The following is a 115,343-nucleotide window of genomic DNA, read 5'->3' as shown; positions in this document are numbered from 1 at the left end:
TGGAGTCCGCAAATATATTAGCTGCATCAGTTAAAATTAAAAATAAACAAAAAGCATTAAACATTGCTACCACTCTTCCTTTGATCAAACCGTCGAATTCGATTGTGATGGCTTCTTCATTAATATTGAGAAAACTTGGAAATTACCCTGGGATAAAATTGTTAGAAGATCGAAATAAACTAAGTAATTATAAAAGACAATTAAATGGGATGGCGCTTTTCGAAGCACATGTGTTTGAGAATGCTAACACTAGAAATTTATCAGGGAAAGATTATCTTTTAACTAATTTTCAGAAAAAAGTAGTTGACATGATCGAGGAAGAGGTAGATGGGATTAGTATTTCTGCTCCTACATCTGCTGGAAAGTCATTTGTATATCTCAAAGTGTTATTAGATAAGATAGTTAAACAGAAGGGTACTACTGCTATTTATATTGTGCCAACAAGAGCACTAATTAAGCAAGTTATGAACGATTTCCTTTCAAGTATATCGGAAATGGGACTAAAGAATATCTTTGTAGGATGTTCTTCGGAAATTGAAGTCCTAATCGAGCATCCAGAACGATCGAATATACTAGTTTTAACTCAAGAAAGGTTATATCAACTTTGTAACAGAAAAGATGTAAACAGAGTTAAAACAAATATTATTGTAGTGGATGAGGCTCATAACATTCAATATGGTGGGAGAGGAGTATTACTTGAAAACGCAGTTAAATTTTCTCGTTTACTCTGGCCAGAGACAAAGATACTGTTTTCAAGCCCGCTTGTTAAAAATCCACAAAAATTATTGGAAACATTTGAGTTCGAGAATGGGGCAAATGAAAGAGATAATTTGCCACTGGTACGTCAGAATATCATAACAGTAAAGTTGTTAGAAGATACGTTGTTGGTTACCACATTATTTAACAAAGAAGAAATAGCTATAGGGAAGAAAAGTTATACTTATTCGGGAAGTAAAACAATTTCTAAAGTTCTTTCCAGTGCAACGTTAGACCTTTGGAATAATCAAACTTCAATTGTCTACTCAAATGAGCCAATGCTTTCCACTGATGTAATCAGAGAGTTATATAACAATGGAAATTTTCCTCTTCTAGATGATGTGCGTTTAAATGATTTTGCTGACTTTATTGAAGAATATATTACAGAAAGCTATGAACTTGCAAATTTTATAAGAAGAGGACTAGCATTCCATTTTGGTTCTTTGCCTGCAATAATAAGATCCGGTATTGAAGATCTATTTAAATTAGGACTCTTAAAAATAGTGAGTTGTACGTCAACCTTATTAGAAGGTGTAAACATGCCAGCTAAGAATATTTTTGTTTACAAACCTAAAAAAGGTAGAAAAAACCCTATTGATAACCTTAGTTTCTGGAATTTAGTGGGGAGAGCTGGACGAATCGGAAATGACTTTTCTGGTAACGTTATATGTATAGAATTAGAAAGTTGGGTCACAAATCCAGTTATAGGAGAAAGATATCAGGATATAATTCCCTCTTCTGAAATCAGGTTAGTTAAGGAAGCAGAAAAATTTAAAGATTTTATCAAGAGCGAAAATCCAAAAAAGCAAGAAAGTGATGATTATAACGAGCAGTTATTCTCGCTAGTTATTAAAGAGCATCTGCTTGGCGAAAGATTGGAAAATTCTTTGTATAGTACTGATCAAAATTTAGATATTTTAAAAGAGATTGACACTATAACTGGTTCAACAATTAACGCATTTAAGCCTCCTACAGAGTTATTGAATAAGAATCCTGGGGTTATGCCCCAAAAAATAAATGCATTGTGGGACTTTTTGGTTGATAATAAGAGTGAGATTGATTATCTCTGCCCAGTTTTCCCATTAAACGAAAGTGGCTATGAACGTTTTGACTTGATAGTTAATGCTATCAATGTTTTCTTTAATGATAGTTCATGGACTGAAAAACAGGTTAAAAGAATCACTACAGTAGGAGATAAATGGATGAAAGGCGTTTCTTTGACAAGTCTTATTTTTTACGATAGACAGATTCTAAACAGAGAACAAAGAGAAATTACTAAGCATGTTAAAGACCAGATTGAATTTATAAATAAAACAATCAGATATCAAATAGTTAAATATACTCAAACATATATCGAAGTATTAAAAACCTTCCTTATTAGCATTAATAGAAGAGAGGATTCTGAAAAAATAATAAATATATCGGCATATTTAGAGTATGGTGCTTGCGCTACTTCTGCATTAGAGTTTATGGCAATTGGTTTACATCGTGAAGCTGCAATCAAGTTATCTCGTATTATGGGATTTCACGATAATATTACTACAGATACTTGTATAGAGTGGTTAAAGAATCTAGATGTAGAATCAATTGATGTAGCAAATTATTTAAAAAAAGAGATTTATGGATTACAGATGACTTTGTAACCGCAACAATATCCGTTGTTTTTTGGTCACACTTTTGCTTACTTGAGCATTACGTTAAACTCGAACGTATAACAAAGAAAGTTAAAGAAAGCCTTATCTGACAAGGCTCTCCAGCGCATTTCCCTAACGCACAAAGTCTTATCGCTCCACTGACAATGAAGAGGTCAAAAATGTGCTCTCCTATGTTGTGTATGCCATTTTTCACTAAATTTGTTCCATTGAAATTATTTAATATTCAAGTTTCAGGGCCTAGGAGATATGCTGGGCCTTTTCATCATACTTCCCCTAGTTTTCGAAACATGACTTTCCCCTCTTTAAGGACGGTTTTTCCAAAATGAGTTTTTAATAGGAATATATAATCGATATGATATAGGAATAATTATTATGTTTGTTAAAGTATTAGAGGAGGAATTTTCACTTTAAACACAACAAAAATTAACTAATTTTGTTCTACCTCACTAACCAGATCAATAATTTCCCGAATATCTTCAATATTCATGGCTTCGGCTATTCTTTCGATATGATTAAAATTGATACTTTCACGTTTACCGGATTGAAGTTCACTAAGAGCGGCGTGACGAACATCTGATAAACGTGATAGTTCTCTCAAAGAGATATTGTGCTTTTTCGTAATTTCGTTTATTTTTACAACTACTTTCTTTGCCATTAGGTTCCCCACCTTATTTTACAAATTTTTCTTGACGATACGCATAAACGTAACATATAATTTTTGTAAAACCGGTACTCATATACGTACCAAAAGGTGGGGAATATATTGACTTCTCAGGGTGACATGGTAGCGGAGTATGAAAAGTTAGTAGAACTTGAAAAGCAATACACAGAGAGGATTCAAACTTGTATTAAATTACTTGGAGATGCGTTTAACATTATTGCTGCCAAAGCAGGAGCGCTTAGCATGGATTCAGTTAAGGAAGCGGCTTATTATTTACACTCAACGGAGATTGAACTAAACCATGTTTTGTACTATATCCGTTTAGAGAAAAGTATTATAACTAACAAGTTAAAATGAAGCAAACCCAAGCATTGCAGCGGAGGGGACGGAATCGTGCTGAAGAAGCGGAGCGATCGGAAGAATGATCCGTCTACGTATCGGCCTTACATGCACGTACTTGCTCAATCCACCCAGTAATCAAAACGCCCAAATAACCCGACATGACCCTTCACGGTCTGATCGGGTTTTCTCATTTCAATCCCTCCGTCCCTGCGCATATATCTTCTCGCCCCTCCCAACATCTCCACCCAGATAGTTACACCCACTCCCAACATCATGTATAGTAAAGTTATGGGAAATAAAAATGAACCCGCATATGTTCTTGATCGCTTAGACGTACAATATGAAACATGGCAAAAACGAGGAGGCACGTGATGATACATCCAACACAGATTCAGGATATGCTGCAAGTCGCGCTGGAGACGGGCGGAGACTTTGCAGAGGTGTTCGTCGAGGACCGTACCAATGGACAACTGGGTATGACCGGGGGAGTCGTGGATACGGCGCTGTCAGGCCGGGATTTTGGGATTGGCATTCGGATCATGAAGGAGCATTTTTCGGTGTATGCCTACACCAGTGATATGAGCGAACAGAGCCTTATCCGACTGGCTAAATCGGCTGCCAAGGCTATTCGTGGCGGTGGAGCACCAGGTACACACACCATTACACTCCATCCCCATGCGATCCCTAACCAACATCCAATTGCGATCATTCCTGACGGTTCGCAGAAACGCGCCAAGATTGACATGATGAGACGGGCGCATGAGGCGGCAAGCCAATACGATCCTTCCATCACGCAAACCTCTGTTGGGATTAGTAATTCGATCCAGAACGTCTTAATCGCCAATAGCAACGGGCTGCTGGTGGAGGATACCCGTACGTATACACGCATGAGAATAAGCGCCATTGCGACTCATGGGGAGCATAGACAATCCGGGTTCCGTGGGCCGGGAGCGTATGCAGGGACTGAATTCCTGGAGAATCTGAATATCGAAGAAAATGCCAGACACGCCGCTCGGATTGCGTCCACAATGGTCAAAGCGAGATATGCGCCTAGCGGCAGACTGCCTGTCGTGATTGAGAATGGCTTTGGCGGCGTTCTTTTCCACGAGGCGTGTGGGCATGGGCTGGAATCTACAGCGGTGGCGCATGGAACCTCTGTGTTTGCGAATAAAATCGGGCAGCAGGTGGCTTCACCGCTCGTCACGGCTATAGATGATGGAACGATTCCGAATGCATGGGGCTCGCTCAATATCGATGATGAAGGAGCGCCAACACAGCGCAACGTATTGATCGAGAACGGCATTTTAAAAGGATATCTAATCGATCGCATGGGCTCGCGCCAGATGGGTATACCTGCGACAGGATCGGGACGAAGACAGTCCTATAAATTCGCGCCTGCATCCCGTATGAACAATACGTTTATTGCGAATGGGGAGTCTACCCGTGAAGAGATCATTGCCAATACGGAGTACGGGATCTATGCCAAATCGCTGGGCGGTGGTTCGGTGAACACCTCGACGAGCGAGTTTAATTTTGCGGTTGAAGAAGCGTACATGATTCGCAACGGCAAAATTGCCGAGCCGGTCAAAGGCGCAACGCTGATCGGCAAAGGGATTGAAACCCTGCAAAATATTGATATGGTCGGCAACAATCTGGATCATGGTCAGGGGATGTGCGGCTCGGTCAGTGGAAGTCTTCCGGTCAACTGCGGACAGCCTACTATACGGGTGTCCGAGATGACCGTCGGTGGACGGAAAGGGGAATAGGCGATGAATATTCAGCAATTTCAGGAAGCATTGTTCGCCAAAGGCCGGGAAATGGGCTATGCGGATATGGAAATCTACTATGTAAATGGACGTTCTACCTCGGTAAAAGTGCTAAAGGGAGAGATTGACCAATATACCATCGTTGAGAATGGCGGACTTTCCTTCCGTGGTGTCATTAACGGGAAAATGGGCTATGCCTCTACGGAGAAGCTGGAACCGGATGTGATCGACTTCTTATTGGAAGAAGCTCGCAGCAACGCGGATATATTGGAGAGCGAGGAACAGGATGAGCTGTTTGCAGGCTCTGAGAGCTACCCTGAGCAGCCTGCTTATGCCTCTACGCTTGCTGACACAGTTCCTGAGATTCTGATCGAAGCGGCGCTGGAAATGGAGCGTACAGCGCTTGCCGCAGACCCACGGATTGTGATGGCTCGGCATTGCTCGGTCAGCATTCGTGAGAATGAGGTCCTGATTGTGAATACCAAAGGGCTACACTGCCATCGTCGCAAAAGTCTGGCGACCGCTTATGTGTATGTGATTTCAGCAGAACATGGCGAGACTGTTACCGGGGGCTGGCATGATTATTCGCTGCGGAGCGTGGAGGAGATCGATATTGCGGATGTGGCGCATAAAGCCGTACAAGAGGCCGTTTCCAAGCTGGGTGCGCACACCATCCAATCGGATAACTATCCGGTCATCTTCCGACATGATGCAGCAGCGCAATTGCTGGCTGCGTATACGTCGGTATTTTCAGCGGAGTCAGTGGATAAAGGCTTTTCACGCTTGGCTGGGAAACTGGGACAAAAGGTGGCAAGCCAACATATCACACTGATTGATGATCCGCTGATGGAAAACGTTCCGGCAGGCAGCACGTTTGATGCTGAAGGCAGTGCGACACGCAGCAACGAGATTATCAAGGATGGAGAACTACGGACGTATTTCCATAACCGCAAGACGGCTCGCAAGGCTGGGGTGCAGAGTACCTCTCATGCTTCCAAAGGCAGCTATAACGGTAAAATTGGCGTGTCGTATCATAATCTGTACGTGGCTCCAGGCACGTCTACGTTGGAAGACATGATTCGCAAGACGGATCGCGGGCTGATGATCGTCGAGCTGCAAGGGCTGCATGCGGGTACGAATACGGCGTCCGGTAATTTTTCGCTGGCTTGTCTGGGCTACTGGATTGAGCAGGGGCAGGTGGTCAGAGCGGTCAATCAGATTACGGTATCAGGTAACTTCTTTGACGTACTACAGCAGGTAGAGGAAGTTGGCAACGATTTGCGTTTTACGGGAAGCTGCACATCTCCTTCGCTCAAGCTGGCTGCACTCTCGATTTCAGGCTCCTAGTGGCTGGAGCAGCCTTCCTTTTCACACTTACGGCCTGTTCCTGACGTTCTAATTGACTAGTGATGATAGATGCTTGATGCATCAGGGTATGGTAAAGTAGGAGAAAGTCTTTGAAATATGAAAAAAAAGGCTTGGTTACAGCACCGCGACAGGGTATTATAGACAATAATATATTCGAAAAAGGTTCGAATTGAATTTTTATTGGGGGATGTATATGAGATATATAAGCACTAGAGGTCGAGTAGAAGCCAAGGGATTTATTGATACCGTGCTCATGGGGTTAGCTGACGATGGAGGTCTGATGGTATCGGAGCAGATTCCGACCGTGTCGGGAGCTACGCTGGAGCAATGGGCTACATTGAGCTACAGAGAGCTGCTGCTGGAAGTTTTTGCGCTGTATATCAATGATGAGATTCCTCGTGAAGATTTGGAACAACTGGTGGAGCGCAGCTATGCGAGCTTCCGTCATCCGGAAGTTACGCCAGTGAAGAAGATCAACGATTCCCTGTCTATTTTGGAGCTGTTCCATGGACCTACGTTCGCGTTCAAGGATGTGGCGCTGCAATTTATGGGTGAATTTTATTCCTACGTGTCCAAAAAGCAGAATGAAATCATTCATATTCTCGGTGCAACCTCAGGCGATACTGGGGCGGCAGCCATTCAAGGCGTACGAGGCAAGGAAGGCATCAAAATCTGTATTTTGCACCCACACCAAAAGGTGAGCAAGGTACAAGAACTGCAAATGACGACGGTAGACGATGAGAACGTGCTGAATCTATCTGTAAAAGGGAACTTTGACGATTGTCAAAAAGTGATTAAGGACCTGTTTGCCGATTTGGACTTCAAAGCCAAACATCATCTGCGGGCGATTAACTCGATTAACTTTGTGCGTATTTTGGCGCAAACGGTATATTACTTCTATGCTTATTTCCGGGCGCAGGAGTCATCGGGTGCAAAGAAGATCAATGTCAGCGTGCCTTCCGGCAACTTTGGCAATATCTTTTCCGGCTTTCTCGCAAAGAAAATGGGTCTGCCGATCCATAAGCTGATCATTGCCACGAACGAAAATAATATTTTGGAGCGCTTCGTGAAGACAGGCGAATACCAGCCGGGCGACTTCAAGAGCACATACAGTCCTTCCATGGACATTCAGGTGGCAAGCAATTTCGAAAGATATCTGTACTACTTCCTCGGAGAGGACGCAGCCAAGGTATCTGAATACATGAATAACCTCAAAACTGAGGGACGGATTGTGATCGGGGCAGAGGATTTGAAGCGAGTTCAGCAAGATTTTGAAGCGCTTGGTGCTTCGAATGAGCAGTGTCTGGAGCTGATCAAAAAATACAAGGCTGAATACGATTATTTGCTCGATCCGCATACAGCTTGCGGTATTGCCGCGTATGAGGCGTATAATGGCGCAGGCGAAGTCTGTGTGACCTTTGCAACAGCACATCCGGCCAAATTCGATGAGGCGATTCGTCTGGTGGATATTAAGCAGGAGTTCCCGGCGCAAATTGAACAATTGTTCTCCAAGCCACAACACCAGCAGGTGGTAGAGCATGACGAGGCCGAAATTGTGCGTCAGCTTGAAGCCTTTTATGCGTAACAGAATATTTCCGTAACGGTGAGTGGTTACATTCTTGCGGATGAGAAAAGAGGCTGCGCCCTGTGCGCTAGCCTCTTTTTTTATAATCCATATTTTCCAGATATGATGTATGTTTTAGTTTCAATTTGTTCACATTATAATGCCATATAGAGTAAGGTGTTAGACCTTGGAAAATCGTGAAAAAAGCCCGTAAATCAAGGGATTTGGCTTTAGGAATATAACAGGCAATGGTAGGTTCATAGAGTTATTTAATGAAGGATACAAAAATCTTTTATAGGCGAATTGGATGTATTTATATAAAAAATCATGTATAGTTAACTAAATTTTATGAATACATAAAGTTCCACTCTCAAGGGTGCAGAATAAAGTCATTCCGTCATTTAACAGAGGGGCTAATTATAAAAGGGGTGTATTAAATAATGACCATGATCCGTCCAGAGCAGAGTCAACAAGCAGCAGCTGAATATGTGCAGTCCGTTTTTGAGAAGGTTATCGCGCGTAATCCTCATGAGAATGAATTTCATCAGGCCGTCAAAGAAATTTTGGATTCGCTAATTCCGGTATTGGCTAAGCATCCTAAGTATATGCAGCAGGGGCTTTTGGAACGGTTGGTGGAGCCAGAGCGTGTCATTACCTTCCGTGTACCTTGGGTAGACGATGCAGGCAATGTACAGGTCAACCGTGGCTTCCGCGTACAGTTTAATAGTGCGATTGGTCCTTATAAAGGTGGACTCCGTTTCCATCCGTCCGTGTATCTGGGTATCGTCAAATTTTTGGGTTTTGAACAAATTTTCAAAAATGCGTTGACGGGTCTTCCCATCGGTGGTGGTAAAGGCGGTTCGGATTTTGACCCCAAAGGTAAATCAGATAACGAAGTGATGCGTTTTACACAAAGCTTTATGACCGAGCTGTATAAATATATCGGCCCAGATGCCGACGTTCCGGCAGGGGATATTGGCGTAGGTGGCCGTGAGATCGGTTACATGTTTGGGCAGTACAAGCGGATTCGCGGAGGACATGAGGGCGGCGTCCTGACGGGTAAAGGGATTCATTACGGAGGCAGTCTCACACGTACGGAGGCAACTGGTTATGGTTGTGTGTATTTTGTCAACGAGATGCTGCAAGCCCAAGGTTTGTCCTTTGAAGGACAACGTGTCGTCGTGTCGGGCTCGGGCAACGTATCCATTTATGCGATTGAAAAAGCACAGCAGCTTGGTGCTACAGTCGTGGCGTGTAGCGACTCGAATGGTTATGTTTATGATCCAGACGGTATTGATCTCAAGCTGGTGAAGCAGCTTAAAGAAGTGAATCGTCTGCGGATTAGCGAGTATACGAAAGAGCGTCCAGGCGCAATCTATACAGAAGGCTGCTCGGGGATCTGGTCAATCCCATGCGACATTGCATTGCCATGTGCGACACAAAATGAAATTGACGAGCATGCAGCGCAGTTGCTGGTAAGCAATGGCGTAAAAGCTATAGGTGAAGGTGCGAATATGCCGTCCTCGCTACAGGCTATTGAAGTATTTTTGGAGAACAGAGTTCTGTTTGGACCAGCCAAAGCTGCTAATGCAGGTGGAGTGGCAGTTTCGGCGCTCGAAATGTCGCAGAACAGTATGCGCCTGTCATGGACCTTTGAAGAAGTGGATGCCAAACTCCATGATATTATGAAAAATATCTATGCTAACAGCGTGAAGGCGGCTGAGGAATACGGCGTGCCAGGCAATCTGGTGGTCGGAGCGAACATCGCCGGATTTGTGCGTGTGGCTGATGCTATGCTGTCTCACGGAATTATCTAACTCAACGTCACAATTCCTTTTCTCCATTGTACAATGATTGAATAAACTAGCTAATAAAAGCAAAATTGAAGCTGAGCGGCTCCGTGTGAGTCGCTCAGCTTTTATTTGGCATGAGGCACTTTATTTTTCTCAGGGACTTGATTTATTGCTAAAGAGGATGTATATTACTTGATAGATCAATAATTGATGGATCAAAGGTTGGATCACGAGGCCCAGCGATATGCTAAAGGGAGGAGAGATTGATATCACCCAGACACCATCCGAGGCTGAGTATATTTTTGATATGCTGCTGCTACTGAACAAGCAGATTAGCTCCAAGTTCGAGCGGTGTGCAGGAGTCAGCGCATCCAGATTGCAGCTATTATGCAAGCTGTATCAAGTGGAGGAGATTAGTCAAACGCTGCTGCAAAAAGAGGTTGGCATTGACGCTGCAGCCGTTACGCGTCATTTGAAGCAACTGGAAGCGACAGGAATGGTCACACGACGCACGAAGCCAGAGGACAACAGGGTTACCTTGGTAAGCCTGACCGAGTATGGACGTGCGCGTATTGTCATCTTTAAGCAGGAGCGCTCGCAGTTTGTAGCTCAGCTGCTACAAAGCTTTGACGAAACTCAGCGGCAGCAGCTAGCGGATATGCTGCAAGTGATGAACAGTCATATATCCAGTATGGACTGACAACATTGTCATATTACAATTACCCACAGCGGTACAAAGGAGAGATTGGAATGAGTAATACGAATACATCCAATATTGTAAAAACGAATGATTTTAAAGAAATCGCATTGGGACGCCGTTCGGTAAAAGTATACGATCCGTCCGTGAAGATTAGCCGCGAGGAAATGACAGAGATTCTAACGGAAGCTACACGCGCACCATCCTCCATTAATCTGCAACCTTGGCGTTTCCTTGTTATTGATAGCCCAGAAGGTAAAGCAACCCTGGCGCCATTGGCTCGTTTTAACCAACGTCAAGTGGAGACCTCCTCGGCAGTGATCGCTGTGTTTGGGGATCTGAACAACTTTGATAATTTCGAACAAATCTTCGGAGAAGCTGTAGAACTGGGCTATATGCCACAAGATATTAAAGAAATGCAACAGGAAAAGGTAACAGCCCATTTTGCTGCCCTTGATCCAGTTGTGAACAGAGAAACGGTCCTGATTGACGGTGGATTGGTGTCTATGCAGCTTATGCTGGTGGCACGTGCTCATGGGTACGACACTAATGCTATCGGCGGTTATGAAAAGGATAAAATTGCTGAGGCCTTTGGTATGGACAAAGACCGTTATGTCCCTGTTATGCTCATTTCGATGGGTAAAGGAATCAACGAGGGTCATCCGTCCACACGTCTACCAATTGATCAAATTGCACAGTGGAAATAAGTTGAGTTAACATCTATACGCAACATAAAATATAAGCAACATAAAAAAACAGGTGGAGCAAGGACATCCCTTTGCTCTCACCTGTTTTTTATTTGCCTGGATGCAATGTAGATCCGGGGCTTGATGACGTGTCGATCCTCTGGTTATTTTTGTACTATATTCGCTCCCGACGTCTGTGTTGGGTCAGCGGGGTCATTCTGAGTAGGATGGTAGCGCTTGGGCCATATAATCTGGTGCGAAGTATGGCTAAGCTCCTCATAAAATAACAGGCCTTTCTTGAATAGGCGTATGACTAGATGGAAAAAGAACCATCCGTTCATCACCAACAGCACAAGGCTGATCAGAACACTTATCCAAGGAGACAGATGAGATCCCAGTACAGATCCACCTAGTACGTAATTCAGTCCAAAATACAACCAATACAAGAGACTGTAGCGCTTAATGAGCTCCCACAGGGAAACTCTTTTTCCTCTCCCTGTAAGATGAATGCGTACCAGCCACTTCCCCGGAGTTCGTCCATTCGTCAGGTAAGGAACCACCATAAAGTAAATTCCACTGGAAACCCAGAAAGCAGCAGATACATGCATGGACTCCATAATGCTGAGCAACCCTGCCCAAAGGATAGAATCCACTAAATAGGCTACTCCTCGTCTCGTATAGGACACCCGTTTGGTCGTAATGTCCAAGTGCTTGTCCAGATGTTCCAAACGGGGAAGGAAGCGTGAGAACCATTCGCCGAGCAGAAAGCCCAGCATACCGCCCAATGTGTTAGCCATCAGATCATCCACGTCAAACACACGATACGCATGGTCAAAAAATCCATACAATCCTGTCAACTGTGTCACCTCAAAAAAGAGGGACAAGGTGAAGGACAGAATGAGACACCATCTCCATCGTGCACGGAAATAATAACGTAAGAACATACCGAAAGGCATGGTCATCATCACGTTAAAAACCACTTGCAGAAAAGCACGCTCCTTCAGCAAATGAACATAACTGGAGGGATGAGCAGGTGAAACGGATGTTTCTCTTATAATGTCTTGCACGAACTGCAAGGGCATCAATTGCAACGCTCCCCCGGCCAAGGCTGCATTATGACGCGATGCTGGAAGCGGTAGTATGACCAAAAAGAAGGCGTTCATCAAGTATAACAGCATCAAGTAAAGCAACCACGCTCTAGCCTTGTGAATATAGCCATGTCTGCGATATTGCACGATGAGAAATGGTAGTGTAAACAGTAACGCAGCAACAGGGAAGGCTAGAAAAGCATATGAAACTGGAAACAGATACGATTGAATCATGAGCTGTTTAAGCCTGCTTTCTCCGGAACTTCACCAAAGACCAGATGATTAAAAATGCCATAAAAGCCACGCATACACTGATGCTGATCCGATTTTGCGGGTCAATCAAGAACAGGAAGGCAATGACCCATAGGCATCCCACTGTTACCGCCGTTATATAAGGGTATCCCCATATCTTGAAAGTAGGTTCTACTGGATAAGATTTGCGCAGTTTCAATTGGGACAGGCAGATACAGCTCCAGACAAGCAGTACGACAAAGCCAGGTACAGCCATCAAAATACGGAACAGCCCGTCCTGAGCGACGTATGCGACCATGGAGCCAACAATCAGGATGACTGCGCACAGTTTGAGACTGTTCACCGGAACTCCATTTGAAGACAGGCGCGCGAGTGACTTGGGACCTTCTCCATTAATCGCCAGCGAATGGAGCATGCGTGTAGCCCCGTAAATTCCCGAATTGGCGGCAGACAGTACAGCAGTGATCAGAATAAAGTTCATGACATGAGCTGAGCCTTGAAGCCCTACAGAAGACAATACCTGTACAAACGGGCTGGTACTTGCATCCAATTGGTTCCAGGGAATCAAGCCACAAATAATAAGAATTGGCAGCGTATAGAACAAAACAACGCGAAGAATAAAACTTTTAACCACTTTAGGCAGTACCTTTTCTGGATTTTCAGTCTCCGTCAACGTCAATCCGATCAGCTCAGACCCTCCGTAAGAAAAGGTAACGACCAGCAACGCCGAAAAGATAGCCAGCCAGCCATTGGGGAGAAACCCGCCGTGCTGCGCGTAGTTGCTCAGATAAGGTGGAGTTTCAGTGGGAATAATTCCGAATAGTATACAGCCACCCAAGGCGATAAAGATAATAATCATGGCGATCTTAATACCCGCCAGCCAAAATTCCAGCTCCCCTAAACCGCCGACACTCAGCATGTTGACGACAATAATGAAAGCCGCACTTGCTAAACTGAGGAGCCATAGAGGAACATCTGGCAACCAATATTGCAGAAAGCTTCCAGCAGCAATGACCTCAATGACACAGACGGCCAGCCACATGAAGCAATACAACCAGCCGATAATAAAAGAAAGTCGCTCTCCAAAAGCCTTGCGAATAAAATCCTTCATATTCATGTTGGGATAGACGGTAGCCATCTCGGCAATCGCGCCCATAACGACCAGGAGCAGGAGTCCTGCGAAGACATAGGACAAAATAACTCCAGGTCCTGCCAGGCTAATCGTCTCGGTACTTCCTTTAAAAATACCCGTCCCGATGACTCCACCCATAGCCATAAAGGTAATATGCCGTGGTCGAAGCTTTTTGTGTAAAGTTGCTTCATTTGATTTCAATATGAAATCCTCCTTCATCATAGTGTATAGCTTCAGCATAGCCCAAGCAGGGTTACTTCAATTAGACTTATACTACATGAAAATATCCAATTAGGAAATGAAAGAAATAGGATCTGGTAGGAAGAATGACATAGATAGGGGACAAACTGGTGAACAGAGGTAGAATGATATCGTTGACGATTGTTGTATTATGATATCATTCTGTCTTTATGATATATAATGAGGTTGGTTTGAAAAAAAGTATGATATTTAAGAAGCGGAGGCTTGGATACGTGAAGCAGGATCGGCAAAAGCAGACAGGTTCCCATACCGGGATGAGCAAGGGGCATGAAGCTGATGAGCTGAACAAGCTGCTGTCCGTATGGCTTCATTCGTCGATCCGTGTCATGGATGTCCGGCACATTCGACTGGAAGCGGAAGAGCTGGTTCAACCCTATCGTCTCCCAGCCCATGCTTTTGTGTTTATGCTACAAGGTAGCGTACGCTTGGCTGGTGATTGGGAGGATGAATCCTATTCAGGGTATGTACTGCATGGCAGCAAAGGTTTTGAACTGAGCATAAAGCCCGCGTCATGCGGGATCGAATATATTCTTGTTCTATATAAAGTAAACTCTTTTTCGGGAAACACGGTGTACAATCATCCTTCGATAGCTTATGGTTTCAGACCGTCCTATCCGGTTATACTTTATCAAAAGCTGCAACTACTGGCAGACGCCTGGCAGGATCAAGAGGCGTTAGCGAAGATTCAGGCTCAGGGTCGGTTCTATGATTTTGCATATGAATGTATGCGTCAATTGCAGGAACCACAGGCTCGGACTTCCACGCGGGATGTCGTGGCACAGGCGATTCGATTTATGCAGGCTCATTATGCGGAGTCCATCACGCTGGAACGTCTGGCCGGATTATTGGAATGCAGTCCGCGACACCTGACCCGATTATTTAAAAAACAAACAGACTGTAGCCCGATTATGTATCTGATTCAACTACGGATGGACAAGGCGAAGGAGCTTTTGCGGAAGACGGATGCCACTTTACAGGATATTGCTGTGAGTGTGGGGTATTCGGATGTCTATTTCTTTAGCCGGGCATTCAAAAAACATACTGGCGTATCCCCGGTTCATTATCGGGACAGCTTATATTCATCTGCTTTTGTTAGTGATAAGCGTCTGGATAATCCATCAAGCATGTCTGAATGTTCCATTGATTCGATAGGTGGCGCCCTGCATACTATTATTGAGGATAATAATCATTATCAAAACCATGATGAAGGGATTTTACGAATGAATAGAAACGCAAAGCATTCCATGGCATTTATTTTATTGCTTAGTTTTACCTTGCTGCTGAGCGCGTGCTCAGGCTCATCCAGTCCTGCGGCAACCGATGGCGCTTCGCAAGGGAACAATAATACATCAGCGGAACCAACATCACAGGAAAGGGTGCTGAAGGATGCACTTGGGCATGAGGTGAAGGTTCCGCCTCAGCCTCAGCGTGTGCTCGCTTCTTATCTGGAGGATCATCTGGTAACGTTGGGTGTTAAACCGGTAGCCCAATGGTCGGTAGGTAAAAATTCAGTTCAAGCTTACCTGCAAAAAGAATTGAAGGATGTTCCTGCCATCGCTTCAGATCTTCCGTTCGAGGCGGTTCTGAACTTCAAACCTGATCTGATCATTATGGACAGTGCGAGTATGGTCGAAGGTGACAAATATGATCAATACTCCAAAATTGCTCCGACCTATGTTGTAGGTAGTAATATGAATAATGATTGGCGCCAAGAGCTGCTGACCGTGGGTGAGGTGCTGAATAAGAGCAGTGAAGCGAAGCAGGCATTGAGCGATTACGACAAAAAAGCAGCAGAAGCGAAAGCCAAGCTAAGTCAGACGGTAGGACAAAAAACCGCTGCGGCATTGTGGGTAACGGATAAAAACGTATATGTGGTGAATCAGAATCTATCCAGCGGTGATGTATTGTACAAGGATTTGGGATTTAAGATTCCACAGGTCGTACAGGAGATTTCCAAAACAGCCAAGGCGAACTGGAGTAACTTATCCCTGGAAAAACTGGCTGAGCTGGACGCTGATTATATCTTTATCGTGAACAGCAAAAAAGTGAGCAAGGATGAGATTATTAAAGATCCAGTCTGGGCAGGAATACCGGCAGTTAAAGAAGGGCACGTATACGATTTTGGTAAGGATTCCAGCTGGTTGTATACAGGTACAATCGCAAACAGTCAAATGATTGACGATGTTCTGAAAAATGTAATGAAATAAGCAAAACGGTAATCAAAAAACGCTGCTCATCTTGACGACAGTATGTCGCAGGAAGGAGAGCGTTTTTTTATATAAAAAGATGCCTGCAAAGGGCAGACATCTGATTTATTTTCGATATTAGGATTGCGGAGATACCAGGATTTTAACCTGATTTTTCTCTTTCAGGAGACCTTCAAAGCCTTGCTCGATCACTTCTTCGAGCTTAATACGTTTGGTCACAAGTTTGTCAGCAGGGAAATATCCTTTTTCCATCAAGCTGATGACAGCCGGGAATACATCACGGTATCCGATAATACCAGTCAGATTGCGTTCTTTCATGACGATATTGTTCGGTTTAATCGGAGCTTCTTTTTCAAAAATGCTGACGATCATGATTTGTCCGCTGATTTTAGTGGATTCAATAGCTTGAGTCAGCACAGGAGGTACTCCAGTGACTTCATAGGCTACATCTACGCCACCGTTGGTCCGTTTGTGCAGCTCTTTCACTACGTCATAAGTCTTAGGATCAAGCACGATAGCACCCAGCTCTTCAGCTTTAGCTTTACGCTCTTCGGAAAGCTCTACTGCATAAATCTCAGATGCGCCCGAAGCTTTCAACGCTTCAATCACGAGCAATCCAATAGGACCAGCGCCAAATACGACAGCTTTATCGCCGACTTTCAGCTGGCTTTGACGTACAGCATACAAAGCAACGGCCGAAGGCTCTACCAAAGCGCCTTGCTCGAAAGATACGCTTTCTGGAATTTTGTGAACCATGTGCTCGTCAGCAGCCACATATTCAGAAAATCCACCGCCGCCGCCTGCCAAACCGAGGAAGCCCATTTTATCGCAAAGGTTATATTTGCCTTGTTTACATGCATCACATTCTCCACATGCAAAAACGGGTTCAACGACTACACGGTCGCCAACCTGAATTTTGGTTACGCCTTCACCGATTTCAACGACTTGTCCAGAAAATTCATGTCCCATCACGACCGGAGCTTTTTCACCAGTCAATGGATGCTGAGCATTTTCAGGAATGAAGATCGGTCCTGCTACATATTCGTGGAGATCACTTCCGCAAATACCACACCATTCGACTTTGATTTTTACTTTTCCGGGAAGAGCAGCGGGCTGCTCAATGTTTTCCAAACGTAAATCTTTTACTCCATGCCATCTCAATGCTTGCATGTTTTGTCATCTCCTTGATGATTATATGATCATTGCCGCTATAAAAGTGAATGAATTAGGAAACGTTTCCGAAAAATAATATGTCACAATTTTTACACATTGTCAAACCAAATTAATGCAAAAAGCACTTGATTTTTTTGTGAATATAATCACTTGTGACTATGGCGCTATATTTGACTCATTGCTTAGTACAAAAGAATTTTTGCGAATTTTGCAAGTGAAGCAGAGGCTAGAAGAAAACGAATTCAATTTTTAGAGAACTATTCTGTGGTATAATATCTATATTAGAGAGTTTATGTGCATAGATAGAAAACGATTCCGAGCGTGAAAGGATTTTGGGTGTGTCAGAGCAAAAGAAAGTAACTATAGAGGATGTAGCCAAGCGAGCAGGGGTCGGTATTGCGACTGTCTCTAGGGCTATTAATGATAGTGAGGGCATCAGCCCCAAGACGAAAGCATTTATTTTGCAAGTGATTGAAGAAATGGGTTTTACGCCCAATACCTCAGCTCAGAGTTTAAAGGTGCGGCAGACACGGCAAATTGCGCTGGCTGTACCGGATATCCGGAACGCCATCATTCCTGAGATTGCTTGGTCTGTAGAACAGGCTGCCAAGCAGCACGGTTATCGTGTTGTGCAGATCAATACTGCCGGGAATGCCAGAATGGAGCTTGAAACAGTGCGTGAGGTTAAGAAGCTGCATGTAGACGGGCTCATCATTATGCCGCTGGCGTATCCCAAAATGTTGGTTGATCTGATTAATAAAGCCAGCGTTCCGGTGTCGATTATTAACTATGGCAAGAAGCTGGGTGAAGACGTTAAAGCGGATATCGTCAGTTTGGCTCGGCAAGAGGGAAGACTTGTGATGGAGCATTTGCTTAAAATCGGGAGAACGAGAATTGCTTATGCAGGTGCAGCGAAGGATAAAATCGAAGAGAGATACTTTGCTTATGAGCAGTCTCTCCAGCATGTGGACCCTTCACTGGTGTATTTTGGCGATGACTTTTCCTTCGAGACTGGGCTACGGGCAGCCGATTATTTTTACAGCTTGAAAAATATGCCGGATGCCATTTATGCAGTTAATGATATGGTGGCCATAGGAATCGTAAACCGCTTTAAGGATTTGGGTGTAAAAGTACCGCAAGAGGTTGCAGTGGTTGGTATTGACAACAATTTGTGGGCGACCGTAACGACCCCACAGATCAGCTCAGTTTCTATCATGGGGGAAGAGGTGGCACGCCTGGCTGCGGAACTGCTGCTTAAGCGAATTCAGGACCAGACCGTGGGAGATTATGAGCGTGTACAGTTCGAGCCTCGTTTGATCGTCAGGGAATCCAGCGTCTCTGTGATCCGTAAGCCTACGGTTGGGCGTGACGAGTAGAAGATAAGTCTAGATCTGAATCCTGCTCCGTCATACCAATAGATGAGCGGTCGCAGGTGTAAAAGGTGTGGATAGGAGAGTGGATTCGTGTCAAAAGGTAGCGTGTTTGTTTCTGTAGCTTGTACTATACTATTGCTGGCTGTAACCATAGGGTGTACTCCCCATGCTGACCCTGCGGCGCCGTCTGGAGCAAGCAATGAGGTGTCCAAGCAAAGTACTACCAGTACGCAGCATACCCAGCAAAGTAAAGAGGAGCTCGTGCTGTCCTTTTATAAGGATTCATCCCTCAGTGATGAAGCAAAGGTACGTCACATTACGGACCAATTGGCAGGTATTGATTGGGGGAAGATGAACGAAATCAGTGAACATCAAAGCATGGAAATTATCGAATATTTGTATAAGCAGCGTGCTTTGATTCCTTCGGAAAGTTTCCTCAATGTGATCAAGGGCACTGATGGCTTGGACGGAGCGCTGACTGAAAGCTATAATGCACTTATGGGAGATTTGTTTACAAGGGACAAAGCTGCGATGATCCGAGCATTGGCAAATATGGACAAAACCAACCGTGTACATGGTATAGGGGGCATCGGGTATGCTCTCAGCTATAGAGACCCTAATGAAGTCAAGAAAGAGATTCAACAATGGCAGGCAGGACAACAGCTTACTGCGGCAGAGAAGGATGTTATTCGTGCTCTGTTCGCCAAGCTGGATAATCCGTACTAAAGCTGAATGAGTGATGAGCTTTGCCTCGAAGTATATAAAATGAAAAGCTGCTTCTCTACCCGAGGCAGCTTTTTTGTGCTGTTTGTACATCCTGCGATTATGATTGGAGGTGATCCTGGTCTACACGCAAGCGCTTGATATCACGAATTGGAGGCAGGCCGAACAAGCGAGCGTATTCACGACTGAATTGAGAGGGGCTCTCGTAGCCTACCTGAAAACCGACATCTGCCGCATCTGCTGATTCAGATAACAACAGGCGACGAGCTTCTTGCAAACGTAATTGTTTTTGATATTGCATGGGGCTCATAGCCGTAACCTCTTTAAAATGACGATGTAGCGACGAAGGACTCATACTAGCCAGTTGGGACAATTCCTCAATTCGCAACGGCTTATCATAATCTTGTTTAATTCGCTTTATGACTTCTGCGATCCGGCTTGAATGGCTGCCAGTCATGACCAGTTGTTTTAAGGATTCCCCCTGCTTCCCCTGTAAAATCCTATACAATATCTCACGAATGACTAATGGAGACAGCACCGGAATATCCTGCGGTCTTTCCAAAAGATGTACGAGCCTTACCACGGCATCCAGCAGTAGGGAGTTGGTTTGACTTACATACAAGCCTCGTCTGGAATCAGGTATTGAGGTAGTAGGAAAAGTAGACTCCTTGATGAGATCCAAAACCTGATGCGGATCAAAATTGAGCCGGAGGCACAAGTACGGGGCTTCTGCTGAGGCTTGTATCACCTGTCCGGAAATTGGTAAATCCACCGAAACCACAAGGTAGTCGGATGTGCCGTAATAGTAACTTTCCTCTGCGAGTATCACGACTTTTTTTCCCTGAGCCACAATGCATAAGGCGGGTTCATGGACCTGATAAATCGGAACGGTGGTATTCGAACTTCGGACGAAGTAAAGTGAAGGGATATCTGTAGCGTGAACTCCGTCGTGACTTGTAAATTGTTCTATGAGACTGGTCAATTCGGCTTGCTTTTCCGTGGTAGAACTCTCAATTTCGGTTGCTTTCACTATGCCCCTCCCTTCGATATGGATTTGAATTCATATTAAGTGTCTTTGGAGGATTAGGCAATAATTTGCTCTGATTCTTCTACCATCCCCAATCACCATCGTCTCATAATAAAGATGTAGAAACAATGCTCAATAAACATGTGAAAAGTGAAAGCGTCTCTTCAATAATTTCTTAACTAAAGGAGGAATAAGCATGTTAGATATTAAAGGGAAAGTTGCAGCTATTACAGGAGCAAGCAGTGGAATCGGTAAAGCTACTGCTCGTTTACTTGCTCAACATGGGGCCCATGTTGTATTAGGGGCCAGACGAACAGAACGACTGGAGGCTCTTGCCTCCGAAATTCGTTTAAAAGGGGGATCGGCTGATTATCTGCAACTGGATGTGACTCAAAGGGAGCAGATGAAAGCGTTTATCAAGTACGCTGAAAAGCGATTTGGGCGTGTGGATGTCATTGTGAACAATGCAGGAGTGATGCCTCTTTCAAAATTGGAAGCCCTGAAGGTAGAAGAATGGGACCGCATGATCGATGTTAATATACGAGGCGTTTTGCATGGGATCGCGGCAGGGCTTCCCATCATGAAAAAACAAGGATTTGGTCAGTTTATCAATATTGCTTCTATTGGCGCGTATAGTGTAACGCCGACTGCAGCAGTATACTGCGCAACAAAGTATGCGGTTCGGGCGATTTCTGAGGGGTTGCGTATGGAGGTTGGTGGGGATATTCGTGTAACGCTGGTATCACCGGGAGTAACCGAATCCGAGCTCGCCGACAGTATTTCTGATGAGGAAGCCCGGCAGGGAATGAAAGAATACCGCCGTATTTCGATTTCGCCGGATGCCATTGCTCGTTCCATTATGTATGCCATGGAGCAGCCTGCAGATGTAGATGTGAATGAAATTATTGTCAGACCCACGGCAAGCACGAATTAACGCCATGAAATGAAATCCGTAGTTTATCTTTGCATTCAGATTGTTTGGTCCTCTATCCTTTATGGATAGGGGATTATTTTATGCGGGTTTACTTTTACCAATGTTTGTGTTAATTTTATTTCGACAAACATCGAAATTAGGACTGGAACCGAAGGGAGACAAACAGGGTGAAGGATACAACAGAGATGCAGCAAGCTGTAAAAATATATAAAGCCCTTGGAGAACCGACTCGTCTCAAAATAGCACTTTTGTTAAAAGAGGAAAGTGACCAATGTTGTTCTAGACTTGGTGAAAAGCTGAACAGTGTTGCTATTTCTACGCTATCGCATCATTTGAAGCAAATGGCAGAGTCTGGGCTACTCACATTCCGTAAAGAAGGGACGTTTATTTATTATAGCCTGGATGTGGAAGCAGCACAGAAATATGCTCCATTTCTGATCACATAATTTTTTTAGTCTTAATTTCGATATTTGCAAAAATATAAAAATAGGAAAAGGAAAGAGGCGTTACTAGGAAATGCAAAGTACATGGAAAGTATATATTTTGGCCATTGTCAGTTTTTTGGTAGGTACATCTCAATATATCATTGCTGGCATTTTGGATCAGATTTCGGCGACGATGGGAATTACAGTAGCGGCGGCAGGTCAGTTGATTACCGTTTATTCTCTGGCCTATGCGATTGGCACGCCAATCCTGATGGCAGTAACGGCTAAATGGGACAGACGCAAACTGCTCTTGTGTTCCCTTGGATTATTTGCAGTTGCCAATGTCCTATCCTTTGCACTGCCGGATTTTGGGATGTTTATTGCTACGCGTATTCTTATGGCTCTCGGGGCGGGGGTGGTCGTGGTTACAGCGCTGAGCATTGCAGCAAAAATTGCCACAGCCGGCAAGCAGGCCAGTTCTATTGCTACAGTCACGATGGGATTTACAGCTTCGCTGATTATCGGAGTGCCGCTTGGAAGAATGATATCTTCTGCTTATGGCTGGAAAACCGTATTTCTCGGCATTGCGTTAGCAGGGATTGTTGCCTTGATCGTTATTGCTATGACAATCCCTCGCTTGAAGGGAGATCAGCCGATCCCCTTACTACAGCAGTTTGCTCTTCTGAAAAAGCCTGAAGTTGCTTTGGGATTGGCGATTACCTTCTTTTGGGGAGGGGGTTATTCCCTCGCGTATACTTACATTTCACCATACTTACTGAATGTATCAGGTGTAGGGGACAATATGCTAAGCTCAGTATTACTTGCCTTCGGAATCGCCAGCCTGATCGGGTCGAAAGTCGGTGGATACAGCGCAGATAAAAAGGGTATTTCCTTTACATTATTCGTGGGCATGGTGCTGCATGTCTTTTCCTTGCTTTTACTTCCTGTCGCCGCTCATTCTCTAGGTGCAGTATTTGTCTTGCTGATGCTGTGGTCGTTCGCAGCCTGGACAACCGGACCTACTCAACAATATAACTTGGTCACTCTCGTACCGGAATCTTCCGGTGTGATGCTGAGTCTCAACCAGTCTACCATGCAGCTTGCTATGGCAGCCGGAGCCGGAATTGGCGGTGTAGTTGTTGGTCAGGTTTCGCTGGCCTCCATCACTTGGTTTGGAGCAACTGGTGTCGTCATCGCGATTGTAGCTGTCTATTTACTTTCGCGAAAATCCTCAGTTCACACGCAAGTGGGTGTTACGGAATAAAGAGTATAGGTAAGTGAAGAGGGAGGCCCTGTGATGAAGGTGACATTGCGCCTCCTTTGATTTGAAAGAGTATCATATGCTCTCATGCAGCATGAGCGTTTATTCAAACGCAATATCCGTGATTTTGCCGCCTTCCTTAAAACCGATATTTTTATAAACTTGATTGGAAACTGAATTTTTTACATCTGCGTAAAGCATGGGGGTTAGCTGCTCATTTTTTAAAATGGAACATAACCCTGATACAATTGCGCTGGCAAAACCTTTTTTCTGCCAGGTAGGGGGAGTATAAACAGCATTAATACGGCCATGCCTCGGAGAACGATGAGCAATGTTAGCCATGGACACGGGCATACTATTTACAATCCAAAGATATAAATTCTCTGTCTTGATCGCTGCCTTCGCAGCTGATATTTGACTAGTCGGATCAACTGAACGGCCTAAAGCATCTTTTGAAAAACCTGCTAGAAGCTGGGCAACTACCTGTACGTCCTCTGAAGTGGCTTGTCGTATAATCCCCTCAACGCCGGTAGGTTTGTTGTATTCAGGACAGAAATAAGATTCCATAACCATATGAGTATGTACCTGAGCAGTATGCCGCTCGGCGTAAGCATGTGCGAACTTCTCGGCTGTTTCGACATCACCACATACACCGGATAGGTTGGTTCCTTCTAAATAATGTAAGAGTTCTTCGATATAGGTTAATTTATGGTTGCCGATGATTTGCTGCGAAATCCATAGCCAAGCCTTATGTCCGGGTGATTGAGCGAAAATCATATTTCCATCAGATATTTTAAGGCATGTGGATTCTTCTGATTCACATATTCGATGAAGCAAATTATATCGAACTTCATCAATCAAAAATGGATTGTGATTTAATAGATCATCGTATGGGACTAGCTGCTCAATCATGGCTCTGCCTCCCTAAAAATGAGGTTTGATCTAACGTATTTGTTTATGCTATGAAAATTAAACTGCTACAAAGAGCTGCTGCTGTATCTCCTAGGATTTAAACTTCTGCGCTATAAGCTTCTTATTCTTTTGTCGCCAAATCCATCTTTCGATAAAGTTTTTTTCTTTTCTTTCCTGAAGCGTTTCCTTCATCCCTTTAATGAGAAATTCGGATCTTCGCTTGTCGTTCCTGCTAATTTCACGTAGTTCCTCAATAAATTTATCGTCCATGTCTGCATCTCCGTTAGTTCAGGATTTTCCAAATTACTAAGATAAATTATACAGAACGTATGTTCCTTTTTCAAGTCTGCGTCTACTCTATTCAACATATAACCATTTTTAGATGGATACTGTGAAGCCCGCGCCAAATGAAATGGGAAGCATACGCTAGAGTTGAAAGGAGGAATTACAACATGACTAATAAAGCATACGTATCTCAAACGTATCCACGCCTTACAGTCTACAATGAAGAAAATTTTCGGGGTTCTCGAAGAGTATTCAGAGGAAACCTAGGTATCCGCAACACCGATAATATTCTCGACGGCATCGAAAGTCTGCGTTTCTTTTCTACCAGCAGCAATGCTACACTTGTACTCTTTACTGGCACGCGGTTTAGAGGTAACTTCCGTGTGTATAGAGGCAATCGCAGCATCGCCGACCTGGATGATCTGATTCGCGGGAATGATGTGGAATCTATTATCTCTACCAATCAACGTTTGACGTTGCAGCAAATCCGTAATATCCGCAGTACTGGCAGACTGCCATCCGGCTATCGGATCATCTAACAGAATCCATTCGACACAATAAACATTCTACAAGACTGCTTCAGGAGCTTGCAAGTTTTGGGCTTCAAGAGCAGTCTTTCTATTTGTACACGCGACCTACATAATAGAATGATGAGAGGAACTGCATGGGAGGATGGGACGTTGCTAGTTTGCATCACTAACTAAATTTGCATGAAAATAAAATAAGGAGGGCATACGACATGCTCTCCTTAATACGTATATGTTATTTATTCACTGCATTTCCCAATTAGTTACTTTGATTATAGCTGCATCTGCGTCCTTAAGATCGGTTTCGCCAGAAGCTAAAAGAGAACTCCATTGTTTCACCCGATTCTTACCATTAGGAGGTTGGTTATAATCATTAGTATCGACAACCAATGTACGTTTAGCATAGAAGTTGGTCATGAACGTCTTTTCATTCGTGCTATTGCCAGAACGGGAGAGGACTCCTTCAAGACTACCGTAATCACCCATAGCACCTTGATTCAGAGCTGTGTCGACAAATGATCCAATCGTCAGAGCAGTATTAAATCCGCGTTTCTTAGCTTGCTGTACACTATATTCGATATAGGTGTCGTAGAACGTACGCCACGTGGCTTCTCTCCAAGCTTCATTGTTTTGGAGAGCCTTGATCTTCTTTTTGATTACACTATCGCTATCGCTGAGCTTTAGAATCGAACCACTCATTTTACCCTTCAGTCCAGCACGTGCTAGTCCACCTGTAATAGAAGGATTGCTAGCTCCACTAGCAGCATCAAAAGCTTTGAATAAGGCGGGGCCATCTGGTCCCGTGTCATTGGAACCGCCTGTTGTTGCTCCGAAAATACCAATGGTGTATCCACGATCATCGCCGATATCTTCAGCATAGCCATAGAATTCAGTCCATTTTAAAGAATCCTGCTCTGGCTTGTTCACTAGCTTCATAATATTATCCCACTGCTCACCGTCGAGTCCTGTATTGTCCTTCAGAAACTGAAGTGTTGAAGGTGAGAAATTAGCATCATGATCAATAGTTGTAACCGCTGTTTGGCTAGTAGTATCCTCGCTGGTGGTGGGGATTTGCTGTATATGTGTTTCGGTTGTTTCCTGTAATGGAGTTCCGTTTTCTTCAGCAAGAGCCTTGGCAGGCGAGGGGCCGCACAAGCTAGAGAATGAGGCGATTACAGAAAAGCTTAACAATATCATAAAAAACTTCGTTTTATGGGAAATAAGTTTATTGCTGATTTTAAACATATAGCTCCTCCTTAATAATGTAATTGTGAAAGGCTAAAAGAAATGTTACATCTAGAAAAAGTGATGCTGTGTCAGTAGTAAGTAGCAACACCAAGGCACTTTTAAACCTTAGCGTAGAATAGCATCTAACTCGAATTGATTTAGTAAGATTATAGATAAGAAATATAGGATAGAACAGCGCTTGAATAACCATTTTTATTCCAAATTTGTGAATTACAACTAGATACATAGACCTAAATCTTCTATTTTTAATTAGATTAACGCAGACCATAAATGCAAGAATGAGGACGAAACCAATACAACCTCTTGATAACATGAGATACATCATCTACCAGAAGGTTATAAATTGAACAAAATACAAGAATCTAATGATTTACATACATCAGGGGAGATCTTATTTCTAGGGAATGCTTGGGATTTGCTATCGCCCTGGCTCTGGAAAAAGCAGGCTTTAAGGCGATAGGTACGACAAGTTGGGGAATTGCCAATACGCTTGGGTTTTCAGATGGAGAACTTATTGATTTTGACCAGCATGTAAGCATCATTCGGGGTCAAACGGTTTAGCTTTGGAAATGCGTTTTCTGATAGGATAATAGTTGCTTTACAAAAGAATGCGGAACAGTTAATTAACCTTCAAAATACATCACATTTATATGAGAATTTTGTAAAATCCTGAACTGGATAAGTATGAACTATAGAGAGGACGGAATGTTCGGCAGCTATAACTTGGGTAACAAAAAAACTGCTTAATAAATGAGCTGTTCTGAATATTCATGTTAAAAAGAGAACTCTCTTTATGAACTGATCCCTATCAAGTTAACAATAATAAAAAAAGCAATATTTAAGCAACCTGAGTCCGATAACGTAATTTATGAAGCGAATATTAGTTTTTTATGAATAAACGTTAATTAGATAATTTGAAAATAGCTAAAGTAATTTCAAGTCATTTCTACAGTTGATCTAATAGGCGATAATCACGTTGTTATACAGGTCTTTGATGTCAGATAGTTTTTCTGTCCATTAAATATGAATTAGCGTAATAAGGATTTTTCTTACGTATGACAGCTTAAATCCTCATCTCGTTCACCAAGCGTATTCTTGATCCATGCTTTGACTCGCCCGATAATCGTAGATTCCTCTTACCTCTTTACAGCATTCGCTATCTTCATTTTGATCTGTTCATCCTCGAGCTGCGTGGAAGAAGTAAACTGATTCATTTTTAACATGTGTGTGAGTATGAATCCTCTATATAGTACAAGAATAACAATAATTTAAATCAAAATTCATAAGGGTGAATTAAAGATTCATAAAAATGAATCGACAATATTCTCTTTATCACACACTTAGCCTCTACCACTCTTTGCAGGAATTGATAGCTCATTGTTATATGAAATAATTTTCACTCAAATAGAACTATTTCAATTTTTTTCCTTGATGACGATATAATTGAGGATTCGCCAAAAAAGCCTTTTCATATAGGAAGATGGGATCAACTCGCTAAGCAAAAAAATAATGTACGTTGCGATTGATGGGTTTAGTCAACCAGCCGGAAACTTAGGAGAGAAGGTAGTGTACTAGAAAAATGGATTATGTTATGCACAAAAAAAGGGGGCTAAAACAGAATATAAATACTTGAGACCGTAGGATTAGGTTCTTTGAGATAACTTCCTGTTTCTCACATAACAGACCTTATCTTGCGATAACAGACAGCAGCATATAAACATTAGGAGGATAACTAATATGAATTCATTAAAAAAAACGAAGAGTTTGATCAGCGCCCTGACCGGGGCAGCGTTATTATTCTCGCTACCAATGATGGCAGGTGCAGAGAGCAATACCAACTATTTTGCCCATGCATCCGAAGAACCGGTTACCGTGTCTGAAGCTGTGTATGAAGCAGGATCAGGGGTTCTGAACGTGGGGGCGGCCCAATTTCAAAAATTGACGGTCACTAAGGAGCATCAGGTTAGCAAGACACTCGTTAATCCCAGCGCTTCGCCTGAAGCCAAATCGTTGATGAGCTATCTTGTCAATCAATACGGCAAGAGTATGCTATCCGGTCAGCAGAACAGTTCTAACATTAGTTGGATGCAGGACGCGATTGGTAAAAAGCCAGCCATTGTCGGATTCGACCTGATGGATTATTCACCGTCTCGAGTCGAGCACGGCGCTTCCTCCTCCGAGATCGAGAATGCGATCGATTGGCACAGCCAAGGCGGTATTGTCACCGTCGTATGGCATTGGAACGCGCCGAAGGGTTTAATTGACCAGCCCGGTAAAGAGTGGTACAAGGGATTCTTCGGGGATTCCACCACTTTCGACGTTGACTACGCGTTGAATCACCCGGAATCCGAGGATTATAAACTTATTTTACGGGATATCGATGCCATTGCGGCACAGCTTCAAAAGCTAAAAGATGCGAAAATCCCCGTGCTCTTCCGACCGTTGCATGAAGCGGAAGGGGGATGGTTCTGGTGGGGCGCGAAAGGTCCGGAGCCGTCAAAGAAACTTTACCACCTGGTGTATGATCGCTTAACGAACGTGCATGGTCTGAACAATTTGATTTGGATCTGGAATTCTAGCGCACCGGAGTGGTATCCCGGAAACGATGTTGTAGACATCGTGAGTACGGATCATTATCCGTCTGCGGGCGACTATAGACCAGTCACTGACAAATATGACGCCCTCGTCTCGCTTGTGAACGACCAGAAGCTGGTCGCATTAACCGAGAACGGCGCAATCCCGGATCCGGATTTGCTCTCCAGTGACGGAACAAACTGGAGCTGGTTCACTACCTGGACAGGAGAGTTCCTGACCGATGGCGTAAACAACAGCCGGGAGCATTTGAACAAAGTGTTCAACCATCCAAATGTAATCACGCTCGATGAGCTACCGGATGTAGATCATTACGGCCAAAACAATTAACGGTGTTAAAACCAATTTTTCTGATACGTTGCTTGAATAAAATGTATACTTAAACGAATTGATAGCAAGGGTGTTTCTGGAGTAATTCCAAAACGCCCTTTTTTTCATGAACTGGTTAAACTCTAAAGGCTTGTTTGAACAAGCCTGGGCATCTGTAGCAAGGAGGCTGGCTTCCGATTTGGTGAGAAGAGAGGCAGAGCAGGGAAATAGGCTCATGCAACATGGTTTAATAGCGGGAAGAGCGTCCGCCTAAGAGCCAATACGCACCGTTCTTCGTTCCTCCCGTTCATTTTACGCTGCCAACGGCATAAGGAATTTCAAGAACCCTTGAGTTGACAAGGGTTTCCGATAGTGTGGGTTTTGCTTATCCTGTTGTAACGAAGATAATAAGCGCGACGATTTATATAAAATGTAATATATTAATCACAGACCAGTAGACATAATCATAAGCTTGGCGTATATTTTCCCAATATGAACTCTGGGCGTGAAATCAACATATATTTTCATCTCCTAGTGAGTATAGGAATTTGAATAAGGATTAGAAAAGGAAGGTGGATATCCTTGATGAGCAAGCTATACGCATTGAATTATGTATCGCCGATTGGAGAGATAGAGATACGGGGCACCAACGAGGCTGTCTATTCCATTATGTTCTCTAATCGGAATGAGCCTTTAACGATGCTTACAGAAGAAGCTCCAATCCAAGTATTAGAGAATGCGCCAGCCAGCTTGACGAGTATTTTAAAGGTGAGCGCTTTGAATTTTCGTTTCCTTATGCTTTTGAAGGTACGGACTTCCAGCAAAAAGTATGGAATGCGCTGGTGACCGTGGGTTACGGTACAACGACAGCTTATAAAGATATTGCTCTCGCTATTGGAAACGAAAAAGCAATCCGAGCTGTTGGCAGTGCGAATGGCAAAAATAAGCTGAGCGTTGTGATTCCATGTCACCGAATTATCGGATCAAATCAGAAACTAACTGGCTATGCAGGGGGCCTATGGAGAAAAGAATGGTTGCTCCAGCATGAGAAGCGCTGTCTGAGATCATAAGGAGGGTTCATGGATGAGAGAGACATACCTAAAAGAGTATAAGCCGGAAAGCTGGGCTAACATGGTTCAGATCTATCAGGAGCGATATGATCAGGTAGATCCGGCGATAAGGGCAAAGGTAGCCAAAAGTGAAATTCCAAAGGAGATTCAGATTGTGTTGCTGTCCGACATGGGCGAATATTTGCTGACTTGGATGGATCGAAAGGTTCCCGCACTTGATCACGAAACACCGTCAGATTATTTAAAAAGCGAAGAAGGGATCAAGGCACTGAAGGCAGCCATTCTGCGTATGCCGCGTTAAATCTACTAATTCGAGGAAATACATATGAACACGTCCAAACCCCAGTCACTCTGTACAAAGGGAGCCGTTGCCGGCTCCCTTTAGTGGTCATAAGCAACCAGTCATACAAGAGTTCTAATTAGCTGAAAGCTCACTCTCCGTCACCCATTTATGATTTTTGACCGGCTCTCCTCCTGTAGTCGGCGTGTAATCAACCATATATACGGTTGTTGGCTCGGCGGAATCTATGGTAGCCTTAGCTCCATCCATCCCTTTCATATGATCTGCCGCCAGGATAACTTCCGTTCCCGGTGCATAGGGCTCGCTGCCTGCATTCTTAATCTCTTCATGAATAACCCACTTATGATTAGTCACTTTTTCTCCTCCAGTCGTTGGAGTATATGAGACCGTATAAGCAGTAGTCGTATAAGCGCCCACGATTGTGGCCTTAGCGCCGTTCATGCCTGGCATATGGTTAGCTCGAATAATCGCTTGGCTGCCAACTTTGAAGGCTGGATGTTCAGCTTCTTGTAGTCCGGCAGGAAGCTCACTGGAAGTGGAGTGGTTCATTTCCGATGTATCATGCTGTTGACTGCTGTTTGTCGTATGCTCCTGATTCGGCGTGCTACTGTTCCCGCACCCGCTCAAAATAATCATGACTGCACCAGCGAGCAAAGCCCATTGTTTTTTCATATTTATAACTCCTTTAGGGTTTTATTCTACATTCAAATATACCCATAGGGGGTATATTTGAAACAGAATTATTTTACAAACTTGTGAAGTGCTTTGTTTTCAAGTGGAGCGCCTGATGTGATCCTTTTGAGTTATGCGGAAGATACGTAATTTAAATATTGTTGACAGTGAATAAAAAATCGTTGTAATATCTACAAAACACATCAAATTACTATGTTTTAAAGCTGTAAACATTTTAACTCACCAAAAGTAGATCATATCAAGGAGCAGGGGGACATCAAAATGAAGAAACAATGGATTTCATTTATATTGCTACTGGGCGTAGTCGTGCTTTTTATTTCAGGCTGTGGCAGCAAGAATACGTCGGGCAGCGCTGCTGGTGAAGAAAAGAAAACACTGCATATCAGCTTTAATCCCGGTCCATATAGCGATCAGTTTAAGAATGGTGTGGCTCCATATTTGGAGAAGAAGGGGTATAAGATTACATATAAAGAGTTTACAGACGGGGTTCAGCCCAATGTAGCCGTGGCTAATGGAGATATTGATGCTAATGTGTTCCAGCATTCGCTCTATCTGGATTCTATGAATAAGCGGGAGAATATTGATCTGGTTGGTGCTGTGCAGGTTCCGACTCCTCCAATGGGATTGTACTCCAGCAAGCATACTAGCCTTGACGAAATCAGTGCTGGAGCTCAAATCAACCTGCCTAACGAGCCAGTCAATATGCTGCGTGCGTTGAACATTTTGAAGGAAGTAGGTTGGATTACGTTAAAGGACAATATCGATCCATTGCAAACCTCGGTGAACGATATCACCTCTAATCCGCATCATCTACAATTTGTTGCTACCGATCCAGCACAGGGGCCACGTGCACTGGAGGATGTTGATTTTGCGGCTATACAAGGGAACTTCGCTGTATCAAATGGAATGAAGTTGACCTCGGCATTAAAGCTTGAAAATATGACAGACCCGTTCACAAATGTGGTGGCTGTGGACCGCAAGAATAAGGACAAGCCCTTCGTCAAAGATATTATTGAAGGATATCATTCAGATGAATTCCAACAGTACATCAAATCGAATCCTGTGTATGAAGGCTACAAGCTGCCAAACTATTTTAAATAAATAGGGTATGATCCTGGCGGGCTGACATTCTCAGTCTATATCTTATGGATAGAAGGTGGAGATAAACGTGATTTTTTCATCCTCTGATCTCGTCAAGGCTCTGCCTGACAACTATTTTAGCGCAATCGATGACAAAGTGAATCTGTATAGAAGCAAAGGAATAGATGTAATCAATTTGGCAGCCGGCAACCCGGATCAGCCAACACCACCGCATATCATCAACGCTTTGAAGGAAGCGGTCGATCAACCGATCAATCAGGGCTACCCGCCTTTTCATGGGAAAAAAAGCACGCTGGAGGCTGTCGCTGCGTTCTATCAACGGGAGTATCAGGTGGAACTGGACCCTGACCGGGAAATTGCCGTATTCAATGGCTCAGCCATAGGTGTATTGGGGATTCCACAGGCATTGCTGAATCCCGGTGATTGGTTATTGACCACCGACCCGGCATATCCCCAATATTATTCGGCTGCTGCGCTGGCAAGAGCCCATATTCATACGATCCCACTGGATGAGAAGCATGGATTCTTGCCTGATTATACAACCGTGCCGGAAGAAATCGCAGAGCAGGTCAAACTGCTCATGATTAATTATCCGAACAATCCGACAGGAGCAGTAGCTACTGCAGATTTTCTGACGAAGACACTGGATTATGCTGCTCGGTACCAGTTTCCGGTTATGAATGATTTTGCTTACGGTGCTCTTGGGTTTGGAGGGCATAAGCCGATTAGTCTATTGCAAATCCCTGGCGGCAAGGAGTACGGTGTCGAGACGTACACAGCTTCCAAAACGTATAACATGGCTGGGTGGCGCTTCGGCTTTGCGGTTGGAAATGCGTCCGTTATTGGTGCGCTCAAGCATTATCATACGCATGCCTACAGCACTGTTTTTGGCGCGGTACAGGATGCAGGAGCTGTCGCATTGCTGGGCACCCAGGAGCCAGTACGGGAGCTTGCGGCGTTATATGAACGGCGACGTGATGTTCTCATTGCAGCGTTACGAAATATTGGCTGGCATGTAGCTGCTCCCCAAGGGTCCTTTTTTGCCTGGTTTAAGGTGCCGGAAGGGTATACATCGGCTTCCTTTGCAGATTTTTTACTGGAAGAGGCGCATGTTGCAGTTGCCCCTGGAGAAGGGTTTGGTCGTGCAGGAGCTTCTCATGTGAGGGTCAGTCTGGTGAACAGTGAAGAAAGGCTGCTAGAGGCGGTGCAGCGCATTGCAGCAACGGGTGTTTTTCAAGCTTAAGCTGGAATGAAAGGAATTCATGGAATGAGAGCGCAAATCAAAAACGTTTTTTCTTCGGTTTGCCATACTGGTTAATGAGAGTTCGAAGTTGTTTCCTGGCTTGATTCAGTTCCATATCATTCAACACATAATCGGTGCTGACTTCCCAGGTGCTGCGGTCATTCAGGTGAAAAATAAAGGCAGGAAAGCGAGGGCGCAACCATTTGCGGATGGAGGCCCCTTCGAATTCGACTTTAGTGATTGCAGACCACGGGACAGTTCGAATACCATCGGAAATACAGTGTTCGTCAAAGATAAACAGGAAGGTATCCTTACGAAGCGTTCTGCTCAAACAGACCACCAAATAACTACCGAAAAAAGGAAGTCCAATCATGGCGGACGTAATAAAGAAGAAGATTTGCAGAGCAGAGATATCTTCGTCGATAAAAATGAGCAGCAGCAAAAACAGACAAATCAGCACAAACATCAAGCTACCCAGGGCTTTCCAAAATGCCAAAGATCTGCGATATACAATTTTATCCACGGAATACCGCCTCATCGGGTACAAACCCCTGAATGAAATGAGTGATCCGTTCTCTCCATTCAGATTCGGTCACACTCTCAATTCGCAGACATGGGGTGGCCTGCATATCCAGTTCTGTATTTCTTACGATCCACACATCATTCGTTCCTTTAAGAACAAATAGCAGATTTGTAACGGAAGGACCCTCTTCATCCGTGTCCGTGTATACCATCTGGCTCAAATTATCGAGGCTGCACTGATTACGGTTAAAATCCTCTCGCCAGTCTTGTATCATTTGTTCAGCCGACGCTTGAAGCTTCCACGTTGCCATTTGCTGCATCGTAAATTTGGATGAGGTTAACTCATTCCACTGTTCTTCTGTCAGATCGACGTATCGGCTGTGAGCATTGAAGTTCGGAGCGGACAGGCCGAACAATTGATCAATATCGTGATGCCAGTCTTCTGGGGAAGACCAGCGAAAGAAATGGAGTTCATTGTGGCTGGAAAAGTGATACAAAAAACGGCCATTTCCATGGTGTATCGTTAATGTATTTTGCTTATCCTGCTGCTCCTTATATCCACGCAGCATTTGGCGGCTTTGTACCAGATGAGCTAGCATTTCAACAATGAACGCATCAAATTCAAGCTGCTGTTGCCCGTCATTCTGTTGTTCCATCAAGCCCTTGGATACCAGGCTATGTGTTGCAGCATGAAAAAGCAGTTCCCAGCGATCTTCAGTTAGTTCCCCGTAATAGGATTGGAGCAGACCCGAAGCCATATCCTCTGCACCCAGTGCAGTCAAGGCAAAGCCTAGTTCCTCAAGCGTTAAAATTACCGTTTGTTTGTCCATAGTCAGGCTCCTTCTCTATCTGTAGTGTATGTTATTTAAATAGTTTGCTGGCCCAGCGTATCCCTTTTTCGGCAAACTTGGCGACTTTTCCACCTGCCCAGCTTCCCACTGTACCGCCAACGTATGCACCAACGGCTGCACCAACTGGTCCGCCGATAGCACCGCCTATGGACCCCAAAACAACAGCGCCGCCGTAAGTTGCAGCGGTTTTAATCGCTACGTTAGAAGCAGATACAGCTACATCCGTTCCGGTAAGATTTCCGCTTTTCCATTTTCCAGCCAGACTGATGCCCTCGCCCACAATATTCATGGTGGCATTAATAGGGTATAGCTTTTTGGCGATCATGCCGGGAATTTGGCGGGTGGCTATGCCGTAACGACCTTTTTCTACCCCGGCGATGACGTTTCGCGTCCATTGAGGAAAACTATTAGCTTTGTTAAATCCAAGACCGAGCTTACCCATTTGAAGCTTTCCAGCTAAACGGTCAAAGCCCTTCAAGCCCTTCATGACAATACCTGGTTTAGCGAATTGGCGGTTTAGGCTTTTGCCCAAATTACGCATAAAAGCATTGTTACCCTTGCCTTTCACCCATGCCGCATTATGTATAACCGCTCGAGTGGGATTTTTCAGACTTTTCTTGAATTCTACTGTTTTGGTAAGCACAAGTGTGGAAGCCAGACCGCTATAGATCGCTGTCCCGGCAAAGCCCAATTGTCCCCGCCATTTATTGGCTTCTGACAGGCTGTTAATGGCTATATCTGCTGGGTCGTTCCCTTTTTTCCCAGAAGTTGCTCCTTCATTGCTCTTAATCTGTCCGCTCTGATCTCCTTGTTTAATCCCTGTGTCTGCTTGGGTATCTGTTTCCCTGAATTTTACTGCAATGGAACGCAATTCTGTGCTGACAGAACCGACCGTTTGAGTGAAAGCATCCATTTGTCCACGTGCTTTATGAAAATCCTGATAAAAGCGCTGCTGTGTCGTTCCTGCCCAGCTATTCTCTAGCATTTGAATTTGCTGTGACAGTTGTCCGCAAATTTGTGCTCCCAGTTCACGTGCCTGTGCGAACTGCCTGGAAACCGCCTCTAGTTTCTCAGGAGGAACCATAATTTTAGCCATGATGTCCACCTCGGATGATTAAAATAATTACTTAATATTTTAGTGATTCTAGCGGTGGTTAGCAAAAAAAGGAGGGGGTTTTTGTGAAAAATAAGTCATTTGTATGAGTTCATGAGGGGGTATAAGGGAAAATAGTAGGAGTTGTTATGATCCGAAGTTCTTACATGTTATTCATGAAGAAAATGTAAAAAAGCCTCTCTGTTCAAATGGAGCTTTCCATAAGAATGAGAGGCCATCATGCATAGAAGCTATTATATATTGTGCGACATTCTAGCTTATTTCAGAGGGACTTGCTTGGAAAGCTTTTCAAACTGCTGCAAGTGAGAGGTGACCTTGGCGGTAATCCCTTTGAGATATTTGATGTCTGCTTGTCTTTGACGTTCTTTGGCAGCAATTTCTTCAGGGAACATAGAGTATTCCTTTTGAACGGAGCCATTTTTGTAATTTACGGAGAAAAGCTCTCCTTGCTGCCATTTTTGGACCAGATCCTGATTACTGTGCAAAATATTTAGCACTTCTTTGCCATTTTTATAAGTAAAGCTGTAGTCTGGATCGGCTACAGCATGGATCACTTGGTAGCCGTTCTGTAATCCATTGTTCTGAAAAGTACCGACTTGGATTTCATTCGAACGTATCGTTCCGTCCGTTTGCGTCACTTTATCAGTCTGCGTACCCTTGCCACTTATGGTGTCATTGCTCCATGTTCCGTTATATACGACTTTATGATGTTGTCCATCTGCATCTGTATATTGATTCATATATTTTCCAGTTCCTGAGCGCTTTCCATTCACAAAATCGCCCGAATACTGCTTGTATTCGCTCCATTTGATCGTACCACGTCCGTGTGGCTGACCATTCACAACCTCTCCGTAGTAAGTTGTCTGACCGGATAGCTGAAGCACTTCCTTGGTTGCAGCCCCATGGGCCGCAGGTGTACTTACAGACAGCGCTCCAGAAATCAGCGATGCCGACACCATAATAGGCAGGGACAGAGCTTTTCCTTTTTGCCACAGTTTTTGCATCATGCGTTTCCCCTTTCGAAGCTTGAGTTTCTACGAGTCATGTTCAACAACCCAGCACTATTAACCTATTTTGTGCTTGGTGGTTTATAGTTTAATATATATTGAGAATTATAGGAAACTGTAAAGTAGAAAACAGGTAATAAGGAGGAGTATGTTTTGAATTTGCCTGAGTATGGGAGTGAGGACGTATCGAGGATCCTTGCCGTAGAGTTGGATCATGCGCCTAGGAAGACGATAAAAGGAATACATGAAGTAGAGCCAGATTCTAATATCTACTGGCTGATAGATGTGGAATTCTGTGATTTTACGTTGTCAGATGAAGACATTTTGCAATTGCTCAAAGGATATATCGTATACGGGCATGTCCAAGATTTGCAGATATGGACTAGTGTCGGACGTAGACTAGAAGGCGAATGCCATTATGATAAAATCTGTATTTGTAAGGATATATTCGATAATGTAGAGATGCAGATTCGATTGAAAGAAGCCAAGGTTACTGACTTTATGAACACACTGCCAGCGCGATTTCAGGAGAAGGGTACCGTTCGTGTGCTTCCTCGGGAGGATGCTGCTCATGCACGTGCAAAAGCGGAAAAACTTCAAGCATTTGTAGATCAGGAAGGTGAGAGGGAACACACTGTCATGCTTAGGCTGGTAGCGGATCAAGGTCAATCTTACCGTGGAGCGGACATCTGGGATGTCATGCTCAGCCTTGGAATGGAGTGGGGAGATATGGATATTTTCCATGCACACCATCACGGTCCGGGAGGCTATGATGAACTATTTAGCGTACATACGGGAACCGAGCCCGGCTTCTTTTGGTTGAGTACACTCGCAGAGGATCGCTTTGCAGATTTGATTTTCAGTATGGATGCGGTACGAACGGTGCAGCCGCAAGCTGTGTTTGAGGCGATGTGGAAAGGTGCCGAATATGCGCGCGCCAGACTCGGCGGGACATTAGTGAATGAACAGGAGCTGCCAGCTGTACAGGAAGACTATCTGCGCCAGATTCAAGAGATGGAAGACCGCTTAAGTGAGTTTGGTTGTAGAGCAGGCGAAGATGTTGTGATGTTTCTATTCTAGGTTAGAAAGGAGTGATTTCGTTGTCCAGCAACTCCATTGAGAAGCTAAGAACGATTCTAAGACGTAAAGCTACTATTTTTCATACAGGGGGACGCAGACCGTCGGGTTCCCTTGATCAGAGCTGGATCGGTAGAGTCACAGTAGCTTTACCGACAGAGGAACAGCCGATTGATGTACAGGGAAATGTTATGGCTCCGATCATGCAATTGTATCTGCCTGCTATGCCTTTTGTTCCTCAAGCTATACGTGATGTCAAGCTGTTGACAGTCTTCCTGTCTCCCGATGTACTGGATCATGAGGATATGGAAGGATATATGTGTATTCGTGAGTATACGTCGGTAGAGGGTTTGGTCGAAAAAGATTTTGGTTCGGCATTTATGCAAATCAAAGCATTTCCGTTGTTCCCCGAGCTCAAAGAGAATGATTATCCGGTCTGGGACGGTGAAGATATTCCTGAGGAATACGGCGATGCCCCCAATGCTATGGACGAGGAGGAGCCCGACTATTTTGAGGACATCGTAGAGGACATATATGCGGTTCACAAAATGGGTGGCTATCCCAGCTTTATTCAACCAGGCATCGACTTTGGTGAAGGCTATGAATTTGTGTTTCAGATTGCGTCAGATGCCAAAGCCGAATTAAATATTGTCGATGGGGGTAGCTTTTATTTTGCCAAGCATCAGAATAAAGGAACCTGGCGAGGTTACTTTGATTTTTACTAAATATTGAAATGGAGAGAAAAGAGATGAATGTTTTAGGTCAGTTAGGATCTGCTATCCAGAGCAGTCTATTTATTCAATCCGAACTGAAGAAAGCACATGGATTGATTCAAAAGCACGACCTGCCTGTAGAGCAGGTGGAGAATGATTTTCACAAGCAAATCATCTTGCTGGAGCAATATGCCGGCACTCGCATTTTTCAGCAAGGGCTTGCCAGATACAAAGTAATTAATGCAATGCTTTTGAGCCTCTCTGTGATTATATTGCTGGTAGCAGTTATCGTTGCGGCGGTGGAATATTTGCAGCCGGAGCGACATCTGCTGGATGTGCTGATGAATGCCACGTTCGAATATTGGGTTCCCTCTATTACGATACTTAGTGTTGTATTTGTGGGTGTGATCGTGCTTGGTATCGTTAGAAATGTTTGTGCTAGACGATTACATACACGCGTGCTGGATCGAGCCTGGCAGGCCATTTTCCAACATGTGGCCCATTGAGGATAAAGAGTAGCTGTAGAAGATTGGCATATCAGCTTAAGGAGTGACAGCAATGAATGACTGGGAATCGGGCATCATTCAAGTTGATAATGAGCACGCGATTTATTCTTCTTTAACAGAAGAGCAGTTGTTAGAGACCGATTTGTACACGAAATATTTTCATTCTGTAAGAAAGCTAGGGAATGATTACAATTGGTATCATTTTGATCAGGTTCCTTTGCTGCACCGGTATTTTTTTGTGTCTGTATGCTTTAAGGATACAAGTCTAGTGGTTGTAGAGATTTCGCTCCAAGGCAATGAATTTCCAACTTCATGGGATAATTGGTCTGAGGAAGGGGAAAGAAAGCGTCAAAGGGAGCATGATCGTTTGTTACAGCAACATTTGTCCGTAAAGCCAAGCTATCGTCAAACCAAGCTTTACCCCTATATGGAATATGAACTTGACTGGGGGAAAATCTCTTCTTATTTTGACCCCCGGTCGGGAAATACGGCCATTGCTTTTAAGTATAAAGGTGAATAGCGATCTTGTAGGTGAGACTGTTGGGATGAGTAAGGAGAAGTGTGATGGATAAAAAAGCAAAGAAAATACTTATGAACACTTTCTGGTCCGCCAGTGGCTGGAAGCAGGAGCGGGGACCCTTTTCGGGTGAGGATTTTGAATATGCCAAAAGCAAGGGCTTGATGTTCGAGCCGATCACCATTACACATAATGAGATGATAAATAGGTTACATGAGTTGCACCAGCAAAAGGCTACAAAAGAGCGAGTGGCAGCGGCATTTCTGCACAGTCTTTCCACGAAAAAGGTTCATTTGCGAAGCGCCTTATCGAGCTGGGCATTAACCGCCAAACTGCCTATGCATACCTATGGGGAACGACCTGTCGTCCTGCCCAATTACAGCAGTTGTGGGGATTGTAATTTTCATAAACTAATGTCCGATAAGGAATACGTCAATAAGGATTTGAATGTGCTGAATTTTGAACGGATCAAATGGGGCGGTATTCGGCTGAATCACCTTCTTTACTGCTGGATGGACCTTGAATTGTTTAGTCAAGAAGAGGAGTTCCAGGTTTCTGATGAGGATCTGGCTATCCTTCATAACATGCTGGAAGCCGTTCAGGACTGTGAGGCTCAGAATGGTGCGCGGCAATTGGAGAAGCGCTGGAAAGATGTGTTCCCATCCAGCAAAAATGAACGCGACGTGGTTATGGAGGTATGGGGATATGCTGGCTTGCTGGCACCACGGGACACACCTCGTAGACGCCGCGGCGGCAATGATGATTTTTATTCGGTAGCAGCCTGGCAAGGAGATGACGGATACTCCCAGGAAGCGCTGGACTATTACTTCGGTACGTTTTTATAAAAGAAAGTGAAGGTTTATCTTTAGGTTAGGCTATTCCCCCAAACAAAAAAGGGAACTCCCTGATTGGTTCAATTGGATAGAATACTTACAATTAGAGTAGGATGAAAAATTGAATCTTGGGGGAATGGATGATGAGTCGATTAACCGAAGCTATAAAGATATTAAACATTGTGAAAAAAGGATCAATATTTTGAAGGGGATCAGTAGATACACACCCAATCAGCATGGAGCCTGGGCAATGCTCATTCTTCCATTTTTATTTGGTTTGGCTGCTGCTCCAGGACAATTCATTCATATACCTCTATTCGTATGCTGGTTTGTTATCTATTTATTTAGTTTTCCTGTTCTCCAGTGGATCAAAACAGGGAATAGTAAAAGGTACCGTAAACCCGTTGTTATATACGGAGCAATACTCCTCCCTCTTTTAGCTTCTCTAGTATGGGTTAAACCTGCGTTGATCTGGTATGGAGTTCTGCTCCTACTTTTTTTTATGGCTAATATGTATTACGCCAAAATCAAAAATGAACGTGCTTTGTTAAATGACATTGCTGCGATTCTAGTTTTCTGTTCTTTTATATACCCTGTTGTTCATATTGGAGAAGGTGGAGATTGGACATTAACCACAGAGCTATTTTTGCTGTTGGTGTGTTATTTCATAGGAACGGCTCTTTATGTTAAAACGATCATCCGTGAAAGAAAAAATCCACGTTACTATTATGCGTCTATTATCTATCATCTGATCATTGTGCTGTTGGCCGCCTGGATCAAGGTGTTTTTGTTTATTCCATTTTTAATTTTGTTATTGCGAGCTATATGGCTTCCTAAATTCGAGTTAAAGGCAAAGCAGGTAGGCATGGCTGAAATTGGATTTTCATTGATGCTCTATGTATCTGTGCTGTTTTTATATTTTTAAAAAGGAGAGACATCAATGATATCTTTGCAAACGCCACGAGATTATCGCGTAGACCCGTTTATCGTCATTTGGGAGGTAACGCGAGCTTGCGCATTAAAATGCCTTCACTGTAGAGCGGAAGCTCAATATAAGCCTGACCCTCGTCAGTTGACATTTGAAGAGGGCAAAAGGCTGCTCGATCAAATCGCTGAAATGAATCATCCGCTGGTGGTTTTCACAGGTGGAGATCCGTTAGCGCGTTCCGATTTGTTTGAGCTGGCTCAGTATGCAATTGAGGAAAAAAAGCTATCAGTTTCAATGACTCCTAGTGCTACTCCGAAAGTGACACGAGCAGCGGTCGAAAAAGCAAAGCAGGTAGGCTTATCACGATGGGCTTTTAGCTTGGACGGTTCATGCGCGGACATTCATGATCATTTTCGCGGGACTGTGGGTTCTTACAATACGACTATGCGGGGAATTGGCTATCTGAAGGAAATGAACATCCCTATCCAAGTGAACACAACCGTGTCCCGATACAATCTTTATGACCTGGAGCAAATTGCAGAAAAGGTAAAGGAAATGCAGGCGGTGTTATGGAGCTTGTTTTTTCTGGTTCCAACCGGGCGTGGTATGGAAAAAGATATGATTACTCCTGATGAGCATGAGGCTGTAATGAAGTGGTTGTACCAGATACAGCAACAGATGCCCTACGGTGTAAAGGCTACCGAAGCACCTCACTATCGAAGGGTTGTACTACAGGAAAAACATAAAGCAGTGAAGAACGGTGCAATGTTCGAACCTAAACGGGCAGATGTTTTGGGACGCGCGCCTAAAGGCGTAAATGATGGAGATGGATTTGTTTTTATCAGTCATATTGGCGAAGTGTACCCGAGTGGTTTCCTACCGTTAACATGCGGAAATGTACGAAAGGATAGTTTGGCACATATTTATCGGGAATCTCCGATTATGAACCATCTTCGAGACAAATCTCTGCTTAAAGGCAAATGTGGAGTCTGCGAGTTCAATACAGTTTGCGGAGGCTCCAGAGCAAGGGCTTTTGCAATTACAGGAGATTATTTGGAGAGTGACCCTTATTGTGCATATATGCCTGGAGTGGGGAAGGAAACGTGCGCTCATGAATAAAAATGCTAAAAGAGTTGTGATCCTTGGTGGAGGAATAAGCGGTTTAAGTGCTGCCTATTATGTGAAAAAACTGGCGGAGGACAGGCAGCTTGAAGTGGAGATTACACTGGTGGAGAAAAGCGACTGTCTGGGAGGAAAGCTGCAAACGGTTCGCCAAAATCATTTTATGATCGAAAAAGGACCGGATGCTTTTCTGGCCAGAAAAACAGCTATATTGGATCTGACTATGGAATTGGGACTGGAAGCCGATTTAGTGTCGACAAATCCGAAGGCCAAGTCAGCCTCCATTTTGCATAAAGGTAAGCTGCATACCATGCCAATGGGCTTTATTTTAGGCATTCCAACAAAGTTAACGCCCTTCATTCGGACAGGGCTAATCTCTCCACTGGGAAAAGCACGCGCAGCTCTGGATTTAATTATTCCAGCCAAGCAAGGCGATATGGATGAGTCTCTGGGAGATTTTATCAAGCGGCGTCTAGGTAAAGAGGTGTTGGAGCAGATTACAGAGCCTTTGCTATCTGGTATTTATGCTGGCGATACGTATTCTCTTAGCCTCAAGGCAACCTTCCCTCAATTTAAGCAGATGGAACAAAAGCATAGAAGTCTGATTATAGGCATGGCTAAAGGAGCGGGCAGAAAGTCGGGTATATCTAACAAGTACCCGGAAATCGCCAAGAAAAGCATGTTTCTTTCCTATCGGCAAGGATTATCCACCATCGTGGAGCGGTTAAAGGAAAAGCTCGACACCGTCCATTATGTGATGGGACAGAGTGCCTCTGAAGTAAGAAAAGAGGATGCTTATCAGGTAATCCTGGACAATGGACAAATGTTAGAGGCAGATGCAGTGATTTGCGCTGTTCCAGCCTTTGAGGCGGCTACATTATTTTCCGATATCGCAATTGTGAGCTGGCTCCATAAGATTAACTACGTTTCGGTAGCGAATATTTCCCTTGCGTATAAAAATTCAGACCTTGATCTTGCTTATGAGGGAACTGGATTTCTCGTTCCTCGCAAGGAAGGAAAAATGATTACGGCCTGTACTTGGTCATCGACAAAGTGGAGCCATACCGCACCTGAAGGATATACACTCTTACGGACTTACATTGGACATGCAGGCGCACAGGAATGGGTTCATATGACAGACGATGAACTTGTAGAAGCAGCGCGCAAAGACCTGAAAGATTTAATGGGAATCGAAGCTGAACCAGAACTAACTGAAGTCAGTCGGTGTAATCAATCCATGCCACAATATCCGATCGGACACAAGGAGCAGATGGAGAAGGTTAGACATGATTTGTCGCAATATTTTCCGCATGTGTATCTATGTGGTGCTGGTTATGGAGGGGTTGGCATTCCGGATTGTATCGCCCAAGGCAAAGAAGCAGCTGAACAGCTGGTCTCAGGTTTTTTATAATCAGGCTCTTTCCACGAGTGAAAAAGGGATCACCCTAATTGGTTCAGCCTTGAGAGAGACATAGAATGAGAGTTGAGTATAAAACTGAAGTAAGATGGGGGAATGAAAATGAGCCAGTTAACGGAAGAAACATGGGTAGCGGACATTGTGAAAGAAGTACCCAAAACAAGTGACTTGTTCCGTAAACTACGGATTGACTTCTGCTGTGGCGGGAAAATATCGCTCCGTGAAGCAGCTGCCAACCGGGGTCTTCATGCTGGTGAACTGCTGGCGCGGGTGCATGAAGTGGAGGAAAGTCAGGCACAGCACAAGCAAATGCAACCATCCTCACTAGAACCCAAAGAACTGATCGCCTATATTCAGGATGAGTATCATACAAAGTTATGTGAAGAACTAGCGGCGCTCACACCGTATATTACCAAGCTAACACGGGTTCATGGCGAACGCTATTCGCACCTGAAGCGAGTGAATGAACTTTATACCTTGCTTAAACAGAAGTTAACGATACATATTCAATTCAAGGAAAGCCTTCTGTTTCCGTTGATTCAAGCGTTTTTTCAAGACTCGACATTTGAGCGTGTGGACGCACTTCATTTTCACTTATCCGAGTTGCAAGACGAGCACCAAGCGGTTGTGGATTTACTGCAGGAGCTGCGCTTGATTACCAATGGCTTTGAGCCGTTACAGGAAGCTTGTGGCACACATCGACTTGTATTGAAGCGTTTGGAGGATCTGGAAGCGGACATTTATAATCATATTCTGCTTGAGAATTGTACACTAGTTGAACGTACCAGACAGGCACAACCCCATTCATAATGCAACTATCACTTCATGACAGGGCTAGACGTAAGGAGTCAAACAAAAATGAAAAAAATTATTAAACATAGCCAGGCACTTTTCTTTGCTTTTTGTGTTGTGTTGTTACTAGCAGGGTGCGGTGCGGGGCAACAATCGGCTTCAAGTGGTAGCAGCGCGGCCCAGAACGAGGTTTCCGGCCAGGATTCATCGAAAAAGACTGAAACTGTTGAACTGACCATTTCTGCGGCTGCGAGCTTAACAGATGCACTCAAAGAAATCCAGACATTGTACGAATCATCCCATAAAGGTATTCAATTGAATTTCAACTTTGGTGGTTCTGGTGCACTGGAAAAGCAGATTGAGCAAGGAGCTCCATCGGACTTGTTTTTGTCTGCTTCGAAGAAAAACATGAAGTCTCTCGTAGATCAGCAGTTAATCGAGAGCAATAAACAAAAAACATGGCTGACGAACGAGTTGGTAGCGGTGATCCCTGCTGACGGGACGACGAGCATCACGAGTGTAAAAGATTTAATGCAAAAAGAAGTGAAAAAGGTGGCAATCGGTATTCCTGAAAGTGTGCCTGCAGGCAAATATGCACAGGAAGCACTGACGAACGTTAAGTTTTGGGACGTGATACAAGACAAGCTCGTTCAGGCAAAAGATGTTAGACAAGTGCTGCAATATGTAGAAACGGGTAACGCTGATGTCGGGTTTGTGTATAAGACAGATGCGTTAACTTCGCAAAAGGCGAAAATTGCCTTTGAGGTGGACCCTAAAACCTATTCAACGGTTGAGTACCCCATCGGGATCATCAAAGCTTCCAAGCACATTCAAGAAGCCGAAGACTTCTATGAATACCTTCAATCGCAAGAATCTTTGAATATTATGGCTAAGTATGGATTTACCATACCCAAGTGAGCATGCAGGCTATAGATTGGAACGAATATTGGCCTCCGATTCGATTATCGTTACAGGTTGCACTGTTATCTAGCGTTCTGGTGATCCTATTAGGCTTGTTTGCGGCATGGTCCATGTCGCGGTTAGGCTTATTTAAAGGGAAAACACTCGTTGAAACTGTGCTTATGCTGCCTTTGGTACTCCCGCCGACTGTAGTTGGATTTTTACTGTTAATCTTACTCGGACGAAAAAGTGGGTTTGGACGTTTGGTGGAACAATGGTTTGGCGAGCCTATTGTATTCTCATGGTGGGCTGGGGTTGTGGCAGCGGTGGTTGTAGCCTTTCCTCTAGTCTATCGGACACTGAGAATGGGATTCGCTTCAGTGGATCGGGACTTGGAAAGCGCGGGACGCTCAATGGGTGCAAATGAGTGGCAGGTCTTCCGATACATCACCTTTCCTTTGATTTTCCCTTCTTTTAAAGCGGCCTTTATACTCGGTTTTGCCCGTGGACTGGGTGAATTCGGTGCTACGCTGATGATAGCCGGAAATATTCCGGGTAAAACACAAACGATCCCTACAGCCATCTATATCGCAGTGGATTCTGGTCATCTTCCTATGGCCTGGGCTTGGACATGCTCTATCATTTTCATTTCCTTTATAATGCTCCTGTTAACAGGCCAAAAGAACAATTAATCTATTCATACAAGCTTCCCTCTGGCCGAGGGGGCTTTTTTTGTATCTTTCCATAGAACGAGGGATTTTCTATAGCGCTATAGGACATTCCCTAATGGGAACAGAGATGAATGAATTACATAATGAGAGTAAGCGAATGAATCTTCCCCGTGAGTTTGCGATGGGCTGATTCATTCTGAAAAGGAGCGTTGATCACCGATGAAAAAAAAATACAGTCTCAACTTCTTCAAACCAATCGAGAGCTATTCTGGAAATTGGTCAATCCTTGAAGAAAAAAATAGAGAATGGGAAAACGTGTATCGCCAGCGTTGGTCTCATGACAAAGTGATTCGCACGACGCATGGTGTTAACTGTACCGGCTCCTGTAGCTGGAAGGTTTTTGTTAAGAACGGCATCATCACTTGGGAAAATCAGCAAATCGATTATCCCTCCTGCGGTCCAGACATGCCAGAATTTGAGCCGCGTGGATGCCCGCGTGGTGCTTCATTTTCCTGGTATGAATACAGCCCGTTACGTGTGAAATATCCATATATGCGCGGTAAGCTATTGCGACTCTGGCAAGCTGCCCTCAAGGAGCATAGCAATCCGGTAGACGCATGGGCCAGCATTGTCGAAGACCCGGAGAAAGCCAAGCTCTACAAATCGGCTCGCGGCAAAGGCGGGCATGTTCGTGTGGCTTGGGATGATGTTCTGCATCTGATTTCGGCGCAATTAATTTACACCATTCGCAAATACGGTCCTGACCGGATTGCAGGCTTCACCCCTATTCCAGCAATGTCAATGATAAGCTATGCCTCAGGAGCGCGGTTTATTTCATTGCTTGGTGGGGAGATGTTGAGCTTTTACGATTGGTATGCCGATCTTCCGCCTGCTTCTCCTCAAATTTGGGGTGAGCAAACGGACGTACCTGAATCCTCAGATTGGTACAACGCGGGTTACCTGATCATGTGGGGATCGAATGTACCACTTACCCGGACGCCAGATGCTCACTTTATGACGGAAGTACGCTATAAAGGAACGAAGGTCGTATCCGTGGCTCCAGATTTGGCGGAAAACGTAAAGTTCGCTGACAACTGGCTTGCACCCAATCCGGGTACAGACGCCGCTGTGGCACAGGCGATGACACATGTCATTCTAGATGAGTTCTACCAGGAACGCCAGGAACCCATGTTCATTAACTATGCCAAGCAATATACAGATATGCCATTCATGATTCTGCTTGATCCCCACGAAGGAGCCTGGAAGGGCGGACGTTTTCTGCGGGCGAGTGATCTGGGGGATGCTTCACAGCATGCAGATTGGAAACCGGTCATTTTCGATGAAGTAGCAGGGGAAATGATGGTCCCGAACGGTACAATGGGACAGCGCTGGGAGCAGGATAAGAAATGGAACCTGATCCTGGAACGGGAAGATGGAACCAAGGTTGAGCCTGCGCTCACGGTGGAAGGTCATGACGAGCAATGGGAAGAAATCGTATTCCCTTATTTTGATAACACAGGTAACGGGACATTCAAACGTGTCATTCCGGCGAAAAAAGTACGTCTGGCTGATGGCTCAGAGCGTTTCGTAGCCACCGTATATGACTTGATGATGAGTCAGTATGGTGTGGCTCGCAATGATAGCCCTCATAATGCAAAGGATTATTACGATGCAGCTTCTCATTACACTCCTGCCTGGCAGGAGAAGATCACGGGAGTCAAGGCATCGGTCGTAGTGCAAGTTGCTCGCGAATTTGCTCAGAACGCTATCGACACTCAAGGACGTTCCATGATCATTATGGGGGCGGGGATCAATCACTGGTTCAACAGTGACACCATTTATCGCTCCATCTTGAACCTGGTCGTACTGACGGCTTCCCAAGGTGTTAACGGTGGAGGCTGGGCGCATTATGTAGGTCAAGAGAAGTGCCGTCCTATTGAAGGCTGGTCAACGATTGCCTTTGCCAAAGACTGGCAGGGACCGGCTCGGTTGCAAAATGCTACTTCGTTTTTCTATTTTGCAACTGAACAGTGGCGCTATGAAGAAAGCGGCACCGACACATTGAAATCGCCGACTGGGGGAGAGGTCAGTTACCAACATCCGGCGGACTACAATGTACTTGCTGCACGGTTGGGCTGGATGCCTTCTTACCCGCAGTTTAATAAAAACAGCCTGCTATTCGCCGAAGAGGCGGCGCAATTAGGCAAGAAGTCAAACGAGGAAATCATTAACCACACTGTGGAAGAGATTAAATCGCGTAAGACTCGTTTTGCTATTGAAGATCCAGGGGCAGCGGAGAACTTTCCGCGTTCGCTCTTTATTTGGCGGTCCAACCTCATTTCCAGCTCGGCCAAGGGACAGGAATATTTCATGAAGCATTTGCTCGGAGCCTCCGACGCGCTGCTTGCCCGGCCGAACGAAGATCAGAAGCCTGAGGAAATCGTCTGGCGGGAAGATGTGGAAGGAAAGCTTGATTTGATGGTCGCACTTGATTTCCGGATGACCACAACGCCATTGTACGCGGATGTCGTACTTCCGGCGGCAACCTGGTATGAGAAGACGGATTTGTCCTCGACAGACATGCATCCGTTCGTGCATCCATTTAATCCTGCGGTAAATCCGCTTTGGGAATCACGTTCGGACTGGGATATTTACCGTCAGTTGTCTGAAACCTTCTCGAACATGGCCAAAGAGCATCTACCGGGAATATATAAAGACCTTGTAACTGCACCGCTTGGGCATGACTCCATAGGCGAAATTGCGCAACCGATGGGTCTTATAAAGGACTGGACGAAAGGCGAGGCCGAAGCTGTGCCGGGTAAAACCATGCCTAATTTCAGCATCGTAGAACGCGATTATACCAAAATACATGATAAATACGTCTCACTCGGTCCAAATTTGGCTACTGGAAAAACGGGCGCGCACGGCGTTAGCTTCTCGGTAGCGGATGAATATGAGGAATTGAAGAAGCTGAACGGGGTTTATTACGATGAGTCCATCAAAGATGGACTACCGAAGATCCAGACAGCTCGCCAAGTGGCCGATACGATTCTTCATCTTTCGTCCGCAACCAACGGTCGTGTCTCGCAAAAAGCCTACGCAGAGGCGGAAAAGGATCATGGTGTGAAGCTGATGGACATCTCAGCCGACCGTGCCGCCGAGAAAATCACGTTCCAAAGCATTACAGCGCAGCCGCGTGAAGTTATACCGACACCGGTATTCAGTGGCTCCAACAAACAGGGACGTCGCTACTCGCCATTTACCACAAATATTGAGCGTCTCGTTCCGTTCCGGACTTTGACAGGAAGACAGCATTTCTATATCGATCATGAAATCTTCCAGCAGTTTGGGGAGTCGCTGCCTATCTATAAACCGACTTTGCCACCGATGGTATTCGGCACGCGTGATCGGGAAATCAAGGGTGGTCAGGATTCACTGGTGCTTCGTTATCTGACTCCACACGGGAAATGGAATATTCACTCCACCTACCAGGATAATCAGCATATGCTTACGCTATTCCGCGGAGGTCCTACGGTATGGATCAATAACGAAGATGCAGCAACTCATGCTATTGCCGACAATGACTGGCTGGAGGTGTACAACCGTAACGGTGTTGTAACCGCCCGAGCAGTTGTCAGTCACCGGATGCCAAGAGGAACGATGTTTATGTACCATGCTCAAGATAAGCACATTCAAGTGCCAGGCTCCGAAATCACGGATACACGCGGGGGCAGTCATAATGCGCCAACAAGAATTCATCTTAAACCGACCCAGATGGTTGGTGGATACGCTCAGCTAAGCTACGGATTCAACTATTACGGTCCGATCGGCAACCAGCGCGATGTGTACGTAGCGGTACGTAAAATGAAGGAGGTTAACTGGCTTGAAGATTAAAGCTCAAATTGCCATGGTCATGAACCTGGATAAATGTATTGGCTGCCATACGTGCAGCGTGACGTGCAAAACAACTTGGACAAACCGCAAAGGTGCGGAATATATGTGGTTTAACAACGTGGAAACGAAGCCTGGTATTGGTTATCCGAAACGCTGGGAAGACCAGGAGCAGTATAAGGGCGGCTGGCAGCTTCGCAAAGGGAAGCTTGAACTGAAGTCAGGGAACAAGCTATCCAAAATAGCGCTCGGCAAGATTTTCTACAATCCCGATATGCCTGAAATGAAGGATTATTATGAGCCCTGGACCTACAATTATGAACATTTGACCAACGCCAAAGAGCAGAAGCATTCTCCGGTAGCACGTGCACAATCTGCTGTAACAGGTGAAAAAATGGATCTGAATTGGGGACCAAACTGGGAGGATGATTTGGCAGGTACTCATGTGACAGGCCCTCTCGATCCCAATATTCAGAAAATCGAAGAAGAGATTAAATTCAATTTCGAGAAGTCGTTCATGCTGTATCTTCCTCGGCTTTGCGAGCACTGCTTGAATCCGAGCTGTGTCGCATCCTGCCCTTCAGGTGCCATGTACAAACGGGACGAGGATGGCATTGTGCTCGTGGATCAGGAAGCATGCCGCGGCTGGCGATATTGCATGACAGGTTGTCCATACAAGAAAGTGTACTTCAACTGGCAGACGAACAAAGCGGAAAAATGTACCTTCTGCTTCCCGCGTGTGGAAGCCGGGTTGCCAACCGTCTGCTCTGAGACGTGTACCGGACGAATTCGTTACCTTGGCGTTCTATTGTATGATGCGGATAAGGTACAGGAGGCTGCTTCTAAAGAGGATGAGAAAGATCTGTATAAAGCACAGTGTGATTTGTTCTTGGACCCAAGTGATCCGGCAGTGATTGCCCAAGCGAAAAAAGATGGGATTTCGCAAGACTGGATTGAGGCAGCGCAGAACTCACCGGTCTACAAGCTTGCTATTGAGTATAAGCTGGCATTCCCGCTTCATCCGGAATACCGCACGCTGCCAATGGTCTGGTACGTACCACCACTTAGTCCGATCATGAATTACTTTGAAGGGAAAGACTCCATCGAGAATCCGGATATGATCTTTCCAGCTATCGAAGAAATGCGCACGCCTATTCAGTATCTTGCCAATATGTTGACGGCGGGCGACACCCAGACGGTGAAAGAATCGCTGCAGCGGATGGCTATGATGCGCTCCTATATGCGCGCTCAGTCCACAGGACAATCTTTTGATGAAAGCCGTCTGGAACGTACCGGTATGACAGCACGTCAGGCCGAGCAAATGTACCGGCTTCTGGCCATTGCCAAATACGAGGACCGTTTCGTCATTCCGACATCGCATAAAGAGGGTTATGCCAATCCATATCGTGCTCAAGGAGCTTCTGGTTTTGGTGACACCTTAGGGAATATGGAAGGTTGTGGATCTGGAGGATCTGGCTGTAGTGGTTGTAGCCTGGCAAGCTCCACGGGAATGGAAGAGCCTTCGAAATCAGGCAAGCAAATGTATGAAGAAAACTTCTACGGGGGTATTTGGCGTGATTAATGTAGCGAAACTGTATGAATTCAAGCCTTCATTCGGGTTTTTCGCCCAACAGCTCATGTACCCAGAAAAGCTGGATTTTCATCCGGCTTTTCTGGAAGCATCCTTTAATCCGGATCATCCTGCGCATACGCATGCTAATATGTACTGGTCTTTGATGCAAGAGTTTAGTATGGAAGAAATCCAGGAGATGTATACGGAAACTTTTGATTTTCAAAAAAATTGTGCACTATATATGACTTACTTCAAGTTCGAAGATGCAAAAGAAAGAGGACAAATGCTGGTTAAGTTAAAGGTTCTCTATGAAATGTATGGTCTTGAAATGCCAGATGGAGAGCTGCCTGATTATCTGCCGCTCATGTGTGAATTTCTGTATGCCGCCGAATGGGTGCAGGATGCAAAGACGACAGAAAACTTCCGCATGCCCATCGCGATTTTGGAAGATGGCACTTATCATTTGCTTAAAGCGCTGGAAAAAATGGAAAGCCCGTATTTTCATCTGGTCAAGGGACTGCGCGAAACGCTTAAAGCTTGTGTAGAACAGGAGGCAGCCGCGTTATGATGATGGAGCAGTTTTTATGGGTCATTTTCCCTTATATGTGCGTGGTCATCTTTATCGTAGGTCATATCTTCCGCTATAGAACTGACCAGTTCAATTGGACGGCAAAATCAAGTGAATTTATTGAAAAGAAACAATTGATGATTGGAAGTCTCTTATTCCACTTGGGGATCATTCCTGTTATATTTGGTCATGTGTCTGGTCTGGGCATACCTAAAACCTGGATGCATGCGCTGGGTGTAAACGATCATCTATATCACATTGGAGCGGTCTATATTGGTGGAATATTTGGGGCTATGACGTTCCTGGGGATGTTGATACTTACCTCTCGACGTTTTACAATTCGTAATGTGCGCCGTTTAAGTACAGCTTCTGATTTGATTGTAAATGTATTACTGTTGGCGCTTGTATGCATGGGGATGTTTGCAACTCTCGTAACGAATGCGGTACAGCCTGAATTCGATTATCGGGAGACGATCTCAATCTGGTTCCGCGGCCTGTTCATATTCCGTGTCGACCCGACATTGATGAGAGATGTACCGATTTCTTTCAAGCTTCATGTACTTATGGGTTTTGCGATTTTTGCGTTCTGGCCGTTTACCCGGCTTGTACACGTGTGGAGCGTTCCGTTGAATTATGTGCGCAGAAGTTATATCCTTTACAGAAGACATAAATCGAACTAGGAAAGCGGGCCCTGCCTTCTTTCCTAGTTTTATTAGGAGAGAGTGATGAATAATAAGATGGATTATCAAAGGGAGCTTGAGCGAATACGCGAACATTTCGGTTATGATTTTATGGCACTTGCTCTGGTTGAACCGGCCGAATATCAATACGTCATTAAATGGAAAAATGCCGCTGGCAATTTAAATGATCGATTTAAGCGGATTGTGCTGCAATCTGGAAAGGGCATAGCAGGAGTCGTGTTTAAAACCGGGAAATCTGTCTTTATTCCATCTGTTCATCAATATGTTGGGGCAGAGAACCTATTTAACTATCCGATCGTTCAATCCGAAAAGCTCAAGAGTCTCGGGGCTGTGCCTCTGTGGAACGATGCTCGCGTCGCGGGCGTACTATTGGGTGGATTTCGAGAAGAACAACTGATGACCGAAGCCATGATGCGTGATTTGGAAGCCTTGGCACATGAGGGATTTGGAGAGTTGAACGGGAAGGAAGTGATTTGAATTGACATTGTCTATAGGGACAGACTCTTTGAGTGCGCTAATGGTGAAGATGTTTGAGAACAGCACAGAAGCTATCTTCTTTTTTGATAGGGAAGGGAAAACCCTAGCCATGAACCCGGCGGCTGAGGAGATTGTAGACGATGACGTTCTCATTCAACTCTATGAAGGACAGGATAGGGCCTTATGTGGAACATGCAGAGGCTATACAAGCGACACAGAGCCCCGTACCTGCCTTGATTGTTATTTCAATGTGCCTGAATCCAACAATTTTGCTTCTTTTCAGGTCTATCTGGAGACGAAAAGCAACGGAATGGTTCCCTATGCAGCTTCTTTTCATACGATTGATTCTACAAATGGAATCCGGGTGCTGATGCTGAGAGATTTGACCCCGCAATTTCAGACGCAGGAGAAATTGTATCAGAACAAAATGATGAAGCATGTCATTGAAGCGCAGGAAAACGAGCGTAAACGGCTTTCCAGAGAGCTGCACGACAGCGTCGCCCAGGAATTGATGAGCGCGGTTGTTGAACTACGGGTATTAAAGTACATGACGAATGATGAGCAGCTCATTAAAAACATGAAGCAAACAGAAGCATCCATGACACGCTTGCTGGATGATATCCGCAACCTGTCTGTGGATCTTCGTCCTGCTACCCTTGATGATTTTGGACTTGAGGCGGCATTCCGTTCCCACTTTAAGCGGGTTGAGCAAAGTTTTGGTCTAGTGGTTGAGTTCATATCTGATCTTCCCCAGAAGCGGTATGGAAGCGAAAAAGAAACAGTCATTTATCGCGTCTGTCAGGAGGCTGTGCTCAATGCATTAAAGTATGCCCAGGTGGATACCGTTAAAGTTACTTTGTCCGAGCACGAACACGCGCTTCGTTTGACTGTAGAGGATAATGGGATTGGCTTTGACAAGGGGGGCAAGCCTATTGGAACAGGACTAGGCTTGTATGGTATGCAGGAGCGAGCAGAACTGGTAGGTGGAAGTTTTGGCGTCCTTTCGAATGTTGGCCAAGGAACCAAAGTCTTTTTACAAATTCCGATTGGACACGAGGAGGAATAGAAACTTGATCAAAATTGTATTAGCAGATGATCATGCCATTGTACGAAGCGGATTTTCCATGATTCTCAACTTCCAATCGGATATGGAGGTTGTCGGAACGGCTGCGGACGGGATTGAAGCGTATACTATGGTAGCCAAACATCAGCCGGATATTCTAATTATGGACCTCAGCATGCCTCCAGGCGAAAGTGGTTTGATCGCCACAGGCAAGATTAAAGAGGACCACCCTGACACTAAAATTCTGATACTGACCATGCATGACGACGAAGAATATCTATTTCATATTTTGAAGAATGGTGCTTCAGGGTACGTTTTGAAAAATGCACCAGATGAGGAGCTATTGCTTGCTATACGAACCATTCATGGGGGCGGGACTTATATCCATCCTAAAATGGCCACTTCTCTCGTGCGTGAATTCATCAAGAAAGACACAACATCACAAACCGAAGATCCGTATGAGATTCTGTCCAAGCGTGAGTTGGAAATTCTCCCTCTGGTCGCAAAGGGATACGGTAACAAGGAAGTTGCCGAAAAGCTGTTCATCTCTGTCAAGACCGTGGAAGCAAACAAAGCTAAAATCATGGAGAAATTGAATTTAAAAAGCCGGCCTGAGCTGGTCCAATATGCTTTAAAGAAAAAAATGCTGGATTTCTAGTTTATGAAAAAGATTATTTATAATCCAATAAATATCTACAATGAATCAAGCAGCTTCTTACGAGAAGCGGCTTTTTTATTTTCAGGGACTCCCCTGACCGGGAAAGGGGAGTCCCCTATATTCGAAAGGAACGGCTAGCGGCTACAATGGGAACAGAAAAATACAAATCAAACATTCGACAGAATAAAGTTGAAAAGGTGAGTTAAATGATTAGAAAAATGCAGTTGCCGCTACAAACATTGAACCTGATTCTTGGATTCATGGTGTGGGTCATCATTTCTTCCCTCATGCCGTTCATTACGGAGGATATCGTGATTCGACCCGGAAAACTGGCCATGGTTACGGCGATTCCGGTCGTGCTTGGATCGATTCTGCGCATTCCGCTTGGTTATTATGCCAATATCTTCGGGGCGAGAATCGTTTTCCTCGTTAGCTTTGTTTTGCTTTTGTTTCCGGTCTACTATATCAGTGAAGCTTCGACGATGACGGATTTAATTATCGGTGGCTTGTTCCTTGGGATTGGGGGAGCGGTGTTCTCGGTTGGAGTAACTTCACTGCCCAAGTATTATCCGAAAGAAAGACATGGTTTTGTCAACGGGATGTATGGTGTGGGCAACCTAGGGACAGCGGTAACGACCTTCTCCGCTCCAATTGTAGCGACACAGGTAGGATGGGCACTTACAGTCAAGCTGTATCTTATCCTATTGCTTGTTTTTATCGTTTTGAATTTCTTCTTTGGGGACCGTCATGAAGCTAAAGTCAAGACGCCCATTATGGAGCAAATCAAAGGGGTTTATAAAAATGAAAAGCTTTGGTTTTTTTCGCTCTTTTATTTTATTACGTTTGGCTCATTTGTAGCGTTCACGGTGTATTTACCGAATTTCCTCGTATCGAACTTTGAGCTGGATAAAGTGGATGCAGGGATGCGTACAGCAGGCTTTATCGCAATTGCTACATTCTTCCGCCCTATCGGTGGCTGGTTGGCTGATCGTTTTCAGCCCTTGTTCCTGCTGGTAGGTACGTTTGCTGTATATACGGTCGCTGCGATTCTTTTGGCTTTTTCCCCAGACATCACCCTGTATACCGTAGGGTGCTTGGCTATCGCTGTGAGTGCGGGAATCGGGAACGGTGTCATTTTCAAGCTAGTTCCATTTTATTTTAATAAACAGGCAGGCATAGTGAACGGAATTGTATCCATGATGGGCGGTCTTGGTGGCTTTTTCCCTCCGATCTTGTTATCGACGATTCATGCTGCTACTGGTCAATATTCCATTGGGTTTATGTTACTCTCCCAAGTGGCACTGGCTAGCCTGATCCTTGTCATATGGCTGTATTATCAAGCGCGCTTCCCTGTAGCCGAAGCATCCGACTCGATGAGCCAGGATCACTTTAAGAAACAAAAGAAACTTCAGCAGTAAGAGAAAAGGTATGGGACATTGTAATGAATGAACGTTACTCAAGACAGATCTTATTTAGACCCATCGGCAGTGAAGGACAACGTAATCTAACCGCAGCTGTCGTCACCATTATCGGCTGCGGAGCACTAGGTTCGGCCCTTGCCGAGACACTGGTAAGAGCGGGCGTTGGAGAGATTCACCTAGTTGATCGTGATTATGTGGAGATGTCGAATCTGCAACGCCAGCAGTTATTCACGGAGCAGGATGCTGCGCAAATGCTCCCCAAGGTAATGGCTGCTGAAAAAAGGCTGAAGGCTATACGAGAAGACGTACGCTTGTACACCTATCTCGACAACCTGGATGCCGAGCTTGCTCAAGAGCTTGCTGGTAAAAGTACATTGTTGATGGATGCTACGGACAATTTTGAAACTCGTCTACTAATAAATGATGCTGCACGAAAGGCTGAAATTCCATGGATTTACGGAGCCTGTGTTGGAAGCACAGGCGTTGTTTTTCCGTTCGTGCCGGGCAAGTCAGCTTGTTTTCGTTGCCTACTGCCATCGCTGCCGGCAATCAATCAGACCTGCGATACGGCTGGAATCATCTCGCCCGCAGTTCAAGTGACGGCTGCTCTCCAAAGTGCAGAAGCCATGAAGTGGCTGAGCGGTAAACGTGATAAAATGCGCAGCAAGGTTCATTTATTTGATCTATGGGAAAATACGCAGATGGACATAGGGATTTCCCGCATCCGCAATCAGGATTGTCCGACCTGTGGAGAACATCCTGTGTTTCCTGCACTGACCGCATCCCGTCGCTCAGCGTATGCTTCGCTGTGCGGACGGGATGTAGTGCAGGTTCTTCCGGACCCTCATCGTCCGATTACGTTGGACGATGCAGAGAAAATGGGCAGGCTTATGGCGGAACGTGTAAAAAGGACCCCTTATTTCGTTGAATTTTATGCCTTTGAGCATCGAATGATTTTATTTAAAAACGGAAGGCTCCTCATTCACGGTATTGGAAGTATTGCCAGAGGTCAAAAGCTATACCATCAGTTGTTCGGTTAAACAAGGGATATAGATCCAGGAAATATAAATAGTGAGCAGAGTTTTCATAGCAGAGTAGCTTGCCAGGTGGCTGGAAGGTGGAAAAGATGAGTGTATTTGAAATCGTGACGGAGCCCATTCTTCCGCAGATTTATGCAGATTATGTCTTAAGACCAGAAGCGGGAGCGGTGACCGTGTTTACAGGGCACGTAAGAGAGTGGACCCAAGGCGTACGGACATTATATCTTGCTTACGAGGCCTATGTGCCTATGGCTGAGAAAAAGCTTGCAGAGATTGGCCACGAAATTGAACAGAAATGGGAAGGGACAAGAGTAGCAATCGCACATCGGATTGGTGAGCTTCAGATCGGTGATATTGCCGTTGTCATCGCCGTCTCCTCACCACACCGCTCGGATGCGTATAAGGCGAATGAATACGCAATCGAACGAATCAAGGAAATCGTTCCAATCTGGAAGCGAGAGATATGGGAAAACGGAACACAATGGATTGGACAACAAAAGAAAAAGCCGGAGGAAATCAGTCATGATTAAGCTGTACTATTTTGCGGGACTCCGTGAAGTAACGGGAAAATTCGAAGAAATGGCAGATTTGGCAGGCCAAACTGTAGGGGAATTATGCAGTTGGATCACAGATAAATACCCGGATATGCCGATCAATTCTACACGAATTGCAGTAAACGAGGAGTACGCGTTGCTTACAGATGTACTGCAGGATGGAGATATCGCAGCTTTTATTCCGCCTGTCAGCGGCGGCTAGTGAAAGTGCTCGTCATGTGTCCATGTCCGCAACGTCAAATACAGCTAATGAAAAAAAGAAGGTGGTCACATGAGTTCACATCCGCTGAAGGATCCATTGCGGCGTCCGATTCGTGATTTACGTATATCTGTTACGGATCGCTGCAATTTTCGCTGTTCCTACTGTATGCCAAAAGAAATTTTCGGCGACGATTTTGCCTTTCTTCCCAAAAGCGAATGCCTATCGTTTGAAGAAATTCATCGGCTTACGGAGCTTTTTGTAGGTCTCGGGGTCAAAAAAATCCGACTCACAGGCGGTGAGCCATTAATGCGGCCAGATCTTCCCGACCTTGTCTCCAGATTAATGTCTATTAGCGGAGTGGAGGATATGGGTTTGACCACAAATGGCTTGCTATTAGGGCAACAGGCACAGCGCCTCTATGACGCGGGGCTACGACGACTTAACGTCAGTGTAGATGCTCTGAACCCCGAGCTATTTGGGCGGATGAATGGACGGGGCATTAAGCCTGCTTTTATTTTGAAGCAGATTGATTATGCAAGAAAAATCGGTTTTGAGATTAAGGTCAATATGGTGGTTCAAAAAGATGTTAATGATTCTGAAATTTTGCCGATGGCTGCTTATTTTAAGGAGCAGGGAATAACTCTTCGTTTTATTGAGTTTATGGATGTGGGTAACGATACAGGATGGAGCTTCAAAAAGGTAGTAACAAAAGAAGAAATTATGGAACGACTTAAGAACACGTACGAGCTGGAGCCGATAGATCAGCATTACTTTGGAGAAGTGGCAAAGCGTTACCGTTATAAAGACAGCGACGCGCAGGTTGGCTTTATTACTTCGGTTTCGGATTCGTTTTGCTCATCCTGCACGCGTGCCCGTCTATCTTCTGATGGCAAGTTTTATACGTGTTTGTTTGCTTCAGACGGATTCGATTTGCGCCAGATGCTTTGTAACGGGGCGAATGATCAGGAATTACTCGATGCGATTACTTCCGTATGGGAGCAACGCATAGATCGGTATTCCGATGAACGTACAGAACAGACTGCAAACAACAGAAAAAAGATTAACATGTCCTACATTGGCGGCTGACATTTTTATCCTGGTAATGTGCCGTATTCGATGTGGATATTCCCGGAAAGAAAGCGTAAACATTTTTGTTGGCAAAACTTAAATTCGATGTTATTATGATCTTGGGATTGTTACTGAAAAGGCAAAACCCGGGACATGGAACTGGACTTCCATGTGTTGGGTTTTGCCTTTTCTTTTTGTATACAGAGTTGGAATAACGTAGAAAGGTGAGTGATAGTGTAGGGCTTATTCCTCTTTATGAATACGCTTTCATTTTAATAGGTTTATAAATCTACACATTATAGTTGGTTTACAGCGAAAGCTTGATCGGCTCTTACCGTCTTGTGACCTATCTGAAATATCGCCCAGCATCTAAATCCTTTTTAGATTATTGCGGGATCGGGGGGGCAGCCAGAATGATCATAACAAAGATATTTAATAATAACGCCATAATAGCCAAAGATTCAAAAAGGCATGAATTTGTTGTTATGGGTCGTGGAATTGCATTCAAAAAGAATGCAGGGGAACAAGTAGAAGAGCATTTAATTGAAAAGGTTTTTATATTAAAACAAAAAGATGCTTCCGAGAAATTTAAATTATTGTTAGAGGATGTTCCTACAGAATATGTGTCGTTATGCTATGACATCATTGAATATGGAAAAAGCATATTGGAAGCACAGCTGAGTGACTATGTATATGTTTCGCTTACAGATCACATGAACAATGTATTTAAAATGTTTGATGAAGGGTTTAAAAATGCAAACCCGCTCATCTGGGAAATCAAAAAATTTTATCCTAAAGAATATGGAGTTGGCTTAAAAGCATTGGAGTTTATTGAAGACGAAACAGGTAAACGATTGTCTGAGGATGAAGCAGGCAATATTGCTCTTCATTTAATCAATGCTCAAGTAAACAACTCCTATCATAAAGTAGCTGATGTCGCTCAACAAACTCAAAAAATACAGGATATCTTAAATATTATTAAATACTCTTACAATATTACGCTAGATGAACACTCGACCAGCTATGAACGATTTATTACACATTTAAGGTTTTTCTTTCAGCGGTTAATTCAAAAAGATAAATTAGCACTGGAAGATGATTTTCTATTAAGGCAAGTGAAAGCAAAGTACAAAAAAGCTTATAGTTGTATGCTGAAGATTGAGAAATACTTGGACACGATATTGTCAGATGAGGAAAAACTCTATATAACGATTCATATTCAGCGTGTAACTCAATAACCAATTGAATAACTCCTTGGATTGTTACTGGTAATGCAGGCGAAACCAACCTTAGATCGAATTTGATCTATTTTGGTTTTGCCTTTTTTTATAAATACAAACAAAGGGGCAGTTACAATGAAGTATGAGACATTAGCAAAAGACATCATCAGGAATGTCGGCGGCAAAGAAAATGTAAATAGTCTAACTCATTGTATTACACGCTTGCGCTTCAAACTAAAAGATGAAAATAAGGCTAATACAGAGGTTCTAAAAAACATGGATGGTGTTGTCACTGTAGTAAAAAGCGGTGGGCAATATCAAGTTGTGATAGGTAATCATGTGCCCGAGGTTTACGCGGATGTTGCCGCAATAGGTGGTTTCCAGGCAGGTGATTCAGAAGAAGCTTCAGGTGAAAAAGTGAGTTTGTTCAATAGATTTATTGATACCATTTCAGGTGTGTTTACACCCACGCTGGGTGTCTTGAGTGCCACGGGTATGATTAAGGGGTTTACCGCTTTATTCGTAGCCTTGGGCTGGCTCAGCAACATATCAGGTACGTATCAAATTCTGAATGCTTTAGGAGATTGCTTGTTCTACTTCTTCCCTATTTTCCTAGGGTATACGTCAGCGAAAAAGTTCAATGCCAACATTTTCATAGGTATGGCGATCGGGGCGTCACTTGTTTATCCGACCTTTAGCACGATAACAGCCTCGGGCAAACCGTTATACATTCTATTTAGCGGTACTATATTTGAGTCACCGGTATATATCACTTTCTTAGGTATTCCGGTCATTCTGATGAGCTATGCATCCACGGTTCTTCCAATTATCATATCCACCTATGTAGGCTCAAAAATAGAAAATTTCTTTAAAAAGGTCATCCCTAGCGTTGTGAGAACATTTTTGGTTCCATTTTTCACCTTGTTAGTTATTGTTCCATTAGCGCTGATTGTGATTGGGCCGCTCTCGACTTGGGCAGGTCAACTGCTTGGCGCAGCCACCCTCTTTGTGTATAACTTAAGTCCGATGATTGAAGGCATAATCATGGGTGCTTTCTGGCAAGTATTTGTTATTTTCGGGTTACATTGGGGTCTTGTTCCTATCGCTATGAACAACTTGGCGGTGCTCAAATTCGATCCGATCCTTGCTGCGACGCTGGGAGCCTCCTTTGCTCAGACAGGTGTTGTGCTGGCGATTTTGTTCAAAACCAAAAATGTAAAGCTGAGATCCCTCTCCATTCCAGCTGTCATCTCCGGGATCTTTGGTGTAACAGAACCCGCGATTTATGGGATTACATTACCACGTAAGAAACCATTTATTTTAAGCTGTATAGCGTCTGCAGTGGGCGGCGGCATTATAGGCATGATGGGAACGAAAGGGTATATCATTGGCGGCTTGGGTATTTTCGCGATTCCAAGCTATATTAATCCGTCAGGAATAGACAGCGGATTTTATGGGGCTGTTATCGGTATCCTGGTGAGCTTTGTATTAGGCTTCTTGCTTATGTTCTTTGGCGGATTTAAAGATGATGAGGTGAAAGAAACGAAAAAAGAAGCGAGTACAACAGGTGCAGTAAAAGGAGGAGAAGTATTAGTAAGACAGGAGACGGTGATCAGTCCGTTAATGGGTGACGTAAAACCGTTATCTGAGGTAACCGATGAAGCCTTTTCCACAGGTGCTCTGGGTAAAGGGATTGCCATTGAGCCTTCCGAAGGCAAGGTCGTTTCACCTGTAGATGGTGTCTTAACATCCTTATTTTCGTCAGGTCATGCCATCGGCATTACCAGTGATCAGGGTGTGGAGATCCTCATCCATGTAGGCAAGGATACAGTCAAATTAAAAGGAAAATATTTTTATCCCAAGGTAAAACAAGGGGAAGCCGTCAAAAAGGGACAACTGCTCATGGAGTTTGATATGGAGGCTATCAAAGAGGCAGGTTACGTTCTGACTACCCCTGTGATCGTTGCCAACACTGCTAGTTACTTGGATGTTATTGAGACAGAGAAGAAGACGATTGGTTATAAAGAAGATTTGTTGACGGTCATGGTCTAACAGTCAGCGCGTACCTATCCCATAGGTATGCGCTGTTTGAATTTAAAACCGTCTTCTCTTCAGGAAACTACGGTGAATGTATACAGATTAGGAGATCACCATAGTCAATAGTATGTTAATTCACTAAACACATGGGATGAAAATGTCGAAATAGAGGGGAGGACGGATAACAAAATATAAGGAAGTGGATACATATTATGAATCAAGTAGAAGCTGTTTTGTCTGCCATGCCGTTTATTAGAGAAGCTGCACGACATGATGTTTTAATATCTGTAATGGATAAAGAAAAATTTCTATTCTTTCAGTCGGGGAAAAGTTTAGTCTATGACTTCAAGGCAGGCGACCCTCTCCCTGATGTACACAAGAACTTCAAAATGCTAGTAGGTGGAGAAAAGACCCGAGTTCGCTATGATGCCGAAGTTTTCGGGTTTGCTGCTGATTCTTACTTTCATCCGATAAAGAATGAACAGAATGAGATTGAGGCAGTAATGTGCATCACCTATAGTATGGATAATCAGGATCAACTGAAGAAGTTGATGAGCCAAGCAGAGGATGTTACAAGCAAGCTAGTGGAAGGGATTCAGCATGTAGCAGCCCATTCGGAGGAGCTTAGTGCGACAGCCGAGGACATTTTAAGCAATACGAAAAAGGCGGTTGAGGACTCTGGTAATGTGACTGAGGTGGCTGGCTACATCAAGGAAATTTCAGAGCAGACAAACTTGCTTGGACTAAATGCAGCCATTGAAGCTGCTCGGGTGGGTGAGGCAGGAGCAGGATTTGGGGTTGTTGCCGCAGAAATCCGCAAGATGTCTACGGGCACCAAGGAAGCCACTGGGCGAATTGAGCAATCCTTGCAAGCTGTCAGACAATCCGTTTATAGTATGGAACAAGAGATTGCGCAGATTACAGTATCCTCCCAAGAGCAGGCCAAGCTTGTGTCGGAGTTTATGAATATTATTGATCAATTAAATGAAACCAACCAAGGCTTGAGAGGTTTAATAGAGAAAATTACAGATGATGTTAATGCAAAATAAAGAATGGAAAAGTCTCGGTCTGTGAATTGTGCATTCTGTCATGGAAATGTAGATCACAGGGCGAGGCTTTTTTTAAGTTTATTTAGATGAATAACTTGGAGTGGATATATGTATGAATCTGAATGGGTTGAATGAACAGTGTTACACAGAACTAGATAAATCCATCAGAATCATTCATGAAACGGTTAATGAGGAGGATGACGTTCACTATTGGTTAGATACAAATGGGAAAAATGAATTAGTTATTATTTGTTCCCCATCACAGCAACATGTGCACAAGGTAAAGGGGATCATTAAACGCTCGATTTATGAATGAGATCCATTATCCATAATCAAATCTTTTCCGATATAATAGTGAAAAGAAGCCAATAGAACAAATACTACCTCAGAGAGGTGATTTACGATGACCGTTGATATTCTCCGACGTAATAATGTAAAAGTGTTGGGTACAGGCAGCCAGACGATTGTATTTGCTCACGGCTTTGGATGCGATCAGGATATGTGGCGTTATATCGTCCCTAGCTTTATCGACAACTACCAAATCGTCTTATTTGATTACGTTGGTTCTGGAGATTCCCAAATAAAATACTATGATTCCCAAAAATACAGTGACTTGCAAGGGTATGCCCAAGATGTGCTGGATATTATGGAAGCGTTAGAATTACAGAATACCATATTCGTCGGACACTCCGTTAGCAGCATGATCGGAATGCTCGCATCCATCCGAAGCCCTCAATATTTTGAACGCATTGTCATGCTCGGTCCTTCTCCACGCTATGTGAATGATCTGCCTTCTTATTATGGAGGCTTCGATAAGAGTGATATTGATGAATTACTGGATATGATGCAAATGAACTTTATTGGCTGGGCTAGTTATATGGCGCCCATTGCTATGCAAAATCCCGAGCGAGGGGACTTAACCGAAGAGTTGGAAAAGGCATTTTGCTCCAGAGATCCTCATGTTGCACGGCAATTCGCAGAGGTTACATTTTTTTCGGATTGCCGTGTCGAGCTTCAGCATGCTTCGGTTCCTACGCTTATTCTCCAGTGCTCGGACGATAGTATTGCCCCGATTGAAGTAGGAAATTACTTACATGCTCATCTTAGAAATAGCAGGCTTCAACAGATGAAAGCAAAGGGGCATTACCCTCACCTAAGCCAACCAGGAGAAACGAGCGATTTAATCAAAGAATATTTAGCAAGTGTGCAATAACAGAAGAAAGGCAGTCATGCAATGGATATTCAATTAGATAAAGCTCCCTGTGGATATTTTTCAATTTCGGATTCCGGGATCATTCAATCGGTGAATCAAACTTTATTGGATATGCTTCTTTATGACCGTAATGAATTGCTCGAACGGCCGATCGAATCCACAATGTCTGTTACCAACAAGCTATTTTTTCATACTTATTTTTATCCCTACATCCAGTTGTACGGGCGTGTCGATGAGATGTACTTTTCGTTCCGGACAAGTGATCGACAGGATGTGCCTGTACTTCTAAACGGGGTTCGCCAGGAACGCAACGGAGAAGCTGTTATTGATTGTGTAGTGCTTGTGATGCGTAAGCGAATTGAACATGAGAAAGATATACTACAGACCAAAACCAAGCTTCAGGAATTATATCAGGCTACGAATGAAGCAAACCAGAAGCTTGAACGGTTGCACGAAGAATATGAAATCAAACAGCAGGAACTAGTGCGGATCAATCACCAGCTAGAAACGATGGCGTCAACCGACCCGTTAACTGGGCTTAAAAATAGAAGATATTTTCAAGATCAATTACAAATCCGCCTAGCCTCCTTTCAAGAGACCGGAATACCTTTTTCGCTGCTGATCATTGATATTGATCGTTTCAAAAGCATTAATGACACTTATGGTCATCCGGTGGGCGACTTGGTGCTCACTAATCTGGCTGAATTACTACAATCCATGTCACGGGAAATGGACATTGTCGCTCGTTATGGTGGCGAGGAGTTTGTCATTATTCTTCCAGGCAACGATCAAGAGGATGCCATTCGTACAGCAGAAAGATATCGCTCCACGACGGCCTCAAGGGATTGGGGAGAATACAGCATTACTGTGAGTATTGGCGTGGCAACGGTTACGCAAGCGGATACGGAACAATCGATCGTTCATCAAGCGGATTTGGCTCTGTATGCTTCCAAGAGTGGCGGGAGAAACCGGGTCACGCATGCAGCAAGTCTTGTAAAGAGATAGATAGAGGCTTCATTAACTATATGAAGAGCTGGGGAGGATAAAATGGGCGAAGCGTACAAGCTGGACTGTGATATCTGTGCTTATACTGAGAACATATTTGTGGGGTTTGGTTTATTATATATGCGTTTGGAATCCATTGCTTTGTTTGTACAGGATGCTGCTCTTAAGCGGCGCATAGAAGAATTCATAGGCAACCCTTCGACGACATATGATGCTTATGACGCTCTGTATGTGTGCCCGGTCTGTCAGGCCATCCGCAATGAATTGTTTATTGAGATGGAATCGGACTCATCACAGTATAAAATTTCTTATGCTTGTCCTAGATGCGCGAGTGTTATGCAGCAGGAACACATTGAAAACAATGTGCCGGTTCATTTAAGTTGCCCAGCATGTGAGAAGGGTAAATTGAAGGCAACGTTTTATATGGATTGGGATTAATAGATTCCCCGAATATCTCCACAGCATACTCCAATAAGCCTGGTCAAACCAGTCAAATTCAGCTAATATTAATGATAACGATTCTCATTTGTGGTATCAGAATGAATGAAAACCTTTGAGGTGAACGCCTGTGAATTCAAATTCGTTATCATTAATATATCAGCATTATTTAGAAAAAACTCCGTTTAGAAAACAAAACGAGCATACGTATATGATGTTACCAGAAGCGGGCGACGGACATATTTACCGAGTTACGACTTACAGCGGAATCGAGATTGTGTATTCGCATATTCAATATCACGAGCCTTATCCGACGAACTTTGCCTCCAGAGGACAAATGATTGAACTTCAATTTGCACTTTCGGGTCAACGTCATGTAAATATAGCTGGTCTGGACTACACACTCCCGATAGGGCGGGGTGCTCTTATTTTTTTACAGGATTTCAAAGCATATTTCCATCCTCCCGTTAACGAACAATACCAATCCTTTGCGCTTGGCATCCCTGTTTCGTTGTTTAATTATGCAGCTTCACAGTTGGCAGCTCGTCGACAGGTAGCTATTGAATTTAATCAAATTTTGAAGGGTGCTGCGTTCCATCATCTTAGTTTTGAACTGGATCACAGAAGTATAGTGATGATTGAACATTTGATCAAAGACTTGAAAAGTGTGCATAGATCGCCTTTATTAATGGAAGCAGCGGCACTAGAGATTTTGAATAGGTTTATGATTCAATTATTTGATTTAACCCCCATGCCCGAAGGCTTATCTAAAGGGGATGTTAGAAAGTTGCATATGGCTCGGCAAATCCTTGAATCCAGTATGATTGATCCTCCTTCACTGATCGCATTATCCAAAAGAGTGGGATTAAACGATTTTAAATTAAAAAAAGGATTCAAAGCGTGTTTTGGAACGACTGTATTTGAATATTTGCGCCAAATTCGTCTTGATTATGCGATGAAGCTGCTTAGAAGCCAGGAAAGCAATGTAACAGAAGCTGCGATGGCTGTAGGATACAGTAATGTGAGTGCATTTTCAGAGCAATTTTTCCGGGAATACGGAGTGAAGCCATCATCTTTGAAGAAAGTATTTTAAAAATTCTGTTTTGACCATTTTAAAAAAATATCAAGGTAACAAAAAGCTGGAACCCTGTATAGATAGGATTCCAGCCTTTTTATTTGGTGCTTATTTCACGAAAGTTTCAATGCCATCTGTATTGATGGTTGAAGTATGGGTACGAGACGCTTCTTCAATATTTTTGAATGCCCAGTAATCTGTTGGTACATCCTTCCATGTAGCCTGAATGGTTCCTTCCAGGGGGCCTCGTTTTAAGATCGTGTTCAAAATTGTAACGGTTTCTACGCGTGTTATATATTTATTGGGTTGGAAGCTTCCGTCGTTATAACCGGTAATCCATCCTGCATTAGCTAGCGCTATAATGGAGTCTTTTGCCCAATGCTTTTCGATATCGATATAAGGAGACGTTGTGGTTTGTGTTCCTTTAAGCTGCTTCCAGGATGCGAGTATTGCTGCCATTTCTGCACGAGTGATGGGTTGCTCTGGTCGAAATGTTCCATCTGCATATCCATTCATGAGGTGCTGTGTCGTAAGTGCTATAATCGAATCCTTTGCCCAATACGTGCTAGGTACATCTTTGTATGTCGTTGAGCCTACTTTTGTCTCCAACTTTATAATCCTAGCCATCATCGCAGCGGTTTCAGCCCGTGTAATCGACTGGTCCGGTCTGAATGTACCATCCTGATAACCCGTTATATATTTTTCATGCGTAACCTCGGATTGCTCTACTGGCATGATTTCTGGAGTCGGTAAAACCGTTGAAGAAACCGATGGTGATGAAGCTGTGGTTGTTTCACTGGAAAAAGATGAATCACTGCTATCCGTGTTATCCTTCTTATCTTTTTTATTGCTACTGCTGCTGTCGTTACCAGTAGTAGCACCGGTTCCGCTCGTACTTCCAGTACCACCAGTGCCTGCATCTCCGTTTACAACCTGTATATACGCTTCAGAGGTACTCGGCGCGAATCGAGCATCCCCGCTGTATATAGCAGTGATCGCGTGGCTTCCCACACTTAAGTCTCTTGTAGTGTAGTACCCATTGGCATAGCCGTTCGAAATGCCCACTGGCTCCATCGTCAGCGTATCTAATACATTCATGCCGTCCATAAGGATGACCGTTCCGGTTAAATCGCCCGAAGTTTGTGGGTTCGAAGTTGTTCTCACGCTAAACCTTACTTCTTGGCCGTGACTAGACGGATTCGGCGAACTCAGTACTGTAGTTACTGTAGGTCTCAGTGAAGGTGTAGTCGTAGGTGTAGATGCATTTACGACCTGAATGTATGGCTCAGATGTGCTGGGAGCAAATCGAGCATCCCCACTGTAAATAGCTGTAATCGGATGACTTCCCACACTTAAATCGCTTGTGGTGTAGGTCGCAGTGGCATATCCATTCGCAATGCCATTTGGCCTCATCGTCAGCGTATCTAATATATCCGTACCGTCCATAAGGATAACCGAGCCGGTTAAATCTTTCGTAATTTGTGGGGTTGAGATGGTTTTGAGGCTAAACGTTACGGATTGACCTTGTTTAGAAGGATTTGTCCAACTCGTTACTGTGGTTTCAGTAGCATACACGGCATCCGTTACACTAGGTACTGGTGAGGAGGTTGCATACACTGCACTCTCGGAAAAACTCCATGTCCAGGTTCCAAATAAAACGATAACAGCAAGATAAGATAAACAAAAAGACTTGATTTTACGCATAAATTTCCTCCATAAAATTCCGGTGTCACGATGAACTTACTAGGATCCTCCATGATGACTAACCTACTAATATAATTTTTCTTTCTTACACTACTGATTTACTATACTAAATGCCTCTGAACCAATTCTGAACCAAATCGATAAAAACCGTGCCCAATTCACATCGCTAGAAGGGGATCACGATTTGCGAGCCTTTTCCGTAATTTCTCAGAGCAAATGCAAATAGGGTCAACCAGAAAGAAATGGTTGACCTCATAATATGAATGACAGTTTAGCGTGATATTTTGGAAAGACTTATTCCGTTAGTATTTAAATTTGACCGTTAGATCCTGTAATTTCTGTGACATATCCGACAAGGTCGTTGCCAGGCTGGTGATCTGCTGCATCGAAGCTAGCTGTTCTTCTGCAGACGCTGCAATATTCTGCGAGTTGTCCGCCGCTTGGAGCGCCAGACTCGATACGTTTTCTCCACTTGCTGAAATTTCCTGGACACTTGCGGTTATTTGCTCCGTGATGCTTGCAAGCTCTTCCGTTTGCTGTGCGATATGATTGGTGGACGCCACAATTTTATTAAACTGCTGCTCCGTCTCATTGGCAATTTTAATGCCGGAGTCGACATCCTGTTTTACGCGTTCCATGGTCTGAAGCGAATGCTCCATATCTTTGCGCATATTCTGAATCAACTCAGAAATCTGCCCGGAAGACTGATTCGATTGTTCGGCCAGTTTTCTTACCTCTGAAGCAACTACGGAGAAACCGCGGCCTTCTTCGCCTGCACGGGCAGCCTCAATCGAAGCATTTAAGGCAAGCAAATTGGTCTGCTGTGCGATATCCGTAATGGCATGTAGCATCGTGTCGATCTGTTGAGTGCGTTCATCCAACATTCTCATAACCGCATCGGTTTCATTGACAGAATGGTTAATCAAGTCCATTTGCTTCACTGTATGTTGTACAGCAGTACCGCCAAGGCTCGCCATTTCCATCGCGTCTGCAGACGATTCAGCAATAGTCAAGGAGCTATCCGTAATCCGTTGCATACCTATTGAAATTTCCTCAAGCGAGCTGGTTGTCTTCTGAAGCATCAGTTGCTGCTCCTTCGCACCGGCCGCCGATTCCTGAATCGCAATGGTGATATGCTCGGTTGCCTGTCCAGTGTGCTCTGCTCCAAGGGTCAATTCTTTCGAGGAAGCAGCGACCTGCTTTGTGGACAGGTTTACTTCACCGATCAAATATCTAATATTTTTAATCATATGATTGAAATCCTGTGCAAGCTCGCCAACCTCATCTTTTGAATTAATTTTGACTTCTTCGACCGTTAAATCACCGTCCGCAACTGCGTTAAGCCGCTTTGCAATCATGATAATAGGCTTCGTAAAACGTCCCGAAACAAAGCCTACGATAATTGCTCCCAGAATAACCGCAACAGTCATAATAATCAGGACAATGTAAAGGACCTTGGTCGCCCCGCTGTTAAATTCGTTAAAATATGCTCCAGAACCGATGATCCATCCCCAATAAGGATCCCTTTCAACGTACGAAATTTTCGTCTCCACTTGATCTGTACCAGGTAAAGCCCATTTATAAGTGACGAATCCCCCGCCGTTTGTACCGGCTTTTACAAACTCTTTTCCCACATGCACACCGTCTTCCGATACGGCATTTATTAAATCCTGGCCTTCGTTTGAAGGGTTCATCACTGAAACGGCATCTTGGTTGACTGCCCACGGATAACCTGTTTTACCCACAGTATATTTAATCTTTACCGGTCTTTTGTTATTAGCATCTTTTACACCGAGCAACTCGATGCGCAGTTTTTCCTGTGCTTCCTCCAATGTTAAATTACCGGCTTCAACTTGCCCATTGAGGAAACTAATCATACCAATTACCATTTGCACACTATTCTTAAGTGCCACTTTGCCTGATTCATTCATTTCATTCTTGGAAACAACATAAGAACTGATTCCAATCACGAATGTGGGCACAATTAAAATAATCAAGCACATTATGGTTAACTTCGTTCTTAATGATCTCACCTTCATGATTGATCCTATCTTTGTTTTCACTGCGATTTCCCCCTTAGACATCGATGTACAGACTCAACCCACTCCTACGGTAGTTGCAAAAGGGTAAAAGACTGTACATCATATATCGTAATATCATGCCAGGAAATGAAGCTCTCTCAGCCTGGCTGCTGTTTTATATGCTAAATTAAATCCGTTTAACCGCAAATTTATCCGTCTATAGGCAGTAGCTTTTTGGCATGCTCCGTATACTTCTGCATAGAGAGAAACTATAACAGAGGAGTGTGCGAGGATGAATAGAATAAAAGGGAGCATCTTTTTCAGTGTTTTTGTGGCTATGCTAGGGCTCATGCTCATTGCTCCAATTATGCCGCCCCTTATTCGTGAATTAGGCTTAAGAGAAAGCCATTCCGGAATAATTATATCGCTTGGTTCTATAACGATGGCTTTAATGGCTCCAGTATGGGGAAATCTGAGTGATGCAAAGGGCCGCAAGCCTGTGATTCTGCTTGGTTTCATAGGGATGTGTGTAAGCTGCCTGTTGTTTACACTTACTCTTTTTGCTGGATTACAAGGCTGGCTCAATGGCGGGCTACTCTTAATTCTGCTGATTGTTACACGTGGCCTAATTGGCGGCTTTATCCCGGCGGTGTTGTCATCGTCTCAAGCTTATATGGGGGATGTAACGGGAGGAGAAGAGCGTGGAAGTGGTATGGCTATTATTAGTGCGGCGAATGGGCTTGGGCTGGTATTTGGCCCCGCGATTGCAGGTGCCTTTACTTTAATAGGACTGTTGTGGCCCTTATACTTTGGAATTGTCATTGCCGCTGTTGCATTCGTGGTGTCTCTGCTGGCGATTCCGGCCGCCCAGCCTGTTATTCAGCAAAAACCCGCTCGCATTAATCCCCTCCAGCCAGGTCTAAGAATGTATTTGTTTGCAGGCTTGGTTACGATGATTAGTATTGTGACTATTCAGGTTATAGGTGGTTTTTATTTTCAAGATCAGTTAGGTCTTACATCCGAAGAAACAGCAAGAGTTGTTTCCTTTGGACTTATGTTCTCCGGGACAGCGATGCTGATCGTGCAGATCATCCAGATGAAATGGCTTAAATGGCAGCCTAAGCCGATGATTTTGCTTGGTTCTCTATTCCTGATTGCTGGAATGGCATTATTTCTGATTTCAGCCAGCTTGGTCCTTTACTATGCAGCGTTCTTTATGTTTGGCATAGGCACGGGCTTATTGATGCCCGGATTTATGGCAGGTGCTTCGCTTTCGGTCAGTCAAGGACAGCAAGGGGGGGCAGCGGGGCTGGTAGCTGCGGTACAGGGAATTTCCGCGATCATTGCTCCTATTTTGACGACCACCTTATATCGAGTAGACAAATATATCCCCTTTATTCTTATAGCGGTTCTGGTTGCTTGTATGGCTATCGTTATGCTGGGGGTAAGAAAGGGAGATGGGAATAGTAAACCTGTGCCTGACAAGGTATGATAAATAAAAGAGTGGTTAGATGAATCCATAGGCATCCGGCGTATACTCACCGGAAGCCTATATCTATTATAATAAGTTATAAGAAATTTCAGGAAAATCAGAAGGGAGTGAAGAGCTTATGGAAATCCGACAAAAATGGGTAGCATTAAACAAAAAATACACCTTGTACGCACTCAGGTCTTTAAATCAGGTTTTTTGAAAACGTGTTCCTGTTGTGGACGGCAGACCGATATCTGGTATACGGGTCCCTTTTATACAGCATTGTCTTATGAGGCGATCTGTCCTTGGTGTATTGCGAATGGCAGCGCTGCGAGCATGTTACAGGGAACATTTCATGATCCTGCTTGCTGTGCGCAACTGGAGGAACCAAAGCTGGATGAGTTGCTGCATCGGATTCCCGGCTATGAGGCATGGCAGGCCACCGCGTGGCTGGATCACTGCGATGACTACTGTGTTTTTATAGATTTTGTTGGCTGGAAGGAGCTTGTCAGTAGGGGGATAGAAAATGATGTTAATTATTTCAGTCAGACATTGCAAGGAGTATCTCTTATATGGGGACTATGACTGAAACCAAGTGAATTTTCTGAGGTGAATGAGAAGGTGAAACCCAATTTAGGGGTGGTTCTAATTAAGGAGGAGTTCATAAAATTGGAGGAGTGCAGATGGGTTGGGAGTATGGAATTAAGGTCGCGAGATGCGATGAGGCTGAGGGAAGAAATGTGCAGAGTGCTGGAAGAAGAGAAATGCACTGCAGATTGGTTCGAGTTATAGCCGAAGAAAGGAGTGGGTGAGATTGAGTAAGAAGGACAAAAAAGAGATTCAGACACTAATCTATCGCTATAGCGGTCCACGAGCCAATATTGGATATACTTTTGAACCGCTGCGTTATGGGGATACTGAGGAACCGAAGCTGGAGGAGATGATATTCATCTACGCAGATGACTTTGATATCGTGCTGTCTGCGTTAAAGTCCAAATATCCACTTGTCGATCCTGATACGGGAGAAACGTATGAGGCTTTTGACCCCTGCTGGGATAATCCGATTCAGGCATCGGTATGGTATGAAATTTTAACACAATTGGATACTTGGCCTGCCAAGGAGCCAGAATTACGCCTATTTATCGATTCCTTTACAGCATGGGTCAGAGCGCATCTGAAGCAAGCAGATGGTATTATCGTGACCGGAAATCTGTAGTGAAGGCCATGCACTGAAATCCGTATTTTTGCTGCCCCTCGCTTCGAGGGGCGACCGGACGGTGAGCCACTGAGTCGAGTGCCTGGTTCTTTGCAGTACACGCGACAGTCTCCTTGTTGTAACTGGATTATTAACGGTGCTTTTGGTTTTTGATTAACGTTTGCTCCAATTCGGTATCTCCCATAAATTTGCTGGCAGATACAGCAAGCTGATATTGATTGGTCCCCATATTGTTAGCGGCAGGTTGAAGAATCCCTTTTATTGTTTGCCATAATGAAGAGGCCTGCAGGCTTTCTGCCCCAAAATGCAAGATGATATGGATACAGGAGGTAATAATATTGCGACCAAGTCCGTACAGGAACCATTCTTTTTCCTTCGTAATAAGCGGAATAATGGTTACCATCGTTTCCCACGCTTCATCCAATCGTCCTGTTTCAATGAACTTCTCTGCCAAGTTAGATGCAGTAGAACAGTAATTATGATGATTTCCTTCTGTTTTCTCTATTTCGGCCAGCTTTTTGAGGGCTTCAATTTCACCTTCTGGATGGTTGCGCCATCTCTCATGATAAACGAGTGCCTGTAAATTTTCTTTGTTCCATTTCGTCTGCTCTCTGATCCACAAATCGATAAATAATGATAGATACATATCTTCTCCGAGTTCACTCGCGATATTGATGCAATCTTCAAGATCAGCTGTATTTTTGCTGAATAAATATGTTTCCAAAATCAACTCAGGGTCAAACCCGGCATATGTATCGAAATTGGCCTCCTTGGCCTGCTGGAACAAAATTTGGTCCTGCTCACGCTCATACTTTTGCAGTAAAAAAACGGCGTAATACAGAGCATCGCCAATCCCCTGAAAACTGTTCGTTTCCCTGTCTATAATCTCGTTAACGAGCAGCCTTCTCACAATCGGTTCGTAACGCGGGGCATCTCGATCCTCACGATTATACATCGCCAAAAGCACCTTCAAGCGATTGGTATAATGGGCATCACTTTTTCCATACTCCTCACTGTGTTGCTCCAAATAGTCAACCTTCGAAAAATCGGCGTGATCACTTATTAGACTCTGCAGCATTTCATCATAAGGTGCCATCATCTGATCCAGCAGCTTTTTGTAGTTTGTTTCCAATACTGTGATTCTCCTTTCTTGATCGGCTTTATACTACAATCCATATGTACAAAACACAAGCGATTTCCTTTTGAGAGGGGATCGCTTAGTGTGGCAGCGCTGTATACACGTACATATTTTTCTAATAAGCCCATTTTAAGATTCAATATAAGGGGTGGACATTCAACACCTGTAAATCAAGCATACAACATGCAGGGATACAACATTGCGCACAACTATTGGAAGCGTTTTAATTTGAGTATAGAAACACAAAAGAAGACCTCAGGGAGGACATACGAATGCTAAAAGTGAAAGCGCTTAGATGTGAACATTTAAACAATCCGATTGGACTGGGTTGCCTAAAGCCGCGACTAAGTTGGCAAATTGAATCTGACAACATATATGTTTCCCAAAAACGCTTCCAATTGCAGGTATCCAAAAATCCTGCTTTTGAACCGCTGCTCTGGAATCATTTTTCCTATTCGGAGCAATCTATTCTGTTTCCCTATGAAGGTCCTCCACTGGAATCAGGACAACGATATTATTACCGGGTAAAAGTTTGGGCTCAGGGAGCGGGTGATACCGAACCGGAGGAATCGGAATGGAGTGAGTTGGGCTTTTGGGAAATGGGACTGCTCCTTGAGCAGGACTGGAAGGCACAATGGATTACAGTGAAGGAACGCAGCATCCATGAACAGTTTCAGACAAGAGCCCCTTTTGCCGCTTCCAAGTGTTTTTCAGTTGAGGGAAAAGTGAAAAAAGCAGTCATTTATGCCACAAGCCTTGGTTTGTATGAGTTGGAGCTCAATGGACAAAGAGTAGGCGATGCCTACTTTACCCCGGGATGGACAGATTATAACGATCGTGTCCAGGTGCAGGCCTATGATGTAACTTCTACCGTTCGAGAGCAACATAATCGAATCACTGCCACGGTGGGAGAAGGCTGGTACAGCGGCTATCTAGGCTGGCAAAAGCGCAAGGATACCTATGGGAACACAAATGCTTTGCTATTTCAAATGAAGATTAACTATGAAGATGGCCGTTCAGAACTCATTTGCTCAGATTCTTCCTGGGAGGAAACGAGCTGTGCCATTTTGATGTCGGACATTTATAACGGCGAAATCTATGATGCCAGATTGGAGCAGCAGGCAGGCGAGCATTGCTCCTTGAATGAACGGAAAATGATGCAGATCGTCCCGTTCCCGTTAAGTCATCTGGTTGCTCAGGAGAACGAGCCTGTCCGTGTAATGAACCGATTAAAGCCTGTTGAGCTGATTCAAACGCCTAAAGGCGAGCTGGTCCTTAATTTGGGTCAAAATATGGTAGGCTGGCTGGAATTTAAAGTTGAAGCTCCTGAGGGTACGGTTCTGAACCTGGTACATGGTGAAGTGCTGGATCAGCAAGGTAACTTTTACCGGGATAACATTCGGGATGCGGCGCAGCAGATTACGTACATTTGCAGCGGCAAGGGGACGGAGATATTTAGGCCGCATTTTACTTTTCAAGGCTTCCAATATGTGAAGCTAGAGGGCTTTCCGGCTGGTGTAGCGATTGAAGATTTTACAGGCGTTGTTTTGCATTCAGATATGGAGACAATTGGCTTGTTCGAGACATCCGATCCGAAGCTGAACCAACTCCAGCACAATATTGTGTGGGGGCAAAAGGGGAACTTCCTGGATGTGCCGACCGATTGCCCGCAGCGTGATGAGCGATTAGGCTGGACCGGCGATGCTCAGATTTTTGCCAGAACGGCCAGCTTCAATATGAATAGTGCTTCCTTCTTCCGAAAGTGGCTGAAAGATTTGGCTTACAACCAGCTGGAGAATGGGGCTGTGCCTTTTGTCGTGCCGGACGTCCTCAAAGGAACCTTTGCAGATAATATGGACAAAACGACGGCAGCATGGGGGGACGCGGCGGTCATATGTCCGTGGACTATCTATCAATGTTATGGGGATAAGCAAATTTTAGCTCAGCAGTATGACAGTATGAAAGCATGGGTCGATTATATCCGCGCCCAGGGGACCGAGGAACATCTGTGGGATACCGGCTTGCAGCTGGGAGACTGGCTGGCGCTGGATAGCGAGGAAGGAAGCTACTTCGGAGCGACCGACGGAACGCTGGTAGCGACTGCATACTTTGCGTATTCGACTCATATTTTGGCGCAGACGGCCAAACTGTTGAATCGCTATACCGATTACAACACCTATCAAAGCTTGCATGAAGGGATCAAAGCCGCTTTTGCGAACCGTTATTTTGATGACACTGGCAAGCTGACTTCGAATACCCAAACTGCACAGGTTGTGGCTCTGAACTTCGGATTGGTACCAGAAAGGTATAAAAAGCAAGTGATCCAGGAGCTCGTACGGCTGATAGAAAAAAATGATATGCATCTGGATACCGGCTTTGTAGGCACACCCTATCTATGCCTGGTTTTATCCGACAACGGCTATACAGATGTAGCTTATAAGATTTTATTCCAGAAAGATTATCCTTCCTGGCTCTATCAGGTTGAACGTGGGGCCACGACCATGTGGGAGCATTGGGACAGCATCAAAGTGGACGGCTCCTTCTGGAGCACTGATATGAACTCGTTCAATCACTATTCGTACGGTTCAGTTGGAGACTTTATGTACCGAAATATTGCCGGAATCGATGTGCTTGAAGCGGGCTATAAAAAGTCACGGTTAGCACCCAAACCGCCTGTTAATCTTACTTCGGCCCATGGCAAGCTGGAGACACCATATGGTGCGCTTGCTGTCCATTGGGAAATCGTGAATGAGGAAATGCAGATGACGGTTCACGTACCGCATAATACGACGGCTGAGATTACGCTTCCAGGCGTTATGGAGCTGGATGCACTACAACAGACCATTACCACACAATACCCGTCCATTCAGTATCCGCCTGGTAATGTGCCACAAGAGCCGACCGGAAAATTAGGTTCTACCGGAGATCAGGCGATTTTCCAAAAGAGCGGAGACCATGAATTGACGTTTATCGTCGGGTCTGGACAGTATACGTTCCAATACAAATACAACCAGAGACTAAATAACATAGACTAGAGGTGAGAAGCTTGATGAATATCAAAAACAAAATATGGTTTAAAACAGCGTTGCTGTCCATTTCCTTAGTCCTGACATCAGCGAGTGCTATTTCGGCTGTCATCCCGATGATGCTGAACCAATTCCCGGGAGTCTCCAGTTCGCTGATTGAAAGCGTAGTTACGATCCCGTCTTTCTCGATGATGCTGTTTGTACTGCTGAGTGGTCCGATCTCATCTCGCCTGGGTAAAAAAAATACAGTCCTGCTAGGACTTTTGCTCGTGGTCATAGGAGGAATACTTCCTATGCTCACTACAAACATTACATGGATTCTCGCGTTGCGTTTGGTGCTAGGCGCAGGTCTGGGGATGTTCAATTCACTGGCTGTCAGTTTAATTAGTGATTTTTTTGAAGGGGACGAACGGGCTCAATTGGTAGGCTTTCAAAGCGCTGTACAAGGGCTCGGAAGTAGCTTGGCTACCTTTGTGGCAGGACAGCTTGCCCTGATCGACTGGCCGTTTGCCTTTTTATGTTATGCGATCACGATTCCTATCGCACTGTTATTCTTTTTTATCATCCCTGAACCAGAGCGTGGGGAGCCTACAGTGAGCACGACAGGAACGGGTAACAAGAGTGGGCGAATATCCCTACCTGTACTTGGCTTAGGGGCTACACTATTCCTGTTTATGACCTTTATCATGATTGTGTATACCAAAACAGGTATTATGATTGCTGAAAAGAGTATGCCTAACGCAGGGTTTTTAGGGACCGCTTTGACGCTGTTCTCCTTGTCAACCATGATTGCAGGCTTATTGTTTGGTAGAATATATAAGTGGTTCAGAAATTACGCACCCTTTATCTCCAGTCTATTAACAGCGACAGGCTTTGTCCTACTGTGGTTTGCTCAGAATGTGACGATGGTTACGGTTGCCATGCTGATCATTGGCTTTAGCTTTGCACTGTTTATTCCTTATATTTTTACCATACTAACTAAAATCGTACCTAAGGGTAGTGAGACGATATCTATTTCGATTGCAATGGTGGGCTCCAATTTGGGAGCGTTTGCTTCGCCTTATATCATCAAGTTAGTTGGGGTGTTGTTCGGGAATGAAACTGCCTCATTTGCCTTTCTCGTTTCAGCGATTGTATTTATGATCGCTGCACTCCTCTGTCTGGGAATCGCTATTAGAGGAAAGGGAAGCAAAACTCAGACGGCAGTTCACAGTTAATGGGAGTCTGAAGGAGGAGTCTGTGTTTATGAACCTGCATGAGTTGGATCAGTTGCTGAGAAGTAAAACTGAAATTGAGCTTCTGCAACAACAAAGCAATCAGGTGATTAATGATCTCTCCAAAGAATCGGAGAATGAGCGATTTTTGATATGAATCAGAATATGTATCGAATGCCCGCTTTATTTTTCTTCGGAGAACATGATATTTATATTAGCAAGCGCAATAGATTTGCTCCGATGCTGGAGCACATGCATGAATTTATTGAATTAAACTATGTTTACTCAGGTAAGTGCAACCAAATCATAGCGGGCAAAGAGATTCAGCTTTGTGAAGGTCAAGTGTGTGTTCTGGATAAGGATGTACCGCACAGCATCTCTCCTTTGGGAGAAAACGATATACTGATTAATATCCTTCTGCAAAGAGAAACGATCTCGTCCCTCTTTCTACAGCGGCTATCCAAGAAAAAAAGTCTGATCGGCGAATTTCTCGCCAACTCTGTCCTCCAGCATCAGCACCATAATCACTTTATTATTTTTGAGTCGCAGCATAATGAGAACCTTCAGTATATATTGCGTAGAATCTTGATCGAATATTTTTCCAGGCAAGAGGATTCCATGGAGTTGGTCAAGGCTTATTTGCCAATCGTATTTGGAGAATTGGTTCGTGTATTGGAAAGCGAGCATAATATTCATGTAAACCAGCAGGAAAATCATATTACCTCTATTCTGAATTATATAGAAGAGCATTATCAGCATTTAAGCCTACAGCAATTATCTAACCATTTTAATTACAATAGCACGTATTTAAGTAATAAGTTGAAAAAAGTAACGGGTCTTACTTACACTCAGCTGATTGCCAACATTAAGCTTAATGCCGCCTATTCTTTGGTTGTGAATACCAACCTGCCGTTCGAAATGATCTTTAAGCAGGTGGGATATAACAGCATGAGTTTTTTCTATAAAAAATTTAAAACCGCGTATGGTGCCACCCCGCAAAATATTCGAAACAAACAAATGAGAAAATGAAGAATACACAAGGACGTCCAATTTGAATTGGGCGTCTATATGTTATAATATCGGCAAATTCATAAGCTAGTAATGTAAAGGGGGGAGCATCCTTGGAGGCGGTACTAAGACGGAGCTGGCCGGAGTGGAACGGAAGATTGCAGAGACGAACCGGGGGCTGGAATAATACGACGTATTTTGTTAAGAGTGGTGGGCGAAGTGGGGTGCTGCGCGTCTATGATACACACAGGGATCGGGACAAAATCGAATTTGAGCATGCGGTTTTGCAGGCGCTGAGCAAGCAATCTCTATCCTTCAGGGTTCCAATGCCAATTCGAACGATTACAGGAGAGACACTTGCACAGGTTGAGAAGGATAGTGGCAAATATGTGTGTCTATTCGAATACATAGAAGGTATATCACCATTGGAGCAGGACTCTAGCTTTGCCTATTCTTTTGGCGAGGCAGCTGGTGAATTGTCTGCCGTGCTTGCAACACTTAATCTTGATATGACCCCAGTCTATCGGCCGTATTATGCTTTGCAGCAATCCTATCCATTATGTAGCCCGGAAGTAATCCAAGGCTTTTGTTTAAACCCGCCGGAGCCTCTCAAGAAGTTACAAGAAGAGCTGCGCCTGATAGGAAAAGTATATGAAGAGATTACAAATTCGCTTCGTGCATTGGAAGAGTTGCCGCATCAGCTTGTTCATGGAGATTTGAACGCTTCTAATTTATTGGTAAAGGATTCTGATCATAGCCAGGTGGCTGCACTGCTTGATTTTGAATTTTGTACGCTAGACGTTCGGGTCATGGAGCCGGCGGTCATTTTGTCAGGATTTTTGGGGCAACCGGAGGAGACCACAGCTGTTCGTGATTTTTGCCGGGGCTTCAGCCGTCGGGTCCGTTTAAGCCAACCCGAGATCGACGCTTTGCCTGTGTTAATGCTGCTTAGGAAGGTAGACGTTTTTCTTCATTTTGTGAGTCGCTTTCTGGAAGGAACAGATCAGCCACACGTGCTGCAAGAACAGGTCAAACAGATTGCGGCCGACTTGCTCCAACTGTCTACCAGCAGTAGCTGGATTCAGGAGGAGTTGGCCCAAGCTGGAACAATGTATGAATAAACGAGCTACATGTCGTGTTATGTTATAATTTCTGGAATAACAGAAATGAAGTCTATTAAATTAAACTCGGAACAGGAGGAGCAGATGAATAGTTGGTTAACGAACGCGTTACGACCCTATTTTGGGCTGAAGACGCTGGAAGAACATTGGGACGTGGTAGAAATTAAAGAAGGATATTTTATTTGTATGGATGGAGATGTTATTCGCAAGCGAATTTCTTCTAAAGAGGATGCTTATGGAGAAGCTGATGTAGAGATTTTTACTCGTGATCGGGCATTTGTTCTACCTAAAACGGCACGTGGCAAAGAGAAAAAGCTGAATTATACAAGTGTTTCGAGCATCTCAGCAGAAGGTGTGTCCTTTTCAGCAGGCATTCGAAGAGATCGTCCTATTAGTTATGTTACTGCTGTGAATAGCAAAACTGGCGTGAGATTGCCCATCACTGGATGTGAGCATTTACATAGTAAAGAAGAGATCATGGATTGGCTTCAACGTTACCCGTCACTTGTACCTAACAACTATGATCGTAAGCTGGATCGATTAAAGCATATGAAAAACCAGCGCTATAAAACCATCCCGGGAGACATCTTTCGTGTGGAAATAGACCTTTTCACAGATGGGTATGTACTGGTCGTCGGTGATTTGCGCCAAATGCAAAAGGATCAGTTGTTTGCAAAGGAGAGCATATGGAACAGTGTCATGACGATGCCTTTATTCGTACGTCCGTATTTGTGTACAAGTCGTGACCGTTCAATAACTTTGGAATCCATCACAGCCGCCCCGTTATCGGATACAACCTGGATTGTCATGGATGATTCCTTTATGCGTGGGGCCTACGAGCGGGTAGGGCATAAAGCATTGGCGGAAGAGGATATTGTGTTTCCGATTGGTTACGGCAGTAGCATAGATAGCAGTAAAGAAAGAATATATAGACTGTCCTGGGGAACGGGCACAATTTCCAAACCGGAAGGGGAGACAGTGTTCAAGTCTGCGCGGGAATTTTTAAATAACGGTGTGTATTCAGGTATCATTACGGACTGTTTTGGTCCTTGGGAAGAGCGGGAGTGGCACAAAACGCTGGATAATCCGTTGTATCGGGAGGAGCGTCGAAAAGCACTGGCCGAATTCGGATTCCCGGAAGACATTTCATACGATGAGTTCAACCGCCAGACGGGAGGACTGACGCGTTCGGAATATCTCGATTATTTGACAAGGACCTATAGCGGAAAAAGAAAGATGAAATGATGCGGTTATACATCCATTTAGGAGGGCCAATGAAATATCTTAAAGATTGTCCGGAACCAGGCATGGGAACCTGGTATTTTGAAATAAACTCAGACGGCGTAGCCTATCGGCAAATTGTGATCCAGGATGACGGCACGTATATTGCTTCTAATCGCAAGCACGAGCAATATCATTTCTTGTTAGCCGAGAAAGCAATTGATGATACAGAGCCCTATTATACGAAAATTACAAAAAAAGAGTTTGAAGAAGTCTGGTCCAACAATCTTCACACCTTCAACAAGGAATGGCAACAAATCAAAAATGCACTGCCCGTTGGGACTAAGGTAAAGGGTTATATTGAAGCCTTTTTCCCACATGGCACGCTTATTCATATTTTCCAGCACAATGCAGTCGGATTGTCAGACACTCGTGTATCTGCAGAGAAGACCCCATCCGAGTGGATGTATCCAAGACATGAGATCACGGCGATTGTCCAAGGCTACGACGAGCTGAATCAGTGGGTGATTTTAGAGCAAACGCAGGTTTTCGAAAATCAGTTCACAGTTTGAAAGATAGATATCGGAATACAGGAAGGGGAATGGACATGCATACGTTAACGGTGGATGAACTGGTGGATCAGGACAACCATGCATGGGAAGAAGTTAGAAATATTCTGCAAGAAGGGAGTAACCCATATCGCATTCTGTCGGCAGAATCGGAATCTGTTAGGGGAGATACGCTCTACCGTTTGCAAGTGAGTACCAAATCGTACTTGGGAACGGTTGCCTATGAAACAGGAGGGATCGTGTTTGATCATGGATGGATCACCTTACTGGGTGCGGGTGGGCCTGGAAATTACGGCAGTTTGGCTTCGTGGAACGGACTACAAGAGCCAGCGAGTGTTCCTGCCCTTGGGGGAATGCTGATTGTGGGCTATGATGCAGCAGGTGGCTTCTTTGGATTGGATACAGGGAAGTTTGGGCGCAGCGGCCATATCTACTATTTTGCACCGGATGCATTGGAATGGGAATCCACAGAGCTGGCCTATTCCGGTTTCTTGAGCTGGTTGGCTGAGGGAGATTTGGGCTTGTTCTACCAGACATTCCGTTGGAATGGTTGGCAGTCGGATATGGAGCAACTTCAGCCAGGAGAGGTATTTGCTTATTACCCGCCGCTATGGACTCAGGAAGGTGGCGGAGAGACCAGCCACAAATCGCCTATAGCGGTAACAGAAGCGTGGCAGGCGGTAATAGATAGAGGCTAGTTCCGCTAATGGGGAGGAGGCGCAGATCATGAATCATTCCATTCAATCCAAACTGATGCAATTGAATGAAATACTTTCTCAAAATAACATTGACCATTATTACATTTATGATTATACAAGTCGCCCCAAGCTGGTACTAGCAGGGAGCTTTGACTTTAGCTATTATCACAACATAGAGATCACTTTTTACGAGGTCTCATTTCTTTCCTGTCCGGGCGGTGTATTTTCAATTGAGTGCTTTAGACTGGCTAATGACAAGGAATTGGAAATATTAAAAACCGTCTCCTACGGATTTGATGAGGGGCCTGTGATTTGTATGGAAGATCAAACGTTTGGCACCCGATTTTTTATTGCTGCTGAAAGCTTGGATTACGAGCTCAAGACCGTTTATTACTATAAACGTGAGAACCTTCAACCTCATGAAAGTATGGCTGAATGGGTTGAAAAAGATGGAGAAGGATGAAAAAGGTAGCAACAACAACTTTTAGAGACGTCAAGGCAGGGAGGTTGGTTATTATGTGGAGTATTCATTTTGAGCAACAGTTTGTAAAATCCCCCGAAGCAACTGGTGAACAAATCGCGAATTTTTTGAGCATATGGAACATCAAGCTATCGGAGCAGGAGATTCACGAAATCCAACAAAGACAAGTGAACCCTTTCCCGAAATCGTCTCCATTTTATGATCAATATAAACCGCTTGATCCTGTGGGCTGGCATCTGCCCCAAGGACAATTTCCTGATAGTTACATAGAATTGCTGAAATATTCTAATGGCGGTGAATTTCAGAATGGAGAACGTTATTTCCAGTTTTTCAATACTGAAGGTTTGAGAGAAATGAACCTCGCCTACGAGCTGCCAGAGTATATGCCGGGTGCCGTGTCGTTTGCGATGGATGGGTGCGGAAATCACTATATGTTTGATATGAGAGAGGAAAAAAGAAACAACGAATACCCCATTCTTTTTGCTCATTCTGGTAGCTTGGGGTATGACGAATGTGAACAGGTTGCCCATTCATTTATAGAGTTGTGTACGGAAAAATGGGCATTATATTGATACTTTTAATAAACATACGCTATATTCCCGGATAATTAATCAAGCATACATTGGAAAACCCGCAAGTTGGGGCCTTTTTATCAGGTCCAGCTTGCGGGTTTTTAACGTTACTTATTTTCATTCATCATTTTCATTAAAACTTGATAGACAATCGGTAAAGTGGTAAAGCCGTCACTTAGTAAAAAGTGCCCCCCATGATCTACTTCGTGAAAATCAGCCTTGATATCCTTCGCTAGTTTCTTACTGAGTGCAAAGGGGACAATTGCGTCGTCCTTTGAAGCTATGACTACACGTGTCTTTAGTGAATCGATGATTTGCTGATCATCCAACTGGTCATTTGTAAATTCATCTAATGATGGTAGGCTTGGCACTGGATCAGTAAAACCGGAAACGAACACGCCGCCACCCAGTGGTTCAGGTATATTTACTTGCTGCAGGTACCTTAATATGGATATACAACCCAAGCTATGACCAATAAAATAGGTGTCTTTATGTAGAACTTTAATATTTTGCAATAGATACTCAATCCACTCATTAAGCTTGGGCGTTTGCGAATTGGGCATTTCTAGTATATTTACCGAAACCCCGTCTTCCTGTAATTTGTCTTGTAACCAAGGAAACCAATGATCTGTTGGAGAAGCTGTGTATCCGTGGATTATATATACTTGTTTTTGATTTTGTATGTTTGTCACCATACGTTCTCTCCCATCATTCAGTGATTTAGTTCATGCTGTGATATGTGTCCCTCTTCGTCTGAGAACTCTTCCATTTAGCAAAATCTCTATGCCTATGAGTATCAGAAATTGTTGATTTACATAGACCATTTTTTATCAGTTTTGGCGAGTTTTTCATCTTGCCTATCCCTATTTAAACACGACTACAGTCATGCGTCCAAATCCTGCAACTCTTCCTGTTCAGCCATTTGCATCAGCTTATAAATCTGCCGGGTTGTGTTCACATTCCGCACTGTCATTTGCTGATACAACTTGGTGCCGACTAATTTCGTTAACCCGCTTTTTGTGACTTGTTCCTTGCTGACAGAAAACAAAATCGCCCCGGGCGTATACATGACGTGCCCAATTCCCGGTTTCAAAGGAAGCTTGTCCAGAACGGTAATATCGTTAATTTCATCCCACAGAAACATTACGTCACTTTTCATCTGTGTATCATTAGCCCATTCATCCGGCAGTGCCTCCATAATGCTCTGAATCTCCTTCATATTACGGACGATGACACGGATGGGTAAGCTAAAATCCTCCAGAATCGCCTGTTCCAGTACGAGCGATAGCTCCTGGTTGGACCGCTCCTGACTGGAAAATATGATATTTCCAGAATTAATGTAAGTCGTCACATGCCCCATACCTGCATATTCAAACGTTTGCTTGAGCTTCTTCATCTCGATCTTGTTGTTGCCGCCGACATTGATGCCCCGCAGTAATGCGATATAGATCATAAAAAGCCCCACCTCTCTTTAACCAATAGGATTTCTAACAGAAGGATAGGTATTTCAGCAAATACGTGGTTTGGTTCTCGCCCAGTAAGTGATGCAGCCCTGGTTTTACGTGCTCGATATATTCTGCTTTGGTTTCGTATGTATCTTCATCTACCAATTCTCCCTTAAAGGTACAGGCACCTTCAATCAGGATGGAAAGAGCCGTAAAGAAGTCAGCTAAAGAGTCAGCAACCTGCGCAGCCGCCCCACCTTCAATTGCAGCATATACAGGAGAATCGGGTGCGCTAGTATCGACAATGAGTGGATCGTCATTAAACGTGGCAATTACAACATGATGGGAGGGCCACGAAGAAGACTCTTGGACAAGCTCACCAGACGTAACGAAGCGATACCCCAGTTGTTGGCGATATAAATGTTCTGGTGCGACAAAAAAGATAACTGCGGCATCCCCAACTTCAACTGCTGCGTTTTTTAATTTGTGTGTTCCCGCTGCCTTGGCATCGATCATTTCATAGTGGCTATACATGTACGCAAGCTCAGGAGATAGAGGAATCCGACTGTCCCAGCAATCTGTTATACTCTCTGAACGAGGCTGGATATCGTGGTCTTGGAACAGCCCGTAGGCTTCATTATACAAGTTTTGCTGGTGTACAAACCGGGCCAGCGCTTCGCTTAACTGTTTCATAGGTGTTCATTCCTTTCTAATCGCAGACTATGACCTGCGACATCACGTTTCATTCCTAGCATAAAGATATCATAATATAGAAATGAAGAACATATGTTTCTGTATTCATGCAGCCTTGCCAGTCGATCCAGATTAATTTTACAATATAGGAGTTCGGATTAATGTGTTATGCCAGGTTCAACATGAAGTTTGGCTTGCTATGCAAGGAGGAGAGAAATGTCATTTTCTAAAATATACGATTACAAATTAAAAGCCTATTTTAATGAGCGTATTTCTGATTTGAATCATGAAGATCTATTTTATTCTTATCCCGATCAAGAGCAAAATTTAAGAATATTAACTCTGAATATAAATGAGCAGGATCATATTTCTTTAGTGCGATGGTATGATTTATTTGACAGGTCGCTATTTACAAAAATGGATCATCCCATTCTAAGCGTAACGGATGCTGAACGTCTGATTCGATTGCTTGCGCTTATGTTTAACGTTTTTGATATACATAAAGATGTTGCTTATAGCCGAAAAAACTTATGTTGTGTTTATTATCAATATCAAGTTTCACATCTAGCAGAGAGAGGGAATGAATTCTCGCTTACTCAGGATAGGCTATTTTTTGTTCACCTTCTCTTATTTGAATTGGGTTTAGGAGATGACATTTATGATCGTCTAACGATTGAAAATAATAAGATACTGTACAGCATGGAAGACGGACAGCAGTATGATTTGCACATTCTAATTGACATGTTGCATGAGCATATTAACAAAAATAAGATGGATATGGATACCCGAGCAGCGCTGGGGAAAATAAAAATTTTGCAAGGACAGTTGGTCAACTTCATCTTGGGCAGTCATGATGTATATGATTTTCCGTATGATGATTTCAACAAGTCGTTTGCAGAAGCAACGATGTTTATACAAGCCTATAACTCTAATAAAAATAGGGTATTAGAGGTGCTGATCGACTGTATCAATGAGCATCAATCTCCAACAGAGCAGTTCATCTCCCATTTGATCTTGATGAATTACTCCTATTTTGTTCTCAAAAGTAATCCTAGCGAAATTACATATCTTAAATTATTCTGCAAGAAAAAACCGGGAGTTTTTATGAAAGTATTGACTGCATTGCTTGAACTCGGATTTTTTGTCGATAAAACTATCTTCGCAAATGCGGGTATACATTATGATTTATCCAGAATAAAAGGGGTTTAAGGATGCCATTTCATCACGTTTCTTTACCTAATTTACCATCGTCTATCGGACGCCTTACGGCCATTCATCCTGTAAAAGGTGGCTCTCAGGGCAGCATAACCCTGCTAGCACTAAATACACAGGCAGAACTGTGGAGACTAGAACTTCGTTCTGGTAACGCAGAATTATGCACACATATTTGTATTCCTGATTTTAATCCCATGCAACCTGTCCAAATGGTGACCAGTCCTGACGAGAAGTACGTAGCCATATCCAATCGTTTTGGCCGGCATGCGGCAGTGTATGATTTAATCCATGCTCAAGAAAAAATGCAATTATCGCGGGACGAATACCACTATGATAAAAGTATGTTTCCCTTGGCATTTGTACATCAAGACGGTATGTGTATCCTTGTTCATGGAACGGAATGGAACCGGCTTGATTTGACGGATGTAGAAACAGGGAGGCTTTTGACAGCAAGACCTACCCCTGTTTATAACAATGAAAGCAAGGATGAGCATTATCTAGATTATTTTCATGGGAGGCTGCTGGTTTCACCAGAGGGAAAGTGGATGGCGGATACAGGATGGGTATGGGCTCCCTTAGGAGTAGTCCGAACTTGGTCATTATCTGATTGGCTGCTGAACCCATGGGAATCGGAAAATGGTTCGTCAGTTCGCCATCTTTGGCAAACCATAGATTGGGATGGGCCAATATGCTGGACAGGACCTGATACATTGGCGGTATGGGGACAGATGGATGCCGATTTACTGGAGGAGGAAGATTGGGGAGAGGAGGGAGTGGAACCGGCGGTTGTCCTATTCGATATGACTCAGCCCGGGTACCGACGTGTGCTTCCTGCGATCCCATCTTTAAATTGTAAGCCTGATGAATACGGGATTTATCCATATCCTCAAGCAAATATAACCGTTTGCGGCGACCGATTATTCTTGTGGGGAAAAGGAGTTCCGCTTCAGGTATGGCGGCTTTCAAGCGGTGCGCGGGAACATGTAGATACGGAGCGATTTCTACTCATTTACCATCAAGAGGCAGGAATTTTCGTTGAATTACATCCAGATAGCGGTTGTAAAGCCTTGAGCTACGAATAAATGGCGGTACCGGATTTTTTTTCTCCCTGGCGATATGGAAAAATATTCATTAGCTATAACATTTACAAAGGAGTGTACATCAAAATGGCACTGATCAAGGATCGTTTTTTCGGATGCCTGGTTGGACTGGCTGTGGGTGATGCTTTGGGGACCACAGTAGAGTTTAGCAGTCCAGGCACATTCGAACCTGTAACGGATATTGTAGGCGGCGGTGTATTTGGGTTGAAGGCGGGGCAGTGGACAGACGATACGTCTATGGCGCTCTGCTTGGCCGAGAGTATGGTGCGAAAAGATAGCTTTGATCCAGCAGACCAAATGCGCCGCTACACGAATTGGTATCACCTGGGATATATGAGCAGCACGGGAACATGCTTTGATATCGGTGGTGCGACGAGAGCAGCACTGCATCGCTTCGAGGCCACTGGAGAGCCGTACAGCGGGTCCGTTGACCCCATGACTGCCGGTAATGGCTCGATTATGAGGCTTGCACCTGTCGCCATGGCCTATGCGAACCGCCCGGAAGAGGCCGTGATGTACGCCGAGCTGAGCTCGCGTACTACCCATGGAGCAGTCGAAAGTGTGGAGGCCTGTGCCGTGCTTGCTTCAATTCTTGTGGCAGGTCTGCGGGGAGCGGACAAAGAATTCATGTTATCAGCTGATGTCTGCTATAAGTGGCGGCAGGAACAGTCAGCTTATTCGCCAGCCATTGAAGAAATCATTCAGGGTTCTTACCAGCATAAGGAGCCGCCCGAAATCCAAGGAAGCGGTTATGTTATTCGTTCCCTTGAGGCTGCGCTGTGGGCATTTTACCATTCGGCTTCATTTGAAGAGGGGGCACTGCTGGCCGTAAATCTGGGAGATGACGCAGATACGACCGGAGCAGTGTACGGCCAGATTGCAGGGGCTTATTACGGGCTAAGCGGTATCCCGAGTCACTGGCGCGAGAAGCTGGCGATGAAGGAGACGATCGATGAGCTGACTGAGGCTTTATGGCAGAAGGCCGACAAGGGCCAGACATTCTAAGAGGAACATCCATAAGATCAAGCTGGGTTGCTTTTATTTTGAAGCAGAACCCGGCTTTTTTGGTTCACTATATTTTGCCGATGACTCATCTCTTGGGACTACTATCCATGTCGCCATACTTCCGCCCTCCTCAGTAACCTGTCGTTATGACAAAATGAAGTCCAGTACAAATAACACTTCACTTTACTGATCTTTTTGAGGAGGAACTACATTGTCGCATCAATATAAACAGCTTCATTCATTTGTCGATATTTCCAATAATATAGAAGGGTTTGAGATCGTTTCGACCCAATTTGGACCTGATGGACGCGTGTATATTTTGCTAATTGATAAAGTCCCAGAACGGGCGCGGGGAATGTTCCCGCCTTCCTCTCTTAAAGAGAGACGTACTTACAAGATACTCATTATAGACGATCACATTAAAGAAGTGTATGTGGAGGGGCAGCAGTTTAACTATCATTATGTACAGCCTCTACAAGATTATTTGTTACTCGTCGGAGCACGGTGCCATTATTACGGACCTGATCAATACGATCTAAATGGTAAAGTCATTGATTATGAAGGTCGTACCGTGAATGAACTACTGCTTGGAGACGGTATTCAGAGTGTTCAGGTTACCAAAGAAGGTACGATCTGGACCAGTTATTTTGATGAAGGTATATTCGGGAATTATGGTTGGAATGAGCCTGTGGGGTCCTCCGGCCTTGTCGCCTGGAATAAAGAGGGGCATAAAATATATGAGAACCAAGCGGCAGACATTCATGATTGCTATGCTTTGAACGTAGTCAGCGAACAGGAAATCTGGTTTTATTACTATTCAGATTTTTCATTAGGACGTATTTCCGGTAGCGACCGTACGAATATTACGTTTATGAATCCGAGGATTTCCGGCTGCTCCGGGGTGGCTACAGATGGGTATCACTTTTTGTTCGACGGCGGGTATGGCAAGAATGGACAATATGTCTTGAAAAAGAATGTGAAGCCAGGCAACTTGAGCAAAGGACAACACATTCGCTTTTTAAATGACGATCAAGAGTTCCTCCAGCAGCACGAACAGGATTTCAGAAAAGACCGCCTGCTGCTCCGTGAAGGTTCTCTGCTGTATCAGGTAGCTGTTGAAGAGTTAGTATAAAAACCCACGTCAGACGTGGGTTTTTCCTTAACACCAAAAATACTTATTCATACGTTTTGACAAGATCATTCAGGGAGGTAATGGTACTTCCTTCCCCAATAGCACCGAATTTCCATTCCCCTCCATAGCGGTATACTTCACCTACACGGATGCTACACATCCCTTTATAGTCCTCTGTCAAATTGTATCGGAGAATCTCTTCATCTTGCGACGCATCCAATACTCGAATATAAGCATTGTTCACCATACTGAAATCCTTACGTCTACCAAAGTTGAAAAAACGGAATATATTCACAATAAATACGACTCTATGCACTTCAGGTGGTAGTTGTTGGAGGGATACGGTAATGACTTCATCATCACCGTCACCATGTCCTGTCAAGTTGTCACCACTATGTACGACGGCCCCGCAAGGGCTATTTTTATTTCCGAAATATACTAGATTTTTCGTCTGAGTCAGCTTGCCATTCTCATTAAGAAGCAGCGCTGACGCATCAATATCCATGCTTCTACCCCTCATAGGGTCCCATCCAAGCCCTACTTTGAGCACGGATAAGTGTGGATTATTTTTGGTTAGGTCTACCTTCTGCCCTTTAACTAGACTAATACTCAACGTTATGCCTCCCTATCAATATGTTTGTTATCAATATGTTCGTTCTACTCTGAAATTGTAGCATATATATAGAAGGATATAATCTATTCGTAACTTCACAGATTTTTTTCCGTATAAAGATAAAAACATGATCCAAATTCGTTCCCTCAGGGAGAAATGCAACCATGTTTAAACAAAATGAGAAGTTGAGGTAATGCATCATATGAATGAAAAATTTCGAGCCGATACAGGATACCAGCTGGCTGAGCAGAAGGCGCTTCAGTATTTTGCATCACTCTATAATCAGATCAAGGATAAGACTTATGTGACTTCTCTTACAGAAGATATCCATATATGGAAAAGGAATCATCTCCGTCCTTCTTCATGGTTATCCTTCATTTCGCGGAATAAGAGAAAGCCGGATACTCGGGATTATGACAGATACATTCAATGGCTGAGTTACACAGGGAAATTAGACGATTATCTGAAGCGAAGTGTCTCTTATATTTACATGAGGGATCTAGGCAAGGCTCTAGATTCTGCGGACACACAGACCCGGATTCAGCGCGTCATTGCTGACGTGAAAAGATATTTGCTTCAACCCTCCCGTGCTAACAGAAGAAATCAACCGGAGTTTATGAATATAGCCGGGGTGTATCGGTGGTCTCAAAAGGAAGGGATCGAAGCCACTGTCATCTGGTTAATCAACAAGCTTAACTCTGTATCTTCTCATATTCCTGAGGAAATGGATGCAGAGCACGCCCAGCGCAAACTGATTAAAATCATCATTGGGGTTATTCTGCATGTGATGGAAGAAATGGACGAAGCCGTGCCACCTGTTGAGCGTTCGCGCAGACTGGATGAAGCCATTAGGCTTGGGTATTCCTATGGGTTGACCTATCCTTTTATTGATGATCTTCTCGATTCTCAGCTGTTGACCGTTCAAGAGAAAGAGCAATACTCCCACATGATACGTACCGCGCTTCTTACCGGATCTGTGCCAGAGCTGGGCGACTGGACTGGCGAACATATGAAGTTCATTCGCTATATCCATTCGGAGCTCTCGGATGCTTTTGAGTATATTAAGGCACATCAGCGGTCAGACACACAGCAAACCTTTTTCGAGCAGTCCTATGTTTTCTTTCATTCTCAAGATATCGACCGGGATAAGGATCTAACGCAAGCTAATTACACTAATGAAGAGCTTTATATACCTGTTATTTTAAAATCTGCTTCTTCCCGCTTGATTGTCCGTTCCGTGATTAGTGCTCCTGAGGATGAAGGGTTTGAGCAACGAACATTCTATTATGGTATCTATAACCAGCTTGCTGATGATTTTGCGGATATGGCTGACGATATGAGAGACGGTGCAGTAACACCCTATACCTATTATTTAAAATATCATCAGCAAAGATCGGATTTGATCAATCCCTTCGAACTATACTGGGCGGTCATTTCTAATTTGATCCATAACGTATATGACTCGGATGCTATGGCTCGCGAGGTGATACTGGACCGTGCAATAAATGGACTCAAACGTTATAAAGAACGGGTAGGTGCAGAAAAGTACAATGAAATAATGGAGATTTTGGCATCCGGGAATCCTGAATTTAATCGTCTCATTCAGAAGATGGTGGGCAAAGCAGAGGATGTAGATTTCTTCGATAAGCTGCTTCGTGACCAGATGATTACCCATTTGAAAAACGATTCGAGGGAAAAGGAAGACTTTATGAATACGGTCAAAACCGTCCGGGACCAGATTAACAACCAATTGAAAATAACCAAGCCTTCTGGGATCGAGGCCATGAAAGAACAGCTTATTGATGCTGCCAATTATAGTCTTGAGGGGGATGGGAAAAGGATACGTCCTATATTGACTTGGGTCATGGGCGTAAATGAATATGGTTTAGACGCTTCGGCAATCGTACCTCTTCTGCGATCATTGGAATATATGCATACAGCCTCCCTGATTTTTGATGATTTGCCTTCCCAGGATAACGCCTCTACCCGTAGAGGGCGTCAGACATTACATCAGGTGCACAATAGCGCTACTGCGGAATTAACCGGACTATATCTGATCCAGAAGGCCATCGGGGAACAAGCATCACTGAACCAGTTCAATACTGAGACTGTACTTGCCTTGATCCAATACTCGGCCCGTAAGGCAGAGGATATGTGTATGGGTCAGGCGATGGATCTGGATTCCAAAGGAAAGGCTTTGACCTTGGAGCAGCTGAATATGATGTGCTTTTACAAAACAGGAGTGGCGTTTGAGGCTTGTCTCGTGATGCCAGCCATGCTCGCACAGGCCGAGGAGTCTGAAATTGTCGCTTTGCAGAAATTCGCCTATCATATGGGGATTGCTTTTCAGATCAAAGATGATTTGCTTGATGTGGAAGGAGATACGCTCTTACTTGGAAAACCTGTGGGTCAGGATTCGGATAACAATAATTCGAATTTTGTGTCCATCCTTGGTTACGAAGGTGCCAGTAAAGAGATGTGGGAGCACTACTGCCTTGCCATGGAAGCATTAAAAGAGGTGCCACGCAATATCTCTTTTTTGAAGCACTTAATGAATTATATCGTGAACCGGGATCGGTAAAAAGGATTATACCCCATGGCTCCATAGGAGTGGTGGGGTGTTTGTACGTTGAGCCAGCAGAGAGCTGCTCATGCTCCTTTTCTTCTCCTTGGTGATCATCTAATGTAACGCAGATACCTCTGAACAATCACAGTAAAGATGTGAATATCTGGTGACTTCAGTACCGTATTTTATCCGTTACGGCGCGTTCTCTATTATAATGATTTAAAAACGGACAAGGAGATGAACTCCAGATGAAAAAGGGAATCTTGGTCGCTTCAGGCTTGGTTGTTGCGGCATTGGGCACGTATCTGATTACTGGAAATTTTCAGAAAGAAGGAGCGGACAAGCTCGGGACAACAGATATCAAGCGATTGGTGCATGATATCAGTGCAGGCAAGGCAACAGCCCAATCCGCTTCTATTAATTCAAGTCAGTTGATGGTCACCGGGAACGATACTCGACCCATGACTTATAATTTGCCTGACAACGAGTTTTTTGTTTCGATTGCGCCATATGTAGACCAGACCCACCCTTGCGCAACTCATAGTCTAACGGGCTGCCAAGGCGAAATAAAAAACGGAGAATTCAATGTGACCGTTCACGACATCGAAGGGAATGTCATCATGGAGAATGCTGCCATGAAATCACAACCCAATGGTTTTATTGATCTATGGCTGCCAAGGGACAAAACCTACCGCATTAGCGTGAATCATGAAGGCAAAACGGCCCAAACGGAATTCTCTACATATGAGAAAGACGATACATGTATCACGACGATGCAGTTGGGTTAACGACGGAGGATGAGGGTTGAGCTTATGGATCGCTGAAACGCTCTAAGTCCGCAAAACCCTGCGTTCTCATACATAGCTTTTAGTAAAGAGCCTGCGTCTGACGGAGGCTCTTTGTGCTGCTTTTGTTAGGTTGTAGAACAAATTTTGAGGGAGTCTATGAGGGGTCAACTGGCAACTAAAGTTGTTAAGCCAAGCTTTTCTTTGGAGCAATAGCTTAAGACTAAGATACGAAACTTTAAATTGCGTTTATTAAAAATTCATTAAAATTCAATGGAAAGTATATTAATACAACTGTAAACTTCCGACATATTATTTAAGAGCTTTTCGTTCACTATTCTTTGGGAGATGAAACCATGTTACAAAGTATTAAGAATCGCCTATTCAAATCATTGAGCATGGCCAACACATTGGCCATGGTCTTGTTAGTCATTATCGTTCTCGTTTTTGCAACCTTGGGGACGTTCATGTATTCAAGCACGCAAAGCATGCTTGTCAAGCAGCAAGAGGCCATGCTTCAGGCCAAGACGCAAGCGGTCGTCAGTCAATTTGATGCGTTATTTAAGGAAAAGGGCTCGCTTGTCCAACAAATGTCAACCAATAATCTCTTTAAGAAATATATAGAGACTACTGAATCGGCTGAGATGGTGAAAACTTCTCCATATGCTGCGGAAACCGAAGCGACCCTAGCAGCGATTGTAAAGGCAGAGCCATCTTTTGCCGATGCTTGGATTGCGGGAATAGCTGGCAAAGGTTTCTATTTACAGAATGATGGTATTACTTCCAAGCCCGACTTCGATATTCATACACGCCCATACTTCAAGCCAGCTGTTGAAGCAGACGGTTTATACTACTCAGAACCCTATAAGGACGTCAATTCGGGTAATATGATCATGGGCATTTTCTATCCAATCAAGGATAACAGTAACCAATTAATCGGATTTGCAGTTGTTGATATTGCCTTAAAAGACATCCCTGCCATTATGCAAAGCTATTCGCTTGGAAGCACAGGCTATTCGATTCTTGCATCCAAAACAGGTGATATTTTGTATCACCCTGATCAAAATAAAGTGCTGAAAGAAAAGATTAACGAAAACACAGGAGATCTTGGCGAGATTGGCAAGAAAATGATTGCCGGTGAGTCCGGAGTACAGTTGATTTATGATAATGGGGAACCTCGTTATATCGGGTATGGAACCAGTAAAGATACAGGGTGGTCTGTAGGCTTAACCATTTCTCAACAAGAGGCGCTCGCAGAATTAAAAGCGTTTACCCAAATTATTATTGGCGGTTTTTCGGCAGCCAGCATCCTGCTCGTTGTGATTTGTTATATAACGCTCCGCTATCAGTTAAGAGCAATCCCGAAATTGCTCGCCAAAATCAAGATGATTGAGAATGGAGATATGACCGTTCAGTTTGATACGCATTCCAACAACGAAATCGGGCAAATTCATCAGGGAGTTTACAATATGGTTCAAAAAATTCAAGGCATGCTCAAAATGGTGGGTGGCTCAGCCCAAGTCTTGAATCAGTCTTCTCATGATTTGCAATCCATTTCTTCCAGAACCGCAATCACGATGAACGATACGGCGACAGCAATCAATGAAATTGCCAATGCGACGAACTACCAGTCCATTGAAACAGATAACATTTTGCAGAAAACTGGAGCATTATCCGGACAAATTGACGAAATTGCCAATGATACAAAAGCCATCGAGTCAATGGTGCAAACCTCGGTCGAACAAAGCGGACAGGGGCTTGCAGTAGTAGACCAGCTATCCAAATGGGCGGAAGAAAATCATAATTCCACCCAAGCGATGTCGGCTATCATTCAGGATATCGATCTGAGCCGTCATGAGATTTCGAGCATTGTGGATACGGTCAACCAAATTGCAACACAGACCAACCTGTTGGCGCTCAATGCTTCTATTGAAGCTGCGCGTGCAGGAGAACAGGGCAAAGGGTTTGCCGTGGTTGCCGGAGAGGTTCGCAAGCTGGCTGAGCAGACGGCGCTGGCGACACAGGAAATCTACAAGAAGGTCCGTGTCATCGAAGAAAAAACCAGTGTATCGGTTGAGCATACCGTTCACGGTCTGAAAATCGCAGAAGAAAATGCGAGATCAGTGGAGGACACGAAGCAAGTATTCTTTAGCATTAACAAGGATTTGGAAGATTTGAAATTGCGAATGATCCAGATCAGCACCAACACCTCCAAAGTCCACAAGCACAAAGATGAGATTTTGCAGGCGCTGGAGATCATCTCTTCCACCACAGAAGAGAACTCCGCTTCAACCGAAGAGGTCAGCGCCAGCACGCAGGAACAATTGGAGAGCTTCGAACAAGTTGCTGAACTATCCAAACAATTAAACCAATTGTCCAATAAGCTGCAAGACGAATTAAAACAGTTCAAGGTTGAGTAACAAGTCTACTAGGCATGATGTTGACTTATATACAGCAAAGCCCGCGTCTAGCGGGCTTTTTAGCTTCAATAGCTGTTGTGGGGATACAGATAGGCCATACGTGTTAACTGAAATATTAGCGGGGTGGACATATGAATTGCTTTGAAAAAAATATGGTGTCCGTCTGGTACGGTCACTTTGCCTCTGAAGATGAGTTGTTTGAATATGTTGAGATCAAATACCCGGAAGATGAGAATGAGGATGTTTTTAGCGGGTTTTTAAATGACCATAAAATAGATGATTTTGACGAAGATTTTGCTGAAGGAGTCTTTCTGGTTGACGGGACCGATGATGGTATAAAAGATGTTTCCTATGTTGATTCTTTTTTATCTCCACTATTAAATGACATAAGTAAAGTAGATGGTAAATATAATTCGTTGTTCTTTATATATGATTGTAATACAAGCGGTTTATCTGAAAAAAATGGCGAGGAACTACGCTTTTTAGCCGCATATCCTTATTCAAAAGATTAACGATTACACTATTCTTTTGTCTTCGGAGTCTCATTCCAAGTAATTATGATAATGAAAATTGAACTTAAAGGATCAATAATTTGATCCGAAAGAATCAGGGACTTAAGGTAAATTTCCACCTTAAGGCCCTTTTTTTGTGCAAAATTAGATTTCCAAATTTTTGAACGGCTGATATACTAAGGGGACAAGCGAGATGAAGATAAACCTACTTTATCGGGATGAAGCAGGAAGGTTCGGCAAACGCTGCTCTCCAAAGTGGCCTTTGCGGTGGCCGAGCAGTACATAAGGGTTGGACAGCTAGAAGACTGACTATTTCCAGGGCAGAGAGAAGGCCGCCACCTGACGGAACGTTCAGCGCAGAAAGTGTTTGAAAAAGCGCTGGCTGAAGCGGGCATTCGCAAACAGGTGAGTATCCATTCGCTAAGGCATTCCTTTGCGACCACTTGCTGGAGAATGGGATTGATCTTCGCTATATTCAGGAACTGTTAGGGCATCAGAGTGTGCGAACAACGGAGCGGTATACACATGTGAGCAGACGGGACATTGGGCGGATTCAAAGTCCGTTGGATCGGATGAGCGGGCTGGAGGATTGAAACGCAGAAAGTGCGGGAATAAGGAGAAAAGTGCAGGATTCACGAAGTTCGTGAATATGACAAAGAGAGTATTCTTTCGGAAGTTCGTAAATAAGACGTTATACGAAATCATCTTACATAAGAGGAGACCAAATATGAATTCTAATGATTTTTCATGGAAAGAAGTCTATTCATACTGGAAGCACTTTATTGAAGAGTATAGCTATAGATCTATTGACGAACTAAGTTTTAAAAAAATTAAAATACAACCACAGTTAAATCCTAATCTTAATATTGGAACTGAAATAATAGATTGGTGGCCAACCAATGAAGTTGAATATAGGACAAAGAAACTAAATGATCGAGGCATTTTAGGTGCTGATTGGGATACAGTAGTCGGTTTTAATCGAACAGCTGAAATGTTATGGAACAACAAAGAAAGTAATGAGCAGCAAGCCCTGATTTGGATTGCTGCCGGACTGAATGAAATATTATCTCATCTTCCAGAAGAATGGAGAGGTGATCCATATAGATTTATCTATGAAACCAAATTGAATATCATGAAAGAATTTAAAAATAGAGATATGTGGTCGTGGCATGGATCAACCAGAAATTTTTTGCCTGTTACCGTTAATAAATTTATGGAATTATACTCTAAACCAATGGAGATATATAACTTAATGAATATCATAGCCATTGATAATGTCTTTTCAAGAAATGCATGGACATTAGTTTGTGTTTCTCGAGAAGAAGATGACTCCGTATAACATAATATTCACGCATCGGGCATACGCCCTCGGTCCGGCAGAGGGATTTCAGAGAAGCAGAGGCAGCCGGACACACCTGGCACGTCAGGTGTCGTGAATACAAGAACGTTATGTGAAATTCTATCAAGTGCTTTTTAAGTCTGAAAAATAAAGTTAAATTCAAATTGATAACATCATAGAAATGAAAGTAGGTGTTGGAAATAAACCCGTACCGTGGATTTGTTGCTAGCATTTCAGCTACGGATTTTGAAAAATATTGTCTTGAAGTATTGAAGGCATATGCTGAGACTGAAGAGCTTAAGGATTTTTCAATACTTCATAATCAAAAAGTTCAGACCAGTGATGGAGAATATCAAATAGATATTATGGCTGAATTTATCGCCTTGTCCGTAAGTTTTAAGGTTATTGTTGAGTGTAAGCGTTATACAAGACCTGTAGAACGTGAAAAAATCGTAGTTTTAGCGGATAAGGTACGAAGTTTAGGAGCACACAAAGGAATATTAATTTCTACTTCGGGTTTTCAAAGCGGAGGAGCGGAATATGCAAAGCAGCATGGAATTGCTTTGATACAAATATTTGATAAGGTTGTTATGCATATTCAAGCTTCTGGTGATCCTCAAGTGAATCCAATACTCGCAGAATTTATTGAACGATCTCCTGAGTTTTACGCCTATCAATGGAGTACTAATTTAACTGATTTTCCTGATAAAAAGATATATCCATCAGAGAAAATGTTGTTAAAAATCAGGGAGGAAATAATGAAAAGAATCCCTAAAAGGATTGAGTAAAAATAACTTTCAGATAGAACCTCACATAACATTATAATCACGCATCGGGTATCCCCCCTCGGTCCGGCAGAGGGATTTCGGGGAGAAGGAGCTGCCGGACACACTTGGCATTCGCCAAGCGTCGTGAATATAGTGAACGTTATGTGAAATCAGCCTAAATAAGAGAGAAAGAGTGAGATAGATGATTCAAAGCAGATATTTATTCGTATCTCGTGCAGGCAAAGTTATAAAGATCGCCCGACCTAAAGATCATAAGCATAAATCTGTTCCTCAATTAGCAGGTTAGGAAGTACTTGAAGTGATCTTATATTACAGGAATAAAGACAGGAAGCCGCATAAACTACTTATGGTGGAATTTGATAGAATACATTTAGATTCGGACGGAAATTATAAACAGACAGAAGAAGACAGAAAAAGAGCTATTCATAATTTTCTTTCTTTTGGGATGGCTGATTTGCATGAAGGAATAGAGGTAGAAGATAAGCCACTACCTATACCTGGTGCGCCGATAATTCCGACGACTGCTGAGAAAAAATCATTATACGATTACATAAATGAGAAACTACCCAGTTTTTCAGATGATGCTCCTTATGTAGTGGAAAGTAAAATTAAAATTAAAACTGCTAAAGAGAAATATGAAGAGTTTAAAAGCATGGCAAAGAAATCAAACAAGCTGTCTAAGTAGTTCGAAGAAGAAGCAGACATCACATAACATAATATTCACGCTGCGGACATTCGTCCTTGGCCCCGGCATACGCCGGACACCCAGCATATGCTGGGTCGTGAATACAGGAACGTTATGTGTAATTATTGAAAAGATCATGGAGGGGAAATCTATGAAAAAGAAAGAATATAAAGATAGATTTATTGAATTACTTAATGAAGGAATTGAAGAACTAACAGCAGACCAAGTAATCCACAAAACGAAATTGTTGATTTTTGAATATGAGAAAAAGCAAGCGTATAGTACAGAAAATAAGGGGAGACCTTGGACAGATGAAGAGTTAAGAGTAGTATTATCATTTGCACCAACTAAAGAAAACATACTGAAGTTGGCCAAAGGATTTAAACGTAGCTACGGGAGTATTGAACAAATTTTTAGATGGGCTGTAACCACGGATGAAGAGATTATAAATAAGGGAAGAGAAGATGATAGTTTTATAAAACAGATTAGAAGATTGTATAAAGAGATGGGTTGGAAGGCGTAAATTAGAATGTCAATCAATGGAGCGATAACTACACATAACATAATATTCAAGCTGCGGCTCCGTTGGAGCCTAGGTCTGTGAGAAGGAGTTCAGGGAAGCATTTCAGCAGACACCCCTAACGGGTTCATAAATACAAGAACGTTATAGGAAATACTTGATAAAAGGAGAAAGCAAAATGTTTTAGAAATCTCTGCGGATGAAAGGGTATTAAAGATAGATGTTTCACCGAAAATGGCTTATGAATTCAAAGGAACATTTTATGAGTTTCCACGTTCAGAATTTAATGAAGAGTACCCACAAATTTATCATACAAACCTCTGTTGTAGTTTCAATGGAACAAATGGATATGGAATGTACATTGACGCAAGAGGTAGGAATCAATGGAAAGAAAAAATGGGAGATTCTTGGTTTTGTTGGCTTGATACATTAGACGATGATTATGCATTAATTAGTAAAAGAGCTGATAGAATTGTAAATGAAGATATATATGGAGAAGCTTTCGAATACGGGAGTTTATATTCCATACTCGGACATTTACAAATTGCAATTGTATATTTGCAGAAAAATTAAAAGCTGGGTAAGCGGTTTACATGTCGCATTAGTCCGGCTGAAATGTCGCAAAAGTACATGGTAACGCGATGTGGAGATATATTATACTCGCCTTATATTTCGATAATGAAAATCATTATCATACATAAGGAGGCTTCACCATGAATAAAAGAACAAAGAGGCAAGCTGCCGGAAGCATGGCACATGGTGACCATAAATCACGATTTTTAATGGGCTGGATGCTGGCCCTTGTTCTTGTACTGACGGCTTGCGGTGCCGGAGCAGGTACAAATGGCGGCAATGAGTCTGCTACAACTCCAACGGACACGCCTTCGAATGGAGCGTCTCAGACTGCCGGAGCCTTCCCGGTTACGATCTCGCATATGAAGGGTGAGTATACGCTTAACGAGAAACCAAAGAAAATTGCTGTGCTTGATGTCAAATTTCTGGATCAATTGCTAGCCATTGGCGAGCAGCCGGCAGGCAGTGTTATCGCTGAAGGCAATACCACATTTCCAGAATATTTAGGCGATAAGCCGGGTGACGTACAGGTTTTAGGTACACGGGACAAGCCCAATCTGGAAGCGATTGTAGCATTGGACCCGGATCTTATTTTAATGACTGATTTTCAAGAGAAAGAGTATGAGAGAGTAAGCAAAATAGCGCCCACAATCGTACTTGACTTCTACGAGGACTGGCGAGATACGTTAGCTACGGTGGCTGCGATCACAGGTAAGCAGGCAGAGGCAGAAACTGTGCGTAAGGCTTATGAGGACAAAATTGCAGGACTGAAGGAGAAGCTGTCGGAGAAATTGGGAGAGGAAACGGTAGCACTTATTCGTCCGAGAAAAGAAGGCATTCGTGTTCATGGTCTTGAGCATCGAACAGGCGGCATTCTGTATGAGGATTTAGGCCTAAAAATGCCTGCATTAGTCCAGAAGATCAAAGATGATACCTCCGTTGAAATCTCGATGGAGAAAGTTCCTGAGATTGGAGCAAATCATTATTTTGTTCTGTCTGATGAGTTGTTTGCGGCAGAGGCAGAGGCTTTGGATAGCAGTTCAGTATGGAAATCCCTTGATGCAGTCAAAAATAACCGTGCATATGATGTTAATTCTACACTTTGGATCGCTTATTATGGCCCACTTGCAATTAATATTATTGTAGATCAGGCATCGGAAGCACTGTTGGGATCGAATTAAAATGGACCATTATCTATCGACTGACTTATGGCAGCAAACGGCGGATGAACACTCGATTCGGCTTGGTGAGCCGTCTGAAGATAATGTCCGTATTATTGCTTTGAGTCAACTACATGAAGAAGCTGCATGCCGAGAGTATTTAAGCTGGCTTCAAGAGTATATTGGTGCGCCTGACATGAGGGTAGCCGCTTCGATGTTAGCTAAGCGAATCGGCTACCTGTGGATTGCTCCGTTACTGACCGCGATGAGCGTTCATCATCAGTATGTTTCTTTTCGGCTAGACAACAGCTTTCTCTATCATCCGACGCTCACAGCTAATGAGGGGGAGACGCGTTTTCCTTTTCTGGCTATAAACGGGCTTCGGGCAGAAGCACTAACGGGAGACAGGGAAGTATGGCGGGAAAAGGTGGTAAAGGAGATGTTTGCGTTACACCTTGCACCGCTGTTAAAGACGCTTGCTGCGATTGCTCCTCTTTCGATGAGTATCCTTTGGGAGAATATCATGATACGCATTGTCCCATTATATACTCCTGAAGTAGACAATGCTGAGCAAGAAAGTCAGCACATCCAGGCAGATTTTTCATATCTGACGCAAGGAGCGCCCGGGCATTTGTTCGGTGTAAAAAGAAATCCGTTCACTCGGTTCACAAAAAATAAGGACAGCATTCCAGCCGTGAAAAGCAAGCGTACCACCTGTTGTTTTTATTACCAGATGTCAGGGGAATATTGCAGAAAATGTCCGAAAATTGACAATGAGAATAAATCTCAATTAAAATGACAACAGCAACAATTTTACTTTTGCTAACAGGCCTGGTTGTAGTTAATTGGTTAAGCCCAGTCATGCGAGTCACTCTAGCAAAGGATGCTATTGTCAGGAGATGAGAGAAATGCCGCTACAAGAACAGACAAGTCTATGGAGTGATACAACGATCAAGATGCTTGACGAGTATAGCGGTACTTTGCAGACAGGCAGTGTTCTTCGCGAAACGGAATTAACTTCTAATGTGTTGTTGCTGGCATACGGAGGGGAAGGGGAGCTTGCAATGAATGGTGAGGTTTGCCACATTGGAGCTTCTTTTGTTGGTCATGTTGTTAAGGGGACATCCTTAACGCTGACGGCTAGATCAGACGACATTTATTATATCGTGATCATGTACAAGGCTTCTTCCATGGAGGGAGCCTCTCTTGTTTTGCCCTCATATCGCAAACACCCGTTGCGCACTTCATTTGTGCAAAATTCGGTAACCCAAGCAGAATGGATTGAGAATGCAGAAAAAATCGTTGCCAAATGGCGTCGTGGCGAAGGGATGGAACGTTTTCATGCCAATGCGTTGCTTCAGGGTATGATCTACGAACTGATCATGGATTACGAACGTGGTCATGGAGGAGAAGCGTCTGACATGGTGGATGTTGTCGCTTCATATATAGCGTCGCATTATCGCCAGAATCTGAAGCTTAAAGAGCTGGCAGCCCTTGCTGGATGCAGCTTAAGACAGCTGCAGCGACGATTCAAACAAGAGAAGCAGCTCGGACTGATTGAGTATGTCATTCAGTTGCGCATGGAGAGTGCATCGCGGATGCTGCGTCATACGGATGCTCCCATCGGTGAAATTGCTGACAGAATGGGCTATCGCGACATGTATTATTTCAGTAGGGCGTTTAAGAAATATTATGGCGTCCCTCCGCTGCGTTATAGGCTTGATGCCGCTTCGAAAACAGATATAGACTATGCCCATTCCTTGCAGCGGAACCACACAGCTTCTTCATATGAGTCGGCTCAAGGCTCGGTGATATGCCATATGCGAGGGGAATACTATGTTATCGGATCTCCGAAGCGTATCGCTGTACTCGATGTGCAATATGCCGATCATTTGCTTGCGCTGGGGCTCTCTCCAGCAGGTAGTGTAGGACTAGGAAGTGCAGTGTTACATTTCCCTCAAATGATCAGGGCAGGACTTCAGAATACCGAATTACTCGGAACATATGAGTATCCCGACCTGCTTGCATTGGAACGACTGTCTCCAGATCTGATTATTTGCACCGAGGTGCATGATCAGCACTATGAACAGTTAAGCCGGATCGCTCCAGTTCTCATGTTTAAGCGCAATGAAAACTGGCAGACCATTCTGAAGCTGTTCGGTGAACTGACAGACAAACGAGAAGAGGCAAAGCGTATTATAGCGGATTATCACCGACGAACCACATTGCTGTCCGAAGAACTTGCTCCGGTACTGGCAGGCAAGAGCGTGGCACTGATCCGTCCGCTGGATTCTCTGGTTCGCGTGCATTCTGCCTCTCATCGTACAGGGGCTGTACTGTACCGTGATCTAGGTCTGCCTGTTCCGTTATTTGTGGCAGATACCTCCGACACGGCCTATCACATCTCAGTTGACAGACTACCGGCTGTACATGCCAGCCATTACTTCTTGCTTAGCCATGAACTCATGCAGGAGGAAATATCGGCGACAGAGCAACGTGTCTGGGGAATGCTTGATACCGTTGAGCGCCAGCACATACACGCGGTCGATGCCGCGACATGGATCGGCTGTTATGGACCCACTGGCATCAATGGCATTGTGGATCAGATCGCTCAGGCTTTGTTGGCTTGATGGGGGAAGAAGTTGCTACTTGTGCGCATAGAGATTTTAACAGGAACTAAAGACAGTTCATCTTTGCCTTATGTCATAGAGGGAAAGTTGAACTGTTTTTTTGCCAATCCATCAGATAACATCATATCCACGCATCGGAGCCTGGCGGTTCCTCGGTCCGGCAAAGAGGATTGCCAGGGAGCGGGGGCAGGCGGACACATACGCACGACGGCCGCTCATTTCGTTCGCATAAGTCAGAGGAACATCGTGAACACAGAAACGTTATATGCTAGAAATGATGGACAACAAATAGAATAAAAGAAAAATGTAAGAAAATACATGGGAACACTCGGTTCTCAGAAGTAAACACAGGTAAAATATGGATACAATTGACTCTTGGGTGGGTATGGTTTTCCTTCGAAAAGTGAGACCATGGATGTAAAAGATGCGGTGACTCTAATGTACTATTTTGAACATCTATTCTTGCACTTTTAACATGCATCAATAACAACAAGAGAAAGTAAAAAACCACCTAAAGGTTAAGAGCCGAAGGTGGGTTTTTATTACCTGAGACTTAGAAGGGAATAAACCCTCCAAGCCAATTGTAATGACCAGATGTTGACCGTAATTGGTCTTTCTTTAAGTGTGCTAACAGATGAAAAAAGATGAATTAAAGAAAAAATTAGATAAGTGAAGTGAAAAGCAAGTTAGTAAGCAAACTCATATGCGAAATACTATGCAACAATTTTAAAAATCTATTAAAACAAAGAAAAGAAAATGAGGGATATGCCCAATGACATTACAGGACCTATTTAATGAAAAACCAACTCAATTGTGGAACAAAAGAATGGTTGAATACGGAGATGACCTTTTTACGGAAGAGAGATTATTAATGTCTGATAAAGTCCTGAATAACTATCTAAACCAATTAATATTATTACAAGAAACTAAACATCCTGAAGGTATTATGAAGGCTGTAGAAGAAATTGTAATTACGATTAATGAATTGAATGAAAAGAACGACTATTTTATTGAAACGATGGAACCTGAAGAACTGGCTGAATTTATAGATAAGGCAGCAAGACTAGCTGGATTAGAAATTGAGGAAGATCAAGATATTACAGAAGAATGGAGAGAATGGTGATGGTGAATTAAACAGGATTTCTAAGTAGATTCAATGAATTCATGGTACCTTTGTATAACATTACATCCAAGCATCGGGCCGAGACAAGCCCGACCCTTGGTCCAGAAGAGGCATTTCGGAAGAGCAAATTCACCGGACAAATTCAACTGGCTAATTGGCAGAGCCACCCGGCATTACGTGCCTTAAGCTGTTTGAACTTCGGGAATACCCAACGTTATGTGAAATAGTAGACGGAGAAGAGTGTTTACTTCATGTTCTTAAATTTTTGAAAATTAAATTACAGATGGATCAATGGATCTTTGGAGGTTCAGAATTCATCGTATCGTTAAGCTGGGTCACAAAAACATTTTCGTTCGGGCCAGGGTTATTTCGAAACATTTTCGCTTCATCCACCAAAATTTCGTCTGTATCCGTGCCGAGTATCTTTATTGTTGCATCAATGAATGAAGCAAGCGGCATCGCCCGTGGTTCATCGTTGTTGCTTTGAACCCATGGGGGCACAATTTCTATTACTTTTACCGATGTGTCTTTAAGCATGTACCTTTGGGACAGCGTATAGGTATGAAGTGCTGCCTTCGTCGCGGAGTATACAGCAGTTGTCGCTAACGGTACAAATCCAAGTATTGAAGTCGTGTTGATGACAACCGCTTCTTCTTTGGACTTCAAATGCTCGATGAATGCAGAAGTTAACCGAATGGGACCTAGCAAGTTTGTCGTGACAGTCGAAATCAAAACATCCTCATCGATCACGCCCGCTGCGTCATCGGACTGTATGATGCCGGCGTTGTTAATCAAGACATTAATATCCGGGTATTCTTCGATTAACTGCTTGGCGGCCGCCTTTATGCTGGCAGGATCTTGTACATTCAATTCCACTGCGGACATGCCGGGATTCGCTTTGATCGTCTCCTCCAGACGCTCTTTACGTCGACCGGAGATAATAACTTTGTTTCCAAGCTTGTGGAGAGCTTCTGCTAACGCACGTCCAATTCCCGAACCGCCGCCTGTAATAAAAATCGTGTTTCCTGTAAGTTTCAATTTTTAAACCCTCCTAATTCAATGTGATTTAAATCATTCCAAAGACTGTAAATCAATAGCTCTCATGATTATAGCTCCTCTAAAATTGAACATATGTTGAATCATCAACATAAATTTTATAAAGTGAATGTATCAGAGCGGTATAGGGGGTTCAATGGTTAAAACAAGCGTGGTTGTTGATTTTTCAACATAGGACTTCCAAATGTTCATTTTTTCGGATGGTACAAAGGGGAGAAGGATATGGACAGGCGTATTCAAAAATCGAGGCAAGCCATTATTGATGCTTTTATGAGGCTGATGTCTGAAAAGGAATTCGAGAGAATTACGATCAATCAAATTGCGGAGGAAGCGAATGTCAATCGCGGAACGGTTTATTTGCATTTCGCTGATAAGTACGATCTGCGCGATCAATGCATGGAAGCTCAAATTAAAGAGTTACTACACAATTGTATGTCTGAAGATAACTTCTTTCATCTCCCTTCCAAAACCGCACTACTGCGTACGTTTGAATATTTGGAGCAGCATGCTTCATTCTACTCTATAATGCTGACGAACAAGGGAAGTACGGTTTTTCGAAACCAAATAGAGACAATGTTCCGGCAAAGTCTGTGCGAGCATCTGGATTCGATCAACCTCGATCAGGATATGAACAGGGACATTACGGTGCAATTTTTAATTTCAGCGGCAGTGGGGGTATTAGAATGGTGGATTACCCGTTCGATGCCGTATCCGGCATCGGTCATAGTTGAACAATTTTGGAATTTACTGAACTGTGGTGTCGAGGGACACGAACGAACATCGTCCAGATGAGCCTCTAATGTAGAGGCTTTTTTGAGACTGACACCCATAATGAAGATAATAAAAAGGAATGTTTTCATTTTATACTAATATTAGAGCAATAGTGTCAAATATAATGTTACCATCTAATCGAATATTGAGCTACAGCAGATTCATTAACATCTTGATTAGGAAAAATAACCCTATAATATTGAGTAGCTGCAGAATAAACATAGTCTATATCTTATATACTTAGGACTTCCGATGCTTAAGAAACCACCAAGTCTTATATACCTAGCAAATATTGTGGGTTGATCATGAGAAATAGCAATTCTCACCGCTGTACCAATTCTATACATCTCTCCAACGCCTATTGTCACAGGTGTATTTGTAGAAAACATAACAAAAGATTCTTTTTCCGTCTGGTTTTGATTTATTGTTTTCACATAAAGATCACCGGATATTTCTAATGGCCCTCCATCCAAGTTGTGCCCATAAGAAATTCCGATTAATGTTACTTCAAGCATCACAGCCATTTCTACATCTCCTTATGACTTATTTCCTGCCAAAAAATCGACCATGGACTAAATTTTTTGCTACCGAAAGGCTACTGTTTCAAAGGAAAAATTTCTATATCTAATCATATATGCGATAATTACACTCTTTTGATTGTTCTAATCGATAGGATTATATTCTTGAGATAATTCCAATATGTAAAAGTTTTAAAATAAAAAAGCTCGACTTAAAAGTTAGTGTTTGACGAAGTTATTCCATTTTCATCCTTGTCCTTTACGTTAAGCACTGATTTCAGTTTGGAGTCAAAAAATTGCAGATTGATTTTGAATGCATAATGAAGAAGTTCGGTAACTTCTGATAACATAATATTCAAGCTTAAGAATTCTCACAGAGCCTTGACCTGCTGGGATGGAGTTCGAAGAGGATTTCAGCAGACAACCCCTTTGGGGGTCATGAATATGAGGAGGTTAGACGAAACCTGTGCAAGAAAAAATAAAAAATAGAAAATAGTGGAGGTATGTTGGGTGCTGACATTAGAAAAAGCTAGAAAAAATGATGCACAAAAACTTGTTGAAATACAAAAGGCCAGTTTTGAGGATGAATCAAAGCATTTTAATATTAACGGAACCGTTGGGCCCATAGTGTGAAGAATCATCATTTTTATTCAAAGTGTGGGTTTACCAAAGTTAGAGAAGAAGGTGACTTATACATTTTTGAAAAGACTTTATAAACTTAAGTAATGTACAACGTTATGAGACATCAGTGCTAAGTGTTACCAAGAAGATATTTAATGAAAAGCATGAAAGGGAGGATTTACAATGAAGATTGATTTTGCAATTGAATCAGATTATGAGTATATCTTGTTAAGAGACAAGCACATACATAAAACACTGATAAGACCCAAACTAAAAGAAAATGAAATTCTAATAATCAGAGAATCCAATCAAGAAATAGGCTGGATGAGATACGGATTTTTTTGGGACAACACACCATTTATGAATATGATATGGATAGATGAGGAGTATAGAGGAACAGGTATTGGTAAAAAAGTTGTCCACTATTGGGAAGAATTAATGAAACAAAAGGGATTTGAAATGGTTATGACCTCAACACAGTCGAATGAAGGAGCTCAACATTTTTATAGGAAGCTTGGATATAGAGATGCTGGATGTTTAATGCTTGAGAATGAACCTCTGGAAATAATACTGACAAAGGATTTGAACCAAATTAACGTTGAGGAAATCAATGAGAGAAGTGACATTTAAAATATAATATTCAAGCTGCGTCTCCAATGGAGCCTAGGTCTGCGAGTTGGGTTTCGAAGAGAGATTTCAGCAGACGCCCCCTTTGGGGTTCAGGAATACAGAAACGTTAGATGAAAATCACCATGTAAACCAAGTTAAAAAGGAGTGGAGGATAGTATGGCGAACACCATTTCATTACCAAAACAATTAAATGATGTAGTTGAACCCATAGGTATGTCAAATGGATTAACATCAGTCTTTATTGAAGTTCTAGTTATTAGCGGATCAGTACTAGCTAAAACGAATCGAGAAAAAGAATTAATTATTTGGCTAGCACAAAGGGATCAGTCTGTAGTTGGAATAGGAACAGTTGGTTTTGATATTGATGAAATGCCTTGGACTATAGACTCTTTTGAAAGTGAGAAAGATTTTATACTAGATACTATTTCAAATGCAGCAGATGGCTTAGGGTGGGAGAAATTAAGCTATAAACCACGACAAGATTGGGTTGTTAATTGTTTGAATCAATTTGGCTTAATGATTAAAGTATTTAATAAAGAAGATATTGACATGAACAATTATATAGAATGGTCAGAAATTGAAGAGGGTGATGATAACCCTACAATTCCGAGAGGGTATCCCAAATGCGAAAAGCATAACATCTGTTTAAATTGCCATGGATGTATACTTTGCAATAATGGAAGCTGAATTAAGGACTGCAGGTATTTCATAAAAGATGGTAACAATCATATAACACAATATTCATGCTTCGGGTCATGCAGAGCTCTTGGTCTGCCAGAGAGATTTTAAAGAAGCCAGAGCAGACAGCAACCCCTGAGGGAGTTCATGAATATAAGAAACATTAGGCGAAATATGGTGGTCATACAACAAGTTCAGGGAGAAACCATGAAAATATCCTTAAATAAAGTAGAGAAAAATAGACTTGATGTGCTGTCAGTAGATATGGAAATTGACATAAGAAAAGAATACAAAAATATAACAAGACATTCTGGGCGAATGGTCCATGTTATTGATTGGTGGATAGCTTTATATATAAACGGAAATAAGTTGGATGAAGATGAAGTGTTTGTTGAAGAAGAATTTTTAAAATCATTAATTATTCCAGGAAAGTATCCTATGTTCACTTGTACTTGCGGTATATTTGGTTGTGGGGGATACTATGTTGAAGTCAGTCATGAGGATGATAGATTGTTTTGGTTAACTGAGCAATCGCCTTTTAAGGAACAATTCGTTAAGACTTCTAATAAATTTGCTTTCTCTTGGGACCATATAATCGATTTTTTAGAAGAATTAATACATAAATTCGATGATCTAAAGAGCATAATGATTACGCATGGCTTGAATTTTCATTATGATGTAGAAAGATATAGAGAAATAATTAAAGAGATAAAAGAGCGAGCAAGTTAGAATAATGCTTAAAGCGGATTCGAAAAGTTACAATGCTTCGCCTAACAAGGTCGAGGCAAGGCGATCCTTGGTTTTGGGAGCATCAGGCGATGAAGTGAATGTCGGGAAGCCCTGCACTGATTCACCGCATCACGCCAGGCCTTCGGTCTTTAAGCCAGTGAGGTTTGTGTATGGAAACGCTATGTAGTCATTGCCAATAAGGAGTGATAGAAATGAAATACCATTTTTTTGCTACCCTTTCTATAACAGAGCTGATTAATTATCCTGACGATGATAACGACTATTTTGAAGGCCATTTTTTAATTAGAGAAATAGTAAGTATTTTGAAAATTGATTTTCCAATAAAACAAATTTACGAGAGATATTTTAATGATTCAGTTAATACTGGTGATGTGCTTTTATTTAATTCAAAAAAGGATTCAAGCCATTTTATACTGATAGATACATTTAAAGATCCATATGATCAATTAGATTTGATTAGAATTGGAGTTCAAATTACTTCAAATGATATTGATAAAATCAGAGTACTATTCAGACAACTTTATGATAAGTCTAGTATTTTTATTAATTACCATGAAGGACAGGGAATTTTGAATAACCTTTGTGCACCGACAATGTATCCAAAGCAAATTTCAATTAATAATTATAAGTATGAGCAACAATTGAAGGTTTATTAGTTTAATTGTAGATGGTAATGAAAGCACAGAACATAATATGCACGCTGCGGTGAGGCTCAGACGAACAACCTTGTCCTAACTTGCCACATCGCGCCGACTACTCCAGTGGTGCGGGTTCGTGAATATAAGAAGGCTAAGTGAAATCTATGTAAGATAATTAACAAGGAGAGGAACCAATGACAACGATAAATACTCTACAAACTAAACTTTCCAGCCGATATGATGAATTTGACCCAGAACAAGATGGAAATAAAAATACAAAGTTTGCAGATTTAATTATTGATGGAAGATCACTTTACCAAATGCTCAAGAAACACGATCTGGTTCCATCCTTAGGATGGGGAAGCGAAGATCAACAAAAAGAAATGATTCAATACTTTTTACTAAAGAAACCACATGAGCATATGTACTATAGATATCCAATACTTGTATGTCCTTGGTGTGGAGATGAAGAGTGTGGTTATATCTCAGTGAAAATTGACAGGGAAGAAGAAATTGTAATATGGAAGGATTTCAAATTGGAGCATGAGAACAAACCAATAAATATAGGTCCCTTTTATTTTGAATGGGCAAACTATGAAAGAGTCATTCATGATACTTTTGGAATAATAGATACACAATAATGTACATTGATTCGAAGAAGCAAAGACATCACTTAACATCATATTCAAGCAGCATCTCCTATGATACCTTGGTCTGCGGGATGGCTTTCGAGGAGGTATTTTAGCAAACAACCCCTAGCAAGATTCATGAATACAAGAACGTTATACAAAAGGGACGCAAACCATAAAAAGAAGGTGTTCAAGCTGTTTGGTTTATTTAAGAAAAAGAAGACAATATTTGAAAAACAACTAAACCAACTTTCTGAATTGGGTATTTTTATGAGGGCAGGTTTAAAGAAAGAATTACTTTTAGAAGAAACTTCAAAAAGTGAATATGAAGAAGATCCCTACAACTTGCTACTACTTACTTTAGGTGGAGAAGTTGTAGTAAATGATGAATTTATAAATGTATCTGATAAAATTTGGTATCTGGATACGGAATGTATTGAGGATCATAGAGATTATGTAAGAGTAATACTGCGATTAGAGAATATGACAAAACTTAATTTAAATAAGAAACGGATTACGTAGATATTCAGAATAGTACTGCATGGGTCTCTTTCGAGTATAAGAATGAACTTATAAGATGGGAAATGAAAGTAGATGATGATTGGTTTGATATGGAGATATTCAAGAAATTTAATGAGTTAACACAGACTGAACAATCCATGAAATTGTATATTTCAATTTTAGATCAAGGTTGCCTAGTGGGCTATTTTAATAAAGAACAAGTATTTGAATTAAATAAATTAACAAAATATAAATTTGAAGAGTATTAGTGAAATATGACTAAAAAGGAGCCAAAACAATGAGTGAATTGACTTCAGGAAGTTTATCACTATTGAAATATAAAGAGGCAATTCTTAAGCATGATCCTGTATACGCAGAGGATTTAAATGAGAAATGGTTTGTTTTTATAACCAAAGACACAGAAGAAAGTGAAGAAATTCCGGAAAGCCTATTTCAAATTTCAGAAAAAATCCCAGTGTTATATTTTTATAATTTTGAAGATCACTGTTGGGGATACCGTGTAGTTTACAATTCACAAGAGATAGCAAGTCTTCATATATCATATGTTTTATTAGATACTTCAATTATTAAGCTTGCAGAAGAAAGATATCCAGAGGAAGATCACATTGAATTTTTATATGTCGACCCTAGAGGGGACAAAATCAGAATTGAATTAATTGAAGAAGTTCTGAGATCTAATGAATACAATGAGAAAATAGCAAAACAGTTTACAAATTGCAATTTAGAAACATTTAGATTTTTTGAACTGGATAATGAACAAATAAAACAATTAGAGGATATTTTAAATAATAGTTACTATACACAATTAGAATCTGAGCATGAATTAGTAGAAGAGTTTAAAGAATTATTAAACATTGAGGAAATGAGTTGGATACGAGCAGATAGAATGAACGAAGATTAGAAGCAAATAGATAGTGAGGACTCGTGAAATATAAGCACGTTAGGTGAAACGCGGAGTGTTAGGAGGTTTGCATGAATTACGATGAAGTAGCGAATGAAGTATTCTTTAGAGATGGAAGTCTAAGGGACATTTATATATTGGATACAGACATCCAAGTATGGGCTCTAATTTTTGAGTATTTGGAAAGTAACGAAATTAATTATCGAGTGACTATAGA

General features: G+C 43.3%; 111 protein-coding genes and 5 pseudogenes (2 of these 116 only partly in view). 93 read left to right on the top strand and 23 right to left on the bottom strand.

Annotation, left to right across the window (positions count from 1 at the left end; all coding sequences use genetic code 11):
* Window positions 1-2,399 carry the 3' portion of a DEAD/DEAH box helicase gene (locus ACN6NF_RS17645; RefSeq protein ID WP_474318818.1) on the top strand. Its footprint begins 145 nt before the window's first position, so only the last 2,399 of its 2,544 coding nucleotides appear in the window; its start codon lies off the left edge, out of view; it ends in the stop codon at window positions 2,397-2,399.
* A 439-nt stretch (window positions 2,400-2,838) separates the two neighbouring features.
* On the opposite strand, the gene ACN6NF_RS17640 is transcribed toward ACN6NF_RS17645, so the two are convergent.
* Window positions 2,839-3,066, bottom strand: a complete 228-nt coding sequence (locus ACN6NF_RS17640; RefSeq protein WP_474318817.1) for a helix-turn-helix domain-containing protein — start codon at window positions 3,064-3,066, stop codon at window positions 2,839-2,841.
* A 108-nt stretch (window positions 3,067-3,174) separates the two neighbouring features.
* Between ACN6NF_RS17640 and ACN6NF_RS17635 the strand changes: the two genes are divergently transcribed.
* Window positions 3,175-3,429, top strand: a complete 255-nt coding sequence (locus tag ACN6NF_RS17635; protein ID WP_474318816.1) for a hypothetical protein — start codon at window positions 3,175-3,177, stop codon at window positions 3,427-3,429.
* A 104-nt stretch (window positions 3,430-3,533) separates the two neighbouring features.
* Here the strand turns inward: ACN6NF_RS17635 and ACN6NF_RS17630 are convergent, their stop codons facing one another.
* Window positions 3,534-3,689, bottom strand: a complete 156-nt coding sequence (locus ACN6NF_RS17630) for a hypothetical protein (protein WP_474318815.1) — start codon at window positions 3,687-3,689, stop codon at window positions 3,534-3,536.
* Window positions 3,690-3,785: 96 nt separating this feature from the next.
* Here ACN6NF_RS17630 and ACN6NF_RS17625 point away from each other — a divergent pair, with 96 nt between their 5' ends.
* The 6 genes from ACN6NF_RS17625 to ACN6NF_RS17600 all read left to right on the top strand — a co-directional run bounded on the left by ACN6NF_RS17625 (window position 3,786) and on the right by ACN6NF_RS17600 (window position 11,309).
* Window positions 3,786-5,180 carry a TldD/PmbA family protein gene (locus ACN6NF_RS17625; RefSeq protein ID WP_474318814.1) on the top strand — a complete coding sequence of 465 codons (1,395 nt, stop codon included), beginning with the start codon at window positions 3,786-3,788 and terminating at the stop codon, window positions 5,178-5,180.
* A gap of 3 nt (window positions 5,181-5,183) precedes the next feature.
* Window positions 5,184-6,527 (top strand): TldD/PmbA family protein, encoded by a 1,344-nt coding sequence (locus ACN6NF_RS17620; RefSeq protein WP_474318813.1) that lies wholly within the window; start codon window positions 5,184-5,186, stop codon window positions 6,525-6,527.
* Between the two features lie 214 nt (window positions 6,528-6,741).
* On the top strand, window positions 6,742-8,133 hold the full coding sequence (gene thrC, locus ACN6NF_RS17615; protein WP_474318812.1) for a threonine synthase: 1,392 nt from the start codon (window positions 6,742-6,744) through the stop codon (window positions 8,131-8,133).
* Window positions 8,134-8,552: 419 nt separating this feature from the next.
* Entirely contained in the window at window positions 8,553-9,929 is a 1,377-nt protein-coding gene (gdhA, locus tag ACN6NF_RS17610) for an NADP-specific glutamate dehydrogenase (protein ID WP_016821831.1), read from the top strand.
* A 283-nt stretch (window positions 9,930-10,212) separates the two neighbouring features.
* Complete coding sequence (locus ACN6NF_RS17605; protein WP_290403903.1) at window positions 10,213-10,605, top strand: MarR family winged helix-turn-helix transcriptional regulator; 393 nt, start codon at window positions 10,213-10,215, stop codon at window positions 10,603-10,605.
* Window positions 10,606-10,655: 50 nt separating this feature from the next.
* A complete protein-coding gene (locus ACN6NF_RS17600; protein ID WP_025679299.1) occupies window positions 10,656-11,309 on the top strand; it encodes a nitroreductase family protein in 654 nt (217 codons plus the stop codon).
* A gap of 143 nt (window positions 11,310-11,452) precedes the next feature.
* On the opposite strand, the gene ACN6NF_RS17595 is transcribed toward ACN6NF_RS17600, so the two are convergent.
* The gene (locus tag ACN6NF_RS17595) at window positions 11,453-12,610 is read right to left on the bottom strand and encodes a VanZ family protein (protein WP_474318811.1); all 1,158 of its coding nucleotides are present in this window, start codon (window positions 12,608-12,610) and stop codon (window positions 11,453-11,455) included.
* Window positions 12,611-12,617: 7 nt separating this feature from the next.
* Window positions 12,618-13,961: an amino acid permease gene (locus ACN6NF_RS17590; RefSeq protein WP_013372423.1), complete on the bottom strand. Its 1,344-nt coding sequence runs from the start codon at window positions 13,959-13,961 to the stop codon at window positions 12,618-12,620.
* 272 nt (window positions 13,962-14,233) lie between these two features.
* Between ACN6NF_RS17590 and ACN6NF_RS17585 the strand changes: the two genes are divergently transcribed.
* Window positions 14,234-16,228, top strand: a complete 1,995-nt coding sequence (locus ACN6NF_RS17585) for an ABC transporter substrate-binding protein (protein WP_474318809.1) — start codon at window positions 14,234-14,236, stop codon at window positions 16,226-16,228.
* Between the two features lie 117 nt (window positions 16,229-16,345).
* Here ACN6NF_RS17585 and ACN6NF_RS17580 read toward each other — a convergent pair whose 3' ends face one another.
* The gene (locus tag ACN6NF_RS17580) at window positions 16,346-17,398 is read right to left on the bottom strand and encodes a 2,3-butanediol dehydrogenase (protein ID WP_474318808.1); all 1,053 of its coding nucleotides are present in this window, start codon (window positions 17,396-17,398) and stop codon (window positions 16,346-16,348) included.
* A 341-nt stretch (window positions 17,399-17,739) separates the two neighbouring features.
* On the opposite strand from ACN6NF_RS17580, the gene ACN6NF_RS17575 reads away from it, so the two are divergent.
* Complete coding sequence (locus ACN6NF_RS17575; RefSeq protein WP_013372419.1) at window positions 17,740-18,777, top strand: LacI family DNA-binding transcriptional regulator; 1,038 nt, start codon at window positions 17,740-17,742, stop codon at window positions 18,775-18,777.
* An 87-nt stretch (window positions 18,778-18,864) separates the two neighbouring features.
* Window positions 18,865-19,500: a hypothetical protein gene (locus tag ACN6NF_RS17570; protein WP_474318807.1), complete on the top strand. Its 636-nt coding sequence runs from the start codon at window positions 18,865-18,867 to the stop codon at window positions 19,498-19,500.
* A gap of 97 nt (window positions 19,501-19,597) precedes the next feature.
* On the opposite strand, the gene ACN6NF_RS17565 is transcribed toward ACN6NF_RS17570, so the two are convergent.
* On the bottom strand, window positions 19,598-20,527 hold the full coding sequence (locus ACN6NF_RS17565) for an AraC family transcriptional regulator (protein WP_474318806.1): 930 nt from the start codon (window positions 20,525-20,527) through the stop codon (window positions 19,598-19,600).
* Window positions 20,528-20,720: 193 nt separating this feature from the next.
* On the opposite strand from ACN6NF_RS17565, the gene ACN6NF_RS17560 reads away from it, so the two are divergent.
* The 3 genes from ACN6NF_RS17560 (at window position 20,721) to ACN6NF_RS17550 (ending at window position 23,147) form a co-directional block, all read left to right on the top strand.
* Window positions 20,721-21,458, top strand: coding sequence for an SDR family oxidoreductase (locus ACN6NF_RS17560; RefSeq protein ID WP_474318805.1), 738 nt, complete (start codon window positions 20,721-20,723; stop codon window positions 21,456-21,458).
* A 167-nt stretch (window positions 21,459-21,625) separates the two neighbouring features.
* On the top strand, window positions 21,626-21,904 hold the full coding sequence (locus tag ACN6NF_RS17555) for an ArsR/SmtB family transcription factor (protein ID WP_257126170.1): 279 nt from the start codon (window positions 21,626-21,628) through the stop codon (window positions 21,902-21,904).
* Between the two features lie 70 nt (window positions 21,905-21,974).
* Window positions 21,975-23,147: an MFS transporter gene (locus tag ACN6NF_RS17550; RefSeq protein WP_474318804.1), complete on the top strand. Its 1,173-nt coding sequence runs from the start codon at window positions 21,975-21,977 to the stop codon at window positions 23,145-23,147.
* A gap of 99 nt (window positions 23,148-23,246) precedes the next feature.
* Here ACN6NF_RS17550 and ACN6NF_RS17545 read toward each other — a convergent pair whose 3' ends face one another.
* The gene (locus tag ACN6NF_RS17545; protein ID WP_474318803.1) at window positions 23,247-24,056 is read right to left on the bottom strand and encodes a GNAT family N-acetyltransferase; all 810 of its coding nucleotides are present in this window, start codon (window positions 24,054-24,056) and stop codon (window positions 23,247-23,249) included.
* A gap of 90 nt (window positions 24,057-24,146) precedes the next feature.
* A complete protein-coding gene (locus ACN6NF_RS17540; protein WP_474318802.1) occupies window positions 24,147-24,326 on the bottom strand; it encodes a hypothetical protein in 180 nt (59 codons plus the stop codon).
* Window positions 24,327-24,508: 182 nt separating this feature from the next.
* Here ACN6NF_RS17540 and ACN6NF_RS17535 point away from each other — a divergent pair, with 182 nt between their 5' ends.
* A complete protein-coding gene (locus ACN6NF_RS17535) occupies window positions 24,509-24,880 on the top strand; it encodes a hypothetical protein (RefSeq protein WP_025365517.1) in 372 nt (123 codons plus the stop codon).
* A 231-nt stretch (window positions 24,881-25,111) separates the two neighbouring features.
* On the opposite strand, the gene ACN6NF_RS17530 is transcribed toward ACN6NF_RS17535, so the two are convergent.
* Entirely contained in the window at window positions 25,112-26,113 is a 1,002-nt protein-coding gene (locus ACN6NF_RS17530; RefSeq protein ID WP_474318801.1) for a chitosanase, read from the bottom strand.
* A gap of 346 nt (window positions 26,114-26,459) precedes the next feature.
* Here ACN6NF_RS17530 and ACN6NF_RS17525 point away from each other — a divergent pair.
* The 5 genes and pseudogenes from ACN6NF_RS17525 to ACN6NF_RS17505 all read left to right on the top strand — a co-directional run.
* Window positions 26,460-26,662, top strand: a pseudogene (locus tag ACN6NF_RS17525) (isocitrate lyase/phosphoenolpyruvate mutase family protein); the annotation flags it as partial.
* Window positions 26,663-28,003: 1,341 nt separating this feature from the next.
* A pseudogene (locus ACN6NF_RS17520) lies at window positions 28,004-29,038 on the top strand (glycosyl hydrolase); the annotation flags it as partial.
* 106 nt (window positions 29,039-29,144) lie between these two features.
* Entirely contained in the window at window positions 29,145-29,291 is a 147-nt protein-coding gene (locus ACN6NF_RS17515; RefSeq protein ID WP_235193573.1) for a hypothetical protein, read from the top strand.
* A gap of 311 nt (window positions 29,292-29,602) precedes the next feature.
* Window positions 29,603-30,087 (top strand): annotated as a pseudogene (locus tag ACN6NF_RS17510) (methylated-DNA--[protein]-cysteine S-methyltransferase).
* Window positions 30,088-30,100: 13 nt separating this feature from the next.
* On the top strand, window positions 30,101-30,388 hold the full coding sequence (locus ACN6NF_RS17505) for a hypothetical protein (protein WP_474318799.1): 288 nt from the start codon (window positions 30,101-30,103) through the stop codon (window positions 30,386-30,388).
* Window positions 30,389-30,502: 114 nt separating this feature from the next.
* Here the strand turns inward: ACN6NF_RS17505 and ACN6NF_RS17500 are convergent, their stop codons facing one another.
* Complete coding sequence (locus tag ACN6NF_RS17500) at window positions 30,503-31,060, bottom strand: YdhK family protein (RefSeq protein WP_474318798.1); 558 nt, start codon at window positions 31,058-31,060, stop codon at window positions 30,503-30,505.
* Window positions 31,061-31,342: 282 nt separating this feature from the next.
* Between ACN6NF_RS17500 and ACN6NF_RS17495 the strand changes: the two genes are divergently transcribed.
* Together ACN6NF_RS17495 and ACN6NF_RS17490 are read left to right on the top strand one after the other, a co-directional pair.
* A complete protein-coding gene (locus ACN6NF_RS17495) occupies window positions 31,343-32,182 on the top strand; it encodes a MetQ/NlpA family ABC transporter substrate-binding protein (RefSeq protein ID WP_474318797.1) in 840 nt (279 codons plus the stop codon).
* A gap of 67 nt (window positions 32,183-32,249) precedes the next feature.
* Window positions 32,250-33,425: an aminotransferase class I/II-fold pyridoxal phosphate-dependent enzyme gene (locus tag ACN6NF_RS17490; RefSeq protein ID WP_474318796.1), complete on the top strand. Its 1,176-nt coding sequence runs from the start codon at window positions 32,250-32,252 to the stop codon at window positions 33,423-33,425.
* A gap of 37 nt (window positions 33,426-33,462) precedes the next feature.
* Here the strand turns inward: ACN6NF_RS17490 and ACN6NF_RS17485 are convergent, their stop codons facing one another.
* The 4 genes from ACN6NF_RS17485 to ACN6NF_RS17470 form a co-directional block, all read right to left on the bottom strand.
* Window positions 33,463-33,948, bottom strand: coding sequence for a DUF5381 family protein (locus ACN6NF_RS17485; protein WP_474318795.1), 486 nt, complete (start codon window positions 33,946-33,948; stop codon window positions 33,463-33,465).
* The gene (locus tag ACN6NF_RS17480) at window positions 33,941-34,777 is read right to left on the bottom strand and encodes a hypothetical protein (protein WP_474318794.1); all 837 of its coding nucleotides are present in this window, start codon (window positions 34,775-34,777) and stop codon (window positions 33,941-33,943) included. The genes ACN6NF_RS17485 and ACN6NF_RS17480 overlap by 8 nt, the downstream gene beginning before the upstream one ends.
* 31 nt (window positions 34,778-34,808) lie before the next feature.
* On the bottom strand, window positions 34,809-35,894 hold the full coding sequence (locus tag ACN6NF_RS17475; RefSeq protein WP_474318793.1) for a WXG100 family type VII secretion target: 1,086 nt from the start codon (window positions 35,892-35,894) through the stop codon (window positions 34,809-34,811).
* A gap of 275 nt (window positions 35,895-36,169) precedes the next feature.
* A complete protein-coding gene (locus ACN6NF_RS17470; protein WP_474318792.1) occupies window positions 36,170-36,916 on the bottom strand; it encodes an MORN repeat-containing protein in 747 nt (248 codons plus the stop codon).
* A gap of 156 nt (window positions 36,917-37,072) precedes the next feature.
* Here ACN6NF_RS17470 and ACN6NF_RS17465 point away from each other — a divergent pair, with 156 nt between their 5' ends.
* From ACN6NF_RS17465 to ACN6NF_RS17320, 30 genes are all read left to right on the top strand, one after another.
* Window positions 37,073-37,999: a cell division protein ZipA C-terminal FtsZ-binding domain-containing protein gene (locus ACN6NF_RS17465; protein WP_474318791.1), complete on the top strand. Its 927-nt coding sequence runs from the start codon at window positions 37,073-37,075 to the stop codon at window positions 37,997-37,999.
* 20 nt (window positions 38,000-38,019) lie between these two features.
* Complete coding sequence (locus tag ACN6NF_RS17460) at window positions 38,020-38,721, top strand: DUF1963 domain-containing protein (protein WP_474318790.1); 702 nt, start codon at window positions 38,020-38,022, stop codon at window positions 38,719-38,721.
* A 23-nt stretch (window positions 38,722-38,744) separates the two neighbouring features.
* The gene (locus tag ACN6NF_RS17455) at window positions 38,745-39,215 is read left to right on the top strand and encodes a DUF6097 family protein (protein ID WP_474318789.1); all 471 of its coding nucleotides are present in this window, start codon (window positions 38,745-38,747) and stop codon (window positions 39,213-39,215) included.
* Between the two features lie 52 nt (window positions 39,216-39,267).
* Complete coding sequence (locus tag ACN6NF_RS17450) at window positions 39,268-39,735, top strand: hypothetical protein (RefSeq protein ID WP_474318788.1); 468 nt, start codon at window positions 39,268-39,270, stop codon at window positions 39,733-39,735.
* A gap of 44 nt (window positions 39,736-39,779) precedes the next feature.
* Window positions 39,780-40,577 (top strand): hypothetical protein, encoded by a 798-nt coding sequence (locus tag ACN6NF_RS17445; RefSeq protein ID WP_474318787.1) that lies wholly within the window; start codon window positions 39,780-39,782, stop codon window positions 40,575-40,577.
* 124 nt (window positions 40,578-40,701) lie between these two features.
* Entirely contained in the window at window positions 40,702-41,490 is a 789-nt protein-coding gene (locus tag ACN6NF_RS17440) for a YwiC-like family protein (protein ID WP_474319075.1), read from the top strand.
* Window positions 41,491-41,505: 15 nt separating this feature from the next.
* A complete protein-coding gene (locus ACN6NF_RS17435) occupies window positions 41,506-42,612 on the top strand; it encodes a TIGR04053 family radical SAM/SPASM domain-containing protein (protein WP_474318786.1) in 1,107 nt (368 codons plus the stop codon).
* Window positions 42,605-44,026, top strand: a complete 1,422-nt coding sequence (gene hemY, locus ACN6NF_RS17430; protein ID WP_474318785.1) for a protoporphyrinogen oxidase — start codon at window positions 42,605-42,607, stop codon at window positions 44,024-44,026. Before ACN6NF_RS17435 ends, hemY begins: the two co-directional genes overlap by 8 nt.
* 108 nt (window positions 44,027-44,134) lie before the next feature.
* Window positions 44,135-44,842 (top strand): DUF542 domain-containing protein, encoded by a 708-nt coding sequence (locus ACN6NF_RS17425; protein ID WP_474318784.1) that lies wholly within the window; start codon window positions 44,135-44,137, stop codon window positions 44,840-44,842.
* A gap of 48 nt (window positions 44,843-44,890) precedes the next feature.
* Window positions 44,891-45,742, top strand: a complete 852-nt coding sequence (modA, locus tag ACN6NF_RS17420) for a molybdate ABC transporter substrate-binding protein (protein WP_474318783.1) — start codon at window positions 44,891-44,893, stop codon at window positions 45,740-45,742.
* Window positions 45,743-45,744: 2 nt separating this feature from the next.
* Window positions 45,745-46,416, top strand: coding sequence for a molybdate ABC transporter permease subunit (modB, locus tag ACN6NF_RS17415; RefSeq protein WP_474318782.1), 672 nt, complete (start codon window positions 45,745-45,747; stop codon window positions 46,414-46,416).
* Between the two features lie 198 nt (window positions 46,417-46,614).
* Window positions 46,615-50,289 (top strand): nitrate reductase subunit alpha, encoded by a 3,675-nt coding sequence (locus ACN6NF_RS17410; protein WP_103042544.1) that lies wholly within the window; start codon window positions 46,615-46,617, stop codon window positions 50,287-50,289.
* Window positions 50,279-51,868, top strand: coding sequence for a nitrate reductase subunit beta (gene narH / locus ACN6NF_RS17405; protein ID WP_474318781.1), 1,590 nt, complete (start codon window positions 50,279-50,281; stop codon window positions 51,866-51,868). The genes ACN6NF_RS17410 and narH overlap by 11 nt, the downstream gene beginning before the upstream one ends.
* Complete coding sequence (narJ, locus tag ACN6NF_RS17400) at window positions 51,861-52,427, top strand: nitrate reductase molybdenum cofactor assembly chaperone (protein ID WP_474319074.1); 567 nt, start codon at window positions 51,861-51,863, stop codon at window positions 52,425-52,427. Before narH ends, narJ begins: the two co-directional genes overlap by 8 nt.
* Window positions 52,424-53,107: a respiratory nitrate reductase subunit gamma gene (gene narI, locus ACN6NF_RS17395; RefSeq protein ID WP_013372381.1), complete on the top strand. Its 684-nt coding sequence runs from the start codon at window positions 52,424-52,426 to the stop codon at window positions 53,105-53,107. The genes narJ and narI overlap by 4 nt, the downstream gene beginning before the upstream one ends.
* A 45-nt stretch (window positions 53,108-53,152) precedes the next feature.
* On the top strand, window positions 53,153-53,605 hold the full coding sequence (locus tag ACN6NF_RS17390; protein ID WP_013372380.1) for a GAF domain-containing protein: 453 nt from the start codon (window positions 53,153-53,155) through the stop codon (window positions 53,603-53,605).
* A 1-nt stretch (window position 53,606) separates the two neighbouring features.
* Window positions 53,607-54,671: a sensor histidine kinase gene (locus ACN6NF_RS17385; protein WP_474318780.1), complete on the top strand. Its 1,065-nt coding sequence runs from the start codon at window positions 53,607-53,609 to the stop codon at window positions 54,669-54,671.
* Between the two features lie 7 nt (window positions 54,672-54,678).
* Entirely contained in the window at window positions 54,679-55,326 is a 648-nt protein-coding gene (locus tag ACN6NF_RS17380) for a response regulator transcription factor (RefSeq protein ID WP_038978085.1), read from the top strand.
* 206 nt (window positions 55,327-55,532) lie between these two features.
* Window positions 55,533-56,744: a nitrate/nitrite transporter gene (locus tag ACN6NF_RS17375; protein WP_474318779.1), complete on the top strand. Its 1,212-nt coding sequence runs from the start codon at window positions 55,533-55,535 to the stop codon at window positions 56,742-56,744.
* A 23-nt stretch (window positions 56,745-56,767) separates the two neighbouring features.
* Window positions 56,768-57,787, top strand: coding sequence for a ThiF family adenylyltransferase (locus ACN6NF_RS17370; protein ID WP_474318778.1), 1,020 nt, complete (start codon window positions 56,768-56,770; stop codon window positions 57,785-57,787).
* 86 nt (window positions 57,788-57,873) lie between these two features.
* The gene (locus ACN6NF_RS17365) at window positions 57,874-58,317 is read left to right on the top strand and encodes a molybdenum cofactor biosynthesis protein MoaE (RefSeq protein WP_026065414.1); all 444 of its coding nucleotides are present in this window, start codon (window positions 57,874-57,876) and stop codon (window positions 58,315-58,317) included.
* Window positions 58,310-58,543: a MoaD/ThiS family protein gene (locus ACN6NF_RS17360; RefSeq protein ID WP_474318777.1), complete on the top strand. Its 234-nt coding sequence runs from the start codon at window positions 58,310-58,312 to the stop codon at window positions 58,541-58,543. Before ACN6NF_RS17365 ends, ACN6NF_RS17360 begins: the two co-directional genes overlap by 8 nt.
* Window positions 58,544-58,612: 69 nt before the next feature.
* Complete coding sequence (gene moaA / locus ACN6NF_RS17355; protein WP_474318776.1) at window positions 58,613-59,629, top strand: GTP 3',8-cyclase MoaA; 1,017 nt, start codon at window positions 58,613-58,615, stop codon at window positions 59,627-59,629.
* A gap of 395 nt (window positions 59,630-60,024) precedes the next feature.
* Entirely contained in the window at window positions 60,025-60,849 is an 825-nt protein-coding gene (gene licT, locus ACN6NF_RS17350) for a BglG family transcription antiterminator LicT (protein ID WP_474319073.1), read from the top strand.
* 117 nt (window positions 60,850-60,966) lie between these two features.
* Window positions 60,967-62,883 carry a beta-glucoside-specific PTS transporter subunit IIABC gene (locus ACN6NF_RS17345; RefSeq protein ID WP_474318775.1) on the top strand — a complete coding sequence of 639 codons (1,917 nt, stop codon included), beginning with the start codon at window positions 60,967-60,969 and terminating at the stop codon, window positions 62,881-62,883.
* Window positions 62,884-63,080: 197 nt separating this feature from the next.
* Window positions 63,081-63,917, top strand: coding sequence for a methyl-accepting chemotaxis protein (locus ACN6NF_RS17340; RefSeq protein WP_474318774.1), 837 nt, complete (start codon window positions 63,081-63,083; stop codon window positions 63,915-63,917).
* 403 nt (window positions 63,918-64,320) lie between these two features.
* Window positions 64,321-65,130 carry an alpha/beta fold hydrolase gene (locus tag ACN6NF_RS17335; protein ID WP_474318773.1) on the top strand — a complete coding sequence of 270 codons (810 nt, stop codon included), beginning with the start codon at window positions 64,321-64,323 and terminating at the stop codon, window positions 65,128-65,130.
* Between the two features lie 21 nt (window positions 65,131-65,151).
* Window positions 65,152-66,135, top strand: a complete 984-nt coding sequence (locus ACN6NF_RS17330; RefSeq protein ID WP_474318772.1) for a sensor domain-containing diguanylate cyclase — start codon at window positions 65,152-65,154, stop codon at window positions 66,133-66,135.
* A 42-nt stretch (window positions 66,136-66,177) separates the two neighbouring features.
* Window positions 66,178-66,573 carry a hypothetical protein gene (locus ACN6NF_RS17325; protein ID WP_474318771.1) on the top strand — a complete coding sequence of 132 codons (396 nt, stop codon included), beginning with the start codon at window positions 66,178-66,180 and terminating at the stop codon, window positions 66,571-66,573.
* Window positions 66,574-66,703: 130 nt separating this feature from the next.
* Window positions 66,704-67,666, top strand: a complete 963-nt coding sequence (locus ACN6NF_RS17320; RefSeq protein WP_474318770.1) for a helix-turn-helix domain-containing protein — start codon at window positions 66,704-66,706, stop codon at window positions 67,664-67,666.
* A gap of 90 nt (window positions 67,667-67,756) precedes the next feature.
* On the opposite strand, the gene ACN6NF_RS17315 is transcribed toward ACN6NF_RS17320, so the two are convergent.
* Entirely contained in the window at window positions 67,757-69,352 is a 1,596-nt protein-coding gene (locus ACN6NF_RS17315; protein WP_474318769.1) for an S-layer homology domain-containing protein, read from the bottom strand.
* A gap of 302 nt (window positions 69,353-69,654) precedes the next feature.
* Window positions 69,655-71,415 (bottom strand): methyl-accepting chemotaxis protein, encoded by a 1,761-nt coding sequence (locus ACN6NF_RS17310; protein ID WP_474318768.1) that lies wholly within the window; start codon window positions 71,413-71,415, stop codon window positions 69,655-69,657.
* A 250-nt stretch (window positions 71,416-71,665) separates the two neighbouring features.
* On the opposite strand from ACN6NF_RS17310, the gene ACN6NF_RS17305 reads away from it, so the two are divergent.
* The 3 genes from ACN6NF_RS17305 (at window position 71,666) to ACN6NF_RS17295 (ending at window position 74,060) form a co-directional block, all read left to right on the top strand.
* Window positions 71,666-72,865 carry an MFS transporter gene (locus ACN6NF_RS17305; RefSeq protein ID WP_474318767.1) on the top strand — a complete coding sequence of 400 codons (1,200 nt, stop codon included), beginning with the start codon at window positions 71,666-71,668 and terminating at the stop codon, window positions 72,863-72,865.
* Between the two features lie 135 nt (window positions 72,866-73,000).
* Complete coding sequence (locus ACN6NF_RS17300; RefSeq protein ID WP_474318766.1) at window positions 73,001-73,429, top strand: CbrC family protein; 429 nt, start codon at window positions 73,001-73,003, stop codon at window positions 73,427-73,429.
* A 229-nt stretch (window positions 73,430-73,658) separates the two neighbouring features.
* A complete protein-coding gene (locus ACN6NF_RS17295) occupies window positions 73,659-74,060 on the top strand; it encodes a hypothetical protein (RefSeq protein ID WP_474318765.1) in 402 nt (133 codons plus the stop codon).
* A 130-nt stretch (window positions 74,061-74,190) separates the two neighbouring features.
* Here the strand turns inward: ACN6NF_RS17295 and ACN6NF_RS17290 are convergent, their stop codons facing one another.
* Window positions 74,191-75,192 (bottom strand): hypothetical protein, encoded by a 1,002-nt coding sequence (locus tag ACN6NF_RS17290; protein ID WP_474318764.1) that lies wholly within the window; start codon window positions 75,190-75,192, stop codon window positions 74,191-74,193.
* Window positions 75,193-75,470: 278 nt separating this feature from the next.
* Here ACN6NF_RS17290 and ACN6NF_RS17285 point away from each other — a divergent pair, with 278 nt between their 5' ends.
* From ACN6NF_RS17285 to ACN6NF_RS17245, 9 genes and pseudogenes are all read left to right on the top strand, one after another.
* The gene (locus tag ACN6NF_RS17285) at window positions 75,471-78,233 is read left to right on the top strand and encodes a family 78 glycoside hydrolase catalytic domain (protein ID WP_474318763.1); all 2,763 of its coding nucleotides are present in this window, start codon (window positions 75,471-75,473) and stop codon (window positions 78,231-78,233) included.
* Between the two features lie 14 nt (window positions 78,234-78,247).
* A complete protein-coding gene (locus ACN6NF_RS17280) occupies window positions 78,248-79,441 on the top strand; it encodes an MFS transporter (protein WP_474318762.1) in 1,194 nt (397 codons plus the stop codon).
* A 28-nt stretch (window positions 79,442-79,469) separates the two neighbouring features.
* Window positions 79,470-80,467, top strand: a pseudogene (locus tag ACN6NF_RS17275) (AraC family transcriptional regulator).
* Between the two features lie 92 nt (window positions 80,468-80,559).
* Window positions 80,560-81,567, top strand: a complete 1,008-nt coding sequence (locus ACN6NF_RS17270) for a phosphotransferase enzyme family protein (RefSeq protein WP_474318761.1) — start codon at window positions 80,560-80,562, stop codon at window positions 81,565-81,567.
* An 84-nt stretch (window positions 81,568-81,651) separates the two neighbouring features.
* Complete coding sequence (locus ACN6NF_RS17265; RefSeq protein WP_474318760.1) at window positions 81,652-82,812, top strand: immunity 26/phosphotriesterase HocA family protein; 1,161 nt, start codon at window positions 81,652-81,654, stop codon at window positions 82,810-82,812.
* Window positions 82,813-82,841: 29 nt separating this feature from the next.
* A complete protein-coding gene (locus tag ACN6NF_RS17260) occupies window positions 82,842-83,360 on the top strand; it encodes a hypothetical protein (protein ID WP_474318758.1) in 519 nt (172 codons plus the stop codon).
* Between the two features lie 35 nt (window positions 83,361-83,395).
* The gene (locus ACN6NF_RS17255; protein ID WP_474318757.1) at window positions 83,396-84,055 is read left to right on the top strand and encodes a DUF2625 domain-containing protein; all 660 of its coding nucleotides are present in this window, start codon (window positions 83,396-83,398) and stop codon (window positions 84,053-84,055) included.
* Between the two features lie 28 nt (window positions 84,056-84,083).
* Window positions 84,084-84,518, top strand: coding sequence for a hypothetical protein (locus ACN6NF_RS17250; protein WP_474318756.1), 435 nt, complete (start codon window positions 84,084-84,086; stop codon window positions 84,516-84,518).
* A gap of 53 nt (window positions 84,519-84,571) precedes the next feature.
* A complete protein-coding gene (locus tag ACN6NF_RS17245; protein WP_474319072.1) occupies window positions 84,572-85,108 on the top strand; it encodes an SMI1/KNR4 family protein in 537 nt (178 codons plus the stop codon).
* Window positions 85,109-85,215: 107 nt separating this feature from the next.
* On the opposite strand, the gene ACN6NF_RS17240 is transcribed toward ACN6NF_RS17245, so the two are convergent.
* The 3 genes from ACN6NF_RS17240 to ACN6NF_RS17230 form a co-directional block, all read right to left on the bottom strand.
* Complete coding sequence (locus ACN6NF_RS17240) at window positions 85,216-85,803, bottom strand: RBBP9/YdeN family alpha/beta hydrolase (protein ID WP_474318755.1); 588 nt, start codon at window positions 85,801-85,803, stop codon at window positions 85,216-85,218.
* 188 nt (window positions 85,804-85,991) lie between these two features.
* Window positions 85,992-86,561, bottom strand: coding sequence for a DUF1697 domain-containing protein (locus ACN6NF_RS17235; RefSeq protein ID WP_474318754.1), 570 nt, complete (start codon window positions 86,559-86,561; stop codon window positions 85,992-85,994).
* Window positions 86,562-86,595: 34 nt separating this feature from the next.
* A complete protein-coding gene (locus tag ACN6NF_RS17230; RefSeq protein WP_474318753.1) occupies window positions 86,596-87,246 on the bottom strand; it encodes a hypothetical protein in 651 nt (216 codons plus the stop codon).
* Between the two features lie 216 nt (window positions 87,247-87,462).
* On the opposite strand from ACN6NF_RS17230, the gene ACN6NF_RS17225 reads away from it, so the two are divergent.
* The 4 genes from ACN6NF_RS17225 (at window position 87,463) to ACN6NF_RS17210 (ending at window position 91,698) form a co-directional block, all read left to right on the top strand.
* Window positions 87,463-88,455 (top strand): hypothetical protein, encoded by a 993-nt coding sequence (locus ACN6NF_RS17225; protein ID WP_474318751.1) that lies wholly within the window; start codon window positions 87,463-87,465, stop codon window positions 88,453-88,455.
* Between the two features lie 2 nt (window positions 88,456-88,457).
* Window positions 88,458-89,543: a hypothetical protein gene (locus tag ACN6NF_RS17220; protein ID WP_474318750.1), complete on the top strand. Its 1,086-nt coding sequence runs from the start codon at window positions 88,458-88,460 to the stop codon at window positions 89,541-89,543.
* Between the two features lie 84 nt (window positions 89,544-89,627).
* Window positions 89,628-90,566: an ADP-ribosylglycohydrolase family protein gene (locus ACN6NF_RS17215; protein ID WP_474318749.1), complete on the top strand. Its 939-nt coding sequence runs from the start codon at window positions 89,628-89,630 to the stop codon at window positions 90,564-90,566.
* A gap of 211 nt (window positions 90,567-90,777) precedes the next feature.
* Window positions 90,778-91,698 (top strand): hypothetical protein, encoded by a 921-nt coding sequence (locus tag ACN6NF_RS17210; RefSeq protein ID WP_474318748.1) that lies wholly within the window; start codon window positions 90,778-90,780, stop codon window positions 91,696-91,698.
* 43 nt (window positions 91,699-91,741) lie between these two features.
* On the opposite strand, the gene ACN6NF_RS17205 is transcribed toward ACN6NF_RS17210, so the two are convergent.
* On the bottom strand, window positions 91,742-92,311 hold the full coding sequence (locus ACN6NF_RS17205; RefSeq protein ID WP_474318746.1) for a TerD family protein: 570 nt from the start codon (window positions 92,309-92,311) through the stop codon (window positions 91,742-91,744).
* 193 nt (window positions 92,312-92,504) lie between these two features.
* On the opposite strand from ACN6NF_RS17205, the gene ACN6NF_RS17200 reads away from it, so the two are divergent.
* The 14 genes and pseudogenes from ACN6NF_RS17200 (at window position 92,505) to ACN6NF_RS17135 (ending at window position 107,412) form a co-directional block, all read left to right on the top strand.
* Complete coding sequence (locus ACN6NF_RS17200; protein ID WP_474318745.1) at window positions 92,505-94,892, top strand: polyprenyl synthetase family protein; 2,388 nt, start codon at window positions 92,505-92,507, stop codon at window positions 94,890-94,892.
* Between the two features lie 233 nt (window positions 94,893-95,125).
* Entirely contained in the window at window positions 95,126-95,665 is a 540-nt protein-coding gene (locus tag ACN6NF_RS17195) for a CueP family metal-binding protein (protein WP_340865170.1), read from the top strand.
* Window positions 95,666-96,018: 353 nt separating this feature from the next.
* Window positions 96,019-98,082, top strand: coding sequence for a methyl-accepting chemotaxis protein (locus ACN6NF_RS17190; RefSeq protein WP_474318744.1), 2,064 nt, complete (start codon window positions 96,019-96,021; stop codon window positions 98,080-98,082).
* Between the two features lie 131 nt (window positions 98,083-98,213).
* Window positions 98,214-98,594: an immunity 22 family protein gene (locus ACN6NF_RS17185; protein WP_474318743.1), complete on the top strand. Its 381-nt coding sequence runs from the start codon at window positions 98,214-98,216 to the stop codon at window positions 98,592-98,594.
* 363 nt (window positions 98,595-98,957) lie between these two features.
* Window positions 98,958-99,187, top strand: a pseudogene (locus ACN6NF_RS17180) (tyrosine-type recombinase/integrase).
* Window positions 99,188-99,321: 134 nt separating this feature from the next.
* A complete protein-coding gene (locus tag ACN6NF_RS17175; protein WP_100212688.1) occupies window positions 99,322-99,933 on the top strand; it encodes a hypothetical protein in 612 nt (203 codons plus the stop codon).
* A gap of 191 nt (window positions 99,934-100,124) precedes the next feature.
* Complete coding sequence (locus tag ACN6NF_RS17170; protein ID WP_474318742.1) at window positions 100,125-100,721, top strand: restriction endonuclease; 597 nt, start codon at window positions 100,125-100,127, stop codon at window positions 100,719-100,721.
* A gap of 346 nt (window positions 100,722-101,067) precedes the next feature.
* Window positions 101,068-101,406 (top strand): hypothetical protein, encoded by a 339-nt coding sequence (locus ACN6NF_RS17165; protein WP_474318741.1) that lies wholly within the window; start codon window positions 101,068-101,070, stop codon window positions 101,404-101,406.
* Between the two features lie 151 nt (window positions 101,407-101,557).
* Window positions 101,558-101,929 (top strand): hypothetical protein, encoded by a 372-nt coding sequence (locus ACN6NF_RS17160; protein WP_474318740.1) that lies wholly within the window; start codon window positions 101,558-101,560, stop codon window positions 101,927-101,929.
* Window positions 101,930-102,160: 231 nt separating this feature from the next.
* A complete protein-coding gene (locus ACN6NF_RS17155) occupies window positions 102,161-102,499 on the top strand; it encodes a hypothetical protein (RefSeq protein WP_474318739.1) in 339 nt (112 codons plus the stop codon).
* A gap of 140 nt (window positions 102,500-102,639) precedes the next feature.
* Window positions 102,640-103,680, top strand: a complete 1,041-nt coding sequence (locus tag ACN6NF_RS17150) for an ABC transporter substrate-binding protein (protein WP_340865141.1) — start codon at window positions 102,640-102,642, stop codon at window positions 103,678-103,680.
* Window position 103,681: 1 nt separating this feature from the next.
* Window positions 103,682-104,458 (top strand): (2Fe-2S)-binding protein, encoded by a 777-nt coding sequence (locus ACN6NF_RS17145; protein WP_058829969.1) that lies wholly within the window; start codon window positions 103,682-103,684, stop codon window positions 104,456-104,458.
* 109 nt (window positions 104,459-104,567) lie between these two features.
* Window positions 104,568-106,289 (top strand): helix-turn-helix domain-containing protein, encoded by a 1,722-nt coding sequence (locus ACN6NF_RS17140; protein WP_165081971.1) that lies wholly within the window; start codon window positions 104,568-104,570, stop codon window positions 106,287-106,289.
* A gap of 772 nt (window positions 106,290-107,061) precedes the next feature.
* Entirely contained in the window at window positions 107,062-107,412 is a 351-nt protein-coding gene (locus ACN6NF_RS17135; protein ID WP_474318737.1) for a hypothetical protein, read from the top strand.
* Between the two features lie 288 nt (window positions 107,413-107,700).
* Here ACN6NF_RS17135 and ACN6NF_RS17130 read toward each other — a convergent pair whose 3' ends face one another.
* Window positions 107,701-108,450, bottom strand: coding sequence for an SDR family oxidoreductase (locus ACN6NF_RS17130; RefSeq protein WP_257126125.1), 750 nt, complete (start codon window positions 108,448-108,450; stop codon window positions 107,701-107,703).
* 240 nt (window positions 108,451-108,690) lie between these two features.
* Here ACN6NF_RS17130 and ACN6NF_RS17125 point away from each other — a divergent pair, with 240 nt between their 5' ends.
* Entirely contained in the window at window positions 108,691-109,260 is a 570-nt protein-coding gene (locus ACN6NF_RS17125) for a TetR/AcrR family transcriptional regulator (RefSeq protein ID WP_090889568.1), read from the top strand.
* Between the two features lie 170 nt (window positions 109,261-109,430).
* Here the strand turns inward: ACN6NF_RS17125 and ACN6NF_RS17120 are convergent, their stop codons facing one another.
* Entirely contained in the window at window positions 109,431-109,763 is a 333-nt protein-coding gene (locus ACN6NF_RS17120; RefSeq protein ID WP_474318736.1) for a hypothetical protein, read from the bottom strand.
* A 504-nt stretch (window positions 109,764-110,267) separates the two neighbouring features.
* Here ACN6NF_RS17120 and ACN6NF_RS17115 point away from each other — a divergent pair.
* The 10 genes from ACN6NF_RS17115 to ACN6NF_RS17070 all read left to right on the top strand — a co-directional run.
* Window positions 110,268-110,390, top strand: coding sequence for a hypothetical protein (locus ACN6NF_RS17115; RefSeq protein ID WP_260846320.1), 123 nt, complete (start codon window positions 110,268-110,270; stop codon window positions 110,388-110,390).
* Between the two features lie 171 nt (window positions 110,391-110,561).
* Complete coding sequence (locus tag ACN6NF_RS17110; RefSeq protein ID WP_016821709.1) at window positions 110,562-111,008, top strand: GNAT family N-acetyltransferase; 447 nt, start codon at window positions 110,562-110,564, stop codon at window positions 111,006-111,008.
* A 156-nt stretch (window positions 111,009-111,164) separates the two neighbouring features.
* On the top strand, window positions 111,165-111,695 hold the full coding sequence (locus ACN6NF_RS17105) for a hypothetical protein (RefSeq protein WP_016821708.1): 531 nt from the start codon (window positions 111,165-111,167) through the stop codon (window positions 111,693-111,695).
* Between the two features lie 138 nt (window positions 111,696-111,833).
* Window positions 111,834-112,415 carry a hypothetical protein gene (locus tag ACN6NF_RS17100; protein WP_016821707.1) on the top strand — a complete coding sequence of 194 codons (582 nt, stop codon included), beginning with the start codon at window positions 111,834-111,836 and terminating at the stop codon, window positions 112,413-112,415.
* 212 nt (window positions 112,416-112,627) lie between these two features.
* A complete protein-coding gene (locus ACN6NF_RS17095) occupies window positions 112,628-113,092 on the top strand; it encodes a hypothetical protein (protein ID WP_016821706.1) in 465 nt (154 codons plus the stop codon).
* A gap of 176 nt (window positions 113,093-113,268) precedes the next feature.
* Window positions 113,269-113,715, top strand: coding sequence for a hypothetical protein (locus tag ACN6NF_RS17090; RefSeq protein WP_016821705.1), 447 nt, complete (start codon window positions 113,269-113,271; stop codon window positions 113,713-113,715).
* Between the two features lie 126 nt (window positions 113,716-113,841).
* Window positions 113,842-114,225, top strand: a complete 384-nt coding sequence (locus ACN6NF_RS17085; protein ID WP_474318735.1) for a hypothetical protein — start codon at window positions 113,842-113,844, stop codon at window positions 114,223-114,225.
* Window positions 114,226-114,287: 62 nt separating this feature from the next.
* Window positions 114,288-114,473 (top strand): hypothetical protein, encoded by a 186-nt coding sequence (locus tag ACN6NF_RS17080; RefSeq protein WP_474318734.1) that lies wholly within the window; start codon window positions 114,288-114,290, stop codon window positions 114,471-114,473.
* 29 nt (window positions 114,474-114,502) lie between these two features.
* Window positions 114,503-115,126: a hypothetical protein gene (locus ACN6NF_RS17075; protein ID WP_474318733.1), complete on the top strand. Its 624-nt coding sequence runs from the start codon at window positions 114,503-114,505 to the stop codon at window positions 115,124-115,126.
* A 71-nt stretch (window positions 115,127-115,197) separates the two neighbouring features.
* A protein-coding gene (locus ACN6NF_RS17070) for a protein export chaperone secb (protein WP_474318732.1) crosses the window boundary here: on the top strand, window positions 115,198-115,343 show its beginning. The gene runs 280 nt beyond the window's last position; only the first 146 of its 426 coding nucleotides appear in the window; it begins with the start codon at window positions 115,198-115,200; its stop codon lies beyond the right edge, outside the window.

This window comes from Paenibacillus sp. TSM33 (genome assembly GCF_056099025.1).
This window is presented reverse-complemented; position numbering and strand designations above follow the sequence as displayed.

Bases quoted from the DNA above. Each gene is read 5' to 3' on its own strand.
- ACN6NF_RS17640 (WP_474318817.1), bottom strand. From the start codon at position 3,066: ATGGCAAAGAAAGTAGTTGTAAAAATAAACGAAATTACGAAAAAGCAC.
- ACN6NF_RS17630 (WP_474318815.1), bottom strand. From the start codon at position 3,689: ATGATGTTGGGAGTGGGTGTAACTATCTGGGTGGAGATGTTGGGAGGG.
- ACN6NF_RS17625 (WP_474318814.1), top strand. From the start codon at position 3,786: ATGATACATCCAACACAGATTCAGGATATGCTGCAAGTCGCGCTGGAG.
- ACN6NF_RS17620 (WP_474318813.1), top strand. From the start codon at position 5,184: ATGAATATTCAGCAATTTCAGGAAGCATTGTTCGCCAAAGGCCGGGAA.
- thrC (WP_474318812.1), top strand. From the start codon at position 6,742: ATGAGATATATAAGCACTAGAGGTCGAGTAGAAGCCAAGGGATTTATT.
- gdhA (WP_016821831.1), top strand. From the start codon at position 8,553: ATGACCATGATCCGTCCAGAGCAGAGTCAACAAGCAGCAGCTGAATAT.
- ACN6NF_RS17605 (WP_290403903.1), top strand. From the start codon at position 10,213: ATGCTGCTGCTACTGAACAAGCAGATTAGCTCCAAGTTCGAGCGGTGT.
- ACN6NF_RS17600 (WP_025679299.1), top strand. From the start codon at position 10,656: ATGAGTAATACGAATACATCCAATATTGTAAAAACGAATGATTTTAAA.
- ACN6NF_RS17595 (WP_474318811.1), bottom strand. From the start codon at position 12,610: ATGATTCAATCGTATCTGTTTCCAGTTTCATATGCTTTTCTAGCCTTC.
- ACN6NF_RS17580 (WP_474318808.1), bottom strand. From the start codon at position 17,398: ATGCAAGCATTGAGATGGCATGGAGTAAAAGATTTACGTTTGGAAAAC.
- ACN6NF_RS17560 (WP_474318805.1), top strand. From the start codon at position 20,721: ATGTTAGATATTAAAGGGAAAGTTGCAGCTATTACAGGAGCAAGCAGT.
- ACN6NF_RS17550 (WP_474318804.1), top strand. From the start codon at position 21,975: ATGCAAAGTACATGGAAAGTATATATTTTGGCCATTGTCAGTTTTTTG.
- ACN6NF_RS17545 (WP_474318803.1), bottom strand. From the start codon at position 24,056: ATGATTGAGCAGCTAGTCCCATACGATGATCTATTAAATCACAATCCA.
- ACN6NF_RS17540 (WP_474318802.1), bottom strand. From the start codon at position 24,326: ATGGACGATAAATTTATTGAGGAACTACGTGAAATTAGCAGGAACGAC.
- ACN6NF_RS17535 (WP_025365517.1), top strand. From the start codon at position 24,509: ATGACTAATAAAGCATACGTATCTCAAACGTATCCACGCCTTACAGTC.
- ACN6NF_RS17530 (WP_474318801.1), bottom strand. From the start codon at position 26,113: ATGTTTAAAATCAGCAATAAACTTATTTCCCATAAAACGAAGTTTTTT.
- ACN6NF_RS17515 (WP_235193573.1), top strand. From the start codon at position 29,145: ATGAACTGGTTAAACTCTAAAGGCTTGTTTGAACAAGCCTGGGCATCT.
- ACN6NF_RS17505 (WP_474318799.1), top strand. From the start codon at position 30,101: ATGAGAGAGACATACCTAAAAGAGTATAAGCCGGAAAGCTGGGCTAAC.
- ACN6NF_RS17500 (WP_474318798.1), bottom strand. From the start codon at position 31,060: ATGAAAAAACAATGGGCTTTGCTCGCTGGTGCAGTCATGATTATTTTG.
- ACN6NF_RS17495 (WP_474318797.1), top strand. From the start codon at position 31,343: ATGAAGAAACAATGGATTTCATTTATATTGCTACTGGGCGTAGTCGTG.
- ACN6NF_RS17480 (WP_474318794.1), bottom strand. From the start codon at position 34,777: ATGGACAAACAAACGGTAATTTTAACGCTTGAGGAACTAGGCTTTGCC.
- ACN6NF_RS17475 (WP_474318793.1), bottom strand. From the start codon at position 35,894: ATGGCTAAAATTATGGTTCCTCCTGAGAAACTAGAGGCGGTTTCCAGG.
- ACN6NF_RS17470 (WP_474318792.1), bottom strand. From the start codon at position 36,916: ATGCAAAAACTGTGGCAAAAAGGAAAAGCTCTGTCCCTGCCTATTATG.
- ACN6NF_RS17455 (WP_474318789.1), top strand. From the start codon at position 38,745: ATGAATGTTTTAGGTCAGTTAGGATCTGCTATCCAGAGCAGTCTATTT.
- ACN6NF_RS17450 (WP_474318788.1), top strand. From the start codon at position 39,268: ATGAATGACTGGGAATCGGGCATCATTCAAGTTGATAATGAGCACGCG.
- ACN6NF_RS17445 (WP_474318787.1), top strand. From the start codon at position 39,780: ATGGATAAAAAAGCAAAGAAAATACTTATGAACACTTTCTGGTCCGCC.
- ACN6NF_RS17440 (WP_474319075.1), top strand. From the start codon at position 40,702: ATGGATGATGAGTCGATTAACCGAAGCTATAAAGATATTAAACATTGT.
- ACN6NF_RS17435 (WP_474318786.1), top strand. From the start codon at position 41,506: ATGATATCTTTGCAAACGCCACGAGATTATCGCGTAGACCCGTTTATC.
- hemY (WP_474318785.1), top strand. From the start codon at position 42,605: ATGAATAAAAATGCTAAAAGAGTTGTGATCCTTGGTGGAGGAATAAGC.
- ACN6NF_RS17425 (WP_474318784.1), top strand. From the start codon at position 44,135: ATGAGCCAGTTAACGGAAGAAACATGGGTAGCGGACATTGTGAAAGAA.
- modA (WP_474318783.1), top strand. From the start codon at position 44,891: ATGAAAAAAATTATTAAACATAGCCAGGCACTTTTCTTTGCTTTTTGT.
- modB (WP_474318782.1), top strand. From the start codon at position 45,745: ATGCAGGCTATAGATTGGAACGAATATTGGCCTCCGATTCGATTATCG.
- ACN6NF_RS17410 (WP_103042544.1), top strand. From the start codon at position 46,615: ATGAAAAAAAAATACAGTCTCAACTTCTTCAAACCAATCGAGAGCTAT.
- narI (WP_013372381.1), top strand. From the start codon at position 52,424: ATGATGATGGAGCAGTTTTTATGGGTCATTTTCCCTTATATGTGCGTG.
- ACN6NF_RS17390 (WP_013372380.1), top strand. From the start codon at position 53,153: ATGAATAATAAGATGGATTATCAAAGGGAGCTTGAGCGAATACGCGAA.
- ACN6NF_RS17375 (WP_474318779.1), top strand. From the start codon at position 55,533: ATGATTAGAAAAATGCAGTTGCCGCTACAAACATTGAACCTGATTCTT.
- ACN6NF_RS17370 (WP_474318778.1), top strand. From the start codon at position 56,768: ATGAATGAACGTTACTCAAGACAGATCTTATTTAGACCCATCGGCAGT.
- ACN6NF_RS17365 (WP_026065414.1), top strand. From the start codon at position 57,874: ATGAGTGTATTTGAAATCGTGACGGAGCCCATTCTTCCGCAGATTTAT.
- ACN6NF_RS17360 (WP_474318777.1), top strand. From the start codon at position 58,310: ATGATTAAGCTGTACTATTTTGCGGGACTCCGTGAAGTAACGGGAAAA.
- moaA (WP_474318776.1), top strand. From the start codon at position 58,613: ATGAGTTCACATCCGCTGAAGGATCCATTGCGGCGTCCGATTCGTGAT.
- licT (WP_474319073.1), top strand. From the start codon at position 60,025: ATGATCATAACAAAGATATTTAATAATAACGCCATAATAGCCAAAGAT.
- ACN6NF_RS17345 (WP_474318775.1), top strand. From the start codon at position 60,967: ATGAAGTATGAGACATTAGCAAAAGACATCATCAGGAATGTCGGCGGC.
- ACN6NF_RS17340 (WP_474318774.1), top strand. From the start codon at position 63,081: ATGAATCAAGTAGAAGCTGTTTTGTCTGCCATGCCGTTTATTAGAGAA.
- ACN6NF_RS17335 (WP_474318773.1), top strand. From the start codon at position 64,321: ATGACCGTTGATATTCTCCGACGTAATAATGTAAAAGTGTTGGGTACA.
- ACN6NF_RS17330 (WP_474318772.1), top strand. From the start codon at position 65,152: ATGGATATTCAATTAGATAAAGCTCCCTGTGGATATTTTTCAATTTCG.
- ACN6NF_RS17325 (WP_474318771.1), top strand. From the start codon at position 66,178: ATGGGCGAAGCGTACAAGCTGGACTGTGATATCTGTGCTTATACTGAG.
- ACN6NF_RS17315 (WP_474318769.1), bottom strand. From the start codon at position 69,352: ATGCGTAAAATCAAGTCTTTTTGTTTATCTTATCTTGCTGTTATCGTT.
- ACN6NF_RS17305 (WP_474318767.1), top strand. From the start codon at position 71,666: ATGAATAGAATAAAAGGGAGCATCTTTTTCAGTGTTTTTGTGGCTATG.
- ACN6NF_RS17300 (WP_474318766.1), top strand. From the start codon at position 73,001: ATGGGTAGCATTAAACAAAAAATACACCTTGTACGCACTCAGGTCTTT.
- ACN6NF_RS17285 (WP_474318763.1), top strand. From the start codon at position 75,471: ATGCTAAAAGTGAAAGCGCTTAGATGTGAACATTTAAACAATCCGATT.
- ACN6NF_RS17280 (WP_474318762.1), top strand. From the start codon at position 78,248: ATGAATATCAAAAACAAAATATGGTTTAAAACAGCGTTGCTGTCCATT.
- ACN6NF_RS17265 (WP_474318760.1), top strand. From the start codon at position 81,652: ATGAATAGTTGGTTAACGAACGCGTTACGACCCTATTTTGGGCTGAAG.
- ACN6NF_RS17260 (WP_474318758.1), top strand. From the start codon at position 82,842: ATGAAATATCTTAAAGATTGTCCGGAACCAGGCATGGGAACCTGGTAT.
- ACN6NF_RS17255 (WP_474318757.1), top strand. From the start codon at position 83,396: ATGCATACGTTAACGGTGGATGAACTGGTGGATCAGGACAACCATGCA.
- ACN6NF_RS17250 (WP_474318756.1), top strand. From the start codon at position 84,084: ATGAATCATTCCATTCAATCCAAACTGATGCAATTGAATGAAATACTT.
- ACN6NF_RS17245 (WP_474319072.1), top strand. From the start codon at position 84,572: ATGTGGAGTATTCATTTTGAGCAACAGTTTGTAAAATCCCCCGAAGCA.
- ACN6NF_RS17240 (WP_474318755.1), bottom strand. From the start codon at position 85,803: ATGGTGACAAACATACAAAATCAAAAACAAGTATATATAATCCACGGA.
- ACN6NF_RS17235 (WP_474318754.1), bottom strand. From the start codon at position 86,561: ATGATCTATATCGCATTACTGCGGGGCATCAATGTCGGCGGCAACAAC.
- ACN6NF_RS17230 (WP_474318753.1), bottom strand. From the start codon at position 87,246: ATGAAACAGTTAAGCGAAGCGCTGGCCCGGTTTGTACACCAGCAAAAC.
- ACN6NF_RS17225 (WP_474318751.1), top strand. From the start codon at position 87,463: ATGTCATTTTCTAAAATATACGATTACAAATTAAAAGCCTATTTTAAT.
- ACN6NF_RS17220 (WP_474318750.1), top strand. From the start codon at position 88,458: ATGCCATTTCATCACGTTTCTTTACCTAATTTACCATCGTCTATCGGA.
- ACN6NF_RS17215 (WP_474318749.1), top strand. From the start codon at position 89,628: ATGGCACTGATCAAGGATCGTTTTTTCGGATGCCTGGTTGGACTGGCT.
- ACN6NF_RS17200 (WP_474318745.1), top strand. From the start codon at position 92,505: ATGCATCATATGAATGAAAAATTTCGAGCCGATACAGGATACCAGCTG.
- ACN6NF_RS17195 (WP_340865170.1), top strand. From the start codon at position 95,126: ATGAAAAAGGGAATCTTGGTCGCTTCAGGCTTGGTTGTTGCGGCATTG.
- ACN6NF_RS17190 (WP_474318744.1), top strand. From the start codon at position 96,019: ATGTTACAAAGTATTAAGAATCGCCTATTCAAATCATTGAGCATGGCC.
- ACN6NF_RS17185 (WP_474318743.1), top strand. From the start codon at position 98,214: ATGAATTGCTTTGAAAAAAATATGGTGTCCGTCTGGTACGGTCACTTT.
- ACN6NF_RS17175 (WP_100212688.1), top strand. From the start codon at position 99,322: ATGAATTCTAATGATTTTTCATGGAAAGAAGTCTATTCATACTGGAAG.
- ACN6NF_RS17165 (WP_474318741.1), top strand. From the start codon at position 101,068: ATGGTGGAATTTGATAGAATACATTTAGATTCGGACGGAAATTATAAA.
- ACN6NF_RS17160 (WP_474318740.1), top strand. From the start codon at position 101,558: ATGAAAAAGAAAGAATATAAAGATAGATTTATTGAATTACTTAATGAA.
- ACN6NF_RS17155 (WP_474318739.1), top strand. From the start codon at position 102,161: ATGGCTTATGAATTCAAAGGAACATTTTATGAGTTTCCACGTTCAGAA.
- ACN6NF_RS17150 (WP_340865141.1), top strand. From the start codon at position 102,640: ATGAATAAAAGAACAAAGAGGCAAGCTGCCGGAAGCATGGCACATGGT.
- ACN6NF_RS17145 (WP_058829969.1), top strand. From the start codon at position 103,682: ATGGACCATTATCTATCGACTGACTTATGGCAGCAAACGGCGGATGAA.
- ACN6NF_RS17140 (WP_165081971.1), top strand. From the start codon at position 104,568: ATGCCGCTACAAGAACAGACAAGTCTATGGAGTGATACAACGATCAAG.
- ACN6NF_RS17135 (WP_474318737.1), top strand. From the start codon at position 107,062: ATGACATTACAGGACCTATTTAATGAAAAACCAACTCAATTGTGGAAC.
- ACN6NF_RS17125 (WP_090889568.1), top strand. From the start codon at position 108,691: ATGGACAGGCGTATTCAAAAATCGAGGCAAGCCATTATTGATGCTTTT.
- ACN6NF_RS17120 (WP_474318736.1), bottom strand. From the start codon at position 109,763: ATGGCTGTGATGCTTGAAGTAACATTAATCGGAATTTCTTATGGGCAC.
- ACN6NF_RS17110 (WP_016821709.1), top strand. From the start codon at position 110,562: ATGAAGATTGATTTTGCAATTGAATCAGATTATGAGTATATCTTGTTA.
- ACN6NF_RS17105 (WP_016821708.1), top strand. From the start codon at position 111,165: ATGGCGAACACCATTTCATTACCAAAACAATTAAATGATGTAGTTGAA.
- ACN6NF_RS17100 (WP_016821707.1), top strand. From the start codon at position 111,834: ATGAATATAAGAAACATTAGGCGAAATATGGTGGTCATACAACAAGTT.
- ACN6NF_RS17095 (WP_016821706.1), top strand. From the start codon at position 112,628: ATGAAATACCATTTTTTTGCTACCCTTTCTATAACAGAGCTGATTAAT.
- ACN6NF_RS17090 (WP_016821705.1), top strand. From the start codon at position 113,269: ATGACAACGATAAATACTCTACAAACTAAACTTTCCAGCCGATATGAT.
- ACN6NF_RS17085 (WP_474318735.1), top strand. From the start codon at position 113,842: ATGAATACAAGAACGTTATACAAAAGGGACGCAAACCATAAAAAGAAG.
- ACN6NF_RS17080 (WP_474318734.1), top strand. From the start codon at position 114,288: ATGAAAGTAGATGATGATTGGTTTGATATGGAGATATTCAAGAAATTT.
- ACN6NF_RS17075 (WP_474318733.1), top strand. From the start codon at position 114,503: ATGAGTGAATTGACTTCAGGAAGTTTATCACTATTGAAATATAAAGAG.